At 69.1% G+C, this 113,107-nt stretch carries 92 protein-coding genes and 3 pseudogenes (2 of these 95 running past the window's edge); 54 read left to right on the forward strand and 41 right to left on the reverse strand.

The features are described 5' to 3' along the window. Together ACHMXA_RS08720 and ACHMXA_RS08725 are read left to right on the forward strand one after the other, a co-directional pair. Positions 1–441, forward strand: the 3' end of a protein-coding gene (locus ACHMXA_RS08720; RefSeq protein ID WP_395321261.1) for an efflux RND transporter periplasmic adaptor subunit. 747 nt of this gene lie to the left of the window's left edge; only the last 441 of its 1,188 coding nucleotides appear in the window; its start codon lies off the left edge, out of view; the stop codon is at positions 439–441. A 55-nt stretch (positions 442–496) separates the two neighbouring features. Continuing rightward, the gene (locus ACHMXA_RS08725; RefSeq protein WP_176667877.1) at positions 497–3,655 is read left to right on the forward strand and encodes an efflux RND transporter permease subunit; all 3,159 of its coding nucleotides are present in this window, start codon (positions 497–499) and stop codon (positions 3,653–3,655) included. 56 nt (positions 3,656–3,711) lie between these two features. Here the strand turns inward: ACHMXA_RS08725 and ACHMXA_RS08730 are convergent, their stop codons facing one another. The 4 genes from ACHMXA_RS08730 to ACHMXA_RS08745 all read right to left on the reverse strand — a co-directional run bounded on the left by ACHMXA_RS08730 (position 3,712) and on the right by ACHMXA_RS08745 (position 7,049). Continuing rightward, positions 3,712–4,353: a histidine phosphatase family protein gene (locus ACHMXA_RS08730; RefSeq protein ID WP_395320130.1), complete on the reverse strand. Its 642-nt coding sequence runs from the start codon at positions 4,351–4,353 to the stop codon at positions 3,712–3,714. A gap of 20 nt (positions 4,354–4,373) precedes the next feature. After that, a complete protein-coding gene (locus ACHMXA_RS08735; RefSeq protein ID WP_395320132.1) occupies positions 4,374–5,000 on the reverse strand; it encodes a DUF4136 domain-containing protein in 627 nt (208 codons plus the stop codon). A gap of 47 nt (positions 5,001–5,047) precedes the next feature. After that, on the reverse strand, positions 5,048–6,001 hold the full coding sequence (ttcA, locus tag ACHMXA_RS08740) for a tRNA 2-thiocytidine(32) synthetase TtcA (RefSeq protein WP_395320134.1): 954 nt from the start codon (positions 5,999–6,001) through the stop codon (positions 5,048–5,050). Positions 6,002–6,068: 67 nt separating this feature from the next. After that, positions 6,069–7,049 carry a LysR family transcriptional regulator gene (locus tag ACHMXA_RS08745; RefSeq protein WP_395320136.1) on the reverse strand — a complete coding sequence of 327 codons (981 nt, stop codon included), beginning with the start codon at positions 7,047–7,049 and terminating at the stop codon, positions 6,069–6,071. A 100-nt stretch (positions 7,050–7,149) separates the two neighbouring features. On the opposite strand from ACHMXA_RS08745, the gene ACHMXA_RS08750 reads away from it, so the two are divergent. Next, on the forward strand, positions 7,150–8,382 hold the full coding sequence (locus ACHMXA_RS08750) for an MFS transporter (protein WP_395320138.1): 1,233 nt from the start codon (positions 7,150–7,152) through the stop codon (positions 8,380–8,382). Positions 8,383–8,409: 27 nt separating this feature from the next. On the opposite strand, the gene ACHMXA_RS08755 is transcribed toward ACHMXA_RS08750, so the two are convergent. Further along, positions 8,410–8,784, reverse strand: a complete 375-nt coding sequence (locus ACHMXA_RS08755) for a dihydroneopterin aldolase (protein ID WP_126021358.1) — start codon at positions 8,782–8,784, stop codon at positions 8,410–8,412. An 11-nt stretch (positions 8,785–8,795) separates the two neighbouring features. Further along, positions 8,796–9,557 (reverse strand): annotated as a pseudogene (locus ACHMXA_RS08760) (SDR family oxidoreductase); the annotation flags it as partial. 42 nt (positions 9,558–9,599) lie between these two features. On the opposite strand from ACHMXA_RS08760, the gene ACHMXA_RS08765 reads away from it, so the two are divergent. The 5 genes from ACHMXA_RS08765 to ACHMXA_RS08785 all read left to right on the forward strand — a co-directional run bounded on the left by ACHMXA_RS08765 (position 9,600) and on the right by ACHMXA_RS08785 (position 15,310). Further along, positions 9,600–10,715 carry a class I SAM-dependent methyltransferase gene (locus ACHMXA_RS08765; protein ID WP_395320141.1) on the forward strand — a complete coding sequence of 372 codons (1,116 nt, stop codon included), beginning with the start codon at positions 9,600–9,602 and terminating at the stop codon, positions 10,713–10,715. Between the two features lie 871 nt (positions 10,716–11,586). Next, entirely contained in the window at positions 11,587–12,477 is an 891-nt protein-coding gene (locus tag ACHMXA_RS08770) for a TauD/TfdA dioxygenase family protein (RefSeq protein ID WP_395320143.1), read from the forward strand. Positions 12,478–12,501: 24 nt separating this feature from the next. After that, positions 12,502–13,512: an ABC transporter substrate-binding protein gene (locus tag ACHMXA_RS08775; protein ID WP_395320145.1), complete on the forward strand. Its 1,011-nt coding sequence runs from the start codon at positions 12,502–12,504 to the stop codon at positions 13,510–13,512. A gap of 59 nt (positions 13,513–13,571) precedes the next feature. Then, entirely contained in the window at positions 13,572–14,444 is an 873-nt protein-coding gene (locus ACHMXA_RS08780; RefSeq protein ID WP_395320147.1) for an ABC transporter ATP-binding protein, read from the forward strand. Beyond that, complete coding sequence (locus tag ACHMXA_RS08785; protein ID WP_395320149.1) at positions 14,441–15,310, forward strand: ABC transporter permease; 870 nt, start codon at positions 14,441–14,443, stop codon at positions 15,308–15,310. Before ACHMXA_RS08780 ends, ACHMXA_RS08785 begins: the two co-directional genes overlap by 4 nt. A gap of 5 nt (positions 15,311–15,315) precedes the next feature. Here the strand turns inward: ACHMXA_RS08785 and ACHMXA_RS08790 are convergent, their stop codons facing one another. Further along, the gene (locus tag ACHMXA_RS08790) at positions 15,316–15,714 is read right to left on the reverse strand and encodes a DUF5329 family protein (RefSeq protein ID WP_395320151.1); all 399 of its coding nucleotides are present in this window, start codon (positions 15,712–15,714) and stop codon (positions 15,316–15,318) included. A 114-nt stretch (positions 15,715–15,828) separates the two neighbouring features. Between ACHMXA_RS08790 and hisN the strand changes: the two genes are divergently transcribed. From hisN to ACHMXA_RS08815, 5 genes are read left to right on the forward strand one after another with little or no spacing between them, the layout of a single operon-like run. Next, complete coding sequence (hisN, locus tag ACHMXA_RS08795) at positions 15,829–16,605, forward strand: histidinol-phosphatase (RefSeq protein ID WP_176668492.1); 777 nt, start codon at positions 15,829–15,831, stop codon at positions 16,603–16,605. Between the two features lie 12 nt (positions 16,606–16,617). Further along, on the forward strand, positions 16,618–16,812 hold the full coding sequence (locus ACHMXA_RS08800) for a DUF2905 domain-containing protein (RefSeq protein ID WP_093196812.1): 195 nt from the start codon (positions 16,618–16,620) through the stop codon (positions 16,810–16,812). Between the two features lie 39 nt (positions 16,813–16,851). Continuing rightward, entirely contained in the window at positions 16,852–17,778 is a 927-nt protein-coding gene (locus ACHMXA_RS08805) for an ROK family protein (protein ID WP_395320154.1), read from the forward strand. A gap of 37 nt (positions 17,779–17,815) precedes the next feature. Then, positions 17,816–19,363 (forward strand): tetratricopeptide repeat protein, encoded by a 1,548-nt coding sequence (locus ACHMXA_RS08810; protein ID WP_395320156.1) that lies wholly within the window; start codon positions 17,816–17,818, stop codon positions 19,361–19,363. After that, complete coding sequence (locus ACHMXA_RS08815; protein ID WP_395320160.1) at positions 19,360–19,806, forward strand: DUF1877 family protein; 447 nt, start codon at positions 19,360–19,362, stop codon at positions 19,804–19,806. The genes ACHMXA_RS08810 and ACHMXA_RS08815 overlap by 4 nt, the downstream gene beginning before the upstream one ends. A gap of 6 nt (positions 19,807–19,812) precedes the next feature. Here ACHMXA_RS08815 and ACHMXA_RS08820 read toward each other — a convergent pair whose 3' ends face one another. Beyond that, positions 19,813–21,258, reverse strand: coding sequence for a PLP-dependent aminotransferase family protein (locus tag ACHMXA_RS08820; protein WP_395320162.1), 1,446 nt, complete (start codon positions 21,256–21,258; stop codon positions 19,813–19,815). A 172-nt stretch (positions 21,259–21,430) separates the two neighbouring features. On the opposite strand from ACHMXA_RS08820, the gene ACHMXA_RS08825 reads away from it, so the two are divergent. Then, complete coding sequence (locus ACHMXA_RS08825; RefSeq protein ID WP_395320164.1) at positions 21,431–21,772, forward strand: hypothetical protein; 342 nt, start codon at positions 21,431–21,433, stop codon at positions 21,770–21,772. A 44-nt stretch (positions 21,773–21,816) separates the two neighbouring features. Here the strand turns inward: ACHMXA_RS08825 and otsA are convergent, their stop codons facing one another. The 5 genes and pseudogenes from otsA to ACHMXA_RS08850 form a co-directional block, all read right to left on the reverse strand. Beyond that, positions 21,817–23,202, reverse strand: coding sequence for an alpha,alpha-trehalose-phosphate synthase (UDP-forming) (otsA, locus tag ACHMXA_RS08830; protein WP_176668499.1), 1,386 nt, complete (start codon positions 23,200–23,202; stop codon positions 21,817–21,819). A gap of 55 nt (positions 23,203–23,257) precedes the next feature. Beyond that, positions 23,258–25,180: a glycoside hydrolase family 15 protein gene (locus tag ACHMXA_RS08835; RefSeq protein ID WP_395320166.1), complete on the reverse strand. Its 1,923-nt coding sequence runs from the start codon at positions 25,178–25,180 to the stop codon at positions 23,258–23,260. Next, positions 25,177–25,992 (reverse strand): trehalose-phosphatase, encoded by an 816-nt coding sequence (otsB, locus tag ACHMXA_RS08840; protein ID WP_395320168.1) that lies wholly within the window; start codon positions 25,990–25,992, stop codon positions 25,177–25,179. The genes ACHMXA_RS08835 and otsB overlap by 4 nt, the downstream gene beginning before the upstream one ends. A gap of 91 nt (positions 25,993–26,083) precedes the next feature. Next, positions 26,084–27,940, reverse strand: a complete 1,857-nt coding sequence (locus tag ACHMXA_RS08845) for a hybrid sensor histidine kinase/response regulator (protein WP_395320170.1) — start codon at positions 27,938–27,940, stop codon at positions 26,084–26,086. Between the two features lie 77 nt (positions 27,941–28,017). After that, positions 28,018–29,203, reverse strand: a pseudogene (locus tag ACHMXA_RS08850) (multifunctional CCA addition/repair protein). A gap of 165 nt (positions 29,204–29,368) precedes the next feature. On the opposite strand from ACHMXA_RS08850, the gene ACHMXA_RS08855 reads away from it, so the two are divergent. Further along, the gene (locus ACHMXA_RS08855) at positions 29,369–30,094 is read left to right on the forward strand and encodes an OmpW family protein (RefSeq protein WP_395320172.1); all 726 of its coding nucleotides are present in this window, start codon (positions 29,369–29,371) and stop codon (positions 30,092–30,094) included. Positions 30,095–30,236: 142 nt separating this feature from the next. On the opposite strand, the gene ACHMXA_RS08860 is transcribed toward ACHMXA_RS08855, so the two are convergent. The 3 genes from ACHMXA_RS08860 to ACHMXA_RS08870 all read right to left on the reverse strand — a co-directional run bounded on the left by ACHMXA_RS08860 (position 30,237) and on the right by ACHMXA_RS08870 (position 33,618). Further along, positions 30,237–30,926, reverse strand: a complete 690-nt coding sequence (locus tag ACHMXA_RS08860) for a glutathione S-transferase family protein (RefSeq protein WP_395320174.1) — start codon at positions 30,924–30,926, stop codon at positions 30,237–30,239. 109 nt (positions 30,927–31,035) lie between these two features. Next, positions 31,036–31,572: an MgtC/SapB family protein gene (locus tag ACHMXA_RS08865; RefSeq protein ID WP_395320176.1), complete on the reverse strand. Its 537-nt coding sequence runs from the start codon at positions 31,570–31,572 to the stop codon at positions 31,036–31,038. Positions 31,573–31,587: 15 nt separating this feature from the next. After that, positions 31,588–33,618: a transglycosylase SLT domain-containing protein gene (locus ACHMXA_RS08870; protein WP_395320178.1), complete on the reverse strand. Its 2,031-nt coding sequence runs from the start codon at positions 33,616–33,618 to the stop codon at positions 31,588–31,590. Positions 33,619–33,627: 9 nt separating this feature from the next. Here ACHMXA_RS08870 and ACHMXA_RS08875 point away from each other — a divergent pair, with 9 nt between their 5' ends. Next, the gene (locus tag ACHMXA_RS08875) at positions 33,628–34,245 is read left to right on the forward strand and encodes a 5-formyltetrahydrofolate cyclo-ligase (protein ID WP_395320180.1); all 618 of its coding nucleotides are present in this window, start codon (positions 33,628–33,630) and stop codon (positions 34,243–34,245) included. Positions 34,246–34,260: 15 nt separating this feature from the next. On the opposite strand, the gene ACHMXA_RS08880 is transcribed toward ACHMXA_RS08875, so the two are convergent. After that, a complete protein-coding gene (locus tag ACHMXA_RS08880) occupies positions 34,261–35,244 on the reverse strand; it encodes a LysR substrate-binding domain-containing protein (protein WP_176668509.1) in 984 nt (327 codons plus the stop codon). A gap of 170 nt (positions 35,245–35,414) precedes the next feature. On the opposite strand from ACHMXA_RS08880, the gene ACHMXA_RS08885 reads away from it, so the two are divergent. Further along, a complete protein-coding gene (locus ACHMXA_RS08885; protein ID WP_176668510.1) occupies positions 35,415–35,732 on the forward strand; it encodes a DUF2917 domain-containing protein in 318 nt (105 codons plus the stop codon). 64 nt (positions 35,733–35,796) lie between these two features. On the opposite strand, the gene ACHMXA_RS08890 is transcribed toward ACHMXA_RS08885, so the two are convergent. After that, positions 35,797–36,207: a BLUF domain-containing protein gene (locus ACHMXA_RS08890; RefSeq protein WP_395320182.1), complete on the reverse strand. Its 411-nt coding sequence runs from the start codon at positions 36,205–36,207 to the stop codon at positions 35,797–35,799. A 160-nt stretch (positions 36,208–36,367) separates the two neighbouring features. Between ACHMXA_RS08890 and ACHMXA_RS08895 the strand changes: the two genes are divergently transcribed. Next, on the forward strand, positions 36,368–37,069 hold the full coding sequence (locus ACHMXA_RS08895; RefSeq protein ID WP_218088513.1) for a Crp/Fnr family transcriptional regulator: 702 nt from the start codon (positions 36,368–36,370) through the stop codon (positions 37,067–37,069). A gap of 25 nt (positions 37,070–37,094) precedes the next feature. On the opposite strand, the gene ACHMXA_RS08900 is transcribed toward ACHMXA_RS08895, so the two are convergent. Then, positions 37,095–37,922 carry a DUF6279 family lipoprotein gene (locus tag ACHMXA_RS08900; RefSeq protein WP_395320185.1) on the reverse strand — a complete coding sequence of 276 codons (828 nt, stop codon included), beginning with the start codon at positions 37,920–37,922 and terminating at the stop codon, positions 37,095–37,097. A 67-nt stretch (positions 37,923–37,989) separates the two neighbouring features. On the opposite strand from ACHMXA_RS08900, the gene glmU reads away from it, so the two are divergent. Then, positions 37,990–39,420 (forward strand): bifunctional UDP-N-acetylglucosamine diphosphorylase/glucosamine-1-phosphate N-acetyltransferase GlmU, encoded by a 1,431-nt coding sequence (gene glmU / locus ACHMXA_RS08905; protein ID WP_395320187.1) that lies wholly within the window; start codon positions 37,990–37,992, stop codon positions 39,418–39,420. Positions 39,421–39,429: 9 nt separating this feature from the next. Here glmU and ACHMXA_RS08910 read toward each other — a convergent pair whose 3' ends face one another. Next, complete coding sequence (locus ACHMXA_RS08910) at positions 39,430–39,921, reverse strand: Lrp/AsnC family transcriptional regulator (protein ID WP_395320189.1); 492 nt, start codon at positions 39,919–39,921, stop codon at positions 39,430–39,432. A 138-nt stretch (positions 39,922–40,059) separates the two neighbouring features. Between ACHMXA_RS08910 and glmS the strand changes: the two genes are divergently transcribed. The 4 genes from glmS to ACHMXA_RS08930 all read left to right on the forward strand — a co-directional run bounded on the left by glmS (position 40,060) and on the right by ACHMXA_RS08930 (position 45,449). Then, entirely contained in the window at positions 40,060–41,940 is a 1,881-nt protein-coding gene (gene glmS, locus ACHMXA_RS08915) for a glutamine--fructose-6-phosphate transaminase (isomerizing) (RefSeq protein ID WP_395320191.1), read from the forward strand. A 283-nt stretch (positions 41,941–42,223) separates the two neighbouring features. After that, positions 42,224–44,425 carry a catalase/peroxidase HPI gene (gene katG / locus ACHMXA_RS08920; protein WP_395320193.1) on the forward strand — a complete coding sequence of 734 codons (2,202 nt, stop codon included), beginning with the start codon at positions 42,224–42,226 and terminating at the stop codon, positions 44,423–44,425. A 125-nt stretch (positions 44,426–44,550) separates the two neighbouring features. Next, the gene (locus ACHMXA_RS08925) at positions 44,551–44,994 is read left to right on the forward strand and encodes a hypothetical protein (RefSeq protein ID WP_395320195.1); all 444 of its coding nucleotides are present in this window, start codon (positions 44,551–44,553) and stop codon (positions 44,992–44,994) included. Between the two features lie 62 nt (positions 44,995–45,056). Further along, positions 45,057–45,449: a carboxymuconolactone decarboxylase family protein gene (locus ACHMXA_RS08930; RefSeq protein WP_395320197.1), complete on the forward strand. Its 393-nt coding sequence runs from the start codon at positions 45,057–45,059 to the stop codon at positions 45,447–45,449. 18 nt (positions 45,450–45,467) lie between these two features. On the opposite strand, the gene putA is transcribed toward ACHMXA_RS08930, so the two are convergent. Beyond that, positions 45,468–49,187 (reverse strand): trifunctional transcriptional regulator/proline dehydrogenase/L-glutamate gamma-semialdehyde dehydrogenase, encoded by a 3,720-nt coding sequence (putA, locus tag ACHMXA_RS08935; protein ID WP_395320199.1) that lies wholly within the window; start codon positions 49,185–49,187, stop codon positions 45,468–45,470. A gap of 170 nt (positions 49,188–49,357) precedes the next feature. On the opposite strand from putA, the gene ACHMXA_RS08940 reads away from it, so the two are divergent. The 3 genes from ACHMXA_RS08940 to ACHMXA_RS08950 are packed head-to-tail and all read left to right on the forward strand — an operon-like array spanning position 49,358 to position 51,648. Further along, entirely contained in the window at positions 49,358–50,437 is a 1,080-nt protein-coding gene (locus ACHMXA_RS08940) for a hypothetical protein (RefSeq protein WP_395320201.1), read from the forward strand. 60 nt (positions 50,438–50,497) lie between these two features. Further along, positions 50,498–51,109, forward strand: a complete 612-nt coding sequence (locus tag ACHMXA_RS08945) for a helix-turn-helix domain-containing protein (protein ID WP_395320203.1) — start codon at positions 50,498–50,500, stop codon at positions 51,107–51,109. Continuing rightward, on the forward strand, positions 51,106–51,648 hold the full coding sequence (locus tag ACHMXA_RS08950) for a GNAT family N-acetyltransferase (RefSeq protein ID WP_395320205.1): 543 nt from the start codon (positions 51,106–51,108) through the stop codon (positions 51,646–51,648). Before ACHMXA_RS08945 ends, ACHMXA_RS08950 begins: the two co-directional genes overlap by 4 nt. Before the next feature lie 40 nt (positions 51,649–51,688). Here ACHMXA_RS08950 and ACHMXA_RS08955 read toward each other — a convergent pair whose 3' ends face one another. Then, a complete protein-coding gene (locus tag ACHMXA_RS08955) occupies positions 51,689–52,828 on the reverse strand; it encodes an NADH:flavin oxidoreductase/NADH oxidase (RefSeq protein ID WP_395320207.1) in 1,140 nt (379 codons plus the stop codon). Continuing rightward, entirely contained in the window at positions 52,825–53,805 is a 981-nt protein-coding gene (locus ACHMXA_RS08960) for a DMT family transporter (RefSeq protein ID WP_395320209.1), read from the reverse strand. The genes ACHMXA_RS08955 and ACHMXA_RS08960 overlap by 4 nt, the downstream gene beginning before the upstream one ends. A 141-nt stretch (positions 53,806–53,946) precedes the next feature. On the opposite strand from ACHMXA_RS08960, the gene ACHMXA_RS08965 reads away from it, so the two are divergent. The 5 genes from ACHMXA_RS08965 (at position 53,947) to ACHMXA_RS08985 (ending at position 61,744) form a co-directional block, all read left to right on the forward strand. Then, entirely contained in the window at positions 53,947–54,825 is an 879-nt protein-coding gene (locus tag ACHMXA_RS08965) for a LysR family transcriptional regulator (RefSeq protein WP_395320211.1), read from the forward strand. Between the two features lie 151 nt (positions 54,826–54,976). Further along, positions 54,977–58,567, forward strand: coding sequence for a CapA family protein (locus ACHMXA_RS08970; RefSeq protein WP_395320213.1), 3,591 nt, complete (start codon positions 54,977–54,979; stop codon positions 58,565–58,567). Positions 58,568–58,653: 86 nt separating this feature from the next. Then, positions 58,654–59,703 carry a Mur ligase family protein gene (locus ACHMXA_RS08975; protein ID WP_395321262.1) on the forward strand — a complete coding sequence of 350 codons (1,050 nt, stop codon included), beginning with the start codon at positions 58,654–58,656 and terminating at the stop codon, positions 59,701–59,703. Next, complete coding sequence (locus tag ACHMXA_RS08980) at positions 59,700–60,638, forward strand: alpha/beta hydrolase family protein (protein WP_395320215.1); 939 nt, start codon at positions 59,700–59,702, stop codon at positions 60,636–60,638. The genes ACHMXA_RS08975 and ACHMXA_RS08980 overlap by 4 nt, the downstream gene beginning before the upstream one ends. 11 nt (positions 60,639–60,649) lie before the next feature. After that, positions 60,650–61,744 (forward strand): aldose epimerase family protein, encoded by a 1,095-nt coding sequence (locus ACHMXA_RS08985; RefSeq protein WP_395320217.1) that lies wholly within the window; start codon positions 60,650–60,652, stop codon positions 61,742–61,744. A gap of 33 nt (positions 61,745–61,777) precedes the next feature. Here the strand turns inward: ACHMXA_RS08985 and ACHMXA_RS08990 are convergent, their stop codons facing one another. Then, positions 61,778–62,851: a hypothetical protein gene (locus tag ACHMXA_RS08990; protein WP_395320219.1), complete on the reverse strand. Its 1,074-nt coding sequence runs from the start codon at positions 62,849–62,851 to the stop codon at positions 61,778–61,780. Between the two features lie 74 nt (positions 62,852–62,925). After that, positions 62,926–63,876, reverse strand: a complete 951-nt coding sequence (locus tag ACHMXA_RS08995; RefSeq protein ID WP_395320221.1) for an SMP-30/gluconolactonase/LRE family protein — start codon at positions 63,874–63,876, stop codon at positions 62,926–62,928. A 143-nt stretch (positions 63,877–64,019) separates the two neighbouring features. Between ACHMXA_RS08995 and ACHMXA_RS09000 the strand changes: the two genes are divergently transcribed. Further along, positions 64,020–64,793 carry an SDR family NAD(P)-dependent oxidoreductase gene (locus ACHMXA_RS09000; protein ID WP_395320223.1) on the forward strand — a complete coding sequence of 258 codons (774 nt, stop codon included), beginning with the start codon at positions 64,020–64,022 and terminating at the stop codon, positions 64,791–64,793. Positions 64,794–64,817: 24 nt separating this feature from the next. On the opposite strand, the gene ACHMXA_RS09005 is transcribed toward ACHMXA_RS09000, so the two are convergent. Then, the gene (locus ACHMXA_RS09005) at positions 64,818–65,783 is read right to left on the reverse strand and encodes a LysR family transcriptional regulator (RefSeq protein ID WP_395320225.1); all 966 of its coding nucleotides are present in this window, start codon (positions 65,781–65,783) and stop codon (positions 64,818–64,820) included. Positions 65,784–65,931: 148 nt separating this feature from the next. Here ACHMXA_RS09005 and ACHMXA_RS09010 point away from each other — a divergent pair, with 148 nt between their 5' ends. From ACHMXA_RS09010 to ACHMXA_RS09055, 10 genes are all read left to right on the forward strand, one after another. Further along, positions 65,932–67,386 carry an aldehyde dehydrogenase family protein gene (locus ACHMXA_RS09010; protein WP_176668536.1) on the forward strand — a complete coding sequence of 485 codons (1,455 nt, stop codon included), beginning with the start codon at positions 65,932–65,934 and terminating at the stop codon, positions 67,384–67,386. Positions 67,387–67,462: 76 nt separating this feature from the next. Then, on the forward strand, positions 67,463–68,428 hold the full coding sequence (locus ACHMXA_RS09015; protein ID WP_126025643.1) for an ABC transporter substrate-binding protein: 966 nt from the start codon (positions 67,463–67,465) through the stop codon (positions 68,426–68,428). 138 nt (positions 68,429–68,566) lie between these two features. After that, positions 68,567–69,637, forward strand: coding sequence for a multiple monosaccharide ABC transporter substrate-binding protein (gene chvE, locus ACHMXA_RS09020; RefSeq protein WP_395320228.1), 1,071 nt, complete (start codon positions 68,567–68,569; stop codon positions 69,635–69,637). A 2-nt stretch (positions 69,638–69,639) separates the two neighbouring features. Then, positions 69,640–71,208, forward strand: coding sequence for a multiple monosaccharide ABC transporter ATP-binding protein (gene mmsA / locus ACHMXA_RS09025; protein WP_395321264.1), 1,569 nt, complete (start codon positions 69,640–69,642; stop codon positions 71,206–71,208). Then, the gene (mmsB, locus tag ACHMXA_RS09030; protein WP_176668539.1) at positions 71,195–72,412 is read left to right on the forward strand and encodes a multiple monosaccharide ABC transporter permease; all 1,218 of its coding nucleotides are present in this window, start codon (positions 71,195–71,197) and stop codon (positions 72,410–72,412) included. Before mmsA ends, mmsB begins: the two co-directional genes overlap by 14 nt. Positions 72,413–72,422: 10 nt before the next feature. After that, entirely contained in the window at positions 72,423–73,949 is a 1,527-nt protein-coding gene (locus tag ACHMXA_RS09035; protein ID WP_395320230.1) for a sugar ABC transporter ATP-binding protein, read from the forward strand. Beyond that, a complete protein-coding gene (locus tag ACHMXA_RS09040) occupies positions 73,946–74,992 on the forward strand; it encodes an ABC transporter permease (protein ID WP_176668541.1) in 1,047 nt (348 codons plus the stop codon). The genes ACHMXA_RS09035 and ACHMXA_RS09040 overlap by 4 nt, the downstream gene beginning before the upstream one ends. Then, complete coding sequence (gene yjfF / locus ACHMXA_RS09045; protein WP_395320233.1) at positions 74,989–76,017, forward strand: galactofuranose ABC transporter, permease protein YjfF; 1,029 nt, start codon at positions 74,989–74,991, stop codon at positions 76,015–76,017. The genes ACHMXA_RS09040 and yjfF overlap by 4 nt, the downstream gene beginning before the upstream one ends. Positions 76,018–76,056: 39 nt before the next feature. Further along, on the forward strand, positions 76,057–77,805 hold the full coding sequence (locus tag ACHMXA_RS09050; protein WP_395320235.1) for an IlvD/Edd family dehydratase: 1,749 nt from the start codon (positions 76,057–76,059) through the stop codon (positions 77,803–77,805). Between the two features lie 16 nt (positions 77,806–77,821). Beyond that, positions 77,822–78,739 carry a dihydrodipicolinate synthase family protein gene (locus ACHMXA_RS09055; RefSeq protein WP_395320237.1) on the forward strand — a complete coding sequence of 306 codons (918 nt, stop codon included), beginning with the start codon at positions 77,822–77,824 and terminating at the stop codon, positions 78,737–78,739. 72 nt (positions 78,740–78,811) lie between these two features. Here the strand turns inward: ACHMXA_RS09055 and ACHMXA_RS09060 are convergent, their stop codons facing one another. The 5 genes from ACHMXA_RS09060 to cphA (ACHMXA_RS09080) all read right to left on the reverse strand — a co-directional run bounded on the left by ACHMXA_RS09060 (position 78,812) and on the right by cphA (ACHMXA_RS09080) (position 85,291). Then, positions 78,812–79,108, reverse strand: coding sequence for a hypothetical protein (locus ACHMXA_RS09060; RefSeq protein ID WP_395320239.1), 297 nt, complete (start codon positions 79,106–79,108; stop codon positions 78,812–78,814). Between the two features lie 140 nt (positions 79,109–79,248). Then, on the reverse strand, positions 79,249–79,716 hold the full coding sequence (locus ACHMXA_RS09065) for a hypothetical protein (protein ID WP_395320241.1): 468 nt from the start codon (positions 79,714–79,716) through the stop codon (positions 79,249–79,251). Between the two features lie 97 nt (positions 79,717–79,813). Then, positions 79,814–80,233 (reverse strand): hypothetical protein, encoded by a 420-nt coding sequence (locus ACHMXA_RS09070; RefSeq protein WP_395320243.1) that lies wholly within the window; start codon positions 80,231–80,233, stop codon positions 79,814–79,816. 152 nt (positions 80,234–80,385) lie between these two features. Next, a complete protein-coding gene (gene cphA, locus ACHMXA_RS09075) occupies positions 80,386–82,953 on the reverse strand; it encodes a cyanophycin synthetase (protein ID WP_395320245.1) in 2,568 nt (855 codons plus the stop codon). Between the two features lie 46 nt (positions 82,954–82,999). Then, positions 83,000–85,291, reverse strand: coding sequence for a cyanophycin synthetase (cphA, locus tag ACHMXA_RS09080; RefSeq protein WP_395320247.1), 2,292 nt, complete (start codon positions 85,289–85,291; stop codon positions 83,000–83,002). Between the two features lie 85 nt (positions 85,292–85,376). Here cphA (ACHMXA_RS09080) and ACHMXA_RS09085 point away from each other — a divergent pair, with 85 nt between their 5' ends. From ACHMXA_RS09085 to queC, 3 genes are all read left to right on the forward strand, one after another. Continuing rightward, positions 85,377–87,665 carry an ABC transporter ATP-binding protein gene (locus tag ACHMXA_RS09085; RefSeq protein ID WP_395320249.1) on the forward strand — a complete coding sequence of 763 codons (2,289 nt, stop codon included), beginning with the start codon at positions 85,377–85,379 and terminating at the stop codon, positions 87,663–87,665. Beyond that, a complete protein-coding gene (locus ACHMXA_RS09090) occupies positions 87,662–88,135 on the forward strand; it encodes a DUF1854 domain-containing protein (protein WP_395320251.1) in 474 nt (157 codons plus the stop codon). The genes ACHMXA_RS09085 and ACHMXA_RS09090 overlap by 4 nt, the downstream gene beginning before the upstream one ends. 223 nt (positions 88,136–88,358) lie before the next feature. Further along, entirely contained in the window at positions 88,359–89,063 is a 705-nt protein-coding gene (gene queC, locus ACHMXA_RS09095; protein ID WP_395321266.1) for a 7-cyano-7-deazaguanine synthase QueC, read from the forward strand. Here the strand turns inward: queC and ACHMXA_RS09100 are convergent. Further along, positions 89,045–90,835 carry an ABC transporter ATP-binding protein/permease gene (locus ACHMXA_RS09100; protein WP_395320253.1) on the reverse strand — a complete coding sequence of 597 codons (1,791 nt, stop codon included), beginning with the start codon at positions 90,833–90,835 and terminating at the stop codon, positions 89,045–89,047. The two genes, queC and ACHMXA_RS09100, sit on opposite strands and share 19 nt — an antisense overlap. Positions 90,836–90,943: 108 nt before the next feature. Beyond that, a complete protein-coding gene (locus tag ACHMXA_RS09105; RefSeq protein ID WP_395320255.1) occupies positions 90,944–91,504 on the reverse strand; it encodes a phosphonate degradation HD-domain oxygenase in 561 nt (186 codons plus the stop codon). 296 nt (positions 91,505–91,800) lie between these two features. On the opposite strand from ACHMXA_RS09105, the gene ACHMXA_RS09110 reads away from it, so the two are divergent. From ACHMXA_RS09110 to ACHMXA_RS09135, 6 genes and pseudogenes are all read left to right on the forward strand, one after another. Further along, positions 91,801–92,835 (forward strand): putative 2-aminoethylphosphonate ABC transporter substrate-binding protein, encoded by a 1,035-nt coding sequence (locus tag ACHMXA_RS09110; RefSeq protein ID WP_395320257.1) that lies wholly within the window; start codon positions 91,801–91,803, stop codon positions 92,833–92,835. 31 nt (positions 92,836–92,866) lie between these two features. Continuing rightward, positions 92,867–93,947 (forward strand): annotated as a pseudogene (locus ACHMXA_RS09115) (ATP-binding cassette domain-containing protein). Positions 93,948–93,949: 2 nt separating this feature from the next. Then, positions 93,950–95,665: a putative 2-aminoethylphosphonate ABC transporter permease subunit gene (locus ACHMXA_RS09120; protein ID WP_395320259.1), complete on the forward strand. Its 1,716-nt coding sequence runs from the start codon at positions 93,950–93,952 to the stop codon at positions 95,663–95,665. Continuing rightward, positions 95,662–96,807 (forward strand): TIGR03364 family FAD-dependent oxidoreductase, encoded by a 1,146-nt coding sequence (locus tag ACHMXA_RS09125; protein ID WP_395320261.1) that lies wholly within the window; start codon positions 95,662–95,664, stop codon positions 96,805–96,807. The genes ACHMXA_RS09120 and ACHMXA_RS09125 overlap by 4 nt, the downstream gene beginning before the upstream one ends. Before the next feature lie 47 nt (positions 96,808–96,854). Then, positions 96,855–97,682: a phosphonoacetaldehyde hydrolase gene (gene phnX, locus ACHMXA_RS09130; protein WP_395320263.1), complete on the forward strand. Its 828-nt coding sequence runs from the start codon at positions 96,855–96,857 to the stop codon at positions 97,680–97,682. 298 nt (positions 97,683–97,980) lie between these two features. After that, positions 97,981–99,249 carry an MFS transporter gene (locus tag ACHMXA_RS09135; RefSeq protein WP_395320265.1) on the forward strand — a complete coding sequence of 423 codons (1,269 nt, stop codon included), beginning with the start codon at positions 97,981–97,983 and terminating at the stop codon, positions 99,247–99,249. Here the strand turns inward: ACHMXA_RS09135 and ACHMXA_RS09140 are convergent. After that, the gene (locus ACHMXA_RS09140; protein ID WP_395320267.1) at positions 99,197–100,615 is read right to left on the reverse strand and encodes a PLP-dependent aminotransferase family protein; all 1,419 of its coding nucleotides are present in this window, start codon (positions 100,613–100,615) and stop codon (positions 99,197–99,199) included. The genes ACHMXA_RS09135 and ACHMXA_RS09140 overlap by 53 nt on opposite strands. A 105-nt stretch (positions 100,616–100,720) precedes the next feature. Here ACHMXA_RS09140 and ACHMXA_RS09145 point away from each other — a divergent pair, with 105 nt between their 5' ends. The 3 genes from ACHMXA_RS09145 to ACHMXA_RS09155 are packed head-to-tail and all read left to right on the forward strand — an operon-like array spanning position 100,721 to position 102,922. Continuing rightward, the gene (locus ACHMXA_RS09145; RefSeq protein ID WP_176668561.1) at positions 100,721–100,909 is read left to right on the forward strand and encodes a DUF2970 domain-containing protein; all 189 of its coding nucleotides are present in this window, start codon (positions 100,721–100,723) and stop codon (positions 100,907–100,909) included. After that, positions 100,906–101,625 carry a c-type cytochrome gene (locus ACHMXA_RS09150; protein WP_395320270.1) on the forward strand — a complete coding sequence of 240 codons (720 nt, stop codon included), beginning with the start codon at positions 100,906–100,908 and terminating at the stop codon, positions 101,623–101,625. The genes ACHMXA_RS09145 and ACHMXA_RS09150 overlap by 4 nt, the downstream gene beginning before the upstream one ends. 16 nt (positions 101,626–101,641) lie before the next feature. Further along, positions 101,642–102,922 (forward strand): c-type cytochrome, encoded by a 1,281-nt coding sequence (locus ACHMXA_RS09155; protein WP_395320272.1) that lies wholly within the window; start codon positions 101,642–101,644, stop codon positions 102,920–102,922. Positions 102,923–102,924: 2 nt separating this feature from the next. Here ACHMXA_RS09155 and ACHMXA_RS09160 read toward each other — a convergent pair whose 3' ends face one another. From ACHMXA_RS09160 to gspN, 7 genes are all read right to left on the reverse strand, one after another. Continuing rightward, complete coding sequence (locus tag ACHMXA_RS09160; protein WP_395320274.1) at positions 102,925–104,934, reverse strand: lipoxygenase family protein; 2,010 nt, start codon at positions 104,932–104,934, stop codon at positions 102,925–102,927. 171 nt (positions 104,935–105,105) lie between these two features. Further along, positions 105,106–106,497, reverse strand: a complete 1,392-nt coding sequence (locus ACHMXA_RS09165; RefSeq protein ID WP_395320276.1) for an 8-oxoguanine deaminase — start codon at positions 106,495–106,497, stop codon at positions 105,106–105,108. A 55-nt stretch (positions 106,498–106,552) separates the two neighbouring features. Then, entirely contained in the window at positions 106,553–107,452 is a 900-nt protein-coding gene (locus ACHMXA_RS09170; protein WP_132796810.1) for a 5'-nucleotidase, read from the reverse strand. A gap of 34 nt (positions 107,453–107,486) precedes the next feature. Beyond that, positions 107,487–108,725: a type II secretion system inner membrane protein GspF gene (gspF, locus tag ACHMXA_RS09175; RefSeq protein ID WP_395320279.1), complete on the reverse strand. Its 1,239-nt coding sequence runs from the start codon at positions 108,723–108,725 to the stop codon at positions 107,487–107,489. Positions 108,726–108,734: 9 nt separating this feature from the next. Next, positions 108,735–110,126 (reverse strand): GspE/PulE family protein, encoded by a 1,392-nt coding sequence (locus tag ACHMXA_RS09180; RefSeq protein WP_395320281.1) that lies wholly within the window; start codon positions 110,124–110,126, stop codon positions 108,735–108,737. A gap of 16 nt (positions 110,127–110,142) precedes the next feature. Then, the gene (gene gspD / locus ACHMXA_RS09185) at positions 110,143–112,473 is read right to left on the reverse strand and encodes a type II secretion system secretin GspD (protein WP_395320283.1); all 2,331 of its coding nucleotides are present in this window, start codon (positions 112,471–112,473) and stop codon (positions 110,143–110,145) included. 5 nt (positions 112,474–112,478) lie between these two features. Continuing rightward, a protein-coding gene (gspN, locus tag ACHMXA_RS09190) for a type II secretion system protein N (RefSeq protein WP_395320285.1) crosses the window boundary here: on the reverse strand, positions 112,479–113,107 show its 3' portion. 172 nt of this gene lie beyond the right edge of the window; 629 of the gene's 801 nt are visible here — the last part of the coding sequence; the start codon falls outside the window, past its right edge — the gene reads right to left on this strand; the stop codon is at positions 112,479–112,481.

Here is a 113,107-nt window from a genome sequence, read left to right on the forward strand (position 1 = left end):
ATCGGCACCGTGCGCGCCAAGGCCGTGTTCGCCAATGCCGACCAGAGCCTGTGGCCGGGCCAGTTCGTGGCCACGCGCATCACGGTGCGCACGCTCGGCGGCGCCACGGTGGTGCCGGCCGCGGCGCTGATGATGCTGTCCGACGGCGCCTCGCTCTACGTGGTCGACCAGGCCAAGACCGCCACGCGCCGCAAGGTGAAGGCGCTGCACACCTTCGGCACGCAGGTGGCCGTGAGCGGCGTCGAGCCGGGCGAGCAGGTGGTGATCGAGGGCAGCCAGAACGTGCGCCCGGGCGGCAAGGTGCGCGTGGACGAGAAGGCGCCCGCCGCCGCCCCGGGTGCGCCGGGCGCGCCTTCCAACGGCACGACGGGCGTCACGCCCGGCAGCGCTGCGTCTTCCGACGGCACTGACGCCAAGTCGCCGCGGCAGGAACGCGCATGAGCCGCCGGGCCGCTCCCAAGGCGAATGCCGCAGCGCGAAGCGCGGAGGTCGACCGATGAACATTTCGGAGCTCTGCATCCGCCGTCCGGCGATGACGGTACTGCTGTCCGCCGCCGTGGTGGTCATCGGCATCTTCGCGTACTTCAGCATCCCCGTTGCCGCGCTGCCCAGCTACAACACGCCGGTCATCAACGTCAACGCGCAGCTGCCCGGCGCCAGTCCCGACACCATGGCGTCCTCGGTGGCGCTGCCGCTGGAAAAGCAGTTCTCGACCATCCCGGGCCTGCAGACCATCAGCTCGGTGAACACGCAGGGCGTGACCTCGCTCACGCTCGAATTCGTCAGCAGCCGCGACATCGACGCCGCCGCCGTCGACGTGCAGGCCGCGCTGCTGCGCGCCCAGCGCCAGCTGCCGCAGGAGCTGACGCAGCTGCCCTCGTACCGCAAGGTGAATCCGGCAGACGCACCGGTGCTGTTCATCGCGCTGATCTCTCCGTCGATGAACCCGTCGGAGCTCAACGACTACGCCGAGAACCTCATCTCGCCCACGCTCTCGACCATCGACGGCGTGGCGCAGGTGGGCGTGTACGGCCGCAAGGCCTTCGCGGTGCGCATCAAGGCCAACGCCGATTTGCTCAACGCGCGCAACATCACGCTCGACGAGCTGGCCAAGGCGGTGAACACGGCCAATGCCAACACGCCGGTCGGCGTGCTCGATGGCCCGCGCCAGACGCTCACCATCCAGGCCAACCGCCAGCTCATGAAGGCGGCCGATTTCGCCAAGCTGATCGTCGGCCAGCGCAACGGCTCGCCGGTACGGCTCGACGAGGTGGCGACCATCGAGGACAGCTTCGAATCGGTAAAAACCGCCAGCAGCTTCAACGGGCAGGACTCCATCTCGCTGGCCGTGCAGCGCCAGCCCAACGCCAACACCGTGCAGGTGGTCGATGCCGTACGCGCGCTGATCCCGCGCTTCAAGGCGGAGCTGCCGCAGTCGGTCGAGATCCAGATGGTGAACGACCGCTCCATCTCCATCCGCGAGGCGGTGCACGACGTTCAGCTCACGCTGCTGGGCACCATCGCGCTGGTGGTGCTGGTGATCTTCCTGTTCCTCCACCGGCTGGTGGCCACGCTCATTCCGGCCGCGACCATCCCGATTTCGCTGATCGGCGCGGTGGCGCTGCTCTACGCCTTCGGCTACAGCCTGGACAACATCTCTCTGCTGGGCATCACGCTCGCGGTGGGCCTGGTGGTGGATGACGCGATCGTGGTGCTGGAAAACATCATGCGCTACGTCGAGAAGGGCATGGACCCGTTCGCCGCCGCGCTGCGCGGCGCGCGCGAGGTGGGCTTCACCATCGTGTCGATCTCGATCTCGCTGGTGGCCGTGTTCATCCCGATCTTCTTCATGCCGGGCGTGATCGGCCTGCTGTTCCACGAGTTCGCGGTGGTGGTGGCGCTGGCGGTGCTGGTGTCGGCCGTGGTGTCGCTCACGCTGGTGCCGATGCTCGCGAGCCGGCTGCTCAAGCAGGTGCCGCGCAAGGAAGGCGCCCTCGACCACGAGGAAGAGCACCCCGAGCCCGGCACCGCCATCGGCCGTGCGTTCGAGCGCGGCTACCGCAAGGTGCATGCGACCTACATGAGCACGCTGGACTGGACGCTGGGTCACCGCAAGGTGATGCTTCTGATGGCGGCGCTCACCTTCGTCATCACCGGCTGGCTGTTCGCGACCATCCCGAAGGGCTTCTTCCCCGAGGAGGACATCGGCCAGATCCAGATCACCACCGAGGCGGCCGAAGACATCTCCTTCACCGCCATGAAGGCGCTGCAGGACCGCGTGGCCGCCGCGCTCAAGGACGATCCGAGCGTCGACTACGTGAGTTCCTTCGTCGGCGTGGGTGGGCCCACCGCCACGCAGAACTCCGGGCGCCTGTTCGCGGTGCTCAAGCCGCGCGGCGAGCGCCCGCAGATGTCGAAGGTGCTCGAGTCGTTGCGCCAGCGCTTCCGCGAGATCCCGGGCATCGCCGTGTACATGCAGCCGGTGCAGAACCTGCGCCTGGGCGGTCGCCAGAGCAAGGCGCGCTTCCAGTACACGCTGCAGAGCGTGAACGCGGGCGAGATGGTGCCGTGGGCCACGCGGCTCATGGAGCGCATGCGCGCCGACCCCGACTTCCGCGACGTCACCAGCGACTCGCAGAACCGCGGCCTGCAGGCCACGCTAGACATCGACCGCGACAAGGCCGGCGTGCTCGGCGTGGCCGTGGGCGACCTGCGCACTGCGCTCTACAACGCGTATGGCGACCGCCAGATCGGCAGCATCTACGGCGCGAGCAACACCTACCAGGTGATCCTCTCGGCCGCCGACAACGACCGCCAGTTCGAGGAAGACGTCTCGCGCCTGTCGGTGCGCAGCACCACCGGCAAGCTGGTGCCGCTGTCGGCCTTCTCGACCGTCAAGCGCACCGTCGGGCCCACCGCGGTGAACCACCAGGGCCAGCTGCAGGCGGTGACGGTGTCGTTCAACCTCGCGCCCGACGTGCCGCTGGGCAACGCGACCGCGAAGATCGACCGCTTCAAGGAAGAGCTGAAGATGCCTGCGTCGATCATCACCACCTACGGCGGCGATGCGGCGGTGTTCCAGAGCTCGCAGTCGAGCCAGGCCGTGCTGCTGGTGCTGGCGGTGCTGGTCATCTACGTGCTGCTGGGCGTGCTCTACGAGAGCTACATCCACCCGATCACCATCCTGGCGGGCCTGCCCTCGGCCGCGGTGGGGGCGCTCATTTCGCTGAAGATCTTCGGCTTCGACCTCACGCTGATCGCGACCATCGGCATCCTGCTCTTGATCGGCATCGTGAAGAAGAACGCGATCATGATGATCGACTTCGCCCTGGAAGCGCAGCGCACCGAGGGCATGAAGCCAGTGGACGCCATCCGCGAAGCCTGCCGCCTGCGCTTCCGCCCCATCCTGATGACCACGCTGGCCGCGCTGATGGGCGCGCTGCCGCTCGCACTGGGCCTGGGCGCCGGCGCCGAGCTGCGGCAGCCGCTGGGCGTGGCGGTGGTGGGCGGGCTGATCTTCTCGCAGGTGATCACGCTGTACATCACGCCGGCGATCTACCTCGCGCTGGACCGCTACAGCGGCACGGGGCCGATGGTCGATCTGCCGGGAGAGGCGCAGGCAGAGGTGTCGCACTCGCAGCACTCCCACGCCTGAGCCCCGCCGGAGACAAGAAGAGAAGAAGAGGCGGGCTTCGCGCCCGCGCTCCCTGTTCAGGTCGTGGTTTCGTCGAGCGCGTCGCCTATCAAGTGCGCGGTATCGCTCCAGCCCACGAGGCTGAACCCCTCGCTCGTCCACAGCATGCGATTGATGGCCGCGTTGCCGAGCTGCCAGGTGCGCGGCGCCTGCAGTTCCTGGCGGGTGGCTGCGCGGTACAGCACGTCCATCACGCCGCCGTGCGCCACCAGCACCACCAGTTCGCCCGGATGGCGCGCCGCCAGTTCGGCGGCCACGCCCGTCACGCGGTCGCGGAAGGTCAGGAGGCTCTCGCCGCCCTCGGGTTCGAATTCGGGGTCGCGCTCGCGCCAGCGCCTGGCTTCCACCGGCAGCGTGGCCTCGATCTCGGCGAAGCTCATGCCCTCGAAGGTTCCGAAGGCGCGCTCGCGCAGGCGCGGCTCTGGCTGCACGGCCAGGCCGTGGGGCTCGGCGATGGCCTGCGCGGTCTGCCAGGCGCGGGAAAGGTCGCTGGCATAGACGACGCCGATGGGCTCGTCGGCCAGCGCTGCGCCCGCGCGCTGCGCCTGCCAGACGCCGGTGGCGTTGAGCCCGATGTCGAGCTGGCCCTGTATGCGGGTGTCGACGTTCCAGGCGGTCTCGCCGTGGCGAACGGCGATCAGGCGGGTGGGTTCTTCCATCCGGGGAATTTTAAAAGCCGCTATTTCCGGGCCTGCTGAGCCGTCGGCAGCTCGATGTTGACCCGGCGCTCGCCCTGCGGCGGGTTCGGGAAGCCCTGCAGCGCCGCCTGGAACATCACCGGCAGGATCGCCGCGCTGGAGGTGTAGGGGCCGTCGTTGCGTGCGCGGGTCTCGTAGACCACGCGGTTGGTGCCGGCCTCGCGCAGCACGATGCTCACCTCGCGCTCGTACCAGGGGTTGGCAGGCGGCGCGAACGCCGGGCCGCCATACCAGCCGCCGCCGTACCAGCGCCGGCCGTAGTAGCCATAGCCGCCGTAGCCGTAGCCCCAGGGGCCGTTGTAGAGCCACGGGTCGGCCCAGGGCGAGAGGCCGGCCGTCACGCGCGCGCCGATCTGCGCGGTGTACTGGGCCTTGGCATCGTCGCGGCGCAGGCCGACCTGGTCGAGCGCCGCGCCGGCCATGGCTTCGAGCGATTCCTGCCGCGCGCCGTCGGCCTGCTGCGAGGGCAGGCGGTCGAAGCGGTAGGTGGCGCCGGGCGCGATGGCGCCGGGGGAGGCGAAGCTCTTCACGTCGCTGTCGACCACCCAGGAGGTGGCGCAGCCCGTGAGGCTTGCTGCGAGAAGAAGAGCCGAGAACGCAGATTTCATGAGGGTCTCCGGGCACGGGGTGCCCCAAATTCCCCTGGGTTGCCCGTTCAGCCCTGGACGATGCGCAGGGCGGCAGGTGCCTGGGAGAGCAGATCGAAGGAAGGCGGGTCGAAGGCCTTGTCGCCCTCGTCGTCCGCCACGCCGGTCGCCTTCAGACCCTTGAAGTCGTGCCGCGTTCCGTCGAGCAGGTGCGAAGGCACCACGTTCTGCAGCGCGGTGAACATGTTCTCCACGCGGCCGGGATATTTCTTGTCCCATTCGCGCAGCATTTCTCCCACCTGCTTGCGCTGCAGGTTCTCCTGGCTGCCGCACAGCGTGCACGGAATGATCGGGAACTCGCGGTGCTGGGCCCAGCGGATGGTGTCCTTCTCTGACACGTAGGCCAGCGGGCGGATCACGACGTGCCTGCCGTCGTCGCTCACCAGCTTGGGCGGCATGCTCTTGAGCTTGCCGGCGAAGAACATGTTGAGGAAGAAGGTCTGCAGCATGTCGTCGCGGTGGTGGCCCAGCGCGACCTTGGTGGCGCCCAGCTCGTCGGCCACGCGGTAGAGGATGCCCCGGCGCAGCCGGCTGCACAGGCCGCAGGTGGTCTTGCCCTCGGGAATCACGCGCTTGACGATGCTGTAGGTGTCCTGGTTCTCGATGTGGAAGTCCACGCCCAGCTCGCTCAGGTACTTGGGCAGCACCTCCTCGGGAAAGCCGGGCTGCTTCTGGTCGAGGTTGACCGCCACGATGTCGAAGTGGATGGGCGCGCGCGCCTTCAGCTTGAGCAGGATGTCGAGCAGCGCGTAGCTGTCCTTGCCGCCCGAGACGCACACCATGACCTTGTCGCCCTCTTCGATCATGTTGTAGTCGACGATGGCTTTGCCGACTTCGCGGCACAGGCGCTTCTCGAGCTTGTGCGTCTCGCGCTCGATCTTCATGGAATTGGCGGGAGATGAGGAGACGGGGGCGGTGGCGTCGGCGGTGGCGGGCGCCTCGTCGATCCAGACGGCGTTCATGGGCAGGCTGCTTCGGGGAGTCGGGGGAAGGGGGTGATTGTCCCCGATCCCCATTTCACCCGCCACGCTACCCGCCATCCGGCGCTTTTCCGGGGGCTCCCGCCGCCGGGATCGGGCTCTCCGGAAAGGCCTGCCGCATCGCCTCCACGAAGAGCCGCAGCCTCGCCGGATAGAAGCGCGCGTACGGATACACGATGTACACCGGCGCCGGCACCCCGCGCCATCGGGGCGCGAGGTGCACCAGCCGGCCCGCCTCCAGCTCCTCGGTCAGCATCCAGGCCGACGACACCCCGACGCCCGCGCCCAGCACGGCCGCGCTGCGCAGGGCGTAAAGGCTGTCGGTGATCATGCGCGGGCGTATCGGCACCCGGTACACCTCGCCCGTGCCCTCGTGCGTGAACACCACCTCGGTCCGGTAGAAATTGCGCGCCGCCAGCCAGGGCAGGGCTTCGAGCTCGGCGGGGTGCGCCGGCACCGGCGTGCCGGCCCCGAAGAGCGACGGCGCCCCGACCGCGATGCGCGGCACGTCGAAGAGGCGGATCGCCACGGCGTTGGGGTCCGTCACCTCGCCCACGCGGATCGCGCAGTCGACGCCCTCGGCGATGAAATCGGGCGTGTCGTCATGCGGGCTGTCATGCAGCAGCCATTCGACCGTCACCTGCGGATGGCGATTCAGGTAGGCGGCCAGCGGCCCGACCAGCAGCTGCTGCCCGAAGGCATGCGGCACCACCACGCGCAGCCGGCCCTCGGGCTGGTCGCCGACGCCGCGAAGCTCGGCCTCGAAGGCGCCCCAGCTCAGGATCAGCTCCTTGGCGCGGTCGAAGCAGCGCTCGCCGTCCTCCGTGAGCTTCATCGCATGGGTGGATCGCTGCAGCAGCCGCACGCCCAGCGAGCGTTCGAGCGCCTGCAGGCGGCGGCTCACGGTGGGCTGGGTGGTGCCCATCTGGGCCGCGGCGGCCGACAGGCTGCCGGCCTCGACGATGCGAACGAAGGTCTGCATCAGCTCGATGCGGTCGGCCGGAGGAGGGGGCGGGAGAAGCGTGGCCATGCGTCGAGCGTATATCAATTGTTCGGCCTGCAGGGCTACCTTCAGAGTGAAGCAGCTCGCAAACTCCAGCCCTTGCTTCTCGAATCCAAGGGTTTACACCATGTCTTCCATTCAAAATGCGCATGAAAAGCTGCCGGGATCGCTGATCCTGCTGCTGGCTGCCAGCGCCGGCTTCGGCGTCGCGGCGCTCTACTACAGCCAGCCCATGCTGGGCGTGCTCGGCCCCGACATCGGCGCCTCCGCCCGCTCCGTGGGCTTCGTGCCCACGCTCACGCAACTGGGCTATGCGCTGGGCATTCTGCTGCTCGCGCCGCTGGGCGACCGCTTCGACCGGCGCCGCATCATCCTCGCCAAGGCCTCGGTGCTGGTGCTCGCGCTGCTGGGCGCGGCCTTCTCGCCCTCGGTCATGCCGCTGCTGGCCGCGAGCCTCGTCATCGGCCTGGCGGCAACGCTGGCGCAGGACGTGGTGCCGGCCGCCGCCACGCTGGCGCCCGAGGCGCATCGCGGCCGAATCGTCGGCACCGTGATGACCGGGCTGCTGCTAGGCATCCTGCTGTCGCGCGTGCTCGCCGGCTTCGTGGCCGAGCACTTCGGATGGCGCGCGATGTTCGTCGTCGCGGCCGTGAGCATCGCGTTCATCGGCGTGGCCGCGGCGCGCGGCCTCCCGCGCCTGCGCCCGACCACGCACCTGGGCTACGGCGCGCTGCTGGGCTCGCTGGCCGGCCTTTGGAAGCGCCATGGCGCGCTGCGCCGCGCGACCTTCGCGCAGGCCCTGCTGTCGGTGGGCTTCAGCGCCTTCTGGTCGACGCTGGCCGTGATGCTGCATGGCGCCCCGTTCCACCTGGGCAGCGCGGCGGCCGGTGCCTTCGGTCTGGCCGGCGCGGCGGGTGCGCTGGCCGCGCCCATCGCTGGGCGCCTCGCGGACCGTCGCGGGCCCGAGCTGGTGATCCGCATGGGCGCCGCGCTGGTCGCCGTGTCGTTCGCCGCGATGCTGTTCGCACCGCTGCTGGCGACGCCCGCCGCGCGACTGGGGCTGATCGTGGTGGCCGCCATCGGCTTCGACTTCGGGCTGCAGGCCGCGCTGATCGCGCACCAGACCGTGGTCTACGGCATCGACCCCGGCGCACGCAGCCGGCTCAATGCGGTGTTCTTCACGGGTGTGTTCGTCGGCATGGCCACGGGCTCCGCGCTGGGTGCCCTGGTGCTGGCGCAGTGGGGATGGCCGGGCGTGGCGGCGATGGCCTCGCTGTCGGCGCTCGGTGCGCTGGCGGTGCGGATGTGGCCAGCCGCTTCCAAGAAGAAGACAGCCGTTGCCTGTGGCTCGGCTGCCTGAAGTGCAGTGGCAGGGGCTAGCGGTGGCTCACCACTCGCCGGCTTCCATGCGGATCGCCACCTCGCAGTCGTCGAAGATCTCGAGCTTGGCGATCTTCACGCGCACGCCCAGCACGCCGGGCAACTGCAGCAGCCGCTGCGCCAGCTTGCCGATCAGGCTCTCGAGCAGGTTGACGTGCTCGGCGGTGCACTCGTCGATGATGATGCGGCGCACCTTGCGGTAGTCGAGCACGTGGAAGATGTCGTCGTCCTGCGGCAGCAGCGGCTGGGGGCCGAGATTGAGTTCGGCGTCGACCAGGATCGGCTGGGGCGCCGTTTTTTCCTGCTCGAGGATGCCCAGGTTGGCGTCGAAGCGCAGGCCCTGGAGGGTGAGTGTCTGGTGGCCGTGCGAGGGTGTGGACATGGTGGATGGGCTCACATGAGCGAGAAATCGCGCTCGAATTTCATCAGGTGCTGGCCGCCGTCCACCAGCAGCGTGGTGCCGGTGATCGAGCGGTTCTCCAGCGCGAACTTCACCGTGGCGGCCACGTCCTGCGCAGTGGAGGAGCGGCCCAGCGGCGAGAGCTTGTGCAGCTGGGCGAACTTGTCGTCGTCGAGCATGTGGCTCGCCAGCGTGAGGCCGGGCGCCACGCCCACCACGCGCACGCGCGGCGCGAGAGCGAGTGCCAGCAGCGGCGTCGCGGCTTCTAGGGCCGCCTTCGACAGCGTATAGCTCAGGAAGTCGGGGTTCGGGTTCCAGAGCTTCTGGTCGAGCAGGTGCACGACGGCGCCGTGCGCATCGCGCGCGGCCAGGTGCTCGTGCAGCGCATTCGCCAGCAGGATCGCCGCACCGGTGTTGCTGCGCGCATGGCGCTCCATGAGCGCGTAGCCGAAGGTGGAGGCCTCGTCGTGCTCGAAGAGGGCTGCGCTGTGCACCACCGCATCGATGCCGCGAAAGCGCGCCACCACGCGGGGCAGCAGGGCGCGCGTGGCCTGCTCGTCCTCGAGGTCGGCCGCAAACAGGGCCGAATCGCCCGAGAGCGCGGCACAGTCGGCGACGGTCTGCTCGGCCTCGGCGCGCGAGTTTCGGTAGTGCACCGCCACCTGCCAGCCGCCCGCGGCCAGTGCGAGCGCGATCTCGCGGCCGAGCCGGCGGCCCGCGCCCGTGACGAGAACCGTTCGGGGGGAGTTGGATGCGGGGGGAGGCGGGGCTCATGCGGGGAGAGGGAGAATGGCGCTGTGACGACAAAGACGACCCCCAGCAGTTTACCCACCGCCCTCGACCACCTCATCGCGCGTTCCGTCGAGCGCGCGGGCGGCTGGATAGGCTTCGACCGCTTCATGGCCCTCGCGCTCTATGCGCCCGGGCTCGGCTACTACGCCAACACCCTGGCCAAGTTCGGCCACATGCCTTCGTCAGGCAGCGACTTCGTGACCGCGCCCGAACTCACGCCCATGTTCGGCCAGGCCCTGGCCGCGCAGGTGTCCGAGGCGCTGGAGAAGACCGGCACCGACACGGTGTGGGAATTCGGCGCCGGCTCCGGCGCGCTGGCCGTGCAGCTGCTGCATGCGCTCGACGGCATGGGTCGCGGCGACGTGCGCTATCGCATCGTCGACCTGTCGGGCACCCTGCGCGAGCGGCAGCAGCAGGCGCTCGCCGGCCATGCGGGTCGCGTCGAGTGGCTCGACGAGCTGCCCGAATCGATGCAGGGGGTCGTCGTTGGCAACGAGGTGCTCGATGCGATGCCGGTGCAGTTGCTGGCGCGCGTCGGCGGGCAGTGGTTCGAGCGGGGTGTGGTGCGCAATGCCGCCGGCGATGGATGGGCCTGGGCCGATCGCGAGACCGGGCTGCAGCCGCCGGTCGAGGTGCCTGGGAAGCATGACTACCTCACCGAGATCCATCCGCAGGCCAAGGCCTTCGTTGCGACGCTCGCGGACCGGTTGAAGAAGGGGGCGGCTTTTCTCATCGACTATGGGTTTCCCGAGGGCGAGTACTACCACCCGCAGAGGCATATGGGGACCGTGATGTGCCACAGGGGGCACAAGGCCGATGGGGATCCGCTGTCCGACGTGGGGCTCAAGGACATCACTGCGCATGTGGACTTCACGGGGGTTGCGCTTGCCGGGCAGGATGCTGGGTTGGCTGTGCTGGGGTATACGAGCCAGGCGCGGTTTCTCTTGAATTGCGGGTTGCTGGGGGTGATGGAGCAAGGGACCGTTGCTGAGCGGGGGATGGCGGCTCGGCTGATTCATGAGCATGAGATGGGGGAGTTGTTCAAGGTTGTGGGGTTTGGTGTTGGAGAGCCTTGGGATGCGATGGGGTTTGCTGTCGGGGATCGGAGTCATACGCTTTGACCTCTCTTTGATCTTTGATCTTTCATCGCTGAGGGGTGTTTGTTTCCCGAGGCCGGGACTCGCCCCGGCAGGCGACCTACTTTTCTTTGCTTCGCCAAAGAAACGTAGGCAAAAGAAAGGCGACCCCACTGTCTGCGTCCCTCCGCTTCGCTGCGGGCAACCTGCGGTGCTCGCGTTTCGCGGGGTCTCGCAGAACTCGCTTCGCTCAAACAGCTGCGAGCCCTGATCCGCGAAACGCTGCGCTCCTCGGCGCAGCCAGAGGGGAGGGGAGACGTACGGGCCTTTGCTTCGCTCGGCCGCGGGTGCCCAGCAGGCGCTTCGCGCCTGCTGGGCTTGGAATGGGGCGGCGGAGATGTTGACTTGTGTGCGCTGTTGGCCCATCGATACCGGTGCTGGACCTGCATCCTGGGCCGAGCGAAGCGAAGGCCAGTCCAGGTTGTTCAGAAAGCCGAGCGAAGCGATGGCGCGGGGCGCTCCCTTCTGGCTGCGCCGAGGAGCGCAGGCGTAGGAGGGATAAGGGCCGCAGCTGTTTGAGCGCAACGAAGTGGAGCGAGTTCTGCGGACCCCCTCCTACGTCGAGCACCGCAGGTTGCCCGTAGCGAAGCGCAGGGACGCAGACAGTAGGGTCGCCTTTCTTTTGCCTACGTTTCTTTGGCGAAGCAAAGAAAAGTAGGTCGGCCGCCGGGCCGAGACCCGGCCTCGGGAAGCAACGACCCAACAGCTTCTTATCGAGGCAAACGATCGGCGTCTCGCTGAAGCGAAGCCAACGCAAACCCCATCAGTCCCCAAACAAACGCCCCAAAAACAAAGTCATAAGCTAGCAACAAAGAGTTCGTTGGCGATCCCAACCCCGCCCCCTACATTCCCCGGCATGACTGCCGCCCTGACCAGCGAGGTAGAAGCCCCCTCGCAGCACTTCGAAGTCCGCCCCTTCCCCGCCCCCGTAGGCGCCGAAATCCTCGGCCTCGACATCTCGAAGCCCATCAACGCCGAAGACTTCGCCCGCATCCACAAAGCCCACCTGGACCACCACGTCCTGGTCTTCCGCAACCAGCAGATCACCCCGCAGGAGCACATCGACTTCAGCCGCCGCTTCGGCCCGCTCGAAATTCACGTCCTGCACCAGTTCCAGCTGAAGGACCACCCCGAGATCCTGATCGTCTCCAACATCAAGGAGAACGGCGAGCCCATCGGCCTCGGCGATGCAGGTGTCTACTGGCACTCCGACATCTCGTACAAGCCCAAGCCCAGCCTCGGTTCGCTGCTGCACGCGCAGGAGTTGCCGAGCGAGGGCGGTGACACGCTCTTCGCCGACCAGCATCTGGCATGGGAATCGCTGAGCCCCGAGCTGCAGCAGCGCATCCTGCCGCTGAAGGCCGAGCACAGCTACCTTGCGAAGTACGAGGAACTACGCGCCAAGAACCCTTGGCGGCCGAAGCTCTCGCAGGCGCAGATCGACCAGGTCGCGCCCGCCGTGCAGCCGGTGGTGCGCACGCATCCGGAGACGGGGCGCAAGGCGCTCTTCGTCAGCGAGCACTTCACGACGCGCATCGTCGGGCTGCCGCAGGAAGAGAGCGACGCACTGCTCGCCGAGCTGTTCGCGCACAGCGTGAAGCCCGAGTTCGTGTATCGGCACACCTGGGCGCCGCACGACCTGGTGTTCTGGGACAACCGCTCGCTGATGCATCTGGCCGCGGGCACGCCCGACCACCTGCGCCGGCGCCTGAATCGCACCACCATCGTCGGCGACACGCCTTTCTGATTTCCCTTTTCGCTTCCTGATCCAATGAACCGCTTCACCCGCAAAGCCGCCGCGCTCGTCGCCGGCCTCGGCCTCTTGGCCGGCAGCCTCTCCGCGCAGGCCGAAGGCCAGATCCGCATCGCCGAGCAGTTCGGCATCGTCTACCTGCTGCTCAACGTGGCGCAGGAGCAGAAGCTCATCGAGAAACACGCGAAGGCCGCGGGCATCGACGCCAAGGTCGAGTGGGTCAAGCTCTCGGGCGGCTCGGCGGTGAACGACGCGCTGCTGTCGGGCAACATCGAGATCGCGGGCGCCGGCGTGGGGCCGCTGCTCACGCTGTGGGACCGCACCAAGGGCAAGCAGAACGTGAAGGGCGTGGCCTCGCTGGGCAACTTTCCGTACTACCTGGTGAGCAACAACCCGAACGTGAAGTCGATTGCCGACTTCACCGACAAGGACCGCATCGCGCTGCCCGCGGTGGGCGTGTCGGTGCAGTCGCGGGTGCTGCAGTTCGCATCGGCCAAGCTGTGGGGCGACAAGGAATTCAACAGGCTCGACAAGATCAGCGTGGCGGTGCCGCATCCCGATGCGGCGGCGGCGATCATCAAGGGCGGCACGGAGATCACGGCGCACTTCGGCAATCCGCCGTTCCAGGAGCAGGAACTCGCGGGCAACCCGAATGCGCGCATCGTGCTCAACTCGTACCAGGTGCTGGGCGGGCCGTCGTCGGCGACGGTGCTCTACGCCACGGAGAAATTCCGCAGCGAGAACCCGAAGACGTACAAGGCCTTCGTCGATGCGCTCGATGAGGCGGCGAAGTTCGTCACCGCCAATCCCGAGAAGGCGGCGGACATCTACCTCAAGGTTAGCAACGCGAAGCTCGATCGCGACCTGCTGCTGAAGATCATCAAGAACCCCGAGGTGCAGTTCAAGACCACGCCGCAGAACACCTATCCGCTGGCCGAGTTCATGCACCGCGTGGGCGCGATCAAGAACAAGCCGGCTTCGGTGAAGGACTACTTCTTCGACGACGCGCAGAACGTGTCGGGGAATTGATGAGCACTGCCGAGGCGCCTTCGGGTTTGGACTCCTTCCCCCTCTGGGGGAAGGTCGGGATGGGGGCAGGCAGAGCGGTGGGGAAGCCGGCGCCGTCTGCCCCCACCCCAGCCCTCCCCCAGAGGGGGAGGGAGCAAGACGCCAAGGCACAGGCATTGCTGCAGGTCGACAACGTCAGCCTCGAATACCGCACCCCCGAGCGCGTGGTCCGCGCCACGCACCGCGTGAGCTTCGACGTCCATGCCGCCGACCGCTTCGTGCTGCTCGGTCCCTCGGGCTGCGGCAAGTCGACGCTGCTGAAGGCCGTGGCCGGGTTCATCCCGCCGGTCGAGGGCGAGATCCGCCTCGACGGAAGGCGCGTGGCGCAGCCCGGTCCCGACCGCATCGTCGTGTTCCAGGAGTTCGACCAGCTGCCGCCGTGGAAGACGGTGAAGCAGAACGTGATGTTCCCGCTACTGGCCTCGCGCACGCTCGGCAGGAAGGAGGCGGCCGAACGCGCGCTGCACTACCTCGACAAGGTCGGCCTCTCGAAGTTCGCCGACGTGCATCCGCACCAGCTCTCCGGCGGCATGAAGCAGCGCGTGGCGATCGCCCGCGCGCTGGCGATGCAGCCGCGCGTGCTGCTGATGGACGAGCCCTTCGCCGCGCTCGACGCGCTCACCCGCCGCAGGATGCAGCAGGAGCTGCTCGAGCTGTGGGACGAGGTGCGCTTCACGCTGCTGTTCGTCACGCATTCGATCGAAGAGGCGCTGGTGGTGGGCAACCGCATCGCGCTGCTGTCGCCGCATCCGGGGCGCATGCGCGCCGAGATCAACAGCCACGCCTTCACGCTCGACAGCCTGGGCGGTGCCGAATTCCAGGGCACGGCGCAGCGCATCCACGACATGCTGTTCGAGGAAGAAGGGCAGGCAAGCGAGGAGGCCGCCGCATGAGTGCCGTCGTTCCGCCGATCCGCCCGGAATACGAGCGCACGCTCGAGCCCTTCACCGAAGTGCCGGTCGAACGCCGGCTGCCGCTGGGCGAGCGCATCTGGTCGCAGGCCTGGCTGCGCAAGGGGCTGATCCTCGCCGTCATCGCCGTGCTGTGGGAACTGGCAGCCCGCTGGCAGAACAACGACCTGCTGCTGCCCACCTTCACCGCCACCGCGGCGGCGCTGTTCGAGGGGCTTGCCAGCGGCGAGCTGATCGAGAAGGTGCGCATCTCGCTGGCCGTGCTGCTGCAGGGCTACGTCGCGGGCGTGCTGCTGGCCTTCGCGCTCACTACGCTGGCGGTGTCGACGCGCATCGGCCGCGACCTGCTGGATACGCTCACCTCCATGTTCAATCCGCTGCCCGCTATCGCGCTGCTGCCCCTGGCGCTGCTGTGGTTCGGGCTCGGGCGCGGCAGCCTGGTGTTCGTGCTCATCCATTCGGTGCTGTGGCCGCTGGCGCTCAACACCTACGCGGGCTTCCAGGGCGTGCCCGACACGCTGCGCATGGCCGGGCGCAACTACGGGCTCAGGGGGCTGCGCTACGTGCTGCAGATCCTGGTGCCTGCGGCGCTGCCGTCGATCCTGTCGGGGCTGAAGATCGGCTGGGCCTTCGCGTGGCGCACGCTGATCGCGGCGGAACTGGTGTTCGGGGCTTCGTCGGGCAAGGGTGGGCTGGGCTGGTACATCTTCCAGAACCGCAACGAGCTTTATACCGACCGCGTATTCGCAGGGCTCGCGCTGGTGGTGCTGATCGGCCTGCTGGTCGAAAGCCTGGGCTTCAGGACGCTGGAGCGGCTGACGGTGCGGCGCTGGGGGCAGCAGCGCTAGCCTGGCTAGCTGCCGGTCTTCTTCGGCCCAACGGCCTGCCGCAGCGCGCGCAGCTCGCCGTTGAGGAACTCGTTGGCGTCGCGCACCGTGCCGTTGGTGAGCTTGACCTTGTAGGCCTGCCCGGTCATTTCCGAGCGCGAGGCGCAGCGCTCGATGAAGTCCTCGGCCGTGACCAGTTCCTTCTTGAAGTAGTCGTACTTCGCCTGCATGTGCTTGGCCGCGTCGGCGGCGTTGTATTCGGTGCCGTTGCGCAGGAAGATCATCGAGCTCATCTTCGAGACGCGCTGGATCAGCGTGTCGATCAGCTTGTCTTCGGTGTCGGAGGGCGTGGCGTGGGCCAGCAGGGCCGTGGCGCCGAGCACGAGGGCCAGCAGCGCCGAGCGGAGGTGGGTGAAGGAAGCCATTTGTCGTAGTCCCTGGCAAATTTCGGGCCATGCTAGGGCTGGCCGGCCCGGCGTGTCAAACCCCGCCCGGCTCGGGTCTAATCGCAGGTTTTGGCACGCGTTTCCCACTCTTCCATGAGCCCTTCCATTTCCGACCTCTCGCCGATCGCCGAAGCGCTGGCCGATGCCGCCGCCGCCAAGTCGATGCACTACTTCCGCACGCCGCTGGACATCATCACCAAGGCCGACGAAAGCCCCGTCACGCTGGCCGACCGCGCCGCCGAGACGGCCATGCGCGAGATCCTCGGCGCGCGCGTGCCGGCGGACGGCATCTACGGCGAGGAGCACGGCCCCGAGCGGCTGGACGCCGAGCGCATCTGGGTGCTCGACCCCATCGACGGCACGCGCAGCTTCATCACCGGCTCGCCGCTGTGGGGCACGCTGATCGGCGTGCTGCAGGGCGGGCGCGTGGCGCTGGGCATGATCGACATGCCCGTGCTCAAGGAGCGCTGGATCGGCGTGGCGGGCCAGGGCGCCACGCGCGACGGCCAGCCGGTGCGCGTGAGCGGCTGCACCGAAGTGGCCAAGGCCCGCATCGTCACCACCTCGCCAGACATCTTCGCGCCGGCCGACTGGGCCGCCTTCGACAGGCTCAGCCGCCAGTGCGCCATGCGCCGCTTCGGCGGCGACTGCTACGGCTACGCCCAGCTGGCCGGCGGCACCATCGACCTCGTGGTCGAGACCGGCCTGCAGCCCTACGACTACCTCGGCCCGGCCGGGCTGATCGAGGCGGCCGGCGGCGTCATCACCGACTGGCAGGGCCAGCCGCTGGGCCTGAAGTCCGACGGACGGGTGATCGCGGCCGCAACGCCCGAACTCCACCGGCAAGCGATGGCCATTCTCTCGGCCTAGACTCCTGTCCATATGTTTCGCTGGCTGATCGTCGTCGTCCTCGCGCTGGTGCTCATGAGCGGCCTGACCGCCTGGCTGCGCCGCTTCGGCTTCGGACGGCTGCCCGGCGATTTCGAGTTCCGCGCCTTCGGCCGCGAGTGGCAGCTGCCGATCGCGAGCACCATCGTGCTCAGCATGATCGCCGCGCTGGTGGCGCGCCTGCTGTAGGCAGAGCAGAGAAACGAAACAAGGAAAAGACGAACAGCGATGAGAGCCTGCGTAGACATCGGCGGCACCAAGGTGGCCGTGAGCCTTTCCGCTTCGAGCGACGCGCCGCTGATCGGCCGCCGCAGCGAGCCCACGGCCAAGACCGGCGACAACGACGCGGTCGCGGTGCAGATCATGCGGATGATCGACGAGGTCTGCGCGGAGCAGGGGATCGACCCGGCGACGATCGACCGCGTGGGCGTGTCGTCGACGGGGCCCTTCGAGTTGCGCGACGGGCTGGTCGAGCTCGCCACGCCCAACATCTGCGGTGGCATCGCCGGACCTTCGCGCGGCCTGCCCAACTCGTGGATGACCGCGATCATCGAAGCGCCGCTGGTCCAGCGCTTCGGCAGCGTGCGCGTCGAGAACGATGCCGTCGCAGCGCTGGAGGCCGAGCGCCATTGGGGCGCGCTCAAGGGCCTGGACAACTGCGCCTATGCCACCTGGAGCACGGGCGTCGGTGTCGGCCTGTGCGTCGACGGCAAGGCCCTGCGCGGCAAGAACGGGAATGCCGGGCACGCGGGACACAGCTTCGTGGTCGACGATGCCACCGGTGCGCTGTGCGGCTGCGGCAACTACGGCGACGTCGAGGCACTGGTCGGGGGAAACTCGATCGGCCACCGTTTCGGGCAGTCGGCTGCCGATCTGTTCTCCGCCGCATCTGCCGGTGACCCGAAGGCGCTGGAGACGGCGGAGGCGCTGTGCCGCGTGTTCGGCCGGATGCTCTACAACATGGTCGTCGTCCTCGACCTGCAGCGCATCAGCCTGGGCGGCAGCGTTTTCTGGCATCACCGCGACTTCGTGCTGCCACGTCTGCAGGCCCAGGTCGATGGCAGGCTGCTCCCGCTTACGCGCGGCGTGACGCTGGTCCCCGCAGGCCTGGGCGACAAGGTCGGCGACTACGCGGCGCTCGCGCTGCTCGACTGAACGAACGGACGGTCAAACCCACGCAACCCGGCGAACCATGACCCCACTGCCTCGCCGTCGCTCGTTTGCCTACCTGCTGTGGCTGGTGGGTGGCTTCATCGGCGCGCATCGTTTCTACTTGGGCAGCTACCTTGGCGGCGCGGCGCAGCTGGTGCTGCTGACGTACGGAATCGCTGGCCTGCCGGGAGGCCGCTTCGGCCTGATGTTGCTGCTGCCGTGGATGCTGTTCGACCTCTGGTGGATCCAGCGGCGGATGAAGCGGCTGCAAGAGCAGGAGCTGGCCGGCGACGACGACGGGGAAGACGAAGCCCCGCCCGCGGCGCGCCAGGCCTCTCGTGATCCCGCGCCCAGGGATGCCGCCAAGGACTTCGACCTCGTCGCCCTGGCCGAGGCCAACAAGCTGCAGCAGCGCTTCGTGGCCGCTGCCGAGGCCGGCGACTGGGCTCAGGCCGTCGCCATCGGCGATCAGATCGTGGCGGCCATGCGCCGCGTGTTCAGGGGGCCGCACCAGAACCTCGCCATGACCCTGTGCATGCTCGGGCAGGCCTGCTACCAGATCGATGCCTTCGACAAGGCGCGGGCCAGCCTCGAGGAAAGCCTGTCCATCGGCCGCAAGATCGGCATGCCTGCCGAGGACATGGACGTCGCCCGCAAGGCGCTGGACCTGACGCTGGTCGGCATCGAGCAGCGCAAGGCGCGCGGCGCGACCTCCGACGAAGAGGGCGCGCTGCTGAACCTGCTCGACGATTGCGAGGCGCGCTACCGCGACGCGCTCGCCCAGGGCGACCTGCCCGGCGCCGAGAAGCTCTGCGCCGAAGCCGTCGCCGCCAGCCGGCGGCTGCACGCCGGCCCCCACAAGACCGTGGTGCTGCACCTGTCCAGCCATGCCGAGCTGTGCCGCCGGCTGCGCTGGAACGACAAGGCCCAGGCGCTGGCGGACGAGGCGCTCGCGATGATCGGCCAACTGGGCCTGGACGACAGCTGGCGGCGCGGGCCGACCAACACGCTCGCGCTGCTGCACGCCGCGGCCGGCCGAGCCGACGAGGCCGAGGCGCTCTACAAGAAGACCATCGCCATGGCGGTCTCCGAGGCCGGGGGCGGCTCCAGCGACGGCGTGGTGCGCGCCTTCAACAACCTGGCCTTCCTCTACGCCGAGTCCGGGCAGGACGTGAAGGCCGAGCTCTGCTATGCCCGCGCCCTGGTGCACCTCGACAAGCTCCCGCCGGGCGAGGGCGACACCGAGCTGCACTCCGACATGCTCAACAACTTCGCCAGCCTGCACATGTCGCGCCGCGACTTCGTCCGTGCGCGCGAGCTGTTCGAGCGCTCGCTCGACATCCAGCAGCGCAGCTGCCGCGGCATTTCCGCGGCGGCCGCCAACGCCCACAACGACCTGGGCCTGATCGCACAGGAAGAGGGCGACCTGCGCCAGGCGCTCGTGCACTTCAAGCGCACGCTGCTGCTCAACCAGATCTGCACGCCCGACCATTTCAGGAACATCGACAACGCGCAGCGCAACATCGACAGCGTGAGCATCGCGCTCGCCGCCGTCGCCCGCGCGGCTCGCATGGAACCGAGCACATGAGCATCGGCGCCGCCTTCTACGCCCTCGACCGCTACCGGCTGCGCGCGCTGGTGATCGATCCGTCCACCGTCTCGGGCTTCCTGAACTCGCCCGCCGCGCAGGGCGGCCCGCACGACAGCCAGACGGTGGAGCAGGCCTGGGACGTGGTACGCACGCTGATGCCCGAGGCGGTCGACGGCGAGGAGCTCGACGGCACCGACGGACTGGGCTGCATCTATCTCACGGCCGCCCACGTGGAGCGCGCGGCCCAGCGGCTCGCCGAATGCGACGTGGCCGAACTCGTCGGCCGCTTCACGGGCGAGCCGGCGAAGTATGGCGAGCTGTACTGGGCCAAGGTCTGGCAGGACGGCGCGCAGGACCTCGCGGACTTCATGGAAGGCGTCAAGCGCTTCTTCGCCGGCGCGGCCTCGAGGCGCGACGCGGTGCTGTTCTACATCGTCTGAAGGGGCCTAGCCCACCGGCCGCACGGCCGAGACGATCTCGCCGAGCCGCCGCAGGCCGGCCTCGACGGCGTCCGAATACGGCCAGCCGCAGTTGATGCGCAGGTAGTTGTCGAAGCGCCCCGAGTTCGAGAACTGCGCGCCCGGCGCCACCAGCATCTGCTCGCGCAGCGCGGCGTCGAACACGTCCACCGACGAGCGCTGCCCCGGCAGTTCCACCCACAGCTGCAGCCCGCCGCGCGGCAGGTTCATGCGGGTGCCCGCCGGGAAGTACCTGGCGATGGCGTCCGCCGTCTGGTCGCGCTGCACGTGCAGCCGCTCGCGCAGCCTGCGCAGGTGGCGGTCGTAGGCGCCGCTCGCGATGTATTCGCCCGCGGCGATCTGCGCCAGCGCCTCGTTGTTGCGGGTCTGGGCGTACTTGAGCATCTCCACCTGCGCGTGCCAGCGCCCGGCGGTGATCCAGCCCAGCCGCAGCCCCGGCGCCAGCACCTTGTGCAGCGAGGCGCAATAGATCACGTTGCCCGTGCGGTCCCACGACTTCAGCGCGCGCAGCGGCGCGTCGCTCTCCACGAGGTCGCTGTAGGTGTCGTCCTCGACCAGTGCGATGCCGTGGCTCTCGCACAGGTGCGCGAGCCGCTGCTTGTGGCTGTCGGGCATCATGCTGCCGATGGGGTTCTGCAGGTGCGGCACCACCACCACGGCCTTGATGTCGTCGTAGGTGTGGATCGCGAGGTCGAGTGCTTCCAGCGAGATGCCGGTCTGCGGGCTGGTCGGGATTTCCAGTGCGCGCAGCCCCAGGCTCTCGAGCACCTGCAGCAGGCCGTAGAAGGTGGGCGATTCCACTGCCACGGTGTCTCCGGGCTTCGCGATGGCGCGCAGGGCGAGGTTCAGCGCCTCGATGCAGCCGTTGGTGACGAGCACCTCGTCGGGCGGCACCGTCATGCCCACGCGCAGGCTGCGCTGGGCCAGCGCCTCGCGGAACTGCTGGTGGCCCTTCTGCGACGAGGCGGTGGTCAGCAGCTCGGGCCGCTGGCGCAGCGCGCGCGTCATCGAGTTGCGTAGCGCCTCCGCGGGATACAGCTCGGGCGCGGCGCGGGCGATCGCGAAGTTGAGCTTCACGCCGGTGTGCCGGCCGCGCGCCATGAAGTTGGCCATGCGCGCGCGCATGCTCACGAACTGCGCCGGATCGGGCGGCACGTGGGCCACCGGCTCTTCCATCGGCGCGATGGCCAGCCGCTGCGGCCGGCGCACGAAATACCCGGAGCGGTCGCGCGCCTCGACCCAGCCGTCGCTTTCCATGGCGCGGCAGACCTGCAGCGCGGTCGACAGGCTGATGTCGTGCAGCCGCATCAGGCTGCGCAGCGAGGGCAGCCTGTCGCCCTGCTTGAGCGAGCCGGTGTGGATCGCATCCACGTAGTGCGCGGAAAGCTGGCGGTAGAGCGGTAGCGAATCCATGGGGTCGATGTTCCCCGCATCGGGCATCCGAAAACAGATGCAGTTGGTTGGGAAAACGACCATAACAGATGCCTTTGCGCCTCCTCTGTTACGGCTGCAATAGCCATTGCGTGTGCCTGTTTTCCGGGCGCCGGAATTCCTACGATGAAGCCTCGTTCAACCGAGGTTCGCCATGATCACCACCCTCTCCCAAGCGCCCGATTCCATCGTCCTGGAGCCCGGCCAGTCGCTGCGCCTGCCGGTCGATGCAGGCGCGTGGCTGCAGCTGGCCGAAGGGCGCGCCCGCGTGGTCTCGCCGCCTGGCTGGCTCGGCGAGACCGTGTTCATGACCGAGACGCCGCTCGAGGAGGGCGACGTGCACCGGCTGCCGCAAGGCGGCTGGATCGAGGTGAGGGCGCTGACGCCGGTGCACCTGAGGGTGCACGCGCCGCTGGCCGCGCAGCGGGCGTCGAGGGCGGCTGCGGCCGAGGCCCGGCCCGTGATGCGGTTCGTGCGGCTGCTGACCGGCTGGTAGCAGGCGCGATCGCTGGGGAGCGCCCAGACTTGCCCGGGCGGGGCTCAGCGCTCGCTCGCCGCCTGGCGCAGCGCATCGAGGAAGCTGCGCCGCCACCAGTGGATGTCATGTTCGCGGATGCGCGACAGCAGCTTCTGGTGCCGCTCGCGCCGCTCTTCCAGCGGCATCTGCAGCGCCTGCTGCACGGTCTGCGCCGTGCCGTGCGTGTCGTAGGGGTTCACCAGCAACGCCTCCCTGAGCTGCTCGGCCGCCCCCGCGAAGCGCGACAGCACCAGCACGCCCGGGTCGGCCGGGTCCTGCGCCGCGATGTATTCCTTGGCGACCAGGTTCATGCCGTCGCGCAGCGGCGTCACCAGCCCCACGGCCGCCGCGCGGCACAGCCCCGGGACGCGCTTGCGCGCCACCATGCGGTGGATGTAGCGCACCGGCATCCAGTCGAGCTCGCCGTAGTCGCCGTTGATGGCGCCGCACAGCGATTCGAGCTCGCGCCGGATGTCGGCATACGCGTCGACCGTCTCGCGCGTGGGCGAGGCGATCTGGATCAGCGTGGCGCTGCGCCGGTTCTCGGGGTAGTTCGCCAGCAGCTCGCGGAACGCGCGCACCCGCTGCGGGATGCCCTTGGAGTAGTCGAGCCGGTCGATGCCCATGAGCAGCCGGCGCTGCGAGTACTCGCGCTTCATGGTCTCGTACATGTCGCGCGACTCCTTCGCATGCGTGAGCGCGGCGAACTCGTCGACGTCGATGCCGATGGGGAAGGCGGCGGCGCGCACCGTCTGGCCGTAGGCGCGGTACATCTCGCTGCCCAGGTATTCGCCATGGGCCTCGTTGCGCACGTAGTGCTCGAAGTGCTGCACGTCCTGCTGCGCCTGGAAGCCGATCAGGTCGTACGAGAACAGCGAGCGCATCAGCCACTCGTGCTGCGGAATGGCCGCGATGATGATCTGCGGCGGCAGCGGAATGTGCAGGAAGAAGCCGATGCGCTGCCTGCAGCCCATGGCGCGCAGCTCGGCCGCCAGCGGGATCAGGTGGTAGTCGTGCACCCAGATGATGTCGTCGTCCTTCAAGAGCGGCAGCAGCTTGCGCGCGAACAGCTGGTTCACGCGCCGGTAGCCGCCCACGAAGCCGGCGTCGAAGTGCGCGAGGTCCAGGCGGTCGTGGAACACCGGCCAGAGCACGTCGTTGCTGTAGCCCAGGTAGTAGCTGTCGTGGTCCTCGCGGCTCAGGTCGATGGTGGCGAGCGTGACCTTGCCGGCCTGCTGCCTGTGCAGCTCGCCCTCGCCGGTCGGGCCGCCCTCCACGATCTGTCCGCTCCAGCCAAACCACAGGCCGCCGCTTTGCTGCAGGCTCTCGCCCAGCGCCACGGCCAGGCCGCCGGCGGCGGGCTTGCGCGGGTCGGCCACGCGGTTGGAAACGACGACGAGGCGGCTCATGGCGCCTCCTTGCGGCGGCCGCGAGCGAATGGAGTGAAGAGCCGGGGGGCCTGTTTCATATGCACGAATCCCAGGGGGCGGACAGGCGCATGGCCGCGTTGATGATGCCGACCATCGAATAGGTCTGCGGAAAGTTGCCCCACATCTCGCCCGTGACCGGGTGCGTGTCCTCCGACAGCAGGCCCAGCGGGTTGCGCGCCGCGAGCATGGTCTCGAAGATCTGGCGCGCCTCGGCCTTGCGGCCGATCTTGGCGAGCGCATCGATGCGCCAGAAGGTGCAGATGTTGAAGGCGGTCTCGGGCTTGCCGAAGTCGTCGGCGGCCTCGTAGCGGCGCATGTAGGGGCCGTCGCACAGCGACTTTTCCATGGCGTCGACGGTGGAGATGAAGCGCGGGTCGCGCGCGTCGATCAGGCCCACTTCCACCATCAGCAGGATGCTCGCGTCGAGCTCGTGCCCGCCGAAGCTCTCGGCAAAGGCCTGGCGCTCCTCGCACCACGACTTGGCGAGGATCTCCTCCTTCATGCGCGCGGCATGCCCGTGCCAGTAGGCGGCGCGCTCCGGCAGCTGCAGCGTGCGCGCGATCTTCGCAAGCCGGTCGCAGGCGGCCCAGCTCATCAGTGCCGAGCTGGTGTGCACGCGTGCGCGGGTGCGCAGCTCCCACATGCCAGCGTCGGGCGTGCCGTAGACCGCCACCGCGCGCTCGCCCACCGCCTCGAGGTGCGGAAACTCCGCCAGCCCCGCGCGGCTGAGCAGCCGCTGGTCGTGGAAGGCCTGCGCCGCGCCCAGCACGATGTTGCCGTACACGTCGTGCTGGAAGTGCTCCTGCGCCTGGTTGCCCACGCGCACCGGGCCCATGCCGCGGTAGCCCGGCAGGCCGTCGACGAAGGACTCGGGCAGCTCGCGCTCCAGCCCGATGCCGTACAGCGGCTGTATGTGCTCGCCGTGCGAGCCGATCACCACGTTGCCGAGCCAGCGCAGGTAGTCCTCCATGGTGCCCACCTCGCTCAGCGAATTGAGCGCGCGCACCACGAAGAAGGCGTCGCGCAGCCAGCAGTAGCGGTAGTCCCAGTTGCGCTGGCTGCCCGGCGCCTCGGGAATGCTGGTGGTCATGGCCGCGACGATGGCGCCCGTGTCCTCGTACAGCGAGAGCTTCAGCGTGATGGCCGCTCGGATCACCGCGTCCTGGTACTCCAGGGGAATGGCCAGGCGCTTGCTCCAGGTGCGCCAGTAGGAGATGGTCTCCTGCTCGAAGCGGCGCGCGGTGTCGGCGATGCCGTCCATCAGCGTCTCGTCCACGCCGAACATGAAGTTGTATTCGCGCGAGAGCACGAAGGGCTGGCGCGAGAGGATGTGCGAGATCGAGGCGTCGGTGTTCAGCCGCAGCGTCACGTCGGGCCCGACGTAGCGGATGTGGTTGCTGCCGCGCGTGACCTCCACCGGAGCCGACGAGCCCCACTGGAAGCGCGGGTCGAGCGACACGCGCACGCGCGGCGCGCCCGCGATGGGCCGCACGCGGCGCACCAGCATCAGCGGGCGGAAGTAGCGCGAGCGGCTGTAGAAGCGCGGCGCGAAGTCGGTGATCTCGATGCCCTGGCCCGCGCTGTCGAAGAGCTGCGTGCGCAGCACGGCGGTGTTCGGCTCGTACCACTGCTTCGCCTCGGCGAAGTCCTCGATGTCGATGCTCCACGCGCCGGCATCTTCGCCGGGGTGCAGCAGGGCGTTGAACACCGGGTCGCCGTCGAAGCGCGGCAGGCAGCACCACACGGCGCGCCCGCGCGCGTCGATGAGCGCGCTGTAGGCGCAGTTGCCGATCACGCCCACGTTGAGCGAGGGCTCGGCCGGCGGCGCGAAGCCTCGCGGCCCGGGGGCGGCGGCGGCCTGCGCGTCGGCCGGCGCGCGGTCGGCGGGGCCGGCCGCACCCGCCAGCGCCTGGCCGGCGCGGTCCTCGGGCGCCACCGGCAGTTGTTGTTCGCTCATCGGGGGCTCCTGGGTGATTCTTCGGGTTGGCTGGCGGTGTCCTGCGGACGTGCCGCGAGCATGTCGCGTGCCTGCACGAGCCATTCGTACACGGCCAGCGGCGATTCGAGGCGGTGCAGCGCCAGGCTCGGACCGGAGCCGACCTTGATGGCGACGCCGCCGCGCGGCTGCACCACGGCAAAGCCGCTCTCGTCGGTGGTGTCGTCGCCGAGGAAGACGGGCGTGCGGCCCGCGAAGGGCGCCTCGGTCATGAAGGCGTCGATGGCGATGCCCTTGTTGACGCCCGCGGGCTTCACCTCGAACACGAACTTGCCGTGCATGAGCTCCAGCTGCGGATGGTTCGCGATGGCGCGCGACATCGCGTCGCGGCACACCGCCTCGAGCTGCGGCGCGAGCCGGTAGTGCAGGGCGATGGCCGCGTGCTTGCGCTCCACCAGCAGGCCCTCGTGCACGCGCGCGAGTTCGTTGGCGATGTCGAGGACGGGCACGAGATCGGGCGGGCGCTGCTCCTGCATGCGGCCGGCAGCATCGCGGCGCTGCACGCCGTGCTCGCCGGCCGCGGGCAGCCGCAGCGGCGCGAGGAAACGGTCGATGGAGTCGATCTGGCGGCCCGACACCACGGCGAGCGCGCCGCCCAGCTGCTCGCGCAGGTCGCCCAGCAGGGGCACGAGGGCCGGCGGGATCTCGATGGCTTCAGGCGTGGGCGCGAGTCCGACCAGCGTACCGTCGAAGTCGAGGAAGAGGGCTGCGTCCCGGCCCAACGGAGGTGGCAACTGCGAGGTGTTGCTGGAGTTGCTGGAGGACTTTGGCATCGGGAAAAACCTTAACACGCGCCGTGCGCGGCGCTTGTCGGCGAAAGCCCAATCTCCTCGCGGCCTGCCCGTGCAGGCTTGGGAACAGCGGTCAGTGAGCCGCTTCCGTCTCCGCCTGCGGGATCAGCTCGGCGAGCATGCCCAGCAGCGTCGCGGCGTTCACCGGCTTGAACAGCACCGGCACGCCCGAGGCGCGCACGCGCTGCAGCCGCTCGGGCGAGGTCTCGCCGGTCACCAGCAGCAGCGGCGCCTGCAGGTCGAAGCGGCGCTGCAGCCGCCGGCCGACGTCGAGCCCGTTGTCGCCGTCGGCGAGGCGGTAGTCGCACACCAGCAGCACGAACGGGTGCTCGCGCGTGACGGGCCGGGCGAGCAGCTCGGCGGCTTCGGCCTCGTCGGCCGCGGCCTCCACCGCGAGGCCGTGGGCCTGGAAGAAGCCGGCCATGGCCTCTCGCACTTCCGCCTCGTCGTCGATCAGCAGGATGCGTCCGCGTGCCGCGAGGGGCGTTCGCACGCTGCACGCCGGATCGGGCATGGCCCCGCCGGCGAAGGGCGCGGCAAGACCGGCGGCGGGCGCCGTCGCCTCGTCCGCGCCGGCGGCGGGCAGCTGAAGGCGGAAGCGGCTGCCGCGACCGGGGTGCGACTTCAGCTGCACCGGGTGCCCCAGGAGCCGCGAGAGCCGCTGCACGATCGACAGGCCGATGCCCAGGCCCTGCGTGCGGTCGCGGCCCGGGTTGTGCACCTGGTAGTACTCCTCGAACACGCGCTCCTGCTGCTCGGGCGCGATGCCGATGCCGGTGTCGAACACCTCGATCCACACCATCTCGCCGCGCGCGCGGGCCCGCACCGCGACGCCGCCGCGTGCCGTGTACTTCAGCGCGTTGTCGACGAGGTTCGAGAGCATGCGGTACAGCAGCTGGGGGTCGCTGCGCACCCACAGGCCGCTGGCCTGCACGCGCAGCTGGAGCTGCCGCTGCTCGGCCCGCGCCGCGAACATGTGGTTGAGCGAGCGGAACAGCGCGTCGAGCGGCACGGGCACCACGGTGGGCGTGACCACGCCCGCGTCGAGGCGCGACACGTCGAGCATGGTGTCCAGCGAATTGCCCAGCGCATTCACCGCGCGCATCAGCTGCCGCGCATTGCGCCCGCCGTGGTGCTCGCGCAGCTCGTTTTCCAGCGCGGCGCCGAAGAGCGCGATCGCGTGCAGCGGCTGGCGCAGGTCGTGGCTGGCGGTTGCGAGGAAGCGCGTCTTCTCCGCGCTCGCGCGCTCGGCCACGGCGATCTGCCTGCCGAGCTGTCCGGCCAGCGCCTCGTTCTCGAAGCGCAGCACCAGCGAGTCGGTCAGAAGCCTGTGCTGCTGGTTGCCCACGCGCAGGGTGAACAGCAGGTAGCCCAGGCTGAAGAGCGCCAGGAAGAAGTGCATCGCGTCGCCCTGCCAGGCCAGCACGGCGATCAGGCTCAGCATCATCGGCAGGGTGTAGCCGTACAGCGCGGGCCTGAGCGGCCACAGCAGCTGCATGGCGCGGGCGCAGCTGCCGATGATGACCACCGTCACCACCGAGGTCACGGGCAGGTCGTCGGGCGAGATGAACAGCAGCGGCGCGCTCGCCATGCCCACGCCCACGGCGGTGACGGTGCGCGAGTGCCGGCGTGCCCAGCGCCTGGTGTCGGCGAGCGGCACGCCCGGGTGCCAGCGCGGCATGAGGAAGAGGAACAGTCCGAGCGAGAGATGCACCGCCATCCAGACCAGGATCCAGGTGCGCGGCTGGTGCACGTACATGGCGGTGCCCAGCGCCGCGCCCAGGCCGAAGTGCACGAACACCGACGCGTTGTAGGCCGCGTACACCGAGGCCACGTGCTCGCGCAGCACGCGCAGGGCCAGTTCGTCCGGCCCCGCGGGGAGCGGGAAGTCGGCGGATTCGCGTGACGGCTGCGGCGCGGTGGCATTCACCCGGCCGATGCTAGCGAGCGGGCCTGCACCGGGAAGTGCCAGAAGTCATGTCCCGGCGGGCAGCCTTCAGGAGATGTTCAGGCGAGCGATGCGGCGACGGCCTCCACACGTGCCCGGTGGATGGCCTCGCCGATCTTCGGTCCGGCGGCGCCGGACTGCTGGGCGGCCCTGGCCACCACGTCGGTGGGTACGGCCGCCGCCGTGGCCAGCACCGCGAGCAGGCGCTGGCGCGGTACGTAGGGTGCGTCGCTGCCGCTGCTGTCTTCGTTTGCGGCGCTGCGCGCATCGCACTCGCAGGCCTGCAGCGCCTCGGCGAAGCGCGCCGGCTTGCGGAAGGCATCGCAGCGCTCCAGCAGGCGGACCAGGCCGGCGGCATCGAGCGCGCCGCTGCCGTCGATGTGGCCGTGTTCGCGCGCCACCACCTCGGCCAGTTCGCGGATGTCCACCGGCACGCGCCAGCGTTCGCACACCGCATGGAGCGCCTTCAGACCGGAAGGCCCGCTCCGGCCGAGGCCACCGGTCAGGCAGGCGAAGCGCACGGCCAGCGGCGCCTCCTGCCGCGCGGCGAAGTCGACCGACCGCATGGTTCGCGCGTTCGCTTCGATCTCGGGCAGCAGCACCGCCAGCGCACCGCACTCGCGCAGCACTTCGAACATGCGGGAAGGGCGCGTTTCCATCAGGCCGCGCGACAGCTCCTGCCACACGCGCTCCGGCACGAGCGCGTCGGCTTCGCCGGCCGCCACCATCTCGCGCATCAGCGCCATGGTTTCGGGGGCGACGCCGAAATCGTCGAAGCGGGCGGCGAAGCGCGCCACGCGCAGGATGCGCACCGGGTCCTCGCGGAAGGCGTCGGTCACGTGGCGCAGCACCTTGTCGCGCAGGTCACGCTGGCCGTGGAAGGGGTCGGCCAGGGTCTCGGGCGTGGGCTCGAAGTGGCCGTCGGCGCCCACCAGCTCGGCCGGCAGCGCGATGGCGTTGACGGTCAGGTCGCGGCGGGCAAGGTCCTGTTCGAGCGTGACGTCGGGCGCCGCGTGCACGGTGAAGCCGCGATAGCCCGGCGCGCTCTTGCGCTCGGTGCGGGCGAGCGCGTATTCCTCGCGCGTCCGGGGGTGCAGGAATACCGGAAAGTCGCGCCCCACGGGCAGGTAGCCGCGCGCCACCATCTCCTCGGGCGTGGCGCCGACCACCAGCCAGTCGTGGTCGGATACCGGGGCGGTCCAGCAGGCGGTCGCGCAGCGCGCCGCCGACGAGAAAGATCTTCATGGCCGCAGTGTAGGGATACTCCCCGGATTGAAAATAGAACGGTCGTTCGATAATCTGGCGACCGGACCGGGCAATCTGTCGTCATGCGGAAGATTTACAGCGGCGGTCACAGCCGATGCCTGCATCCGTAGAGGGATATTTCAATCCAAAGGAGTAATTCTCATCATGAAGAAAACAACGATTGCGCTTGCAGCCCTGGGCGCCCTGGCGTCCGGCAGCGCGATGGCGCAACAGGCCGGCGACTGGGTCGTCGGTGCAGGGTGGTTCCATCTGTCACCGCAGGATTCGAGCAAGCCGCTGACCGTGACCTCGCCCGTTCAGAGCGTCCTGGCCGGTTCCGGCGCCAGCGTGAGCGACTCCGACACCCTCGGCCTCAGCGCCACCTATTTCCTGGACAGCCACTGGGCGGTGGAAGGCGTGTTCGGCGTGCCCCCGAAGTTCAAGCTCAACGGCACCGGCACCCTCGGGCGCGTGGGCCAGCTCGGCGAGGCCCGCCAGTGGAGCCCGACGATCCTGGGCAAGTATTTCTTCAACGAAGCCAACGACGCCTTCCGTCCCTTCGTGGGCCTGGGCGCCACCTATGTCTGGTACAGCGACGTCAAGCTGACCCCGAACCTGCAGGGCGCGCTGGCCTCGCAGTTCCACCAGTCGCCCTTCGCCGTGAACACCACGGCCAAGCTCGACAGCTCTTTCGCACCGGTGATCAACGTGGGTGCCGCCTACCAGTTCGACAAGCACTGGGGCATCTCGTTCTCGGTGTCGTACATCCCCCTGAAGACCAAGGCCAAGCTGACGACCACCTCGGTCTACGGCCTGCCCGTGGCCACCAGCGAGGCCAGCCTGAAGCTGAACCCGATCGTCACCTACGTGTCGGCGACGTATAAGTTCTGAGCTCGCCCCCAGGCTGCGCGCACTTCGTGTCGCTTCGCCAACCCCCTGCCGGGGGCAACACCTGCGGCCCGGCAAAGCCGGTTCCGCGGTGTTTCTGGGCTTGTATCCCTCTTTCTGAGCGCCCTGCGGTTTTCCCAAGGCCCTATCGCCCCGTGCGGTAGGGCTCTTCGAATTGCAGGAAGTCCTTTTCCGCGAGCCCCGCATCGACCCAGGCCTTGACGCCCGGCAGCGCCTGCACGCGCTCGATGTAGGCCGTGATGTGCGCCGGCACCGGCAGGCCGTAGGTCTTGATGCGGGTGCCGACAGGCGCGAAGTAGGCGTCGGCGATGCCGAACTCGCGCCCGAACAGCATCGGGCCGCCGTGCGCGTCGAGCAGGCCGCTCCACATCTGCACGATGCGCGCGAGGTCGCTGGCGACTTCGGGCACTTCCTTCAGCAGCCGCGCGCCCACCTCGGGCAGCGAGGCTTCGAGGTTCATGCCGCAGTGGTTGCGCAGGCCGCCGAAGCCCGAGTGCATCTCGGCGCAGACGCTGCGGGCACGCGCCCGGTCGGCCGCGGCGCGAGGCCAGAGCTGCTTCTCGGGAAAGGTCTCGGCGAGGTATTCAGAGATGGCCAGCGTGTCCCAGATGACGAGGCCGTCGTCTTCCACCAGCACCGGCACCTTGGCCACCGGGTTCAGCGCGCCGATGGTGTGCTTGAACTGCGAGTCGGCCTCGAAGGAATCGAAGCGCACGGCGACTTCCTCGAATTCGATGCCGGCCTGCTTCATCAGCACCCAGGGCCGCATGGACCATGACGAGTAGTTCTTGTTGCCGACGTAGAGCTTGCGCATGAGGGATCTCCGGTCCGTTGCGGGGTTTGAAACAAAGCCTTCGATGCTAGCCGTGCGCCGGAGGGCGATTGATGCCGAACGAGGCGCCAATTGATGCAGCGGCGCGCGCTCAGTGCCGGCGGCCGCCGTCCCTGCCGCTCCCGTTCTGCTTCTTCGGCCCGGACACGCGCTCGACGAGGCTCACCAGGCGCGGCATCAGCGCCAGCACGGCGAGCGCGAGCAGCGCGCTCGCCACCGCCGTCACCTCGCGGCCGAGCCCGCAGGCCATGCCGATGGCGGCCGTCATCCACAGGCCGGCGGCCGTGGTCAGGCCCTGCACGTGGCTCTCGTCCTTGCCCTGCTTGAGGATGGTGCCGGCGCACAGGAAGCCCACGCCCGCCACCAGCCCCTGTATGACGCGGCTCATGTCGGCCGGCACGATGCCGGTCTGCTGCGGGATCAGCACGAACAGCGCCGATCCGATCGCCACCAGCATGTGGGTGCGCACGCCGGCGGCCTTGCCCTGCTGCTCGCGCTCGAAGCCGAGTGCGAAGCCCAGCGCGCCCGCGAGCGTGAGGCGCAACACGATGCGCGTGAGCTGGGCGACGTCGCCCGCATCCGAGAACTCGGACGCGATGGTGTCGAGGACTTCGTCGCGCCAGCTCATGTCAGATGGCTGGCTTCAGGGAAGGTCCTTGTTCGGCTCGGGCTCGGAGGCGTCGCGCGGGCCCACGCGGCCCAGGCGCTCCTTCAGCGACTGCGGCCGCCCGCTGATGATGGCGGCGTAGTTGGTGGTGTTGGCCAGCACCTTCTTCACGTAGTCGCGCGTCTCGTTGAAGGGCACGTTCTCGGCCCAGATGGCGGCGTCGAGCACCGGCCCGTTGCGCCAGCTGCGCGGGCGGCCGGGGCCGGCGTTGTAGGCGGCGGCGGCCAGCGCCATGGAACCGTCGAAGTCGTCGAGCGCGAGCTTCAGGTAGTTGGTGCCGATGGTGATGTTGGTCTCGCGGTCGTTGATCTGGCTGGGCGAGAAGTCGCTCAGGCCGATCTTGCGGGCCGTCCAGCGCGCCGTGGCGGGCATGACCTGCATCAGGCCCGAGGCGCCGACGCCGGAGCGCGCGTCCATGATGAAGCGGCTTTCCTGGCGGATCAGGCCGTAGACGTAGGCCGGATCGAGGCCGATGTCCTGGCTCTTGCGCAGCACGGTGTCGTGGAAGGGCATGGGGAAGCGCTGCTCCACGTCGACCACGCCCTTGGTACGCTCGCTGGTGTTGATGCAGCGGTCCCACACCTCGCGCTGGCAGGCGAAGTCGGCCGCGGCCAGCAGCGCGCGGTCGTCCATGCCGCCCTTGTCGTGCAGGTTGGTGGCGTAGTTCCACTCGCGCGTGCCCTCGGGGCGCAGGCCGATGGCGATGGCGTAGAGGCCGCGCGCCAGAGAGGGGTTGCTGCGCGCGGCGGCTTTCTCCTCGGGCGTGAGCGGGGCGGGGCGCGTGGGCACCACGGTGCGCTGGCCCAGTTCCTCCAGCGCCAGCATCTCGTAGAAGCCGCGCGAGCCGGCGATGCTCTGGTAGAGCTCGCGGGCCTGGGCGCGGCGATCGTCGCCGCCGGCGGTGGCCAGCGCGCGGGCCTTCCAGTAGACCCAGGTCGGGTCGAGCTGGGCGGTCTCGCTCATCGCGTTGATGGCGGGCACCACTTCCTTCCACTGGCCGGCGCGCAGGGCGGCGCGCACGCGCCAGGCGAGCATGTCGTCGGAGAGGTCGCCGTTCTTGGTGACGTTGGCGAAGTAGCTGCCGGCCTGCGGCCACAGCTTGATGGCGGCGGCGCGGCCGATGGTGCCCCAGAGCCAGTTGCGCTCCTCGGCCGAGAGCATCGGGCCCCACTTGCTGTCGAGCTGCGAGGCGGCCTGCTCGGGGTCGGCGATGGCGACCTTGATGAGCGCGAGCACCACCAGCTCCTTGCGCGACTTGGCGGCCACGAAGGCGCGGCCGGTCAGGAACTTGGCCGAGCTCGCGTTGAGCTCCTCGAAGAGCGGCAGCGCGTCGGGCGCGGCGATGGTGACGGCGGCGCGCGCGGCCTGCGGGCGGTTGGCCTCCATGGCCAGGCGAGCCTTCTTCCAGACGTCGTTGGTCGACAGCAGGCGGGCGGCGACCATGCGGTCGGCGGCGGTGAGGCAGCCGTCGTCCAGGTCCTTCTGGGCGAACCAGTTGCGGCGCACCTCGTCGGCCTGCGCCTGCGTGGCGGTGCCGCTGCGCAGCGCGTCGACCAGGATCGCGTAGCAGCGCACCTGCGCGTCGTCGCCCATGCGGAAGCCGTCTAGCGAGGCGGAGAAGCTGTCCCAGTCGCGGCGCTGGCCGGTCAGCAGCAGCCAGTCGTTGCGCAGGCGGTCTTCCTGGTAGGTGCCTGGGTAGCGGGCGTAGAAGTCCTGCACTTCATTCGGGGCTGCTTCCTGCAGGCGGGCCTTGAGTTCCCAGTAGGCGGCCCAGGGTTCGAGCGCATGGCCGCGGGCCTGAGGCAGCAGGGCGGTCAGCCGGGCCTTGTCGCCGCGCTGGAAGGCCTGCTTCATCTGGATCAGGACGTCGTCGTTGGTGTTGCTCTGGGCCGCGGCGGGCTGCTGCGAGAGCAGTGCGGCGAAGGCGATAACCGCGGAAAAAACCAGCGCGGGGACCGCATTGCGCGGATGGCAGCGCTTGGATGCCAAAATGCTTGGGAACTGCATCGGGGGATTATGGACAAGTCAAAGGGTGCCGACACCTCGGCAACGGCGAGTTTTCTTAAGGAACAGTTGAGGAAAGCCCTCATCGAGCAACGTCTGGCGATGCCCGACCGGCTGACACGCGCCGACCTGCTGCAGCGCGTGATGCGGATCTGGCTCGTGGGCCGGCCCGACACGGTGATCGGCGCCTACTGGCCGATCAAGGGCGAGTTCGATCCGCTGCCCGCACTGCACCGCTGGAAGGAGGACGGCGAGCTCATGGAAGAGCCGCAGCGCCGCCGCATCGGACTGCCGGTGATCGACAAAGTTCACAAGACCCTGACCTTCCACGCCTGGTACCCCGGCTGCCAGATGGAGGAAGACGCCTACGGCATTCCCAAGCCCAAGGACACCGAGCTGATCGTGCCCACGCTGCTGTTCGTGCCCTGCGTGGGCTACAGCGCCGGCGGCTACCGGCTGGGCTACGGCGGCGGCTTCTACGACCGCACGCTGGCGGCGCTGGAGCCCCGGCCGTTCACGGTGGGGCTGGGCTTCACCAACGGCTTCGTCGCGGACTTCGTGCCCGAGGCGCACGACCTGCCGCTGGACGCCATCCTGAACGACAACGGCGTCGTCTGGCCGACCAGCTGAGCCGGCTCCAGTCCGTCAGTCGATGTCGTCGACGGTGTCCGGGTCGGGCACTTCGCCGATGGTCTCGCGCGTGGTCACGGCCTGCAGCTGCAGCCAGTCGCAGAAGGCCCTGATCTCCGGGCGCTGCATGCTGCGCGGGCCGGCGATCATCCAGTAGGACATCGGCGAATCCATGCGGTGCTGCGGCAGCACCTCGACGAGGTCGCCGTTGGCCAGGCTCTCGGCGATCAGCGAGCTGCGCGCCAGGGTCACGCCCTGGCCGGTAAGGGCGGCCTGCACCATCTGGTAGGCGTAGTTGAAGTACAGCCAGCGCTTGGGCTGAGCGCGCTCCAGCCCGTTCACCTCGAACCAGCGGCGCCAGGTCAGCCATTCGAGGTGGGTGCGGTGGGCGTCGCCGGCCTCGATCAGCGTGAACCGGGTCATGTCCTCCGGCGTCTTGATCGGCGGGCTGCTCTTGAGCAGCCAGGGGCTGGCCACGGGCGTGAGCGTTTCGCCGAACAGGCGCACGGCGCCGGACGGCATGGAATCGCGCGGGCCGTAGCGCAGGGCGATGTCCACGTCGGCCACGTCGAGGTCGACCGCCACGTCGCTGGCGTCGATGCGGATGTCGATCTCGGGGTTGTCGCGCTGGAAGGCTTCCAGCCTCGGAATCAGCCACATCGAGGCGAAGGAGGCGAAAGTGGTCAGCGACACGCTCTGCCGCCCCGCGCTCTGGCGGATCTGGCGCACGGCCGTGTCGATGCGGGGCAGCGACTGCTGCACCGCCAGCAGCAGCAGGGCGCCGGCGCTGGTGAGCTCCACCGCGCGCGTATGGCGCAGGAACAGGGCCACGCCCACTTCTTCTTCCAGCGACTGGATCTGCCGGCTCACCGCCGACTGGGTCAGCGCCATTTCCTCCGCCGCCGCCCGGAAGTTCAGGTGGCGGGCCACCGCCTCGAAGGCGCGCAGGTGCCCCGCGGAGATCGGGCGGGAGCGCAGATGGGTCTGGGAATGTTGCATGGGTATGAATCGAGGGCGGTTCGCGGCCAGTCAATTGATGCGAAACCAGCATCAGTAGGCTACCTCGTTTTCATTGGACCGCCAACGCCGTAGAAACGATCATTCATTCCCGAACTGCGCCATTGCCTCTTTCTGTCAAGCGCGTCGGCAAAGCCCTAAGGAGTTACACCATGTCCACCGCCGTCTGCACCACCGAATCGCTCTCGTCCCTCACCGTCCCGGCTCGCGCCGCCACCGTTCCGCCGGCCGTGCGCCGCGGTGCATGGCAGATCGCTCCCGGCGAGGCGATGAGCCTGAAGGCGCGGGCGGCCAGCATCCTGCGCGTCAGGCAGGGCCGCGTGTGGATCACGCCCGACGCCACGCTCGCCAACCCCAGCGAAGACCTGGTGCTCGCACCCGGCGAATCGCTGATGGTGGCCGCGGGCCAGCGCATCGTGATGGAGGCGTGGGACGGCTATGGCGCCACCTACAGCTGGGACAACGCCTGATCGTTCCAGTCCTCCAGGTGCTTGAAAAGGCGGCTTCGGCCGCCTTTTCCTTTTTTGGGGTCGCTCAGCCGTTGATGTCGAAGCTGGGCACCAGCGCCAGGAAGTGCCGCAGCGCCGCTTCCCCGGTCAGCGCATGCACCCCCGCCATCAGGTCGGGACCCTCGCATTCCGCCAGCCCCATGCCGAAGCCGCTGTAGCGGCGGACTTCCAGCGGGGCCCGGTGGACCACCCTGACGTCCACATGGCGCGGATCCTTCTCGATCCGCTCCATCAGCGCACTGACGGCGTCGGCCGGGCCTTCCAGGTGCTGGCAGAAGCGCATCCCGTCGAACACCAGGAGGCCCGTGATGCCGTGCAGCGCGTTCTGGGTGCGGGCCCGGGAGACGATCTGTCCCACGGTCTGCGGGGGCAGGCTGTGCGTGAGCATGCTGCAGTAGAAGATCTCGTGAAGTGGGAGCGTTGCTTCGTCGGTCATGCGTTCGGAGTCGGAGGGGCGCGCCGAGTGTAGGTGGGCGGGGGAGGCCTCGAAATGTCAAAAGACACAGGCCGGCCGCCTATAGTGCGGTGTGAAATTCGAGGACTACCCAGCTGCCGCGGCCCCGCCCGTCGGCGCGAATCCGTGCGACCGGTGCGCGTTGCGCCGCCTCGACGCCTTCCTGCCGTGCTCGCAGGAGGAGCTGAAGACCATCCAGTCCTTCCGCGTGGGCGCCCGCCACGTGGAGGCCGGCGGCTCGATCATCGAGGAGCACCGGCGCAGCCCGCAGCTGTTCACCCTCTACGCGGGGTGGGCATTCCGCTACAAGACGCTGAGCGACGGCCGGCGGCAGATCCTGAGCTTCCTGGTGGCCGGCGATTTCCTCGGCCTGCAGGACGAGTTCGCCGACGGCCAGACCCACGGCGTCGAGGCGGTCACCGACGTCACGCTGTGCGCCTTCTCGCGCGACCGGCTGTGGGAGCTGTTCCATGCGCAGCCCAAGCTCGGCTACGACATCACCTGGCTGGCCGCGCGCGAGGAGAAGATGGTGGACGACAACCTCGTCACCACCGGCCGGCGCAATGCCGGCGAACGGGTGGCGATGCTGCTCATGCACCTGTACCGCCGGGCGCAGCGCGTAGGCATGGAGCGCGACGGCTGGGTCGAGTTTCCGTTCAGCCAGCAGCACATCGCCGACGCGCTGGGGCTTTCGCTGGTGCACACCAACAAGACGCTGCGGCGGCTGCAGCGCCTGGGGCTGTACAAGATCGACGCCGGCTGGCTGCGCATCATGGAGCCGCATGCGCTCGAAGCGCTGGGCGACTACTTCGAGCGGCCGATGCGGCCGACACCGCTGTTCTGAGCTCGGCCTGCCGGAGCCCGCGCCTTCAGCGCGCCGCCACCAACTGGCGCAGGTCGTCCTGGTAGGCCTGCAGCCGGCGCACCGCCTGCGCGCGCTGGCTCGCGCTCGTGCCGTTGTGCATGGCCGCGGTGTTGCGGCAGCCTTCCTGCAGCAGGGCCTGCTGATGGTCGCGCCAGGGCCCGGGCGGCGGCTCGGCGATGCGCTGGATGTAGTCGTGCAGCGCGGCGCGCGCCTCGGCGGGCGAAGGCTTGCCGGCGGCGAAGCCGCGCAGCAGCCTGAGCGCTTCCTGCTGGCGCTTGCGGCGCTCGGCGTCCGCGAGCTTCGGGTCGAACACCGACTGCGCGACCTGCTGCTTCAGCAACTCGCGCTGCTCGGCGCTCAGGCGGCCGTAGAAGTCCTCGGTGCGCTCGAGGAACTGGTCATAGCGCTTTTCCTGCACCTGGGCCGGCGTGCGGTCGAGCCAGTCCTTGCGGTACTCGGCGTTGTTCTTGGCGTACTTGCGCTCCAGCTGCTGCAGCTGCGCCTCGGTCAGGCTCAGTGCCAGTTCGGCGCCAGCGGGCTCGGCGCGCTCGGTCACGGCCAGCAGGCGCTCGCGGATGCGGTCGGCCATGGCGCAGACCTGCTCCGGCGTGACCTCGCCCGGGGCCATGGCCTGGGCCTCCTTCAGCAGCGAGGCCAGGCGCGGCAGCTCGTTCTGCCGGTGCCAGGCCAGCAGCTGGTCGAGCTCGTCGCGCACCTTCGGGGTCTGCGTGCCGTCGAAGTCGAGGTAGCCGTCGAGCCACCAGTAGCTCACCGTCGGCAGGTTGTTGTAGGCCAGCTGGATCGCGCTGCAGGCACCCAGGGCGGCCGCCACGAGCAGCGCGCCGATAATTCGAGCCCATGCCGAGCAAGTCGCGCAACGAATCCTGGAAAAGAAACGCATGAATCAGCCTCCGCAACAGAACAACGACCACGGACCGATCGACGTCGTCATCATGGCCGCCGGCAAGGGTACCCGCATGAAGAGCCGGCTGCCCAAGGTGCTGCACCGGCTGGGCGGCCGAGCCCTGCTGGCGCACGTGGCGGGCACGGCCGCGCGCATCGGGGCGCGCGACGTGGTGGTGGTCACGGGCCACGGCGCGGACCAGGTCGAGGCGGCCATGGCCGGCGGCGTCGGCAATGCCGCAGTGCGCTTCGCGCGCCAGGAGCCCCAGCTGGGCACCGGCCACGCGGTGCAGCAGGCCGCGCCGCTGCTGGCGGACGACGGCACGGTGGTCGTGCTCTCCGGCGACGTGCCGCTCATCGGCGAGGAAACGCTGCGCGCGCTCGTCGCCGCCAGCGCCGGCCGCAAGCTGGCGCTGCTCACCATCGAGTTCGACGACCCCACGGGCTACGGCCGGGTCATCCGCGCAGCCGGCAGTGGTGCCGTGCAGGCCGTGGTCGAGCACAAGGACGCCACCGAGGCCCAGCGCGAGGTGCGCGAGATCTACAGCGGCGTGATGGCCGTGCCCGCGCGCCTGCTCAAGGGCTGGCTCGGCCGGCTGGACAACCGCAACGCCCAGGGCGAGTACTACCTGACCGACGTGGTGAAGCTGGCGGCCGCCGACGGCGTGCCCGTGGTCGCGCACATCACCACCGACGCGCTTCAGGTGGCCGGCATCAACAGCCCCGCCCAGCTCGCGGCGCTGGAGCGCGCATGGCAGCTGCGCCAGGCGAACGCGATGATGGAGCAGGGCGTGCGCCTGGCCGATCCGGCGCGCTTCGACCTGCGCGGCACGCTCGAATGCGCGGGCGACGTGGAGATCGACGTCAACTGCGTCTTCGAGGGTGCGGTGTCGCTTGGCGAGGGCGTGCGCATCGGCGCGAACTGCGTGATCGCCAATGCGCGCATCGAGGCCGGCGCGGTGATCCATCCCTTCACCCACATCGAGGGCGAGAAGGCCGGCGTCACCGTCGGCGCGGGCTCGCTGATCGGCCCCTTCGCGCGGCTGCGGCCTGGCGCGCAGTTGGGCGTGGAGGTGCACATCGGCAACTTCGTGGAAGTGAAGAACTCCACGCTGGCCGCCGGCGCCAAGGCCAACCACCTGGCCTACCTGGGCGACGCCACCGTGGGCGAGCGCGTGAACTACGGCGCGGGCAGCATCACCGCCAACTACGACGGCGCCAACAAGCACCGCACCGTGATCGGCGACGACGTGCACGTGGGCAGCAACTGCGTGCTGGTGGCGCCCATCACCATCGGCGCGGGCGGCACCATTGGCGGCGGCTCGACCATCAACAAGTCGACCGAGCCGGGCGCGCTGACCGTGGCGCGCAGCAAGGCGGTGAGCTTCCCGAACTGGAAGCGCCCGCAAAAGAAGCCGAAGGCCTGACGACGGCCTTCAGGCCCCCGATGTCAGCGGCATCCGGGGCTCGAACTTCGCGCGCTTCAGGCTGAAGAAGGCCTTGACGTTGCGCACGTTCGCATCGGCCGTGAACAGGCGCTGCGTGAGCGCTGCGTAGTCCGGCATGTCGCGCGCCGCGACGATCAGCACGAAGTCGGGGCCGGGCGATACGCGCCAGCACTGCTGCACCGCGTCGTCGGCGATCACGCGCGCCTCGAAGGCGTCGAGCGAGGCGGCGTCCTGCCGGTCGAGCGAAATCTCGATCACCGCCTGCAGGCCATGGCCCAGCACCACGGCAAGTCGGTCGGGCGACAGCAGCGCGATCTGGCGCTCGATCAGTCCGATGTCGCGCAGGCGCTGCACGCGGCGCAGGCAGGTGGGCGGGGAGATGCCTATGGCGGCAGCCAGGCGCTGGTTGGTCTGGGAGGCGTCGCGCTGCAGGGCGTCTAGCAGGCGCAGGTCGGTTGAATCGAGGGAGATTGATTCCATATTAAAAGAAATTATGGAATAAAACTCCAATCATCCGAAATGGAGAAATAAAAGTCCAAATTCAGTTGAATTTAGAATGCATATTTCTCTCATGCCTTCCTACCATCGAGCCTCTTCTCCATTCAAAGGCAGCTCACCATGTGCGGCATCGTCGGGGCAGCGTCCCATCGCAACATCGTTCCGGTCCTCGTGCAGGGCCTCCAGCGGCTCGAGTACCGCGGCTATGACTCCTGCGGCGTCGCGGTGCATGCCGGCGGACTGACGCGGGCGCGCACCACCTCGCGCGTGGCCGACCTCGTGGCGCAGGTGCGCGACGACAAGGTCGAGGGCCTCACCGGCATCGCCCACACGCGCTGGGCCACGCACGGCGCGCCGGCGGTGCACAACGCGCATCCGCACTTCAGCCACGGCCCTGGCGCCGACGCGCAGGCCGCGCGGCCGGGCCGCATCGCGCTGGTGCACAACGGCATCATCGAGAACCACGAGACGCTGCGCGCCGCGCTCGAAGCCAAGGGCTATGCGTTCGAGAGCCAGACCGACACCGAGGTCATCGCCCATCTCGTCGACAGCCTCTACGACGGCGACCTGTTCGAGGCCGTGAAGGCGGCCGTGCTGCAGCTGCACGGCGCCTACGCCATCGCCGTGATCTGCCGCGACGAGCCGCAGCGCGTGGTTGGCGCGCGCGCGGGTTCGCCGCTGATCCTGGGCGCGGGCAAGGACGGCGCCGAGAACTTCCTTGCCAGCGACGCGATGGCCCTGGCCGGCGTGACCGACCAGATCATCTACCTGGAAGAGGGCGACGTGGTCGACCTGCAGCCCGGCAAGTACTGGGTCGTCGACAAGAACCACAAGCCGGTCACCCGCCAGGTGCGCACCGTGCTCGCCCACAGCGGCGCGGCCGAACTCGGCCCGTACCGCCACTACATGCAGAAGGAAATCTTCGAGCAGCCGCGCGCCATCGGTGACACGCTCGAAGGCGTGGAAGGCATCGTGCCCGAGCTGTTCGACGGCATCGGCCAGGACGGCGCCACGGGGGCGAGCGCGCACCGCGTGTTCCAGGACATCGACAAGATCCTCATCCTCGCGTGCGGCACCAGCTACTACAGCGGCTGCACCGCCAAGTACTGGCTCGAAGGCATCGCCAAGATCTCCACACAGGTCGAGATCGCGAGCGAATACCGCTATCGCGAATCGGTGCCCGACCCGAAGACGCTGGTCGTGACCATCAGCCAGTCGGGCGAGACGGCCGACACGCTGGCCGCGCTCAAGCACGCTCGCTCGCTGGGCATGGAGCAGACGCTGACCATCTGCAACGTCGCCACCAGCGCGATGGTGCGCGAATGCAAGCTGGCGTACATCACCCGCGCCGGCGTGGAAATCGGCGTGGCCTCGACCAAGGCCTTCACCACGCAGCTCGCGGGTCTGTTCCTGCTCACGCTGGCCATCGCACAGGCCAAGGGCCGGCTGAGCGAGGCCGAGGAGGCGCGCTACCTGAAGGAGATGCGCCACCTGCCGGTCGCGCTGCAGTCGGTGCTCGCGCTGGAGCCGCAGATCATCGGCTGGGCGGAAGACTTCGCGCGCAAGGACAACGCGCTCTTCCTCGGCCGCGGGCTGCACTACCCGATCGCGCTGGAAGGCGCGCTCGAGCTCAAGGAAGTGACCTACATCCACGCCGAGGCGTATGCCGCCGGCGAGCTCAAGCACGGCCCGCTCGCGCTCGTCACCAGCGAGATGCCGGTGGTGGCCGTGGCCCCCAACGACGCGCTGCTCGAGAAGCTCAAGAGCAACCTGCAGGAAGTGCGCGCGCGCGGCGGCGTGCTCTACGTGCTGGCCGACGGCGACACGAAGATCAGAAGCGGCGAAGGCCTGCACGTGATCCGCATGCCCGAGCACTACGGCGCACTCTCGCCGATCCTTCACGTGGTGCCGCTGCAACTGCTGGCGTATCACACGGCGTGTGCGCGCGGGACTGACGTGGACAAGCCGCGTAACCTCGCCAAGAGCGTCACGGTGGAGTGAGGCTGGAGGCGACGGGCGGAAGGGCGGATGAGCACGCCCGGCCCCCTATCGCCTCGATGCCCGTCCGTTCGAGCCGCTCTGCTTCCCGGCGTCAAGGTCGGGCCCGTCCTGGCTTCTTCCATCTCCCGAAGGATTTGCGCGAAGGCGCATGCAGCCTGCTCGTGCGCGCATTTTCATAGTTCTTCGCTATCAATTCAATACGCTCAATTGCGTTGAATGAAGGGCATGCCGAACCTAGACTGGCTGCGCTTTCGCGCCCACCCCACAACCAAAGGAGAACCCCTTGTCCGATGAAGCCAAATGCCCGTTCCCGGGCCATGCAACCACCGGCACCGCTCGTCGCGCCGCGACGAACACCGACTGGTGGCCCAACCAGCTCAACCTGAAGCTGCTGCACCAGCACTCCGCCAAGTCCAACCCCATGGGCGAGGCTTTCGATTACGCCAAGGAGTTCGCGACCCTCGACCTCGACGCCGTCGTCCAGGACCTCCGCGCGCTGATGACCGATTCGCAGGACTGGTGGCCCGCCGACTACGGCCACTACGGGCCGCTGTTCATCCGCATGGCCTGGCACTCGGCCGGCACGTATCGCACCTTCGACGGCCGCGGCGGCGGCGGTGCGGGCGCGCAGCGCTTCGCGCCGCTGAACAGCTGGCCCGACAACGGCAACCTCGACAAGGCGCGCCGCCTGCTGTGGCCGATCAAGCAAAAGTACGGCCGCAAGCTCTCGTGGGCCGACCTGATGATCCTCACCGGCAACGTCGCGCTGGAGTCCATGGGCTTCAAGACCTTCGGCTTCGCCGGCGGCCGCCCCGACATCTGGGAGCCGGAAGACGACGTCAACTGGGGCGCCGAGAACAAGTGGCTGGGCGACGAGCGCTACAGCGGCGAGCGTGACCTCGCCAATCCGCTCGCGGCCGTGCAGATGGGCCTGATCTACGTGAACCCCGAGGGCCCGAACGGCAACCCCGATCCGCTGAAGTCGGCCCGCGACATCCGCGAGACCTTCGCCCGCATGGCGATGAACGACGAGGAAACCGTGGCGCTCACCGCCGGCGGCCACACCTTCGGCAAGGCCCACGGCGCGGGTGACCCGGCCAAGGTCGGCGTCGAGCCGGAAGGCGCCGACATCGAGGAGCTGGGCCTGGGCTGGAAGAACAGCTTCGAAAGCGGCATCGGCGTGCACGCCACCACCAGCGGCATCGAAGGCGCCTGGACGCCGACGCCCACCAAGTGGGACAACAGCTACTTCGAGACGCTCTTCGGCTACGAATGGGAGCTCACCAAGAGCCCGGCCGGCGCGCACCAGTGGAAGCCCAAGGGCGACACCGGCGCGAACACCGTGCCCGATGCGCACGATCCGTCGCGCCGCCACGCCCCCATGATGACCACGGCCGACATGGCGATGCGCGTGGACCCGGCCTACGAGAAGATCTCGCGCCGCTACATGGCCAACCCGCAGGAGTTCGCCGACGCCTTTGCGCGCGCCTGGTTCAAGCTCACGCACCGCGACATGGGCCCGCGCGCCCGCTACCTCGGCAAGCTGGTGCCGAAGGAAGAGCTGATCTGGCAGGACCCGATCCCCGCCGTCGACCATGCGCTGGTCGACGACAAGGACGCCGCCGCGCTCAAGGCCAAGGTGCTGGCCTCGGGCCTGGGCATCGGCGAACTGGTGCGCACCGCCTGGGCCTCGGCCTCGACCTTCCGCGGCAGCGACAAGCGCGGCGGCGCCAACGGCGCGCGCATCCGCCTCGCGCCGCAGAAGGACTGGGAAGTGAACCAGCCGGCCGAGCTGTCGAAGGTGCTGTCGGTGCTCGAAGGCATCCAGAAGGAGTTCAACGCGGCGCAGGCAGGCGGCAAGAAGAAGATCTCGCTGGCCGACCTGATCGTGCTGGCGGGCAACGCGGCCGTCGAGGCGGCCGCGAAGAAGGCCGGGCAGGACGTGACCGTGCCCTTCTCGCCGGGCCGCATGGACGCTTCGCAGGCGCAGACCGACGTCGAATCCTTCGGCGTGCTGGAGCCGACGGCCGACGGGTTCCGCAATTACCTGCGCAAGGGCACCAACCCCGCGGCCACCGCCGACCTGCTGCTCGACAAGGCGCAGCTGCTGCGCCTGGGCGCGCCGGAGATGACGGTGCTGGTCGGCGGCCTGCGCGTGCTGGGCGCGAACTTCGGGCAGTCGCCGAACGGTGTCTTCACCAAGCGGCCGGAGACGCTGAGCAACGACTTCTTCGTGAACCTGCTCGACATGCGCACCGGCTGGAAGAAGTCGGCCGCGGATGCCAACGTGCTCGAAGGACGCGACCGCACGAGCGGCGAGGCGAAATGGACCGCCACCACCGCCGACCTGGTGTTCGGCTCCAACTCGCAGCTGCGCGCGCTCTCCGAGGTCTATGGCTCCAGCGATGCGCAGCAGGTGTTCGTGCGCGACTTCGTGGCGGCGTGGGCCAAGGTGATGGACCTCGATCGCTTCGACCTCAGGTGATCGACCGCGAACGGGAGGCTGGCTCCAGCTGGTCTCCCGCCGCGTACGGCAGCAGTGAATGAACGAAGCCCCGGCCCGAAGCAGGCCGGGGCTCTTCAGCAAAAGAATGACAGCAGGAGACAACCATGCTCGTCGTGAAAAAGGACAAGGTGCCTGCGACACCATCCTCGGAGTTCTTCCAGGCCGGGCAGTGGCTGCGTCTGCTCGAGCAGCTGGACATCATCCTGGCGACCGTGCAGGGCGACGACGCCAATCCCATACTCCGCCGCTTCGGCCCCCGCCGGCGCAACGCCATCGTTCGCCGCCTGATGCTGGAGCGCAGCCGCCTCGTCAAGGAGATGGAGGCCTTCGGCCAGGTGGCGCTGCTGGACTTCGCGAGGAACGACGGCCCCGTGGCCGGCGCCTCGCCCACGCGCCGGCACCTGGACGTCGAGTTCAAGCTGCTCGGCGAGGCATTCGACCAGTGCTCCAGGGATCTTTCTCCCGACACGCAGGCCTCGTTGCGAAAGTGGCTGCTCGCGCGCTCGCACATGCACCAGGAGCACGCCCGGTTTCTGCAGACCTACTGACGGTTCGACCGGCGCGGCGAGAAGGCTGGTACCGTCGGCCTCGACACCAGCAGGAGCCTTGCATGAAACCCCAGCCCATCGAATACGCGGATGCTTCAGCGGAAGTGCGCGCGGTCTTCGACGACATCAAGACCACGCGCAACGTGCCCGACGTCAACAACTTCTGGAAGTACCTCGCCAACGACCCCGCCACCCTCAGGCGCACCTGGAGCAGCCTGAAGGAAGTGATGGCGCCCGGCGCGCTCGACCCGGTGGTCAAGGAGATGGTCTACCTCGCCGTGAGCGTGACCAACGGCTGCGGCTACTGCACCGCGAGCCATCACGCCGGCGCCGAGAAGGCCGGCATGACGCCCGCGATGTTCGCCGAGCTCATGGCCGTGGTCGGCATGGCCAACGAGACCAACCGGCTCGTCAACGGCTACCGCGTGCCCGTCGATCCCGCGTTCGACAAATAGCAGGCAGGGCGGGCGCGCTCAGCCGATCGTCATCAGGCTCGCGTTGCCGCCCGCCGCCGCGGTGTTGGTGCTGACGGCGCGCTCCACCACCAGGCTTTCGAGCGGAATGCGCGCCTCGCCCGGCGCGAAGCCGCGCACGCCGACGATCGGGCCCGGCCGCGCGGCGATGCGCCGCAGCACTTCGCGCAGCCCCCGTGCATCGCCGTGATGCAGCGCGGCGTCGAACGCCACCGTGTCCGAAGACCAGTCGCTTGCGATCGCCACGCATTGCTGCACCTCGGCGGGCAGCGATGCGCGCAGGCTCTGCGCCGCGGCATCGGCGGGCCAGATCGCGCTGCTGCCCGCTGCGAGCACGGCCGCCAGCTGCGTCAGCCGGTCGGCTTCCGCGTCGGCCAGGCACAGCACGGCCTCGCGCGGCTCCAGCCTGTAGACGTTGCGCTCGCCGGTCGGCCCGGCGAGCGTGCGCGAACTGCCCGAGCGCGACTGTGCCGCGAACAGCACGCACTGCGCCGACAGCGCGGCCCGGCCGGTGGCATCGGCCCAGCGAGCCAGTGCCGACAGCCCGGGGTGCGCAGCCGGCGGGGCGCCTGAAACCGCGCGCGCCATCGCATCGTCCGGCCGTGCCGCCAGCATGCGCAGCATGTACAGCGGCCCGCCCGCCTTCGGCCCCGTGCCCGACAGGCCCTCGCCGCCGAAGGGCTGCACGCCCACCACCGCGCCCACGATGTTGCGGTTCACGTAGACGTTGCCGGCCTTCGCGTTCTCCACGACCTGCGCGATGGTCTCGTCGATGCGCGTGTGCACGCCCAGCGTCAGCCCGTAGCCGGTGCCGTTGATCTGCCCGACCAGCGCACCGAGGTCGCGGCGGCGAAAGCGCACGAGGTGCAGCACCGGGCCGAACACTTCGCGCTGCAGCTCGGAGATGCTGTCGAGCTCGATCAGCGTGGGCGTCACGAAGGTGCCGTGGCGCGTGTCGTCGCCGTGCTCGCGGGCCTGGCGGAACACCGCATGGCCGCTAGAGCGCATCGCCTCGACGTGGCGTTCGATGCCGTCGCGGGCCTCTGCGTCGATCACCGGGCCCACGTCCACCGAGAGGCGCGCAGGATTGCCGATGGCGGCCTCGGCCATCGCGCCCTTGAGCATCGCGACCACGCGGTCGGCTGCCTCTTCCTGCACGCAGAGCACGCGCAGCGCGGAACAGCGCTGGCCGGCGCTGTCGAAGGCGGAGGCCATCACGTCGGCCACCACCTGCTCCACCAGCGCGGAGGAGTCGACGATCATCGCGTTCTGCCCGCCCGTCTCGGCGATGAGCGGCACCGGCGCACCGTGCGCGCCCAGGCGCTGCGACAGCGTCTTCTGCAGGATGCGCGCGACCTCGGTGGAGCCGGTGAACATCACGCCCTGCACGCGCGCATCGGCCACCAGCGCCGCGCCCACCGTCTCGCCGCGCCCGGGCAGCAGCTGCATCGCCGCGCGGGGAATGCCGGCCTCCCACAGCACGCGCACCGCTTCGGCCGCGACCAGCGGCGTCTGCTCGGCCGGCTTGGCCAGCACCGGGTTGCCGGCAGCCAGCGCGGCCGCCACCTGGCCGGTGAAGATGGCCAGCGGAAAGTTCCACGGGCTGATGCACGCCATGGGGCCGAGCGCGCGATGCGTGTCGTTGGAGAAATCGCTGCGCGCCTGCGCCGCGTAGTAGCGCAGGAAGTCCACCGCCTCGCGCACTTCCGCGATGGCGTTGGCGTACGTCTTTCCGGCCTCGCGCGTGAGCAGGCCGAGCAGGCGCGGCATCCCTTGTTCGAGGATGTCGGCGGCGCGTTCGAGCAGCGCTGCGCGCTCCGATGGCGGCGTGGCGGACCATGCCGGCGCGAAGGCGTGGGCCTGCGCGATGGCCGATTCGACTTCGGCGAGCGTGGCTTCGCGCACGCGGCCGACGATGTCCCGATGGTCGGCGGGGTTCGGCACCTCGGCCGCCTCGCCATCGGCGGGTGCGGCTTCGGCGAGCATCGGCGCGGCGTGCCACTGCTCGCCCGCGCTCTCGCGCAACGCATGGCCCAGCGCGCGCAGGCTGTCGTCGCTCGCGAGATCGAGGCCGCGCGAGTTGGCGCGCTGCGTTCCGTACAGCGCCGCCGGCAGCGGAATGGCCGGATGCGGCAGGCCCATTGCACCTTCCTGCGCCGCCATGCGCGCCACCGTGGCGATCGGGTCTTCCACCAGCACGTCGAGCGAGATGGTCGGGTCCGCGATGCGGTTCACGAAGGAGGTGTTGGCGCCGTTCTCCAGCAGCCGTCGCACCAGGTAGGCCAGCAGCGTCTCGTGCGTGCCCACCGGCGCATAGATGCGGCAGGGCCGCGCGAGCGGGCCCACCACCTGCTCGTAGAGCGGCTCGCCCATGCCGTGCAGGCACTGGAACTCGTACTGCCCGGGCGCGTAGCGCGACGGATCCGCCATCGTGTAGATGGCGGCCAGCGTGTGGGCGTTGTGCGTGGCGAACTGCGGGTACACCGCCTCGGGCGCATCGAGCAGCTTGCGCGCGCAGGCGAGGTACGACACGTCGGTATAGGCCTTGCGCGTGTAGACCGGGTAGCCGTCGAGACCGTCGAGCTGTGCGCGCTTGATCTCGCTGTCCCAGTAGGCGCCCTTCACCAGCCGCACCATCAGCCGGTGGCCGCTGCGGCGCGCGAGGTCGATCACGAAGTCGATCACGAACGGGCAGCGCTTCTGGTAGGCCTGCACCACGAAGCCGATGCCGTTCCAGCCCGCGAGTTCGGGCTCGAAGCACAGGCGCTCCAGCAGGTCGAGCGAGAGCTCCAGCCGGTCGGCTTCCTCCGCGTCGATGTTCAGGCCGATGTCGTACTGCCGCGCCAGCAGCGCGAGTTCGCGCAGCACCGGGTACAGCTCGGCCATCACGCGCGAATGCTGCGCGCGGCTGTAGCGCGGGTGCAGCGCCGAGAGCTTGATGGAGATGCCCGGCCCCTCGTACACGCCGCGCCGCGCCGACGCCTTGCCGATCGCGTGGATCGCCTGCTCGTACGCGACGCGGTAGCGCTTCGCGTCCTCCATGGTCAGCGCCGCCTCGCCGAGCATGTCGTACGAATAGCGAAAGCCCTGCGCCTCCAGCTCGCGCGCGTTGGCGAGCGCCTGCGCGATGGTCTCTCCGGTGACGAATTGCTCGCCCATCATTCGCATCGCCATGTCCACGCCCTTGCGGATCAGCGGCTCGCCGCCCTTGCCGATGAGGCGCGTGAGCACCGTCGACAGGCTGCTCTCGCTGTGCGTGGCCACCAGCTTGCCCGTGAGCAGCAGGCCCCAGATCGCGGCGTTGACGAACACCGAGGGGCTGCGGCCCGCGTGCGCCTGCCACTGGCCGTGCGCGATCTTGTCGCGGATCAGCGCGTCGCGCGTGCCCGCATCGGGAATGCGCAGCAGCGCCTCGGCCAGGCACATCAGCGCCACGCCTTCCTGCGACGACAGCGCGTATTCCTGCAGCAGCCCCTGCACGAGGCCGGCGCGGCCGCTCGCGCTCTTGCGCTCGCGCAGCTGCCGCGCGATGCGGTGGGCGAGTTCCTGTGCTGCTGCCGTCTGGCCGTCGGGCAGCCGTGCCTGCGCGAGCAGCGGCGGCAGGGCTTGCGGTTCAGGCGTGCGGCATGCCGCGGTGATGCGCTCGCGCAGCGGCGCGGGGTCGGAGGGCAGACCGTCGGCGAAGGCCGCGAAGGAGGAGGGCAGGGGGTCGGGGTTCATGGTGCTTCGTGGTGGGATTTGTTGGATGATCCGCGCCTCGAAGCCGAATTTGTGTTCGAAGAGTGGCGTTCCGGCAGAGTAAATCTCCGGTAAACCGGCGCAACGGTCAGGTTGGTGCGAAGGGGCGGGCAGAGAATCCGCGTTCCGTCGATTCCGGGAGTGACACGAACATGCCCAGCAGCCGCAGATGGTTCCTTTCCTTGGCCCTCGCCGCTTCGTTCACCGCGCCATGGCAGGCGCGCGCGGCGACGGCCGCAGCCTCCACCTGCCAGGACTCTGCCGCGGCGGAGTGCTTCCGCAGCTTCACGCCGCCGGGGGCCGGGGGCGCGCTTCACTATTACTCGTCGCTCGATCCCGATGCGCCGGCAGCCGGGCCGACCCGGGCGCTCATCGCCATGCACGGCCATTCGCGCGATGCCGACAAGACCTTCGAAGCCGCGCTGCGCACCCTTCGCAACGCCGATGCGCTCGGCGACACGCTGGTGGTCGCGCCGCTCTTCCAGGTCGCGGCCGACAAGGCGGTGGCCGGCCGCTGCAACACCGTGGGTGTGCCAGTCGCGCAGCCCGGCGACCTGCTGTGGACCTGCGGCTCCTGGCTCGAAGGCGCGCTCTCCGCATCGGGCAACCGCATCGGCTCCTTCGCGGTCATGGACGCACTCGTCGACGAACTCGCGCAGCGCTGGCCCGGCCTGCGCACCATCACCGTCGCCGGCTTCTCGGCCGGCGGCCAGTTCGTGCAGCGCTACGTCGCCTTCACGCAGCACGACGGCAAGCCGGCGATGCGCTACGTGGTCGCCGACCCGAGCACCTGGCTCTACTTCGACCCGGTGCGGCCGCAGTTCTCGGCCGACGGTGCCTCGGTGACCGGCTTCGCAGTGCCCGACGCAGCGGCATGCCCGCAGATGAATCGCTGGAAGTACGGCACCGACGACCTGCCCGCCCACCTGGGCCGCACCGCTGAACAGGCGCGCCGGCAGTACGCGCAGGCCGACATCAGCTATCTCGAAGGCGCGCTCGACAGCAGCGACGCCAGGGGCACCGCGTACCGGGTGCTCGACAAGTCGTGCGCCGCGCTCGCGCAGGGCTCGTTCCGCATGCAGCGCGGGCTGGCCTATGCGGCGTACGACCGCAAGCTGCTCGCGCCCGACAAGCGCCGCGAGGTCGTGGTGGTGCCGGGCTGCGCGCACGACGTGGCCTGCGTCTTCCCCTCCGAGGCCGCGCGCGCCGCACTGGTCGGCCCGCCGCGCTGACGACAGGAGCCTGCCGTCGGGCTTGACGTCATTTCCTGAATAGTGGACATTTCATCCACTATGACGGAAATCAAGGAGTCGGCCGACACGGAAAGCCCGTCCGGCCTCAACCACCGCATCGCCCAGCGCGTGCGCGACCTGCGCGCCGCGCGCGGCCTCTCGCTCGACGCGCTCGCCACCCAGTGCGGCGTGAGCCGCTCGATGATCTCGCTCATCGAGCGCGGCGAGAGCAGCCCCACCGCCGTGGTGCTCGAAAAGCTCGCGACGGGCTTGGGCGTGTCGCTGGCCTCGCTGTTCGAGGCGCCCACGCCCGCTGCCGACCCGGTCTCGCGGCTGGCCGACCAGTTGCAGTGGCGCGATCCGCATTCCGGCTACCTGCGCAGGAACGTGTCGCCCTGCGGCTTCGCGTCGCCGATCCAGATCGTCGAGGTGGAGTTTCCGCCCGGCGCGCGCGTGGCCTACGAGACCTCGGCGCGCGAGCCGCTCATCCACCAGCAGGTGTGGGTGCTCGACGGCGTCATCGAACTCACGCTGGGCGACGAGCAGCACCGGCTCGCCACCGGCGACTGCCTGGCGATGGTGCTCGACCGCCCCATGAGTTACCACAACCCCTCGCGCAAGAGCACCCGCTACGCCGTGGTGATCGCGACCGCCCCTTCTTCCTGGAGATGAACATGACGACCGTTTCCGCCGGCACCGCCCCGGCCATCCGCCTGCTGAACTCCGTTTCCGAAGCGCAGCTGCGCGACCTTGCCGCCGTGCTGGCCGATTGCGTCGATGGCGGCGCCTCGGTGAGCTTCATGCATCCGCTGAGCCAAGAGCGCGCGCAGGCCTTCTGGCGCAACGTGGCCGCCGGCGTTGACAGCGGCGAACGCGCGCTGCTGGTGGCGGAGGACGAGGAAGGCATCCTCGGCACGGTGCAGGTGGTGCTCGCGCAGCCCGAGAACCAGCCGCACCGCGGCGAGGTCGCGAAGATGCTCGTGCACCGCCGCGCGCGCCGCCGCGGTGTCGGAGCGCTGCTGATGAAGGCGGCCGAAGCGGTGGCGCGCGAACGCGGCAAGACGCTGCTGGTGCTCGACACATCGAGTGCCGACGCCGAGCGGCTCTACGAGCGCTCGGGCTGGGTGCGCGTCGGAACGATCCCCGGCTTCGCGCTGCTGCCGCAGGGCGAGCCCTGCGCAACCACCTTCTTCTATCGCGAGCTGAAGTGAAGGCCTGCGCGACGAGGGGCCGCTTCGCAGCCGATGCGGTCTAACGCGCGCCGAACGCCGCGTTCTCGAACAGGTCCTTGAACTCGCGCGGCTGCGAGCGCCAGTACTGGTGCGGCGCCTTCACCTGCGCGCCCAACTCGGCCGCCGCATGCCAGGGCCAGCGCGGGTCGTACAGGATCGCGCGCGCCAGCGACACCGCATCGGCCTGCCCGTTGGCGATGATGGCTTCGGCGTGCGCGGGTTCGGTGATGAGCCCGACCGCGATGGTCGGCAGGCCGACCTCGGTCTTGATGCGTTCCGCGAACGGCACCTGGTAGCCCGCGCCCAGCGTGATCGCCTGCTGCGGCGACACGCCGCCGCTCGATACGTGGATGGCCGCGCAGCCGCGCTCCTGCAGCGCGCGCGAGAAGGCGACGGTGCTGTCGAGATCCCAGCCGCCCGGCACCCAGTCGCTGGCCGACACGCGCACCCACACAGGGCGGTCGGCGGGAAACTCCTCGCGCACCGCGTCGAAGACTTCGAGCGGAAAGCGCAGGCGGTTCTCCAGGCTGCCGCCGTATTCGTCCTCGCGATGGTTGGCGATGGGCGAGAGGAACTGGTGCAGCAGGTAGCCGTGCGCCGCATGCAGCTCGATGCCGTCGATGCCCAGCCGCGCGGCGCGGCGGGCCGCGGCCACGAAGGCGTCGCGCACGCGGGCCAGCCCGGCGGCATCGAGCGCGATCGGCGGGTCTTCGCCCGGCGCATGCGGCACGGCCGAGGGCGCCCAGGCCTTCCAGCCGCCGGGCTCGCCGGGGCGGATCTGCCTGCCGCCTTCCCACGGCGCGCGGCTCGACGCCTTGCGCCCCGCGTGGCCGAGCTGGATGGCGACCTTGATCGGCGAGTGCGCGCGCATCGCCTGCAGCACCCGCGCGAGGCCTTCCTCGTTGGCATCGGAATAAAGGCCGAGGTCGCCGGGCGAGATGCGGCCGTCGGCCTCCACCGCCGTCGCCTCGATGATGAGCAGCCCGGCGCCCGAGAGCGCAAGGTGGCCCAGGTGGATCAGGTGCCAGTCGCCCGGCGTGCCTTCGGTGGCGGAGTACTGGCACATCGGCGCGATGACGATGCGGTTGTCGATCGTCAAGGGGCCGAGCTGCAGGGGCTCGAAAAGATGGCTTCGTTGGGTGCTGTCGCTGATGCTCATGAGGGTGTGGCTCCGCAGGTCCGGTAATTCTGCTGCGGCCGCGCCGTCGGTGCAGCCGCGGCGGCGGAAGCCTTGCGGCTCGATGCGGTATGGATCAGCAGCGCCGCGATCACCATCGCCATGCCGGCGGCCTCGCCCGCCGTGGGCAGGTGGCCGAGCGCCGCGCTCATCAGCAGCGCCGATACCGGCACGAAGTTGAGGAAAGCCGTGCCCGTGACCGCGCCGAGCGCGCGCACGCCGTAGTTGAAAGCCAGCACCGAGATGGCCGAAGGCACCACGCCGACGAAGAGCAGCGCCTGCCACGACAGGCGCAGCCCTTCCACGCTCGGCACCGCGGACCAGCCCAGCACCGAGGCGCCGACGGCCGCCGCCAGCAGCACGGGCCACGAGGCCAGCACCGTGAGCGCGGTGTACTCGATCACGTCGAGCTCCGGAAAGCGCGCGGCGCCGCGCGTGTACCAGACCCAGCCCAGCGTGCCGACGAAGGCGATCGCGTCGCCCATCAGCGTGCTCGCCCCGCTCGCGGAGCCTGCGCCGCCGGCCAGCAGGCCCGAGACGGTCGCCACGCCCAGCAGAGCCAGTGCGCTGGTCAGCAGCGTGGTGCGCGTGGGGCGCACGCCGTCGAGCAGCCAGCGCACGAGCTGCGTGGTCATGGGCGTGGTGGCGATGATGACCGCGCCGTGCGAGGGCACCGAGTGCGCCAGCCCCACCAGCAGCATCACGCTGAACACGCCGAAGCCGGCCGCGCCGCGCAGGGCCAGCGGCCCGGCATGCAGCCGCAGCTTGCGCCAGGGCGCCGCTCCGCGCGGCAGGATCAGCAGCACGAACAGCAGCGCCGACAGCGTGTAGCGGATCAGCGTGAACCACACCGGTTCGACATGGTGGAGCACGCCCTTGCTCACGAGGAACAGGGAGCCCCACCCGGAGGTGGCGAGCAGCAGCGCGGCGGTGCCGGCGATGCGTTGGCGAGTGGACATGGGGAGCCAGCCTTTTCTTTGCGATGGATCGATGCCCCAAGAATCGGGGCATCGGGGCGCCATTGCCATTCGCATCTTTGGACAGGGGGCTCCAAAAAAGCGAACGGACTCCTTCGGCGCCGGCGCTCACAATCGGCAGCCATGGAGCTCTACCAACTGAAGACCTTCGTCGCCATCGCCCGCGAGGGCAGCCTGACCCGCGCCGCCGAGCGCGTGTTCACCAGCGCGCCCGCGGTGAGCGCCCAGCTCAAGGCGCTGGAGGACGAACTCGGCGTGAAGCTGTTCGAGCGCACGCCGCGCGGCATGTCGCTCACCGAGGCCGGCGTGCGCCTGCTCGACGAGGCCGAGCGCACGCTGGATTCCGCGATGCGCATGCGCTCGGCCGCCGACCAGCTGCGCGGCGCGGCGCAGGGCGTGGTGCGCTTCGGCACGGTGGTCGATCCGGTCGCGCTGCGGCTCGGCGAGGTGCTGGTGAAGCTGGCGCAGCGCCATCCGCAGGTGACGCTGCAGCTCAAGCAGGGGCTGTCGTACGAGACGCTCTCGGCCGTGCAGCGCGGCGATCTCGACTGCGCCTACGTGCTCAGCGATGCGGAGCACATCGAGGGGCTGGAGCTGCACCGCCTGGGCGCGGTCGACCTGGTCGTGGCGCTGCCGCCGCCGGTGGCCGAGGCGCATCCCGACCTGTCGCTCGACGAGCTCACGAACCTGCCGTGGGTCGGCACGCCGCCCTCGTGCATCCTGCGCGTGCATATCGAGAAGCTGTTCTCGGGCGCAGGCCGCGAGTACCGCCAGGGCCGCACGGCCGACGGCGAAAGCGCCATTCGCAGCATGGTTGCCAGCGGCATGGGCGCGGGGCTGATCCGGCTCGACCAGGCGGAGCAGGGCGAGCGCAACGGCGAGCTCGCGATCTGGAAGGGCTGGCGCTCGCACACGTGGCTGTGCTGGGTCGCGCCGGCTGGTGCCCGGCGCCCCGTCGCGGTCGAGGCGGTGAAAGAGGCCGTGATGGAGGCCTGGGCCTGAGGCTGCGCCTCGCGTGGCGGCCGGGGCGCGGTCAGCCAACGGTCAGGCTCGCCCGAGGTCCCATGGATTGACGGGATGGCGGCCCGTGCCGGGGCCTGTCATGATTCGCGGCTGCATGAATCACGACGCGAAGAATCCTCTTGCAGATCTGTTGAACCGTGCCAGGCAGGCCCTGGCGGACCAGGCGGGCGCGATGCCCGCCGCGGCTGTGGCCACAGCGCAAGCGGGTTGCGTGGTCTTCTTCGCCATCGGCGAGGACGGCAGCCGGGCCCGCGTGGCCTCGGGCCGGGGCGCAGACATCGAAGCTGCATGGCGCGCCGCCGCCGAAGCCATCGCCACGCAGGCCATGCGCGGCGCGCAGCCGCCGCAGCGCCTGCGCGCTGAGATCGTCGACAAGGTCGTGCCCATGCGCTGGGGCGAGCTGAAGGCCAGGCTCGCGCAGACCAAGCGCAACTACTTCAACGAGGGCATCGCGTTCGACGCGAACTTCGAGTTCGCCCTGCTCGCGCAGGAGATGCACGGCAGCGCCGTGCTCTACAACGGCGACGTGGACCATGCCGAGCCCAACACCGGCAACCTGCGGCTGCACACCCGGCGGCGCTTCGGCCGCGAGCTCGACTTTCCTTCGGACGACGCTGCGCCGGTGTGGTGCTTCACAACGCGTGCCGTGTACGTCGATGCGAATGGCGCCTGGCCCATCACCGCCGAAGGGCAGGCCGCGGGCTTTCGCGAACTGAACGACTGGAGCGCGCGGCAGGTGCACGCGCTGATCGACGACGCCGGCAACTATCTCGCCGAACAGGTCAAGCCCACGGGCGAGTTCCACTACGGCTGGTTCCCCTGCTTCGACCGCACCATTCCCACCTACAACACGCTGCGCCACGCCAGCTCGACCTACGCGATGCTGGAAGCCTGGGAGCTCACGCGCAACAACACGCTGAAGGCGGCCATCGACCGCTCGCTGGCCTTCCTCACCGGCACGCTGATACGCCCGGCCAACCTGCCCGACGGCACGCGCGCGGCCTACCTGCTGGACATCGGCAGCGAGATCAAGCTCGGCGGCAATGCGGTGTGCCTGCTCGCGCTGGTCAAGTACACCGAGCTCACCGGCGACGAGCAGTACCTGCCGCTGCTGGAGCAGCTCGCCCTGGGCATCCGGCACATGCAGGATGCGCAGACCGGCAGCTTCGTGCACGTGCTCAATGCGCCCGCGCTCGACGTCAAGGACAGGTTCCGCGTCATCTACTACGACGGGGAGGCCGCCTTCGGGCTGATGCGCCTGTACGGCCTCACGCGCGACGCGCGCTGGCTCGCGGTGGTGGAGAAGGCCTTCGAGCACTTCATCGCTGCCGAGCACTGGCGCGCGCACGACCACTGGCTGAGCTACTGCGTCAACGAACTCACGCGCTACCGGCCCGAGCTGCGCTACTACCGCTTCGGCCTGCAGAACGTGGCCGGGTATCTCGACTTCGTGCTGGAGCGCATCACCACCTTCCCCACGCTGCTCGAACTGATGATGGCCGCGCGAGAGATGGTGCTGCGGCTGGAGGCCGACCCCGAGCTGCGCCCGCTGCTTGCAGGGCTCGATCGCGACCGCTTCGACCGCGCGCTCGAATACCGCGCGCGCTACCTCGCCAACGGCCACTTTTGGCCCGAGCTGGCGATGTTCTTCCGCAACCCGGCGCGCATCGCGGGCTCGTTCTTCATCAAGCACCACAGCTTCCGCGTGCGCATCGACGACGTGGAGCATTACCTCTCGGGCTACGTGGCGTACCACCGCATGCTCAAGGCAGCCGAGGCCTCGGCAGCAGCGGCAGCCGATGCCGTGGGCGGCGCCACCGGCACCGTCGCATGGGGCGGCGACGTGAACCTCTCGCGCCGCCAGCACTACCGGCTGAAGGACCTCGGCGGCGCGCACAGGATGCTCGGCGACATTGCCGCGCTGCGCGAGGCCGACCTTCGCATCGTGAACCTCGAATGCGTGGTCGCCACGGTCGGCGAGCAGGGCGTGGACAAGGACGAGACCGGCCCCTACTACTACCGCGCGCGCCCCGAGATGCTCACGGTGCTGACGGAGGCCGGCATCGGCATGGTGGCCACCGCCAACAACCACAGCGGCGACTACGGCCCCGAGGCGCTGATGGAGCAGCACGCCCTGCTGCAGGTCGCGGGCATCGCGCAGGCCGGCACCGGCCGCACGCTGGAGGCCGCGTTGCGCCCAGCCTTCCGCCGCGCCGGCGGCGTGCGCGTGGCGCTGTTTTCGCTCGATGCCACGCAGCCGAGCTTTGCCGCCACCGCCACGCGCGCGGGCGCCGCATGGCTGCCGCTCGAAGACCCGGCCGCCTGGACAGCCACGCTCGCCCCGCGCATCGAGGCCGCGCGCCGCGAGGCCGACGTGGTGCTGGTGGCGGTGCACTGGGGCGCCAACCTCGAGACTGAACCCTCGCCGGCCGAGATCGCCGTGGGCCATGCCATCGTCGATGCGGGGGCGGATGCCGTTCTCGGCACCTCGGCGCATGTGCTGCAGGGCATCGAGATCCACAAGGGCAGGCCCATCCTGCACGACGCAGGCGACCTGCTCTTCGACTCGGTGCGCAACGACTTCGCCGACTCCGGCGTGTTCACGCTGAAGCTGAGCGCGCGCGGCGTGGAGGAAGTGAGGTTCACGCCCGTCGGCGTGGGCTTCGGCTTCTCTCGGCAGCTCGAAGGCGACGAGGCGCGCGCTTTGAGCGAGCGCTTCGCCGCGCAGTGCCTCGCGCTCGGCACGCGGATCAGCCAGCTGCCGGACGGTCGCTGCGCGGTTCGCCTGTCGCCGCCCGAGCGGCCCGCGTTCTATGCCGACCCGGCCGGTGTCGGCGCACGGCACGTTCAGCCTGTTCCAGCCATTGCGCCCCTGCCGGCGCCGCGGCCGAATGGCTGGTCGACGAGGTGCCCGCGGAGGCACGCATCGCGCCGCTGCAGTTCGGCCCGTTGCGCCTGGTGGGGCTGCGCTGCATGCCGCGGCAGATCGTCGGGCGGCGCATGCTGTGGGTCGAATCGTTCTGGAGCGCCGACGCGCCGGTTTCCGCCGACCTGCGCCTGCACTTCCGCGCGCTGCCGATGCGCAGCAAGCGCATGCCGCCGTGGGGCGAGGGCATGGACCACGACCCCTGCGACTGGATGTGGCCCACCAGCCGCTGGGAGCCCGGGCGCATCTACCGCGACCGCTACGGGCTGCGCCCGCCGCGCGCGGGGCTGCTCGAAAGCGACGTGCTGCAGATCGAGGTCGGCTTGCGCGGCGACTGGCCCGGGCTGCCGCCCGCGCGGCGCCTCGCGCTGTGGTGCGGGCTGCGCGTGCCCGATGCGCCGGTGCCGCTGCCGCAGCGCCCGGTGCCGGTGCTCTCGGCCGACCGCCCCGGCGCCGGCCCCGAAGCCGCGCCCGTGTGGACCGCCGAGGAACTGCAGCGCGTCACCGGCGGGCGCTGGCTGGTCGAGCCGCCGCCGGGCTGGTTCGCCAACTCGGTGGTGCGCGGGCCCTTGCACATGTCGCTCCTGCCCAGGCCCTCGCTCTTCATCGCCTCCGACTACCGCACGCTGGCCGTGCACGAGAGCTACAGCAAGCCGCGCGCCGACAACTGGGACCGCCACCTCGAACTGCCGCGGCTGCATTCCGCGCTGGCCGGCGCGGTGGTCGCGCATCCGGTGGAAGGGCTCGACCCGGCCTTTCCGCTGCTGCAGGCGGACGACCCCATCGCCGCGATGATCGCCATGGGCGCCGCAGCGCGGGCGCGCTACAAGGGCATGGTGGTGGGCGTGACCGGCACGGTCGGCAAGTCGTCCACCATCGCGATGCTGCGCGACCTGCTGCCCGAGCGCGCGCGGGTGCACACCACCATCGACAACTACAACTCGCGTGTCGGCGTGCCGGCCATGCTCGCGAACCTCGGGCCCGACGTGGACGTGTGCATCCTGGAGATGGCGCAGAGCGGCCTGTGGATGGACCGCGGCCCGATCTCGCTGGTGGCCCGCCCGCACGTGGCCATCGTCACCGAGATCGGCCTGTCGCAGACCCGGCAGGCATCGACGCTGGAACTCACGGCGGCGTACAAGTCGCGCATCTTCCTCGGGCTGGAGCCCGGCGGCGTGGCGATCGTGCCCGACCACATTCCCTGCCTGCGCCAGGTGGTGGACGCCGCCGCGCTCACGGCCGGCGCGATCTGGGTGGTGGGCAGCGGCCCCGACGCCAACGTGCGCATGCTCGACGCGCGGCCCGAGCCCGGCGGCGGCTGCCGCGTGCGGGTGGCCGTTCCCGAGCGCATCTACGAGTACCTGTTCCCGGTCGAAAGCGCGGGGCTGGTGCGCAATTCGCTGCTCGCATTCGCTGCGCTGCTGGCCATGGGCTTCGACGGCGAGGCCGCCTGCGCGCGCATGCCGCGGGTGCGCCTGCCGGCCTCGGTGATGCAGGTGCGCGCGCTGCGCACGCAGGCCGGCGTGCAGGCCACGCTGATCGACGACAGCTGGAACGCGGAGGTCATGTCGATGCGCAACGCCATGGAGTTCGTGCGCACCTGGCAGCGCGCGGACAACGGCCCGGTGCTGCGCAAGATCGGCGTGCTGGGGCGCATCGTCAACCTCGGCAAGGATGCCGAGGCCATGCACCGCAGTCTGGCCGCGCCGCTGCTGGCCTCGGGCATCGGGCACCTCGTGACGCACGGCGACGAGATGCGCTGGCTGCGCGAGGAAGTGCCTGCCGAGCTGCTCGGGCCGCACTTCGACGATGCCGCGCAGCTCGCGCTCTACCTCGGCGGCGTGCTGCGCAACGGCGATCTGGTGCTGGTGAAGGGCGACCGCGTCGGCTCCGACTTCGGCAGCATCCCGGGGCTCCTGCAAAGCCTATGACGCTGCTGCGCACGCTTCGAAGACTGCGCTTCGTGCTGCTGCTCGTGGCATTGGCGCAGACCGCCTGCGCCCAGCGCACCGGGCCCGACGTGCCCCGCGTCTTCGCCGCCGGCGCCGACGAGGTGCTGTACTGGAACCAGCCCGCCGACCGGAGCCTCTGCCCCGACCGCAGCGGCTTCCTGTGGGTGCAGGCCGCGGAGGGGCCGTCGTGCATTCGCTACTTCGCGAGCGACGACATCGACGGCGCGCGCATCGCCATCGTGCAGTTCTCGGGAGACCGCGACGGCGTGATGGACCAGGCACCCACGCGCATTCCCGGCAACACCGAAGAGCTGCGCACACTCGACGCGCAGCGCAGCCGCGACCGCGCGGGCGTGCCGTGGATCTTCGTGGCGCGGCCCGGCACCTACGGCTCTTCGGGCGACCACCGCAAGCGCCGCCAGCTCGTGGAGTTCCACGCGCTCGATGCGGCGCTCGACGCGCTCATGCAGCGTCACAGGCTGCAGCGCATCGTGATCGTCGGCCACAGCGGCGGCGCCACGGCGGGCGCCGCGTTGCTCACGATGGGGCGCACGCGCGTGGCCTGCGCGGTGCTCACCTCGGGCGCCTACGGCCTGCTGGAGCGCGCGCGCATGCTGGGCCGCTCGAAGGACGGCCGCACCGACACCACCGGCAGCACGCAGTTCTACGACCCGCTCGACCATGTGGGCGGCATCGCGCGCGACCCGGCGCGGCGCATCGTGCTGATAGGCAGCCGCGAGGACCGCAACACGCCCTTCGTGCTGCAGGAGCGCTTCGCCGATGCCGTGACCAGGGCCGGCCACCGCATCGAGCTGCGCACCCACGCGGCCGAGCCGCCCGACTTCCATGACCTCAAGGACGGCATCGCGCTGCGCACCGCCTCGCAGTGCGCGCGCGAGTCACTCCTTCCCTGATCACCAGACACATGAGCAATCAAGAACAGAAAAGCAGCATCGCCTCGCGCGAGTACGGCCGCATGCCCGACGGCCGCGTGGTCACCGAATACACCCTCGACAACGGCCTCGGCCTGAGCCTGAGCGCCATCAACGTCGGCGGCATCGTCACCGCGCTGCGCGTGCCCGACCGGCAGGGGCGCAGCGGCAACGTGGTGCTGGGCCTGCCCTCGCTGGCCGACTACCTGGGGCCGCATCCGCACCTGGGAACCATCGTCGGGCGCTACGCGAACCGCATCGCGGGCGGGCGCTTCACGCTCGACGGCAAGGTGCACCAGCTGGGCCTGAACGACGACCCCAACTCCCTGCACGGCGGCGCGACGGGCTTCGGCAAGCGCTATTGGCAGATCGAGCCGCTCTCCGCGCAGCAGGCGGGCGCCGACGCCATCGCCATCGAGCTGAGCTACACCAGTGCCGACGCAGAAGAGGGCTACCCGGGAGAAGTTCGGCTCGCGGTGCGCTACACGCTGAGCACGAAGGCGAACACATGGCGCATCGACTACAGCGCCACCACCGACAGGCCTACGGTGCTGAACCTGAGCCACCACGACTACTTCAACCTCGCGGGCAGCGGCTCGGTGATGGACCACCGGCTGACGCTCGCCGCAAGCCGCTACTGCCCGGTGGACGCGGCGCTGATCCCGCTGGACGTCGCGGAGGTGGCCGGCACCCCCTTCGACTTTCGCGCTGCGACACCCATCGGCGAGCGCATCCGCGAAGGCCATGAGCAGCTGCTGCGCGCCCATGGCTACGACCACAACTGGGTGCTCGATCGCACCGGTGCCGCGCAGGGCCTCGCGCTCGCGGCGCGGCTGGAGCACGAGCTCTCGGGCCGCGTGATGGAGGTGCACACCAGCGAGCCCGGCGTGCAGTTCTACTCGGGCAACTTCCTCGACGGCAGCCTCTTCGGCAGCGCGGGCGCGAGCATCAGGCAGGGCGACGGGCTGTGCCTGGAGACGCAGCACTTTCCCGATTCGCCGAACCGCCCGGACTTTCCTTCAACAGTGCTGCGGCCCGGCGAGCGCTTCCACAGCGCGACGGAGCATCGGTTCTCGCTGATGGGTTGATGCCGTCTTCGCGATTGCACATGCAATCGCAGGTCAATAGAGGCTGTAGTGGTGGTCGTAGCTGCGAAAGCGCAGCCGCGGCTTTCGAGGCTCGTCGAAGTGCAGCTGCAGCAGATTGCGCGGGTGTGCCGTGTCGACCAGCAGCTGCTCTTCGCTTTCGGGCGACGCAGCCTGAGAAAGGGCGAGGCGCTTGAACACGTGGGTCAACGCCGCTTCGGCCGTCTGCGGCTGGTAGCCGTCGTCCAGCAGCAGCGCGGGCTCGGCGATGTGCTCCTGGTGCAGCCAGTACCAGACACCTTCGTTCGGCGTCGCGGGCTGCGCGCCGGGGTTGTCCTGGTCGCCGGGGGCGTTGGGCGGCTCGCCGGGGACCACGCCCTGCGGGTCCCACGCGAGGGCGCCCAGGCCGTCGCCGATTTCCACGAATACGGCCACGCTGCGGCGGTAGCGCGCCAGGACCGAAGGCGGCAGCAGCGCGCCGAGGCCACCGTTGCCGTCGCCGTATCCGCCGGGGCCGAGCAGCAGGCCTTCGGCCGTCTGCAGCCGATGGGGCTGCACGAAGTACGAGTTGTCGATCCGGATGTCGGCTTCGGCCAGCAGCGCGCGCAGCGGCGAGGGCAGCGTGGTGCCCAGCCTGGCTTCGGCTTCGAGCAGCGCGGCCTCGGCGCTGGTGCCGGCGGGCAGATGGGCGTCGCCCACCTCCACCAGTCCGGAGAGTTCGGCGAAGTCGCGGATGCGCTCGACCAGCGGCCGGGCCGTGTCGTAGAGAGGGTGGGAGATGCGGGCCATGTCGAGCACCGACCAGCGCCGCTTGAACGAGGTGGCCCTGCCCTGGGCATCGACGTGCGATCCGCGCAGCTCGAGCCGACGGAGGTTCTCCGGCAGCTCGAACACCAGCGATGGCAGCTTCTTCAGCCCCGGCACCGTGGCCGTGTGCTCCAGCCTCGCGATGGCCTTGCCGTCCGCCAGCACGTCGGCGCTCACCCGCTCTCCGACCTGGAGCCATGGATGGATGCCTGCCCGTCCCTTCGTCGCATGCTGCGGCGGTGCGTCTCCCGCGAAGACCCTTGAAAAGAGATTGCCGATGTAGGAAGAAAGAAGCGCTGCCATGTTCGATGCGTGGATGCCGCCGCCGGAGCCGATGCGCGGGTCTCGTGATGAAGGACGCCGAGTATCGTTTCTGCTCAGCCCGCGAACAGCGCCGCCGGCACGCCGGGGCTGTCTATGCGCACCCTGAACAGGCCACCCGCCAGAGGCTCGGCCGCTTCCTGCTCGGGCGTGAGGCCGTTGCGCGCGGTCGTGATGTAGAGCGTGCGCAGGTCCGCATCGCCGAAGGCGCAGTCTGTGACGTGGCTCGCGGGTATGGCGATGCGGCACAGCTCGGCCGCGCTCACCGGGTCGTGGCAGGTGACGCAGGAGCCGCCCCAGTGCGCGATCCACAGGCGGCCTGCGGCGTCGGTGGTCATGCCGTCGGGCAGTCCGTCGGGCTTGGGAAAGCGGTGCCACACGCGGCGGTTCGACACGGTGCCGGCTTCCATGTCGAAGTCGTAGGCGTAGAGGTTGTTGAGCACCGTGTTGTTGAAGTACATGGTGCGGCCGTCGGCCGACCAGGTCGGGCCGTTGGTCACCTCGAAGCCGTCGTCGTGCTTCGTGCAGCGGCCGTCGGCGTCGTAGCGGTAGAGCGCGCCGGTGGGCGCCTTGCAGTCGAAGTCCATGCTGCCGGCCCAGAAGCGGCCGCGCGCGTCGCACTTGCCGTCGTTGAAGCGGTTGCCGGTGCGCTCGGGCTCGGGCTGGTGCAGGTAGCGCGGCTTCGCCTCGTCGCCGGGCGCGGTGGTGTCGACGAGCGCGAAGCCGCGGCGCAGCGTGACGAAGAGGCCGGGCGCCGATACGCGCTCGGCGATGGCGGTGATCTCCTCGTCGAAGTGCCAGGTGCGCTGCGCGCCGGTGGCCGGGTCGTAGCGGAAGAGGCGCGGCGTGAGGATGTCGATCCAGTACAGCGCCTGCTCGCGCTGCGACCACATGGTGCCTTCGCCGAGGTTCGCGCCGGCGGGCCAGATGCACTCGGCCTGGCCGATGACGGAAGGTGAGGGAGAAGGGGGGACGGGGGAAACGGGGCTGCTTGTCTCTTGGCTCATTGGTCTTCTTTCCTGTTCGTGTCTGTCGGTCGTCTTGACGCGGCGGATGGTATCAAGGCATATTGATAACCGAAATTTAAAATAGCGGAATTAATTGATATCTGTATTGCAATGCCTTTAGATTCCCATCCCGGAGACTTTTCTTGAATTCCCCCCAGTTTTCCATCCATCCGAGCCTCAAGGGCCGCACCGTGTTCGTCACCGGCGGAGGCAGCGGCATCGGCGCGGGCATCGTTTCGGCGTTCGCGGAACAGGGCGCCCGCGTGGCCTTTGTCGACATCGCCGAGAGCGCCAGCGCGGCGCTTGCGAAGCAGATCGAGGAGGCCGGCCATGCCGCGCCGTGGTGGCGCGCCTGCGACGTGCGCGACATCGCCGCGCTGCAGAAGGCGATTGCCGATGCGGCCGCCGAACTCGGCGACTTCGCGGTGCTGGTCAACAACGTGGCGAGCGACGACCGCCACACGCTCGAATCGGTCACGCCCGACTACTACGACAATCGCATGGCCATCAACGAGCGTCCCGCGCTCTTCGCCATCCAGTCGGTGGTGCCGGGCATGAAGCGCCTGGGTTTCGGCTCCGTGGTCAACCTGGGCTCCACGGGCTGGCAGACCAAGGGCTCGGGCTACCCCTGCTACGCGATCGCGAAGTCGTCGGTGAACGGTCTCACGCGCGGCCTCGCGGTGGACCTGGGCCGCGACCGCATCCGCATCAACACCGTCTCGCCCGGCTGGGTGATGACCGAGCGTCAGGTCAAGCTGTGGCTCGACGAGGAGGGCGAGCAGTCGCTCAAGCGCAACCAGTGCCTGCCCGACAAGCTCATGCCCGAAGACATCGCACGCATGGTGCTGTTCCTCGCATCGGACGACGCGAAGATGTGCACGGCGCAGGAGTTCACCGTCGACGCCGGTTGGACCTGAAGCCGCGGCCCGCCCGGTCGCCGGTCAGTCGATCTCCATCTCCAGCTTGCGCCCGTAGACGCTGACGCTCGCCGTCTTCAGCGCCTTCAGCATCACCTTCGCCGCCGGTGACAGCAGCCGGTCGGTGCGGGTGATGATGCCGAAGGCGTCCATGTGGCAGGGCATGTCCAGCGGCAGCAGCGACACGATGCCGTGCGATGCGTAGTAGCGCGCCACGTCGGTCGCGAGCACGGCGACCATGTCGCTTTGCTGCAGCATGCGCGTGATGAAGAGCAGCGCTGGGCTTTCGATGGTGTTGGTGGGCGGCGCGAGTCCTTCCTCCTGGAACATCAGCTCGAAGCGGTGGCGCAGCACGCTGCCCGCGGGCGGCACGATCCAGCCGGCGCCCACCACGTCGCGCAGCGTGAGGCCGCTCACGCCCAGCAGCGGATGGCCGGGTCGCACCAGCGCGCACACGGGCTCCTCGCTCAGGGCTTCGTAGCGCAGCTGCGACTTGTCGTGCTCGGCGAACAGGCGCGCCACGAGGATGTCGAGCTTGCCCTGCTCCAGCCGCTCGAGCAGCACGGGACTGGTCTCGATCTCCAGCGACACGCGCAGGTCGGGCTGCTCGCGCTTGACCATTGCCACGGCCGGCGGCATCAGCGTGAGGCCGGGCGCGGTGATGGCGCCCACGTTCACCTGGCCGAAGCGGCCGGCCTTCAGCGCGGTGAGCTCGTCGTGCGCCTGGTTCAGGCTGGCGAGCGCCACGCGGGCGTGGCGGATCATGGTCTCGCCGTACCAGGTCGCCCGCATGCCGCGCGGCAGGCGTTCGAAAAGCGGCACCTCCAGCACGTCTTCCAGGTCCTTCAGCAGCTTGGAGGCGGCCGGCTGCGTCATGTTGAGCACCTGCGCCGCGCGGTGGATGTTGCCTTCCTCGGCCAGGGCCACGAGCAGCAGCAACTGGCGGGTCTTGAGGCGGGCGCGGATGAACCAGTGGTTGTAGTTGGTCATGTCTCTGGACTTCAAACAAAGGATTGACCGGGTTTTCCAGAATCCGGCGATCGATATCCATTTTGCTCAAAAAACGATTGGATCGATATCAAATCTATACATAGACTGGGGGCACTTCAAGAACAACAGAGACAAGGTCCACGCACCGGTGATCCACGGCGAGATCCATCAGAACGTGCGGCTCTACATCAACGGCCGCTGGGAAACCAGCGCGACCACCGGTGTGAGCGCCAATCCCTCGGACACCAGCGAAGTGGTGGCCGAGTACGCACGTGCCGATCGCCGCCAGGCCGAGGCCGCCATCCGCGCCGCCACCGAGGCCTTTCCCCACTGGAGCCACAGCACGCCGCAGCGGCGCGCCGACGTGCTCGACCGCATCGGCACCGAACTGCTCTCGCGCAAGGACGACCTGGGCCTGCTGCTGGCGCGCGAGGAGGGCAAGACGCTGGCCGAAGCGGTGGCCGAAGTGGCGCGCTCGGGCCAGATATTCAAGTTCTTCGCGGGCGAAGCGATGCGCGGCGGTGGCGGCGAGAACGTGGCCTCGGTGCGCGCCGGCGTGCAGGTCGACGTCACGCGTGAACCGGTGGGCGTGGTGGGGCTCATCACGCCGTGGAACTCGCCCTTCGTCGTTCCCGCATGGAAGATCGCGCCCGCGCTGGCCCATGGCAACAGCGTGGTGTTCAAGCCGGCCGAGCTGGTGTCGGCCTGCGGCTGGGCGCTGGCCGAGATCATCAGCCGCGCCGCATTGCCGGCTGGTGCCTTCAACCTCGTGATGGGCAGCGGCCGCGAAGTGGGGCAGGCGCTGGTCGACAGCCCGCTGGTCGATGCGCTGAGCTTCACGGGTTCGATGGCCAACGGCGAGCGCGTCCTGCAGGCGGCGGCCGCGCGGCGCGCCAAGGTGCAGCTGGAGACCGGTGGCAAGAACGCGCTGGTGGTGCTGGCCGATGCCGACCTCGACCGTGCCGTCGACTGCGCCGTGCAGGGCGCATATTTTTCCGCGGGCCAGCGCTGCACCGCGTCGAGCCGGCTCATCGTCGAATCGGCGGTGCACGACGCCTTTGTGGCCAAGCTGCGCCAGCGCCTGAAGACACTGAAGATCGGCCACGCGCTGGAGCGCGGCGTCGATATCGGTCCCGTGGTCGACGAAGAGCGCTTCGCACAGGATCTCGCCTGGGTCGACACCGCACGCGAAGAAGGCGCCGAGCACGTGTGGGGCGGCGAGGCGCTGGAGCGCGCCACCACCGGCCACTACATCAGCCCTGCGCTCTTCCTCGCCAAGCCCTCGCACCGCATCGCGCGCGAGGAGATCTTCGGCCCGCTGGCCTGCGTGCTGCGCGCCGACGACTACGACGAGGCGCTCGCGCTGTGCAACGACACGCCCTTCGGCCTGTGCGCGGGCATCTGCACCAATTCGCTGAAGCACGCGATGCATTTCAGGCGCCATGCCGTGGTCGGCATGACGATGGTCAATCTGCCGACCGCGGGGGTGGACTTCCACGTGCCCTTCGGCGGCCGCAAGGGGTCGGGCTACGGGCCGCGCGAACAAGGGCGCCACGCCGCGGAGTTCTACACGACGGTGAAGACCGGCTACATGCTGGCCTGAGCCGGACGGGGTTTCACTACGTCAACAGCAACGCCGACAGGCAAATCCTCGGAATCATCAAGAAGGAGACATTCCCATGACCATGAATCGCCGCACCCTCAACACCGCCCTGGCCGCCGCCGCGCTCGGCGGACTGCTGCCCGCTTCCGTACTCGCGCAGAAGAAGCTGGTGCTCGGCTTCGCGCAGGTGGGCGCCGAGAGCGAATGGCGCACCGCCAACACCGAGTCGATCAAGTCCTCCGCCAAGGAGGCCGGCATCGAGCTCAAGTTCTCCGATGCGCAGCAGAAGCAGGAGAACCAGATCAAGGCCATCCGCTCGTACATCGCGCAGAAGGTGGACGTGATCGCCTTCTCGCCGGTGGTCGAGTCGGGCTGGGAAACGGTGCTGCGCGAGGCCAAGGCCGCGAAGATCCCGGTGGTGCTGACCGACCGCTCCGTCAACACCAAGGACGATTCGCTCTACGTGACCTTCATGGGCTCCGACTTCACCGAGGAAGGCCGCAAGGCCGGCCGCTGGCTGGTGGAGAAGATGAAGGACCAGAAGGGCGACGTGAACATCGTCGAGCTGCAGGGCACCGTGGGCTCGGCACCGGCCATCGACCGCAAGAAGGGCTTCGAGGAAATCATCAAGGCCGACCCGAAGTTCAAGATCATCCGCTCGCAGACCGGCGACTTCACGCGCGCCAAGGGCAAGGAGGTGATGGAAGCGTTCCTGAAGGCCGAGGGCAAGAAGATCAATGTGCTCTACGCGCACAACGACGACATGGCCATCGGCGCGATCCAGGCCATCGAGGAAGCCGGCCTGAAGCCCGCGAAGGACATCGTGATCATCTCCATCGACGGCGTGAAGGGCGCCTTCGAGGCCATGATCGCCGGCAAGCTCAACGTGTCGGTGGAGTGCAGCCCGCTGCTCGGCCCGCAGCTGATGCAGGCGGTGAAGGACATCAAGGACGGCAAGACGCTGCCCAAGCGCATCGTGACGGTCGAGAGCATCTTCCCGATGGAAGTCGCGGCAAAGGAATTCCCCAACCGGAAGTATTGAGTACTCCCCCAGGCTGCGCGGCACTTCGTGTCCGCTTCGCCACCCCCCTCGCCGGGGGCAACACCTGCGGCCCGGCAAAGCCGGTTCCGCGGTGTTCCTGGAAAAGATACAGCACCCATTGAAAAAACGGATCGAACCATGAAACGCAACTTCCTCAAGGCATCGCTCGCAGGCGTCGCACTGGCCATCGTCGGCTTCTCGCCGCTGGCCAGCGCGCAGGACAAGGGCCTGATCGCCATCTCCATGCCCACCAAATCGTCGGCGCGCTGGATCGCCGACGGCGCCAACATGGTCAAGTACTTCAAGGACAAGGGCTACAAGACCGACCTGCAGTACGCCGAAGACGACATTCCGAACCAGCTCGCGCAGATCGAGAACATGGTGACCAAGGGCTCGAAGGTGCTGGTCATCGCGGCCATCGACGGCACCACGCTGTCGGACGTGCTGCAGAAGGCGGCCGACAAGGGCGTGAAGGTCATCGCCTACGACCGGCTCATCAAGGGCTCGAAGAACGTCGACTACTACGCCACCTTCGACAACTTCCAGGTCGGCGTGCTGCAGGCGCAGTCGATCGAGGCGGCGCTGGGCCTGAAGAGCGGCAAGGGTCCGTTCAACATCGAGCTGTTCGGCGGCTCGCCCGACGACAACAACGCCTTCTTCTTCTACAACGGCGCGATGTCGGTGCTCGACCCCTACATCAGGAGCGGCAAGCTGGTGGTGCGCAGCAAGCAGATGGGCATGGACAAGGTCGGCACGCTGCGCTGGGACGGCGCGGTGGCGCAGGCGCGCATGGACAACCTGCTGTCGGCCTTCTACACCAAGGACCGCGTCGACGCGGTGCTGTCGCCGTACGACGGCCTGTCCATCGGCATTCTTTCGTCGCTCAAGGGCGTGGGCTACGGCTCGGCCTCGCAGCCGATGCCCATCGTGTCGGGGCAGGACGCCGAGATCCCCTCGGTGAAGTCGATCCTGCGCAAGGAGCAGACCTCGACCGTGTTCAAGGACACGCGCGAGCTGGCCAAGGTGACCGTGTCGATGGTGGACGCGATGCTCTCGGGCAAGACGCCCGAGGTGAACGACACCAAGACCTACAACAACGGCATCAAGGTCGTGCCCTCGTACCTGCTGAAGCCGGTGAGCGTGGATGCATCGAACTGGAAGCAGGTGCTGGTCGACAGCGGCTACTACAAGGAAAGCCAGATCAAGTGAGCATGCAGGGCAGCAGCGACGGTGCCGGCGCCATCCTCGAGATGCGCGGCATCACCAAGACGTTCCCCGGCGTGAAGGCGCTGAGCAACGTCAACCTCAGCGTGCGCGCCGGGGAGATCCACGCGGTGGTCGGCGAGAACGGCGCGGGCAAGTCGACGCTCATGAAGGTCTTGAGCGGCGTCTACCCGTGCGACTCGTACACCGGCGAGATCTTCTTCGAGGGCGAGGAGCGCCGCTTCAGGGGCATCGCCGACAGCGAGAAGCTCGGGATCATCATCATCCACCAGGAGCTGGCGCTGGTGCCGCTGCTGTCCATTGCAGAGAACATCTTCCTCGGCAACGAGCTTGCCAACGGCGCGGGCGTGATCGACTGGTTCGCCGCCTATGCGAGAACGCGCGAGCTGCTCGCCAAGGTGGGCCTGAAGGAGCCGCCCACCACGCTGGTGACCGACCTGGGCGTGGGCAAGCAGCAGCTGGTGGAAATCGCCAAGGCGCTGGCCAAGGAGGTGAAGCTGCTGATCCTCGACGAGCCCACCGCCAGCCTCAACGAGAACGACAGCGACGCGCTGCTGATGCTGCTGCTGGAGCTCAAGCGCCAGGGCATCGCGTCGATCCTCATCTCGCACAAGCTCAACGAGATCGCCAAGGTGGCCGACTCCATCACTGTGCTGCGCGACGGCGCGACCGTGGAGACCATGGACTGCCGTGGCCAGCCGATCAGCGAGGACCGCATCATCCGCGGCATGGTCGGGCGCGACATGGCGCACCGCTATCCACAGCGCGATCCGAAGATCGGGCAGACGGTGTTCGAGGTGCGCGACTGGCGCGTGCACCACGCGCTGCACGCCGACCGCGAGCAGATCAAGGGCGTGAGCCTGAATGTGCGCCAGGGCGAGATCGTCGGGATCGCGGGCCTCATGGGCGCGGGCCGCACCGAGCTGGCCATGAGCGTCTTCGGCAAGTCCTACGGCCAGCGCATCAGCGGCTCGGTGTTCATGCACGGCAAGCCGGTAGACGTGAGCACGGTGCGCAAGGCCATCGACCACGGCATCGCCTACGTCACCGAAGACCGCAAGGGGCTCGGGCTGGTGCTGGAGGAAGACATCCGCAAGAACATCAGCCTCGCGAACCTGGATGCGATCGCCGACAAGTCGGTGATCGACCACGGGCGCGAGTTCAAGGTGGCCAACGAGTACCGCAAGGCGCTCAACATCCGCTGCTCGGGCATCGAGCAGTTGGTGGTCAACCTTTCAGGCGGCAACCAGCAGAAGGTGGTGTTGAGCAAGTGGCTCTTCACGAAGCCCGAGCTGCTGATCCTCGACGAGCCCACGCGCGGCATCGACGTGGGCGCCAAGTACGAGATCTACACCATCATTGACAGGCTTGCCAGCGAGGGCAAGGGCATTCTCATGATTTCTTCCGAACTGCCGGAGCTGCTCGGCATGTGCGACCGCATCTACGTGATGAACGAGGGGCGCTTCGTCGCCGAGTTTCCGGCTGCAGAAGCCTCGCAGGAGCGCATCATGCATGCCATCGTGAGTTCGGGGAGTTCCGTCCATGTCCCAGCCTGAAGTCAATACGGTGAAGACCGCCGTGCCCGTGGCGGAGGGGGCGTCGGCGAAGCTGCATGCCGGCTTCCTGAAGAACAACCTGCGCGAATACGGCATGCTGATCTCGCTGGTCGCGATCATGGTGCTGTTCCAGGTGCTGACCGACGGCACGCTGCTGCGGCCGCTGAACCTCACCAACCTGCTGCTGCAGAACAGCTACGTGGTCATCATGGCGCTGGGCATGCTGCTGGTGATCGTGGCGGGGCACATCGACCTGTCGGTGGGCTCGGTGTGCGGCTTCATCGGCGCGCTGGCGGCGGTGCTGATGGTGGAGTACGACTGGCACTTCGTGCCGACGGCGCTGGTGAGCATCCTCGCGGGCGCGGTCATCGGCGCGGCACAGGGCTGGTTCGTGGCCTTCCGCAAGATCCCTTCTTTCATCGTCACGCTCGCGGGCATGCTGGTGTTCAAGGGGCTCACGCTGGCGCTGCTGGCGGGGCAGTCGGTAGGGCCGTTCCCGGTGGAGTTCCAGCGGTTGAGCTCGGGCTTCATTCCCGACCCGCTGGGCGGCGACGCCTTCCGCACCACCTCGCTGATCGTGGGCGCGCTGGCCGCCGTGGCGCTGGTGTTCTTCAAGATGCGCGGGCGCGCCAAGCTGGCGGCGCACGGCATGGAGCAGGAGCCCTACGCCTTCTTCCTGGTGAAGAACCTGTTCTTCGCGGCCATCATCCTGTTCTTCAGCTACCTGCTGTCGACATACAAGGGCCTGCCCAACGTGCTGATCGTGATGGCGGTGCTGATCGTGGTGTACGACTTCGTCACCAACCGCACCACCGTCGGGCGGCGCATCTACGCGCTGGGCGGCAACGAGAAGGCGGCGCGCCTGTCGGGCGTGAAGACGCAGCGGCTCGCGTTCCTCACCTTCGTGAACATGGGCGCGCTGGCGGCGCTGGCGGGCCTGGTGTTCGCGGCGCGGCTCAACACCGCCACGCCCAAGGCCGGCCTGGGCTTCGAGCTCGACGTGATCGCGGCCTGCTTCATCGGCGGCGCCTCGGCTTCGGGCGGCGTGGGCAAGGTGATGGGCGCGGTGATCGGCGCCTTCATCATGGGCGTGATGAACAACGGCATGTCGATCCTGGGCATCGGCATCGACTACCAGCAGGTCATCAAGGGACTGGTGCTGCTGGCGGCGGTGTTCATCGACGTCTACAACAAGAACAAGTGACGCACGGCACATGGCAGACGCAAGCCCCAGCTCCGGCCCCGTTCTCCAGCTCCGGGGCATCCACAAGCAGTTCGGCGGCATCCCGGTGCTGCGCGACGTGCGGCTCGACCTGTATCCGGGCGAGATCCACGCGCTCATGGGGCAGAACGGCGCGGGCAAGTCGACGCTGATCAAGGTGCTCACCGGCGTGCTGCCGTCCAGCGGCGGCGAGATGCTGCTCGAGGGCAAGCCGATCCGGGCCCATTCGCCGCTGGAGGCGCAGAAGCTGGGCATCAGCACCGTCTACCAGGAAGTGAACCTGTGTCCGAACCTCTCGGTGGCGGAGAACGTGTTCGCCGGGCGCTATCCGCGCAAGGGCGTGGCGCAGGGCTTCCGCATCGACTGGGCCGCGGTGAACCGGCGCGCCGAAGAGCTCTTGGCGCGCATCGGGCTCGACATCGACGTGACCCGGCTGCTGTCGAGCTACTCGGTGGCGGTGCAGCAGATGGTGGCCATCGCGCGGGCGCTGGGCGTGTCGTCGAAGGTGCTGATCCTCGACGAGCCCACCTCCAGCCTCGACGACGACGAGGTCGAGAAGCTCTTCGACGTGCTGCGGCGGCTGCGCGCCGAGGGGCTGGCCATCGTCTTCGTGACTCACTTCCTCAACCAGATGTACGCGGTGTCGGACCGCATCACGGTGCTGCGCAACGGCGCATGGATCGGCGAGTGGAAGGCGGCCGACCTCGGGCCGCAGGCGCTGATCGCCGCGATGCTCGGGCGCGAGCTCGCGGCGCAGTCGGCACGGCCGGCCGCGCTGCCTGCGTTCGACGAGGCCGCGCCCGCGCTGCTCCAGATCGAGGGGCTCGGGCAGGCAGGCCAGCTGCAGGCGACCGACCTGCGCGTGCGCGCGGGCGAGGTCGTCGGCATCGCGGGCCTGCTCGGCGCCGGCCGCACGGAGCTCGCGCGGCTGCTGTTCGGGCTGGAGACGCCGGACCGCGGCGTGCTCAAGGTCGACGGCCGCAGCCTCAGTTTCTCGAATCCGTCCGACGCGATCCGTGAAGGCCTGGCGCTGTGCCCCGAGGAGCGCAAGACGGACGGCATCGTCGCCGAGCTGTCGGTGCGCGAGAACATCGCGCTGGCGCTGCAGGCACGGCTGGGCACGAAGCGTTTTCTCTCGCATGCGGAGCAGACGGCGATGGCGGAGAAATTCGTCGCATCGCTCGGCATCAAGACGGCGAGCGTCGAGACGCCGATCGGGCTGCTCTCGGGCGGCAACCAGCAGAAGGCCGTGATCGCGCGCTGGCTCGCAACCGAGCCGCGCCTGCTGATCCTCGACGAGCCCACGCGCGGCATCGACGTGGCGGCCAAGCAGGAGATCATGGAAGAGATCCTGCGGCTGGCGAAGGCCGGCATGGCGGTGATCTTCATCTCCTCGGAGATGAGCGAGGTGGTGCGCGTGGCGCATCGCATCGTGGTGCTGCGCGACAGGAAGAAGGTGGGCGAGCTGCCGGGCGGCTCGACCGAGGACGAGGTGTACGAAATGATTGCCGCGGCATGACGAACCCCAGGAACCCCATCTCGGCCGCGATGCATCACCGCCTCGCCTGGCCCATCGTCACACTGCTGCTCCTGCTGGCGGTGAACACCGTCTTCAACGCCAGCTTCCTGCACCTCGAATGGCGCGAAGGCCATCTCTACGGCAGCCTCGTCGACATCCTCAACCGCGCCGCACCGCTGGTGTTGGTGTCGCTTGGCATGACTCTGGTGATCGCCACCCGCGGCATCGACATCTCGGTGGGCGCCGTGGTGGCCATCGCGGCGGCGCTCGCGGCGTGGATGATCGGCGGATCGGTGTCCAGCGATACGAGCCGCTTTCCGATGCCGCTCGCGATCCTCGCGGCCATCGGCATCGCGCTGGTGTGCGGGCTGTGGAACGGCCTGCTGGTGGCGAAGGTGGGCATGCAGCCGATCATCGCGACGCTGATCCTGATGGTGGCAGGCCGTGGCATCGCGCAGCTGATCGCCGACGGGCAGATCATCACCATCTACTACAAGCCCTTCTTCTTCCTCGGCAGCGGTTACCTGCTGGGGCTGCCGTTCTCGCTGTTCATCGTAGGGGCGGTGTTCGTGCTGCTGTATCTCGCCATCACGCGCACCGCACTCGGGCTTTTCATCCAGGCCGTGGGCATCAACCCGACGGCGGCGCGCGTGGCGGGGGTGCAGGCGCGGCGGCTGATCGTGGGGGCGTACGCCTTCTGCGGCGCTTGCGCGGGCGTGGCGGGGCTTCTCATCAGCTCCAACGTCAAGAGCGCGGACGGCAACAACGCGGGCCAGCTCATCGAGCTCGACGCGATCCTCGCAGTGACGCTCGGCGGAACCGCGCTCACGGGCGGGCGCTTCAGCCTCGTGGGCAGCGTGATCGGCGCGCTCATCATCCAGACGCTGACCTACGCGATCTACTCGCTGGGCGTGCCGCCGGAGATCAACCTGGTGGTGAAGGCGGGCGTGGTGTTCGTGGTGATGCTGCTGCAGTCGCCGGAGTTCAGGTCGCAGGTTCGCACGCTGGTGCAGCGGCCGGCGCATGAAGGAGCGAAGGCATGAGCGCGGTGATCGAGGTTGCACCCTCACCCCAACCCTCTCCCGCGCACGGGAGAGGGGGCAAGAGGGGGCTCAATCCCAAGTACCTGCCGTTGGCGGCGACCGTCTCGCTGTTCGTGCTGGTGGCCACGCTGGGTTCGGTGTTCTACGACGGCTTCTTCTCGGCGCAGGTCTTCCTCAACCTGCTGATCGACAACGCCTTCCTCATCGTCGTGGCGGTGGGCATGACCTTCGTGATCCTCTCCGGCGGCATCGACCTCTCGGTGGGATCGGTGATCGCGCTCACCACCATGGTGTCGGCCTCGCTGGTCGAGAAGCACGGCTGGAGCCCCGGCATCGTGATTCCGCTGGTGCTGGCGATGGGCACGGCATTCGGCGCCTTCATGGGCGTGCTCATCGAGCGCTTCAGGCTGCAGCCCTTCATCGTCACTCTGGCGGGCATGTTCCTGGCGCGGGGGCTTTGCTACCTCATCAGCATCGACTCGATCAGCATCACCAACGAGTTCTACTCGGAGGTCTCGCAGATCCGCATTCCCATCTGGGGCGAGGCGTCGGTGTCCATCAGCGCGGTGATCGCCATCGCGGTGCTGCTGGCGGCGATCTTCCTTGCGCACTGCACTCCGTTCGGGCGCGCGGTGTACGCCATCGGCGGCAGCGAGCAGTCGGCAACCCTGATGGGCCTGCCGGTGCGGCGCACGCTGATCGGCGTGTACACGCTCTCGGGCTTCTGCTCGGCGCTCGCGGGCGTGATCTTCACTTTCTACATGCTCTCGGGCTACGGCCTGCATGCGGTCGGGCTGGAGCTCGACGCGATCGCGGCGGTGGTGATCGGCGGCACGCTGCTCACCGGAGGCGTGGGCTACGTGGCGGGCACGCTCTTCGGCGTGCTGATGCTGGGCATCATCCAGACGCTCATTTCCTTCGACGGCACGCTGAGCTCGTGGTGGACGCGCATCGTCGTCGGCGCGCTGCTGTTCGTGTTCTGCCTGCTGCAGCGCTTCTTCACGTCGCGCACGCCACGGCGCTGACCTTCTTTTTTCTCCCTCTCTCCCCTCAGGACAACTCGCATGCCGGACACCCCTCCGAAGAAACTGCGCTCGACCGAATGGTTCGGCTCGGCCGACAAGAATGGCTTCATGTACCGAAGCTGGATGAAGAACCAGGGCATCCCGGACCATGAATTCGATGGCCGCCCGATCATCGGCATCTGCAACACCTGGTCGGAGCTCACGCCCTGCAACGCGCACTTCCGCAAGATCGCCGAGCACGTGAAGCGCGGCATCTCGGAGGCGGGCGGCTTCCCGGTGGAGTTCCCGGTGTTCTCCAACGGCGAATCGAACCTGCGGCCCACCGCGATGCTCACGCGCAACCTCGCGAGCATGGACGTGGAAGAAGCGATTCGCGGCAATCCGGTCGATGCGGTGGTGCTGCTCACGGGCTGCGACAAGACCACGCCCGCGCTGCTGATGGGCGCGGCCAGCTGCGACATCCCGGCCATCGTGGTCACCGGCGGGCCGATGCTCAACGGCAAGCTCGAGGGCAAGAACATCGGCTCGGGCACGGCCGTGTGGCAGCTGCACGAATCTCTGAAGGCGGGCGAGATCAACCTGCACCAGTTCCTCTCGGCCGAAGGCGGCATGTCGCGCTCGGCCGGCACCTGCAACACCATGGGCACGGCCTCGACGATGGCCTGCATGGCCGAGGCGCTGGGTACCTCGCTGCCGCACAACGCGGCGATTCCGGCGGTCGACGCGCGGCGCTACGTGCTCGCGCAGATGTCGGGCATGCGCGCCGTGGAGATGGCGAAGGAGGGGCTCACGCTGTCGAAGATCCTCACGCGCGAGGCCTTCGAGAACGCGATCCGCGTGAACGCAGCCATCGGCGGATCGACCAACGCGGTGATCCACCTGAAGGCGATCGCCGGGCGCATCGGCGTCGAGCTGGAGCTGGAAGACTGGACGCGCATCGGCAGCAACACGCCGACCATCGTCGACCTGATGCCATCGGGCCGCTTCCTGATGGAGGAGTTTTATTACGCGGGCGGCCTGCCCGCGGTGCTGCGCCGGCTCGGCGAAGCCAACCTGCTGCCGCACCCCGGCGCGCTCACGGTGAACGGCCAGTCGCTCTGGGACAACGTGCGCGATGCGCCCAGCCTCGACGACGAGGTGATCCGTCCGCTCGACAAGCCGTTGATCGCCGACGGCGGCATCCGCATCCTGCGCGGCAATCTCTCGCCGCGCGGCGCGGTGCTCAAGCCCTCGGCCGCGTCGCCGGAGCTGCTGAAGCACCGCGGGCGCGCGGTGGTGTTCGAGAACCTGGAGCACTACAAGGAGCGCATCGTTGACGAGAACCTCGACGTCGATGCCAGCTCGATCCTCGTGATGAAGAACTGCGGCCCCAAGGGCTACCCCGGCATGGCCGAGGTCGGCAACATGGGGCTGCCGCCGAAGCTGCTGCGCCAGGGCATCAAGGACATGGTGCGCATCTCCGACGCGCGCATGAGCGGCACGGCCTATGGCACCGTGGTGCTGCACGTCGCGCCCGAGGCGGCCGACGGCGGGCCGCTGGCGGCGGTGCGCGACGGCGACTGGATCGAGCTCGACTGCGACGCTGGCCGCCTGCACCTCGACATCAGCGACGAGGAGCTCGCTTCGCGCCTGGCTTCGCTCACAGCGTCCGACAAGCAGCCGATGAGCACGCGCGGCGGCGGCTACCAGAAGCTCTACGTCAACCACGTGCTGCAGGCCGACGAGGGCTGCGACTTCGACTTCCTGGTCGGCTGCCGCGGCGCGGCCGTTCCCCGCCATTCACACTGATCCATCCCCAGACACTATGACCCCCAGATACCGCGGCATCTTCCCGGTGGTGCCCACCACCTTCACCGAACAGGGCGCGCTCGATCTCGAAAGCCAGAAGCGCTGCGTCGACTTCATGATCGAAGCGGGTTCCGACGGGCTTTGCATCCTGGCGAACTTCTCGGAGCAGTTCGTGCTGTCCGACGAGGAGCGCGAGGTGCTCACCCGCACCATCCTCGAACACGTGAAGGGCCGCGTGCCAGTGATCGTGACCACCACGCACTACAGCACCAAGGTCTGTGCCGAGCGCAGCCGCCGCGCGCAGGACATGGGCGCGGCGATGCTGATGGTGATGCCGCCCTATCACGGCGCCACCTTCCGCGTGCCCGAGCCGCAGATCTACGAGTTCTATGCGCGGCTGTCGGACGCGGTGGACATTCCCATCATGATCCAGGACGCGCCGGCCAGCGGCACGGTGCTGTCGGCGCCGTTCCTCGCGCGCATGGCGAAGGAGATCGAGCAGGTGGCGTACTTCAAGATCGAGACGCCCGGTGCCGCATCGAAGCTGCGGGAGCTGATCCGCCTGGGCGGCGATGCGATCGAGGGCCCGTGGGACGGCGAGGAAGCCATCACGCTGATGCCTGACCTCGATGCCGGCGCAACAGGCTCGATGACGGGAGGCGGTTATCCGGACGGCATCCGCCCGATCATCGAGGCGCACCGCTTAGGCGACAGCGACAAGGCCTTTGCGCTTTATCAGCAGTGGCTGCCGCTCATCAACTACGAGAACCGCCAGGCGGGTCTGCTGGCCTGCAAGTCGCTGATGAAGGAAGGCGGCGTGATCGCCTGCGAGGCACCGCGGCACCCCTTGCCGGCGATGCACCCCGACACGCGCGCGGGCCTGATCGAAACCGCCAAGCGGCTCGATCCGCTGGTGCTGCGCTGGGGGAAGTAGCGGAGAGAAAAAGAGAGGGAAGGACAGCGCGACGGCACCGCCGCGCTGAACAGAGACAGAAGCTGAGGCCGCTCAGGCCTTGGCTTCGCTGGGGTTCGCTTCTTTCGCACCCTTTGCGTTTTCTTCGAGTTCGCTGACCTGCAGCGACAGGTCGAACAGCTTGGACTTGCTGGCGTAGTAGCGGTCCAGGCGCCACTCCTTCAGGATGTCCATGGCGAGCTGGAAGCTCTTGTAGTCGAGTTCGTAAAGCGTGATGAGTTCGAAGCTGCGTTCGGACTCGAGGGCCAGCACGAGCTGGGCCAGGATCTTGGCCGATTCGTTGGCCGGGTCCGTTTCGATGAATCGGCGAGCGACCTTGATGGCATTCATGAAAAAGGGTTCCTCGGTAGGCAGGGACCGGGAACTATAGCTAGCAGCCTGCGGGCTTTTATGACAGAAATATGACAGTAAGGGCATCGCCATCCCCGTGGAAATGGCGATGCCCCTGCTTGCTGAAGCCTGCTAGCCGATCAGCGCATGGGAGCCGGCATCGGCCGGGGCATGGGCGTCGGCTGCGGCTCCATCACGGGCGCCGGCGCTGGCAGCGGCACCACGGTGGTGGTGACCGATTCGCGGATCACGCCGCCGCCCATCACGCTGCCGTCCACGCTGGCCGTGGTGTTGCCCATGCTGCCGAGCACGCGCGCCTCGCAGGCGGCGCGGTCGGCGGGCTGCTGCAGGCCGCAGCGCGCGAGCGCATTGGCGCGGTAGTCGGGCGCGCTGGTCAGGCCGCCTTGTGCAGCGGCCTGGCGTGCGGCGCCGGCTTCGCGGATGCAGGCGGCGCGGTCCTGCTGGTTGTGGCCGCAGACGGCGAGTTCCTGCTGATAGGTGCTGGAAGACTCACCGCGCTTGGGCGGGGCGGCCGAGGCGGCGGCTGAGACTGTCAGCGCCCCGACGGCGAGCACGGTGAAGAGCATCGAACGCTTGTTGCTTTTCATGTATGACTCCTTGAGGTGAGCTGGATGACCAGGGAGAAGTTGGACTGTGCGCAGCGGCCCGGGTTCACGCATTGACCCTGCCGCTTGTATCGACGTATCAACGCGCCGGCGCAGGTTGAGGCGGAAGCGGCGTCACGGTCTCGCGGATCACGCCGCCGCCCATCACGCTGCCTTCGGTGGTGGTGCGCGGGCCGCCCTTGATGCGGGCTTCGCAGTCGGGCTGTTCGGCGGCGGGGAGTTCGCTGCAGCGCGCGAGCGAATTGACCTGTTCCCGCGCGGGGCTGGGGCTGGTGAGTCCGCCGCGCCCGGCTTCCTGGCGCGCGGCGCCGGCTTCGCGCAGGCAGGCTGCGCGGTCCTGCTGTACGCCGTCGCAGGCCGCGCGCTCCTTCTGCATGCGGGCGTCGCTGCCTGCGCTGCCTGCGGCCTGTGCGCTGGCGGTCTGCGCGCCGAAGGCGATGAAGCCACTGGCGGCGAAGAGTGCCGTGGCGGAAAGAATGGAACGAAGGCTTGTTCTCATGAGGGCTCCTGTGAATGCACGCCCCTCCAGGAGGGTGCGTGACCGGAGCCTCAGTGTGCTGTCGGGGGCGGGCGGTGGCTGTGGGACAGCCGCACGCCGCCGAACGGGCCGGACTCGCCCCTGCGTGTGGGACGTGTCCGGCAAGGCCGGCTTCAGCCGGCGGCGATGCGCTGGGCCAGGTGAGCGAGCGCTTCCTCGACCTGGTCGACGAGGATCAGCGAGAGATCGCCCGGCTGCAGGCGCGCCAGCGCGGCGTCGATGGCCACGAACTCGCCGCGGATCTCGTCGACGTAGCGCGTGCGGGCCGCGCCCTGCAGGCCCTGGCGCAGCAGCGCCATGACTTCGCCGTCGGCACGGCCGCGCTGGGCCGCATCCTGGTACAGGATCACGTCGTCGAAGGCTTCGCCGAGGATGGCCGTCTGGTCGCGGATGTCGGAGTCGCGCCGGTCCCCCGCGCCGCTGATGACCACCGAGCGCTTCTTCGCCGGCATGGTGTCCACGGCCGACACCAGCGCGCGCATGGCGTCGGTGTTGTGGCCGTAGTCGGCGATCACGGTCGCGCCGCGGTAGTCCATGACGTTGAAGCGCCCGGGCACGCCGGCCGCGTCGTTCATGAAGCTCGCGAGGCCGCTGCGGATGGTGTCCCAGTCGAGGCCCACGCCCCACGCGGCAGCCACGGCGGCCATCACGTTGTCGACCTGGAAGCCGATGCTGCCGCCGCGCGTGATGGGCACGTCGCGCAGCGGAATGCGCTCGCGCCACGAGCCTTCGGCGGCCACCAGCGTGTCCTGGTCGACGTACACGGTGCGCTTGCCCTGCGCGCGGTGCGTGGCCATCACCGGGTGCATGCGGTCGGCGGTGAAGAAGATCACGTGGCCGGGGCAGCCCGCGGCCATGGCGGCGACGTTCGCGTCGGCCGCGTTGAGCACCGCGTAGCCGTCGGGCGCCACGTTGCGCACGATCACGCGCTTGAGCACCGCGAGGTCTTCCACGGTGGTGATGTAGTTCAGGCCCAGGTGGTCGCCGCTGCCGATGTTGGTGACCACGGCCACCTGGCAGCGGTCGAAGCCCAGGCCCTCGCGCAGGATGCCGCCGCGCGCCACTTCGAACACGGCCGCGTCGACGTCGGGGTGCATCAGCACGTTGCGCGCGCTCTTGGGGCCGCTGCAGTCGCCGCTGTCGGTCTGGCGGCCGTCGACGTACACGCCGTCGGTGTTGGTCATGCCGGTGCGCAGGCCGCTCGATGCGAGCAGGTGGTTGATCAGGCGCGCGGTGGTGGTCTTGCCGTTGGTGCCGGTGACGGCCACCACGGGAATGCGGCCGTCGTCGCCATGGGCGAAGAGCGTGTCCATGACCGCCTCGCCGACCGCGCGGCCGCGGCCGAACGAAGGCGAGATGTGCATGCGCAGGCCGGGGGCGGCATTCACTTCCACCACGCCGCCGTGCTGTTCCTCGAGCGGGCGCAGCACGTTCTCGCACACCATGTCGACGCCGCAGATGTGCAGGCCGACCATCTGCGCCGCGTCGACGGCGCGCGCCGCGACTTCGGGGTGCACGGTGTCGGTCACGTCGGTGGCGGTGCCGCCGGTGGACAGGTTGGCGTTGTTGCGCAGCACCACGCGCTGGCCGCGCGCGGGCACGCTGTCGGGCGTGAGGCCCTGCGATTCGAGCCGGCCGATGGCGATGTCGTCCAGGCGGATCTTGGTGAGCGAGGTGGCATGGCCCTCGCCGCGGCGCGGGTCGAGGTTCACCGTGTCGACCAGCTGGCGCACGGTGGAGCTGCCGTCGCCGATCACCTGCGGCGGATCGCGGCGCGCGGCGGCCACGAGGCGGTCGCCCACCACCAGCAGGCGGAAGTCGAAGCCGGGCAGGAACTTCTCGACCATCACCTCGCCGTAGACCGCGGCCGATTCGTAGGCCGCGAACAGCTCCTCGCGCGAGTTGATGTTGACCGTCACACCCTTGCCCTGGTTGCCGTCCTGCGGCTTCACCACGACCGGCAGGCCGATCTCGTTGGCGGCGGCCCAGCCGTCTTCGGCGCTGCTCACGGGGCGGCCCAGCGGCACGGGCACGCCGGCGGCGTTGAGCAATTGCTTGGTCAGCTCCTTGTCCTGCGCGATCGATTCGGCCACGCCGCTGGTGCTGTCGACCTCGGCGGCCTGGATGCGGCGCTGCTTCGAACCCCAGCCGAACTGCACCAGGCTGCCGCGCGTGAGGCGGCGGAACGGAATGCCGCGCGCCACGGCCGCATCGACGATGGAACCGGTGCTCGGACCCAGGCGCTCGGATTCGTCGAGGTCGCGCAGCTCGGCGATGGCGGCTTCGGCGTCGAAGGGCGTGTCGTTCTGGGCGGCGACGATCAGCTCCTCGGCCAGCTCGGCGGCGCGGCGGCCCACGGCCTCCTCGGTGTACTGGAACAGGACCTGGTAGACGCCTTCTTCCACGGTGGGAGAGGTGTGGCCGAAGTTGACCGCGCAGCCGGCCTGGGCCTGCAGCGCGACGGCGGCGTTCTCCAGCACGTGGGCCAGCGCCAGCGGCTGGCCCAGCACCATCGGGTGCAGTTCGCCGATGGTCGGGAAGCGCGCGCGCAGGCGGTCTTCGAAACCGCTCAGCTTGCTGATGGCGTTCTCGTCGCCCTGGCAGGCCACGACCGCCTCGATGGCGGTATGGCGGCTCCAGAGATTGGGCCCGCGAAGGGCTCGGGTGCGGGTGACTTTCATGGGGCTGCGAGAGCTGCTGCTGTCTATCTGGCGAGGCGAGGATGCCTCAGACGAATTGGGGTTGGAGAGGCTGGGTCTGCGAGAGCTGCAGCGAGGCCAGCGCGGCCTGCAGGTCGGCCTCGAAGGCTTCGACGCCGGCGCCGATCAGGTTGAGCGGAATGCCCATGGCCCAGGCCGCGGCCACGGCAGCCAGCAGGCTTTCGAGGCTCACGCCGGCATGGGTGGCGCGCCACACGGTCAGGCGGCCGAGGCCCGGCAGGAACGATTCGCTGGTGCCGTTGGCCAGCACCACGCGGTCTTGCCGCACGAGCACGGCCTTGCCGCCGGCGCTCTGGTGCGTGGCGAGCGCGGGGGCCTGCGCGTCGGCCGAGTAGAGGATGACGGCGCCGTCGCACAACGGCGCGAGGCCGGCCACGCGCGCATCGGCGGCGTTCAGCACGGCCGTGCCCTCGGGCAGCACCACGTCGACCTGCGTGCGCAGCACCTTGACCATCTGGTCGCTCTCGGTGATGTCGTAGTCGGCCAGCGCTTCGCAGCCGTCGAGGTCCGTGACGATGCCGACTTCGCAGCGGTCGTACGGGAGACCGTCGCGCAGGATGGTCTCGGCGCCGTTCTCGATCACCACGGCCTGCACGGCGCGGTTCACCAGCAGGCGGTGGCCCGCTTCCCAGTTGGCGCTGTCGCGCGCGTCGACGCGGCGGCGCTCGAGGAACAGGCCGTCGCGGCAGGCCAGGCCGGTGTGGCGGCCGCCCAGGTTGATGAGCCAGGCCACCAGGCGCGCCAGCACGGCGGTGTCGCGCGAGCCGGCCACGCCGACCACGGGAATGCGCCCGGGCGCGTCGTTGGGGAACAGGTGGTCGCAGATCGCGCGGCCCACCGGGCGCGGCGAGCCGACGGCCGGCTTCAGGTGCATCAGCAGGCCGGGGCCGGCGTTGACTTCGACGATCGCGCCGCCCTGAGGGCCGAGCGACTTGGAAATGTCCTGCGCCACCAGGTCGATGCCGGCGATGTCCAGGCCCACCACGCGCGCGGCCAGCACGGCGGCGTGCGCGACTTCGGGGTGGACCAGGTCGGTGCAGTCGTTGGCCATGTTGCCGTTGCGCTGGATCGTGACCACGCGGCCGGCGGCGGGCACGGCGTCAGCGCTGAGGTCCTGGCGCTTGAGTTCGAGCTGCAGCTTGGCGTCGGTGTCGATCAGGATCACGTCGAGCGGGAACTCTTCCTCGGCGCCGCGGCGCGGGTCGCTGTTGAGCTGCTTGTCGATGAGTTCGCGCACGCTGGCCTTGCCGTCGCCGGTCACGGTGATGATCTCGCCGCGCGCGGCCGCCACCACCTCGCCGCCCACCACCAGCAGGCGGTGCTCGTGGCCGCGGATGAAGCGCTCGACCATCACGTCGCTGCCCTCGGGCTCGGCGACCGCGAAGGCGGCCATGACTTCCTCGCGCGTCGTCAGTTCGAGCGACACGCCGCGGCCATGATTCGCGTCGGAAGGCTTCACGACCACGGGCAGGCCGATGTCCTCGGCGGCTTCCCAGGCCTCTTCGGCATCGGCGACCACCTGGCCTTCGGGCACGGGCACGCCGCAGCTCGCGAGCAGCGACTTGGTCAGCTCCTTGTCGCTGGCGATGGATTCGCCGATGGCGCTGGTGTAGTCGGTCTCGGCGGTCCAGATGCGCTGCTGGTTGGCGCCGTAGCCCAGCTGCACCAGGTTGCCGCTGTTCAGCCGCATGTGGGGAATGCCGCGATCGGTGGCGGCTGCCACGATGGCGGCGGTGCTGGGGCCGAGGTAGCAGTCTTCCACCTTGGCCTTGACCGCATCGACCGCCTTCTGCACGTCGGCGGCGGTGAACGGGTCGTTGTTGATGGCCGCCATCAGCAGGCGGTGGCCCTCGGCCAGCGCCACGCGGGCGACCTGCTCGTCACGCGCGCGGAACACCATGCGGTAGACGCCGTGTTCCGAGGTGCTGCGGGTCTGGCCGAAGCCGGTCGGCATGCCCGCGAGGTTCAGCAGCTCGATGACGACGTGCTCCAGCACGTGCCCCGACCAGGTGCCTTCGGTCAGGCGCTGGATGAAGCCGCCGCGCTCGCCGACGCCGCAGTGGTGCTCGATGAGCGCCGGCAGCAGGGTGGTCAGGCGGTCGGTGAAGCCGTCGATCTTGTTGGAGGGGTAGTCTTCGAGCTGGCCCAGGTCGAGCCAGACTTCGAGGACCGGACGGTAGGTCCAGAGGTTGGGGCCGCGCAAATAATTGATGCGCAGCAGGCGGATGTCGTCGAAACGGGTCATGCAAACGTTCGATGTGCTTTGGCCGAGCACCACGGCGCCTTCAAGCGCGCCCATGGCTATCGGTCAGAATCGGCGCCCGACCTGGGGCGCCATGACGCGGTCCATGCGGCCCGCGACGGGCAAGAGTCAAAGAAACACAATGCAACATCACGATCCAGTCGGCACCCGGGAGGGCGAAACAGAAGCGGCATCAGCACAAGCACTGAAAAACCGCCTCGCAGTCGCGGAAAACGTTCTGGTAACACTGACGGTTGACCTCGACGACCAACTTCGCTTCGCCTCCGGCCTAGTCGCCCTGACTGACCGGAAGCTGATTTCGCTCGATCCCGATGGGACTTGGCGTGAGTGGCCGCTAACCGACGCGGCCCTGGAATTGCGCGTTTCCGACCACGCGGGCGTCGGAACCCTCGATCTGACGGGGCCCTCGGGCCGGCTGGCGCGCTGGCGCTACACCCTCGCTGGCCAGGTCGCGGCGCTGCGGCTTCTGAAGCTGTTCGGCCAGCGAATGTCGGGTGTCGCCAAGGAGACACCCGAGGCGGTGGAGACGGCCGACGGCGAGGATTCCGCCGACACCGAACTCCAGACCCCGCCCTCCACCTGGGTGCTGCTGCGCCTCGGCCGCTTTGCCAAACCCTACCGCAAGCAGCTGATCGCAGGGTTTCTGCTGACCCTGTTCTCCACCGCCGCCACGCTGGTTCCGCCGTACCTGACCATCCCGCTGATGGACGACATCCTGATCCCGTTCCAGAACGGCCAGAAGATCGACACCATGCGCGTGGGCCTGTACCTGGGCGGCCTGCTGATCGCGGCGCTGGTCGGCTGGGGGCTGGGCTGGGCGCGCACTTACCTGCTGGCGCTGGTGTCCGAGCGCATCGGCGCCGACCTGCGCACCACCACCTACGAACACCTGCTGACCCTGCCGCTGGACTATTTCGGCGGCAAGCGCACCGGCGACCTGATGGCGCGCATCGGCTCCGAGACCGACCGCATCAACGTCTTCCTGTCGCTGCACGCGCTCGATTTCGCCAACGACGTGCTGATGATCGTGATGACCGCGGTCATCCTGATCTCCATCAACCCGCTGCTGGCGGTGGTCACGCTGGTGCCGCTGCCCTTCATCGCCTGGATGATCCATGTCGTGCGCGACCGCCTGCGCACCGGCTTCGAGAAGATCGACCGGGTCTGGTCCGAGGTGACCAACGTGCTGGCCGACACCATTCCCGGCATCCGCGTGGTGAAGGCCTTCGCCCAGGAGCGCCGTGAGGCCGAGCGCTTCCGCGTCGCCAACGTCTACAACCTGCAGGTCAACGACAAGCTCAACCGCACCTGGTCGCTGTTCACGCCGACCGTGTCGCTGCTCACCGAGATCGGCCTGCTCGTGGTCTGGGCCTTCGGCATCTGGCAGGTGGCGCGCGGCAGCATCACGGTGGGTGTGCTCACCGCCTTCATCGCGTACATCGGGCGCTTCTACACCCGGCTCGATTCCATGAGCCGCATCGTCTCGGTCACGCAAAAGGCCGCGGCGGGCGCCAAGCGCATCTTCGACATCCTCGACCACGTGAGCAACGTGCCCGAGCCCGCCAACCCGGTGAAGGTGGAGCGCGTGCAGGGGCGCATCGAGATGAGCGGGCTGGGCTTCCGCTACGGCTCGCGCGCGGTCATCCACGACCTCGACCTGACCATCGAGCCCGGCGAGATGATCGGCCTCGTGGGCCACAGCGGCTCGGGCAAGAGCACGCTGGTCAACCTGATCTGCCGCTTCTACGACGTGACCGACGGCGCCATCAAGGTCGACGGCACCGACATCCGCCGCTTCGCCGTGGCCGACTACCGCCGCCACGTGGGGCTGGTGCTGCAGGAGCCGTTCCTGTTCTTCGGCACCATCGCCCAGAACATCGCCTACGGCAAGCCCGACGCCACGCGCGAGGAGATCGTGGCCGCCGCGCGCGCCGCGCATGCGCACGACTTCATCCTGCGCCTGCCGCACGGCTACGACTCGCTGGTGGGCGAGCGCGGGCAGGGCCTGTCGGGCGGCGAGCGCCAGCGCATCAGCATCGCGCGCGCGCTGCTCATCGATCCGCGCATCCTGATCCTCGACGAGGCCACTTCGGCCGTGGACACCGAGACCGAGAAGGAAATCCAGAAGGCGCTCGACAACCTCGTGCAGGGCCGCACCACCATCGCCATCGCGCACCGCCTGTCGACGCTGCGCAAGGCAGACCGCCTCGTGGTCATGGACCGCGGCGAGGTCGTCGAGGTCGGCCCGCACGACGCGCTGATGGCGAAGCAGGGCGCCTACTGGCGGCTCTACCAGGCGCAGCTGCGCCAGGGCGACGACGACGCGAGCGAAGGCGCCGCCGACGAGCGTGCCAGCGCGCAGGCGCCGGTCGCCATCACCCACGCGGCCCATCCGGCAGGTGACGCATGACAAGCAGCAACCCATTCCAACTGGAACGCGACCCCTTCGGCCGCCTCGTGCTGATCGACGCCCAGGGCGAGCGCCACGCCGGCATCGTGCCCGTGCGGGCCTTTCCGCTGAGCGCGCCCGGCCACGGCATTTCGCTGGTCGGCAGCGAAGGGCGGGAGCTGGTCTGGATCGACAGCGTGGAGCAGTTGCCGGCGCAGGCCCGCGCATTGCTCGACGAAGACCTCGCGGTGCGCGACTTCGCGCCCACGCTGCTGAAGCTGCACGGCGTGTCGAGCTTCGGCGTGCCCAGCACCTGGACTATCAGCACCGACCGCGGCGAAACCAGCTTCGTGCTCAAGGCCGAGGAAGACATCCGCCGGCTCGAAGGCGGGGCATTGCTCATCGCGAGCGCGCACGGCGTGCAGTTCCGCATTCCCGACGTGAAGACGCTCGACCGCACCTCGCGCAAGCTGCTCGAGCGTTTCCTCTAGGCGAAGGCGGCCGCGCCGCCAACCAGCCCGCCCGCCCATGGCGTGCTGGTGCATGTCCCTGGCGGCGACGCCGAGCCAGGCCATGTCGAGCGCCAGCGGCACCGCCAGGGTGACGATCCATGCGGCCAGGCGTTTGGCGCCCATGCGCGGGCTCGTATCCACGGCCTCGCGCAGCCTGCGAAAATTGCGCCTTTGGACTACAACGGCCTCGCCGTTGACGGATATGCCCCTGCACACCACCGCCCTCGTCCTGTTCTCCGGCGGCCAGGACTCGACCACCTGCCTCGCCGACGCGCTCTCGAAGTACCAGCGCGTCGAAACCCTGGGCTTCGACTACGGGCAGCGCCATCGCGTGGAGCTCGACGTGCGCGGCAGCATCCTCGCGAAGATGCGCGAGCGCTTTCCCGACTGGGCGCCGCGCCTGGGCGAAGACCACGTGCTCACGCTCGCCGCGCTCGCGCAGCTGGGCGGCTCGTCGCTCACGGAAGAGGTCGCCTTCGCCATGCAGGCCGACGGCCTGCCCAACACCTTCGTGCCCGGGCGCAACCTGCTGTTTCTCACGCTCGCCGGCGCACTGGCCTACCGGCGCGGGCTGCAGGTGATCGTGACCGGCGTCTGCGAGACCGACTTCTCCGGATACCCCGACTGCCGCGACGACACCATGAAGGCGATGCAGCTCGCGCTCTCGCTCGGGCTGGAGCGCCGCCTCGTCATCGAGACGCCGCTGATGTGGATCGACAAGGCCGAGACCTGGAGCCTCGCCCACCGCCTGGGGGGCGAGCCGCTGGTCGACCTGATCGTGGAGGAAACCCACACCTGCTACCTGGGCGATCGAACCCATCGCCAGGCGTGGGGCTACGGCTGCGGCGAGTGCCCTGCCTGCGACCTGCGCAAGAAGGGCTGGGAGCGTTACGCGACGGCGGGCTGACCCCCGGAGGTGCTCAGGCGGTAGCGCGCGCCCCCGTCTTTTCCTTCTTCCTGCGGCACGAGCGTCCAGCGCTGGTTGTGGAAGTCGCCCACCGCTGCGCGGTGCGCGATCGACACCATCGCGCCGCCTGCCGCCCTCACCGTGTCGGCAAGGCGCTTGTAGAGCACGCTCTCGGCCTGAGCGTCGAGCGCGCTGGTGACTTCGTCGGCGAAGAGCCACGCCGGTTTCTTCAGCAGCACGCGCGCGATGGCCAGCCGCTGCTGCTCGCCGCCCGAGAGCTTCTGGCTCCAGGCGTCGCTGTCGTCGAGGCGATCCACGAGGTCGGGCAGCAGGGCGTCGTTCAGCGCCTGGCGCAGCTGGTCGTCGCTGAAGTTCGCGGACGGATTGGGGTAGGTCAGCGCGTCGCGCAGCTTGCCGTCCGGCACGTAGGGGCGCTGGGGCATGAACGCGACGTTCTCGGGCACCTCCAGCTTGCCCTTGGAGAAGGGCCAGATGCCAGCGAAGGAGCGGAAGAGGGTCGACTTGCCGCTGCCCGACGGACCCTGGAGCAGCACGCTGTCGCCGGGCTTCACGGAGAGAGCGGTGCCTGCGAGGAGCGGGGTGCCGTTGGGGAGGGCGACGGTGAGGTCGTCGGTGTGCAGGCTTGTCGATGGCGTGCTCTGCAAGGCGTCGCTGCGCACGGCATGGGCCGCCATGCCGTCGTCGAAGCTGGTCAGGCGGTCGGTGGTGGCGCGCCACTCGGCCACGCTGTTGTAGTTGTCGACGAACCAGCTGAGCGACTCCTGTACCTTGCCGAAGGCGGAGCCGATCTGCATCAGGTGGCCGAGCTGGAATGCGCCGCCGAAGTACTGCTGAGCCGCCACGATGAACGGAAAGATCACCGCCGCCTGCCCGAAGAACGAGGTGAAGGTGACGAGGTTCTTCTGCTGCTTGATCAGCAGCAGGTAGTTGCGCAGCACGTCGCCGAAGCGCAGGTCGAGCTGGCCGCGCTCGACCTTCTCGCCATGGTCCAGCGCGATGGCCTCGCTGTACTCGCGCACCCGCACGAGGTGGTGCCGGAAATCGGCCTCATAGCGCTGCTGCCTGAAGTTCAGCCCGATCAGCGGACGGCCGATGAAATGCGTGATGACGGTGCCAAAGATGGAGTACCCCAGCGCCACCCAGACCATCGCGCCGACGATCTGGTAGGTCGTGCCGCCCGCGGTGAACGAGAAGTTGCCCGACAGCGTCCAGAGCAGCCCGATGAAGCTCAGCAGCGTGACCACTGCGTTCAGCAGGCCCATCGACAGCGTCATCGTGGCGCTGGTGAAGAGCTGCATGTCTTCCTGGATGCGCTGGTCGGGGTTGTCGGGCGCCGCGCCGTTCTTGTTCGTGTAGCGCGCGAGTTCCAGGTGGTAGAAGGTGCGGTCCGCCATCCAGCGCGACATGTAGCTGCGCGTCATCCACGTGCGCCAGCGCAACTGCAGCAGCTGCGTGATGTAGAACTTGAGCACCTGCACCGCGATGTTGAAGAAGGCGATCCAGCCGAACACCCGAACCTCGCGCCAGAAGGCCACCACGTCCTTGTTCTGCAGCGCGTCGTAGAAGCGCCCGTACCACTGGTTACCGAGCACGGCCACGTACACGTAGAAAAGATTGAGCGCGACGATCGCGACCAGCATGGCCCGCGCCCGCCACTTCTCCTCCGACTTGAAATAAGGCGCCGCAAGCCTGAAAACACGGCGCAGCACCTGGATGAACGAGCCAGCGCGAGCTGTGACTGATAGGGACATTCGGATTTCCTCGCAGGCGCTCGCGCGCCGGTCATGGTGAGGAGACCATCGTAGACAAATGTTTCTTAAACCGGCCTGAAACCGGTCCCGGCCCTCGGAAAAGTGCCGTCAGCTCAGCAGCACCCGTGCGGCCGTCGTCAGGAAGTGGGCCAGCGGCGGTGTCTGCAGACCCTCGACCTTCGCTTCCTCGTCCCACTGCCGCAGCCGGATGGCATCGCCGGCCCACGGGTGTGCGGCGAAGCGCTGGGCTGCGTCGGCGTCCATCACGCCGCCCTGCAGCGCGAGGCTGCGCACCGAATCGGGCGAGAGCCTTGAGAAATAGTCAGGCCGGGTCGCGCACAGGTAGCGCTTGGCGTCCACATGCAGCCGGATCGGCTCGCGCACCTCCACGTCGAATGCACCGCGCAGCAGCGGCAGGGCGATGTACTGGTGGCGGTCGTCGATGCCCAGCTGGGTGGGAGAGTGCGAAAGCGTCTGGTGCTCGGCGATCAGCAGGTGGCCCAGGTCGTGAAGCAGCGCCGCGGTGACCAGCGAATCGCTCGCGCCGGCCTGCTCGGCGAGCCACGCGCATTGCAGCGCATGTTCCAGCTGCGACACCGGTTCGCCCGCGTAGGCAAGGCCACCGCGCTCGGCGAACAGGCGGGCGATCTCGGCGAGGTCGAGTGTCATGGAAGTGGGGGTGCGGCGGGCGACGCGAAAGCAAAGGGCAATAAGTCCGCGATTCTGCCGCGCCACGGTGACAGCTGGATGACGCAGCCGCGGCAAGACGGCAGGCAAGCGTCGCGCCTCGGCGCGTTTTTGGGTATTTGAGTTTTTTTGAGGCATTTTGACAAATCACTGTCATATGCCGCTGCCAACATCGCCGCCATTCGTTACCGGCCGGCTCTGCGTACTTTCGATTTCGCGTCCGTCCGGGCCCCGCCGCCTTCCTTCCTCTTTCCACTTTCTCCCAAGGAAACCAGTCCATGCTGCATCGTTCCATCCGCTGGGCCGCCATGCCGGCCGCCTTGCTCTCGCTGGCCTTCGCCGCCTCGGCCCAGGGCCGCACCGAGCTGCTGGTCTACACCGCGCTCGAAGCCGACCAGGTGCAGGCCTACAAGGCCGCCTTCGAAAAGGAGAACCCGGGCATCGAGCTGAAGTTCGTGCGCGACTCCACCGGCATCGTCACTGCCAAGCTGCTGGCCGAGAAGGCCAATCCGCAGGCCGACGTGGTCTGGGGCCTGGCCGCCACCTCGCTGATGCTGCTCGACAAGGAAGGCATGCTCCAGCCCTACGCGCCCAAGGGCCTGGATGCCATCAAGTCCAACATGCGCGACCCGGCCAACCCGCCCAAGTGGGTCGGCATGGACGTGTGGTCCTCGGCGATCTGCTTCAACACCGCCGAAGCGCAGAAGAAGAACCTGCCCACGCCCGCCAGTTGGGCCGACCTGACCAACCCGGTCTACAAGGGCCAGATCACCATGCCCAACCCGGCCGCCTCGGGCACGGGCTACCTGATGGTGTCGGGCTGGATCCAGATGATGGGTGAAGAAAAGGCGTGGAAGTACATGGACGCGCTGCACCAGAACATCGGCATCTACAGCCAGTCGGGCAGCAAGCCCTGCCGCCAGGCCGGCGCCGGCGAGTTCGCGCTGGGCATGTCCTTCGAATACCGCGCCAACAAGACCAAGCGCGACGGCGCTCCCATCGACATCGTGCTGCCCAAGGAAGGCCTGGGCTGGGACATGGAAGCCACCGGCATCATCAAGACCAGCAAGAAGCAGGAAGCCGCCAGGGCGCTGGCCGACTGGGCCGTGACGAAGCAGGCCAACGAGCTGTACGCGAAGAACTTCGCCGTGCTCGCGCTGCCCGGTGTCCAGGAGAAGCTCGAATTCGTGCCGGGCGATGTCGAGAAGCTGCTCGCGAAGAACGACTTCAACTGGGCCGCCGCCAACCGCGAGCGCATCCTGACGGAGTGGTCGAAGCGCTACGAATCGAAGTCGGAAAAGAAGCCACTTTGATCCCGACATCGAAGCAAGACGGTACCGGGCCATGACGAGCAGCAGCTTTCTTTCCCTTCGCGGCATCGGCAAGTCCTTCGGCGCCACCCGCGTGCTCGACGGCATCGACCTCGACATCGAGCCCGGTGAATTCGTCTGCCTGCTCGGCCCTTCGGGCTGCGGCAAGACCACGCTGCTGCGCATCGTCTGCGGCATCGAGCGCGCCGACAGCGGCCAGATTTTGCTCGGCGGTCAGGACATCGCGGGCCTGCCGCCCGCGGCGCGCGGCTTCGGGGTGGTGTTCCAGTCGTACGCGCTCTTTCCCAACCTCACGGCCGCGCAGAACATCGCCTACGGCCTGCACCCCACGGGCGCGCTGGCCCGCGAGATGGCCAGGCGCTCGCGCGAGATGCTCGACCTGGTCGGGCTGGCCGCGCATGCCGACAAGTACCCGGTGCAGCTCTCGGGCGGCCAGCAGCAGCGCGTCGCCCTGGCACGCGCGCTTGCGCCCCAACCCGCGCCTGCTGCTGCTCGACGAGCCGCTCTCCGCGCTCGACGCGCAGGTGCGCGCCACGCTGCGCAGCGAGATCCGCGCGCTGCAGAAGCGCCTGGGCATCGTCACCATCATGGTCACGCACGACCAGGAAGAAGCCCTCTCCATGGCCGACCGCGTGGTGCTCATGCACGACGGCCGCATTGAGCAGGCCGGCACGCCCGACGAGCTCTATCGCCAGCCGCGCACCCGCTTCGTGGCGGGCTTCGTGGGCCGCATGAACATGCTGCCCGCCACGGTGCTGGCCGACGGCAAGGTGCGCGTGCGCGACAGCGAGCTTCTGTGCGCGCCGGGCAAGCTCAGCGTGGGCTCGCAGGCGACCGTGGGCATCCGTCCCGAGCACGTGGTGGTGAAGCGCTTCGGCACCGAGCTCGGCGCCAACAGCTTCGCGGCGCGCCTGCTGGACACCGAGTTCTTCGGCAACCGCACCTGCGCCCGGCTGGCTTGCGAGCCGCTGGGCATCGAGATCGAGGCCGAGCTGCCCGCCGATGCGCGCAGCGGCGGCGGCGAGCCGCTGGTGCCGAGCAGCATGGTCCACATCCAGCTGCCCCTGAACGCGCTGTCGGTCCTGGCGCATTGAGCATGAGCAGTTCTCCCGACGCCATCGCCGTCGCGCCGGTGATGGCGATGCGCCGTGGCACCTTCGATCGCGAGCGCTGGCTGACGGGCGCCGCCGTGCTGCTGGTCGTGCTGCTGCTGCTGGTGATCGTCGCGCTGCCGGTCGGCGCGCTGGTCGGGCAGAGCTTCTTCGATCGCGAGGGCGCCGTCGTCGGCATCGCCAATTTCGCGCGCTACTTCGAGAACCCGACGCTGGTGCAGTCGGCATTCAACAGCGTGGGGCTCGCGGCGATCAGCGCGGTGATCTGCACCGCCGTCGCCTACGTCTATGCCTACGGGCTCACGCTGTCGCGCATGCCGGCCAAGGGCGTGCTGCGCGCGGTGGCGCTGATGCCGCTGCTCGCGCCCTCGCTGCTGCCCGCGATCAGCCTGGTCTACCTGTTCGGCAACCAGGGGCTGTTCAAGGGGCTCTTGGGTGACGTGTCGATCTATGGGCCGCTGGGCATCGTGCTCGGCTCGGTGTTCTGGACGCTGCCGCACGCACTGCTGATCCTCACCACCGCCATGGCCACCTCCGACGGCCGGCTGTACGAAGCCGCGCAGACGCTGGGCGCCTCGCGCTGGCGCATCTTCCGCACGGTGACGGTGCCTTCGTCGCGCTACGGCCTCATCGTGGCCGCGATGGTGGTTTTCGTGCTGGTCGTCACCGACTTCGGCGTGCCGAAGGTGGTGGGCGGGCAGACCGGCGTGCTCGCCACCGACATCTACAAGCAGGTGGTCGGCCAGCAGAACTTCCAGATGGGCGCGGTGGTCGGCCTGGTGCTGTTGATTCCCGCGGTGCTGTCCTTCCTCGTCGAGCGGCACGTGCGCGGCAAACAGGCTGCGGCGCTGTCGGCGCGCGCTACGCCCTACCGCCCAGAGCCCGTGAAGTCGCGCGACCGTGCACTGCTGGCGTTCTGCGTGCTCACGGCCGGCGCCATCCTCGTGATGATCGGCATGGCGGTGTTCGCGTCGCTGGCCACCTACTGGCCCTACAACCTCGTGCCGTCGTTCAGGAACTACGACTTCAGCAACATGGATGGCGGCGGCTGGGGCAGCTACTTCAACTCGCTGCGGCTGGCCATGTGCGCGGCGGTGGCGGGTGCGCTCGTCACCTTCGTCTCGGCCTACTTCGTCGAGAAGCCGCGCCACTTCGGCCTGCTGCGCGAGCTGCTCAACCTGCTGGCCAACCTGCCGCTGGCGGTGCCGGGGCTGGTGCTGGGCGTGGGCTACATCTTCTTCTTCATCTCGCCGTCGAACCCGCTGCGCGCCATCTACGGCAGCATGACCATCCTCGTGATCTGCACGGTGGCGCACTTCTTCTCGGTGGCGCACCTTACCTCGCTCACCGCGCTGCGCCAGCTCGACCGCGAATACGAGCTGGTGTCGGAGTCGATGGGTGTGCCGTTCTGGCGCACGCTGTGGCGCGTGCATCTTCCGGTGGCGCTGCCCACCGTGCTCAACGTCGGCGGCTATTTCTTCGTGAACGCGATGACCACCGTGTCGGCCGTCGTGTTCCTCTATTCGCCGCAGACCACGCTCGCGGCCATCGCCGTGCTCAACATGGACGACGCCGGCGACGTGGCGGCCGCCGCCGCCATGGCCTCGCTGATCATGCTCACCGCCGCCATCGGCCGGGGGCTGTTCGCATTGGCGGGGCATTGGGCAATCAAGCGCACCCAGACCTGGAGACATCGTTGACAAGCGCAACCCCGCAAGCACGCAACCCGAACAGTTTCGATCTCATCGTGGTCGGCGCCGGCATCGTCGGCCTGGCCCATGCCTACACCGCCGTGCAGCGCGGCCTCAGGGTCTGCGTGATCGAGCGCGATGCGGCCGCCATCGGCGCGTCGATCCGCAACTTCGGCTTCATCACCATCACCGGCCAGGCGCCTGGCGACATGTGGCGCCGGGCGATGCATGCGCGCGGCGTGTGGAACGAGGTCGCGCCGCAGGCCGGCATCGAGATCGTGCACCGCAACCTGTGGCTCGCGGCCTATCGCCCCGAGGCGCACGACGTGCTCGAAGCCTTCATGCGCACGCCGATGGGCAAGGGCTGCGAGCTGCTCGACGCCGCCGACGCGCAGGCCAGGGCGCCTGCGCTGAGCCTTGCCGGTGCGCGCTCGGTGCTCTTCAGCCCGCACGAGCTGCGCGTCGAATCTCGCACCGCGATCGGCCTGCTCACGAAGTGGCTGGCCGAGGCGCACGGCGTGACCTTCCGCTTCGGCGAAACCGTGCACGAGGTGGAAACGCCGCGCGTGTGCACCTCGCGCGGCACGCTGCATGCCGAGCGCGTGGTGGTCTGCACCAACACCGACCTGCATGGCCTTTTTGCCGATCGCATCGCCGCGCACGAGCTCACGCTGTGCCGCCTGCAGATGCTGCGCGTGAAGCCCGAAGCAGGCTTTCGCCTGCCGGGCTCGGTGATGATGGACCTGAGCCTCGTGCGCTACGAGGGCTACAGCACGCTGCCCGAAGCCGCCGCGCTGCGCGCGCGTCTTCAGCAGGAAGCCGCCGCCTCGCTCGCGCACGGCATCCACCTGATCGTGGTGCAGAGCGCCGACGGCTCGCTGGTGGTCGGCGATTCACACCACTATGCCGACGCGCCCGAACCCTTCGCGATGGAGGAGGTCGACCAGCTCATCCTGCGCCACCTGCGCGGCACGCTGAACCTCGAGGCCGCGCAGATCGCCGAGCGCTGGACCGGCGTGTACCCTTCGTCGAAGACCACGCCCTGCGTGATCGACGCGCCCGACGACGCCACGCGGCTGGTGCTGGTCACCAGCGGCAGCGGCGCGAGCACCGGCTTCGGCATTGCGCACGACGTCTTCAGCGCATGGTGACTTCCGCGCCGTCGCCGTCTTTCCCCGGATATTCACACTCAGCCGCCATGAACGCCCACAACCACTCGCAACTCAAGGCCGTCGTCTTCGACTGGGCCGGCACCATCCTCGACTTCGGTTCCTGCGCACCCATGGGCGCCTTCGTGAAGCTGTTCGATCAGTTCGGCGTCGACATCACCATCGCCGAGGCGCGCGGGCCGATGGGCATGGCCAAGTGGGACCACATCAAGGCGCTGGGCACGCTGCCGCGCATCGCCGCGCAGTGGGAGGCGAAGCACGGCCACGCCTTCAACGACGCCGATGTCGACAGGCTCTACGAAGTGTTCACGCCCATGAACGCGGCCAGCGTGCGCGACCATGCCGACTTCATTCCCGGCGCGCTCGAAGCGGTGAAGGCGGCGCGCGAGCGCGGCCTGAAGATCGGCTCCACCACCGGCTACAACCGCCCGATCATGGAAGTGGTCGTGCCCATCGCTGCGGCCGGCGGCTATTCGCCCGACAACCTCGTGTGCGCCGGCGACCTTGCCGAGGGCCGCCCGTCGCCGCTCATGATGTACCGCTGCTTCGCGGACCTCGGCGTGTGGCCGCCGCACACCGTGGTGAAGGTCGACGACACCGGAGTCGGCCTGCAGGAAGGCCTCAATGCCGGCACCTGGGCCGTGGGCCTCGCGGTCAGCGGCAATGCCAACGGCCTCGCGCTGGCCGAGTGGCAGGCGCTCGACGAAGCCCGGCAGCAGGAGCGCCGTGCGCGCGCCGCCGCCAACCTCGAAGCCGCCGGCGCGCACTACGTGATCGACAGCGTGGCAGACCTGCCGCAAGTGCTGGAAGACATCGAGCGCAGGCTGCAGCGCGGCGAGCGTCCTGTCGCCGCCTGACCTGTAGCCGGAGGCGGTGGCGTCCGACTTGACGCGGGCTGCGGCGGGCCTAGCATGGCTCGCATGCGAAGCGCAGCTTTTGTCCTTCTCTTCTGCCTCGGCCTGCTGACGGCCGCGTGCGACGAAAAGCCGACGAAGCCCGGCGTGCCCACGCCGAAGGCTTTGGCGAGCCTGGTCGCATCAGCGGCATACACGCACTGAGCCGACGCAGCGCCTGAGGCGGCCATCCGCGCCGCCGGGCTCTTCGCATGTCTCGGCTTTTCGCGCTGCGGGGTATCCTCGCCGCGGAGATAAAAAAATGAAAACGAGCGAGACAACCATCCACAAGCCCGATTCGCGCTACGCCATGGTGCGCCTGGGCCTCACGCTGCTGATCATGACGGTGGGCAGCAGCGGCATGTACGTGGTTTCGGTGATGCTGCCGGCGGTGGAGACCGAGTTCGGCGTCGCGCGCGCCGACGCCTCGCTGCCCTACACGCTGCTGATGCTGGGCTTCGGGTTCGGCGGCGTGCTGATGGGCAAGCTGGCCGACCGCATCGGCGTGATGAAGCCGCTGCTCATGGGGGCGGTCTTCCTGGGCGCGGGCTACATCGCCACGGGGCTTTCAGGTGGCATCGTCGGCTTCACCGTCGCGCAGGCGCTGCTGGTCGGCCTGCTCGGCAGCTCGGTGGCCTTCGCGCCGCTGGTGGCCGACACCTCGCTGTGGTTCGTCAGGCGGCGCGGCATCGCGGTCGCGGTGTGCGCCAGCGGCAACTACCTGGCGGGCGCGGTGTGGCCGCCGATCGCGCAGCACTTCGTGGAGACCGTCGGCTGGCGCCAGACCTACATCGGCATGGGCATCTTCTGCGGTGTGACGATGGCGCTGCTGGCGATGTTCTTCCGCGCGCGGCCGCCGGCACTTGTCGTTGCGCCGCCGGCCAACGCGGCCGCGGGCGCGGCTGCGGCGCGCGACATGACGCGCCCCTTCGGCTTGAGCTTAGGCACCGCGCAGGGCCTGCTGTGCGTGGCCGGCGTTGCCTGCTGCGTGGCCATGGCGATGCCGCAGGTGCACATCGTGGCCTACTGCGGCGACCTGGGCTACGGCCCGGCGCAGGGCGCGCTCATGCTTTCGCTGATGCTGGGCTTCGGCATCGTGAGCCGGCTGGTGTCGGGCGCCATCTGCGACCGCATCGGCGGGCTGCGCACGCTGCTGCTGGGCGGCGTGCTGCAGTGCGTGGCGCTGCTGCTGTTCCTGCCCTTCGACGGGCTGGTGCCGCTCTACGTGATCTCGGCGCTGTTCGGCCTTTTCCAGGGCGGCATCGTGCCGTCGTACGCGATCATCGTGCGCGAGCACTTTCCGCCGAAGGAGGCGGGTGCCCGCGTGGGCACGGTGCTGATGTTCACGCTCTTCGGCATGGCGCTGGGCGGATGGATGTCGGGCAAGGTGTTCGACCTCACGGGCAGCTACCACGCGGCCTTCATCAACGGCATTGCGTGGAACCTGCTGAACGTGAGCATCGCGAGCTTCCTGCTGTTCAGGACGCTTCGGCGATCAGGCGGCCGAGTGTTCGCATTGCCTGCTCGCTGACCTCGTTCCACGGGTGGCCGTAGTTGAGCCGCAGGCAGTTGGCGAAGGCGCGCGTGGCCGAGAAGATCGGGCCCGGCGCGACGCTGATGCCCAGTTCCAGCGCCTTGCGGTGGATCTCCAGCGCGTTCGCCCGCGCGGGCAGTTCCACCCAGAAGAAGTAGCCGCCCAGCGGCCGCGTCGCGTGCGTGCCCTGCGGAAAGTAGTGCCCCACGGCCTGCGCGAAGGTGGCCTGCTGCATCGCCAGGGTCTGGCGCAGCTTGCGCAGGTGCCTGTCGAGCCCGCCTTTCTCCAGATAGCCCGCGAGCGCCAGTTGCGCGGGCGCCGATGTGCTCAGCGTGCTCGACAGCTTCTGCCGCGCGACCTTGCGCGCGAAGCGGCCGGCCGAGGTCCAGCCGATGCGATAGCCCGGCGCCAGACACTTAGAGAACGACGAGCAGTGCAGCACCAGCCCCTGCGTGTCGAAGGCCTTGGCCGGGGGCGGGCGCCGCTCGCCGAAGTACAGCTCGGCGTATACGTCGTCCTCGATCAGTGGCAGGCCATGGCGTGCGAGCAGCTCCACCAGCGCCTTCTTCTTCGCATCGGGCATCAGGCTGCCCAACGGGTTCTGGAAGGTGGTCATGAGCCAGCAGGCGGCGGGCTTGTGCGCGGCGATGGCCTGCTCCAGCGCCTCCAGGTCGATGCCCTCGCCAGGGTGCGTCGGCACCTCGACGGCGCGCAGGCCCATGCGCTCCAGCGCCTGCAGCGCGGCGTAGAAGGTAGGCGATTCGACGATCACCGCGTCGCCCGGCCGCGTCACCGCCGAGAGGCAGAGGTTGAGCGCTTCCAGCGCGCCGTTGGTGACGACGATCTCGTCCGCCGGCACCTGCATGCCGTCGCCCAGGTAGCGCAGTGCGATCTGCCGGCGCAGCGCCGCGCTGCCGGGCGTGAGGTCGTCCACCGTGCTCCACGGATCGAGCGACCTCGCGCTGGCGGCCATGAACTGCCCCAGCCGCGCCAGCGGAAACAGCATCGGGCTCGGAAAGGCCGAGCCGAAGGGCACCACCTTGCGCGACATGCTGGCTTCGAGGATGTCGAACACCTGGTCGCTCACGTCGAGCGACTTCGGCTCGCCGGCGGGGCGCGAGGTGAGGGTGGATTCGGGCGGCGCGTCGCGCAGGCCGCCGCCGGTGACGTAGTAGCCCGAACGGTCCCGCGCTCGGACGAGTCCGCGCGCCTCCAGCAGGTAGTAGGCCTCGAACACGGTCGACGCGCTGACCCCGCGGCTCTGGCCGGTGTGGCGCACCGAGGGCAGGCGGTCGCCGGTCTTCAGGGTGCCGTTGCGGATCGAGGCCTCGATGTCGGCGGCCAGGGCTTCGTACCTTTTCATCGGCTTCTTTGCTGGATTCGTTCTTCGGGGCACTTTATCTGCACCGGTCAATTGAAGCGAATCTGCATCTGTTTTTTCTGGCCGGGCTGGGCCACACTTGGCCCCATGTCGAATCTCTTGCGCGCGCTGCGCGCCGTTCTCTGGAGTTTCATCGGGCTGGGCGGCCGCCGCGCCGACGCGGAAAAGCGGACGGCGCAGGTCGGCATCCTGCCGCTGATCGGCGTGGCCCTCGTGATGGTGCTGCTGCTGATTGCGGGGCTGATCACGCTGGCGCACTACGTTGCCGGCACATGAGGCGCGCACTCAGGCTCCTTGCGTTCGGGCTTTTGCTTGCCCTGCAGGGCATGGCGAGCGCGGCAACGCCCAGCACTCCGGCCACGGTGCCCGACACCATCGAGCAGCGCGTGGCCGCCTGCATCGCCTGCCACGGACGCGAGGGCGCGACCACCAACGCCGGCTACTTTCCGCGCCTGGCGGGCAAACCGGCCGGCTACCTGTTCAACCAGCTCGTGAGCTTCCGCGACGGCCGCCGCTTCAACAGCGACATGGCGTACATGGTGCAGCACCTGTCGGACGCCTACCTGCGCGAGATGGCCGAGTACTTCGCCGGGCTGCAGCTGCCTTACCCGCCCGTTTCCCCGCTCAGCGATGCCACGCCCGAGCAGCTGCAGCGCGGCCGCCAGCTCGTGCGCGAAGGCGATGCGGCGCGCGGCATTCCGGCCTGCGTGCAATGCCACGGCGCGGCGCTCACGGGCGTGCAGCCTGCCATCCCGGGGCTGCTGGGGCTGCCGCGTCTCTATGTGTCGTCGCAGCTCGGCGCCTGGCTCACCAACGAGCGCCATGCGATGGCGCCCGACTGCATGGCCGACATCGGCCGGCGCATGAGCACCGCCGACATCAACGCCGTCGCGAGCTGGCTCGCGGTGCAGCCAATGCCCGCCGATACGAAGCCCGCAGCCTCGCTGCCCGCACCGCTACCCCTGAAATGCGGCGGCATGCCCGCGAAGTGAGGGAGCAGAGTCCATCATGAAACTGCGACACCTCGGCTGGCTGCTGCTTGCGCTCATCGTGCTCGGCGCCGCGGCCGCCGGCACCATCGTGGCGATGAACCTGCGCGGCGAAGACCCGCTGCCCACGCAGGCCGAAGCCTTCCAGTCCACGCCGCAGATGGTCGAACGTGGGCGCTACCTCGCGCTGGCGGGCAACTGCGCCGGCTGCCACACCACGCGCGGCGGCGAGCCCTATGCGGGCGGGATGCCCATCGAGACACCTTTCGGCACTGTCTATTCGAGCAATCTCACGCCCGACGACAAGGCCGGTATCGGTGGCTGGAGCAGCGCGCATTTCTGGCGCGCGATGCACAACGGCCGCAGCAAGGACGGCCGATTGCTGTACCCCGCGTTCCCGTACCCCAGCTTCACGCAGGTGACGCGCGAGGATTCGGACGCCATCTACGCCTACCTGCGCAGCGTGCCGTCCTCGGCGGTGCCCAACCGCGAGCACCGGCTGCGCTTTCCCTACGACACGCAGGCTGCGCTGGCCGTGTGGCGGGCGCTGTCGTTTAAGCCCGAGCCCTTCGTGGCCAATGCGGGCAAGCCCGCCGAATGGAACCGTGGCGCCTACCTGGTCAACGGCCTGGGCCATTGCATCGCGTGCCATGGCACCCGCAATTCGCTGGGCGCCACCGAGACGAAGCTGGGGCTTTCGGGCGGCCTGATCGCCGTCGAGAACTGGTACGCGCCCTCGCTCACCGATCCGCACGAGGCGGGCGTGGCCGACTGGCCAGCGGCCGAAGTGGTGTCGCTGCTCAAGAACGGCGTGGCGCCGCGCGGGTCGGTGATGGGGCCGATGGCCGACGTGGTGTTCCGCAGCACGCAGTACCTGAGCGATGCCGACCTCACGGCCATGGCCAGCTACCTCAAGGACCTGCCCGATGCGCCGACGACCGAAGCGGCGACAACCAAGGCTCCGATCCGCCGCGACGCCAGCACCATGGCACGCGGCGCCAAGATCTACGACCAGCGCTGCGCCTACTGCCACGGCGACCAGGGCCAGGGCGCGGCCGGCGCATACCCGCCGCTGGCGGGCAACCGCGCAGTGAACATGGCGCGGCCCACCAACCTCATCCAGGTGATCGCGCACGGCGGCTTCCTGCCGTCGACCTCGGGCAACCCGCGCCCCTACGGCATGCCGCCGTTCGGCCAGACGCTGGACGCGGCCGAGGTCGCGGCCGTGCTCACCTACGTGCGCGGTTCCTGGGGCAACGACAGCCCGCCGGTCACGCAGCTCGACACCATGCGGCGCTGAGTTCAGATGTTCGTGCTGGACGGAATGCGGCTCGGCAGCAGGTACTCGTAAGGCCGCGTGCGCGTGGTGTTGCGCTGGCGGATGGTCGCCTCGATGCCCGCGAGCGCATTGCGGAAGCGCTCCAGCGGTCCGCCTTGCCCCGCGATGGCCGGGTCCAGCAGCACAGGCAGGTGCGGAAAGACGTTGTCCCTGTACTCGCCCAGCGGCCGGTAGTACACGCCGCCGAGGATGTGGAACAGCAGGATCTGCTCCTGCGCCGCCAGACGCGAAGGCAGCATCTGCGACCAGCTCGCCTCGCTCTGGCCCGCGCTGCCCGCCGGTGCCGGCGTACCTTCGGCGCCCGCGCTGAAGGGCGCATAGGTCATCACCGAATACTGCGGGAAGTTCACCGCCGCATGCTGCGCGCTGGCGTTGAAGATGATGGCGGTGAGCACGTCGACCAACTGCGCCCGCGTGGCAATGGCCCGGAAGCCTTGCACCTTGCCGCTGGTGGCCAGCTCGGCAGCCCAGGCCTTGAGTTCGTAGTCGCCGGTCACGTCGGCGTCGCTCAGGTAGTAGGTGGCCACGTAGTCGCCCACCCACTGCGCGATCGCGTTCCACACCATCAGCGCGTCGTCGCGGTAGGGGTAGTCGGGCAGCGCCGCTGCGTCGTCCACGCCGCGCGTGCGCAGGTCGTTGGGCAGCATCATGCGGTCTTGGAAGTCGTAGGCCAGGCGGTCGCGTCCGCACTGCTGCTGCAGCGTCTCGATGGGTGCTGCGAGGATCACGTCGCCCGTGGTCAGCGGCGCCATGATGATCAGCGTCGCGGCCTCGTTGATGAACATCGCGCCTTCCAGGTGCGGCGACAGCAGCCGGCTCAGCGGATGCGCGGTCGCGAGCTGGCGCTGCGTGGCCATCGCGAAGGCTTCCGACATCAGGTGCGTGCGGCCCAGGTGGACGAACATCTCGTGGTAGTTGAAGTCGGCCACCTGCACCGCGGTCTTGGCCGACTGCCAGGCCCAGTAGGCCTCGGCGTTGGCGGTGTCGTCCACGCGCAGGAAGATCGGGTTCGCGGCCGGGTCCTGACCGCACTGGATGGCGACCGGCACCAGCGAGCGGCCGGTCTTCGGCCGCGCGAACAGCGCAATGGGTGCCTGGATGTAGCCCGTGCCCGTGAGCGGCTTGACCTGCGCCCCGGCCGGCGCCATGTCGCCCAGGCCTTCGTAGTCGAGGATGTAGAGCCGGCCCGAGGCAGCGGCATCGGCGAGGCTGTCGCCCGCGCCCATCACCTGCCGGTACTGCGCGTCGCCCAGCGGGAACTTGGCCGGCAGCGTCGTCGCGCGCTGGATCAGCATCGGGTTGGGCCCGGCCACGCGCATGGCTGCGAACAGATCGTTGTCGTGCAGCAGCTGCGCGATGGCCGGCTTCTCGATGGTGACGAAGAGCGCGTCGTACTGCGCCACCGTCTTCGGCCCGTTCAGCGCGCCCAGCGGGCCTTGCGAGAGCAGGTCGTGGTGGATCTGCTTGAGCTGCGTGGCGATGTCGCCCGCCGTGCCGGTGAGCGTGCCCAGCAGCGCCAGCACTGCGGCCGGCAGCGTCGCCAGCCCACTGTTGGCGGCCAGCAGCTGGTCGAAGCTGGCCTGCAGGCTGGCGAGCCGCGTGCGCAGGTTGTCGAGCGACTGCAGGCTGCCGGAAGCCAGCGCGCTGGTCGCGAACGAGGCCGCGAAGTTGGTGACGGCCTCCAGCGCCTTCGAAATCGTCTTGAGCTGGTGCTCAAGTGCCGGCAGTTCGGTGGCCGGCACCACCGCGCCCATCGGCACGCCGGCCAGGTTGATGTGCGATTCGGTCCAGACATAGGTCGCCTGCCGCCCCACGAGTTCGAGCCGGCGCAAGGTGGCGCTGATCGGGTCGATCTTCTGCGGCAGCGTGGGCTTCGGCACCGGCAGTGCCGCCGAGGCGGTGGATGTCTTGCCCGCCAGCAGGCCCAGGCCGCCCGCCGAGGCGGACCATTTGAGGATGTCTCTGCGCTTCATCGGGAGTTCCCTGTTGTTGTGAGTCTCGGGAAGGCCGACGGAAGGCTCGGCCACCGAATCGAACGGTCGTTCTATTCGGTGGGCGGATTCTGCGGAGGGGCTTGGGCGTTGGCAATCAGGGTTGCTGCCTACTCCGGGGCGCGTTCCCTGCAACGCCTGGTCAGGGCGTCGTCAGGCCGTGTGCGGGTGCCGTGCCGCTTCGTACAGCGTGCGCGCCAGGTCGCGATGCCTGGCCAGCAGCGGTGCCAGTTCGAGCCCGGTGAATGCGCCGCCGCGGACGCGCACCACGCCGCCGATCACGCTCAGCGACACCGAGGCCGGCGTGCAGAACACGAGCGCCGCCACCGGGTCGTGCCCCGCGCCCGCGTGTGCGACACCGCGTATGTCGAAGGCCACGATGTCGGCCGACATGCCGGACGCGATCGCCCCGATGTCGTCACGGCCCAGCACCTGCGCGCCGCCGAGCGTGGCGATCTCCAGCGCCTCGCGCGCCGTCATCGCCGCCGGGCCGTAGCCCACGCGCTGCAGCAGCATCGCCTGCCGCGCCTCGCCCAGCATGTGCGCGCCGTCGTTCGACGCGCTGCCGTCCACGCCCAGCCCCACCGGCACGCCCGCGCGGCGCATCGCACCGATGGGCGCGATGCCCGAGGCCAGCCGCATGTTGGAGCAGGGGCAGTGCGCCACGCCCGTGCCGGTGTGGCCGAAAAGCGCGATGCCGGCTTCGTCGAGCTTCACGCAGTGCGCATGCCATACGTCGCGGCCGACCCAGCCGAGGTCTTCGGCATACTCGGCCGGCGTCATGCCGAACTTCTCGCGCGAGTAGGCGACGTCGTTGTCGTTCTCGGCCAGGTGCGTGTGCAGCGACACGCCGCGCTCGCGCGCGAGTTCGGCCGACAGGCGCATCAGGTCGCGCGACACCGAGAAAGGCGAGCAGGGCGCGAGCACGATGCGGCGCATCGAATGGCGCGAGGCGTCGTGCCAGCGGCCGATGAGCCGCTCGCTGTCGCGCAGGATCGCCTCCTCGGTCTCGACCACCTCGTCGGGCGGCAGTCCGCCGGCGCTGCGGCCCACGCTCATGCTGCCGCGCGCCGCATGAAAGCGCATGCCCATCGCGTCGGCCGCCTCGATCGAATCGTCGAGCCGCGAGCCGTTGGGAAAGAGATAGAGATGGTCGCTGGTGGTGGTGCAGCCCGAGAGCATCAGCTCGGCCATCGCGGTCTGCGTCGACACGCGGATCATCTCGGGCGTGATGCGCGCCCACAGCAGGTACAGGTTGGTGAGCCAGCCGAAGAGTTCGGCGTCCTGCGCCTCGGGCACCGCGCGCGTGAGGCTCTGGTACATGTGGTGGTGCGTGTTGACCAGGCCCGGCATCACCACGTGGCCGCGCATGTCGACGGCTTCGGCGCGGCCGTCGAGCAGGGCTTCGAGGTACGCGATGGGCAGATCGGCCGTGGGGCCGGCCCAGGCGATCGCGGGGCCGTCGCACACCACGGCGCCGTCGGCGATCTCGCGCCGGGCGGCGTCCATGGTGACGAGGATGTCGGCGTGTCGGAGGATCAGCATGGCGGCATTCTTGCCGTGGCCCGGGCCGCGGGCAAGCGCAAGGCGATGCCGCCGTTCAGGACTCGTTGCTGATCCCGCTGCTCACATGCCCCGCCGGCACATGCCGCGAGGCCGCATCGACGTGCCCTGTCTGGTCGTCGAAGAAGAAGTCGGGCTCGAACTCGCGCAGGAACTCGCCCTTGGGCAGGCCGCCGAGGAACATGGCCTCGTCGACGCGGATGTTCCACTTCATCAGCGTGCGGATCGCGCGCTCGTGCGCCGGGGCGCTGCGCGCGGTGACCAGCGCGGTGCGGATGCGCATCTGCGCGTTGCCGGCCATCTGCAGCCGGTGCAGCGCGGCCAGCAGCGGCTTGAACGGGCCTTCGGGCAGGGGCAGGTCGGCCTTGCTGAGTTCGTGCGCCTGGAAGGCGTCGAGGCCCTGGGCCTGGAACACGCGCTCGGCCTCGTCGGAGAACAGCACCGCGTCGCCGTCGAAGGCGATGCGGACTTCGTTCGGCCATGCATCGCTCGCCTTCACCGACTCGACCAGCACGCGCGCGGCCGGAAAGCCGGCGTTGAGCGCCTCGCGCACGTCCTGCGCGTTGACCGACAGGAACAGGTGCGCGCGCAGCGGGCGCAGGTAGCCGAAGGGCGGTCGGCCCTGGGTGAACACGCCGCGCTGCAGCTTGATGTCGGCCGCGGCGCTCGACCTGAAGATGCGCATGCCCGAGACCGGGTCGTTGCGCGACAGGATCACCACCTCCACGCGCTGCACGCCGTCGTCGTTGAAGCGCAGCAGCTTGCGGATCAGCGAATAGGCGATGCCGGGCGCGGCAGGCACGTCGATGCGGTCGAGCTGCAGCTTCATGTAGCCCTCGTTGTCGCCCGCCTCGAAGACCTTGTTCTCTTCTTCGAGGTTGAACAGGGCGCGCGAGGAGATCGCGACCACGAGCTTGTCTTCGAGGGTTACTGGCATGTCGAGTACGTCCTGCGCTGCGGGCCGGCCGTCGTCACTTGACGAACTGGTTCAGCTGGATGATGGGGAGCATCACCGCCAGCACGATCAGCATCACCACGCCGCCCATCGCCACGATGAGCAGCGGCTCCAGGATGGTGGCGAGGTGCATCGCGCGGCGCTGCACTTCGGCACCGAGCTGGTTGGCGGCGCGCTGCAGCATCAGCGGCAGGGTGCCGGTCTGCTCGCCGAGGCGGGCGAACATCGACACCAGGCCCGGAAAGCGTTTCTTCTGCGCCAGCGCCGAGGCCAGCGGCGCGCCTTCGCGCACCAGCACCAGCGCGTCGAGCGCATCGGCGCGCATCGCGCGGTTGCCCAGCGTCTCTGAAGCGGCCTGCAGCGCGCGCAGGATCGGTACGCCGGCGGTGGCCAGCATGGCGAGCGTGCTCGCGAAGCGCGCCGCGTTGTAGCCGCGCGAGAGCTTGCCCACCAGCGGCAGCTTGAGCCAGGCGGCATCGAACTTCAGTCGCAGCGCTTCCTGCGCGAGCGCCAGCCGCGCGCCGATGGTGGCGAGCACCACGCCGGCCAGCATCCACCAGCCGTAGTTGCGAACGCCGGCGCTCAGCGACAGCATCACCGTGGTGAGGAAAGGCAGCGAGCGCTTGGTGCCCGCGAACACCTGTGCCACCTGCGGCACCACGTAGCTCACGAGGAAGATCACGATCACGATCGCCACCAGCGTGACGATGGCCGGGTACAGCGCCGCGCCGATCAGCTTCTGCTGCAGCGCCTGGCGCTCTTCGAGGTCGTCGGCGAGGCGGTCGAGCACAAGGCCCAGGTTGCCGCTCTGCTCGCCGGCGCCGATCACGGCCGTGTAGATGGGCGAGAACTCGCGCGGATGCGCCGACAGCGCACGGGCGAACGGCGAGCCCGCGTTGACCTCGGCGCGCAGCGAGGCGACGAGGTTGCGCTGCGGCTCCGACTCGGCCTCGTCGGTCAGTGCGGTGAGCGCGCGTTCCAGCGGCAGCCCCGAAGAGACGAGGCCCGCGAGCTGCCGCGTCCACACCGCGAGCCCGGTCGAATTGAAGACGCGCTTGCCGCCGCCGAGCCAGCGACTGAGCACGCTGCGCTGGCCGGTGCCGTTGACGTGGTCGCTGCCCACCGGCTTGACCGACAGCGGAATGAGCGCCTGCGCCCGCAGCAGGCTGCGCGCGCTGCGTGCGGTGTCTGCCTCCAGCACGCCTTCGCGCGACTGGCCGCTGGCGTCGATGGCTTCGAATGCGTAGGCGGGCATCTCGGCTCGTCAGTCGCGGGTGACGCGCAGCAGCTCGGCGCGAGAGGTGATGCCGGCCTGCACCAGCCGCTCGCCGTCTTCGCGCATCAGGCGCAGGCCGCCGCGCGCACCGGCCTGCAGCAGTTCGCTTTCGGCCGCCTTGCTGTGGATCAGGCCCTGCACGGTCTCGTCCGCCACCAGCAGTTCGAAGATGCCGGTGCGGCCCTGGTAGCCGGTCTGGCCGCAGGCCTCGCAGCCCGGGCCGCCGCACGAGGTGCAGACCTTGCGCACGAGGCGTTGGGCGAGCACGCCCAGCAGCGACGAGCTCAGCAGGAAGGGCTCCACACCCATGTCGGTGAGGCGCGTGACGGCGCTGACCGAATCGTTGGTGTGCAGTGTGGCCAGCACCAGGTGGCCGGTCAGCGAGGCCTGGATGGCGATCTGCGCGGTTTCGAAGTCGCGGATTTCGCCGATCATGATCACGTCCGGGTCCTGCCGCAGGATGGCGCGCAGGGCCTTGGCGAAGGTGAGCTCGATCTTGGCGTTGATCTGCGTCTGGCCCACACCGGGCAGCTCGTATTCGATGGGGTCTTCCACCGTCATGATGTTGCTGCGGCTCGCGTCAAGCCGGGCCAGCGCGGCGTACAGCGTGGTGGTCTTGCCCGAGCCCGTGGGCCCGGTCACGAGGATGATGCCGTGCGGCTGCGCGATGAGCTTCTCGAAGCGCTCCAGCGTGTCGCCCTGCATGCCCACCGATTCGAGCGTGAGCTTCGATTCGCTCTTGTCCAGGAGGCGCAGCACCGCGCGCTCGCCGTGCGCACTGGGCAGCGTCGACACCCGCACGTCGACCGCGCGCGTGCCGATGCGCAGCGAGATGCGCCCGTCCTGCGGCAGCCGCTTCTCGGAGATGTCGAGGTCGGCCATGATCTTCAGGCGCGAGATCAGCGCCGCGTGCAGCGCGCGGTTGGGCTGCACCACCTCGCGCAGCGTGCCGTCGATGCGAAAGCGCACGGACGAGGTGCGTTCGTAGGGCTCGATGTGGATGTCGCTGGCGCCGTCGCGCGCGGCCTGCGTGAGCAGCGCGTTCAGCATGCGGATGATGGGCGCGTCGCCCGCGCTCTCCAGCAGGTCTTCAACCGCCGGCAGCTCCTGCATCATGCGCGAGAGGTCGGCGTCGCTCTGCACTTCGCTCACCACTGCGGCGGCACTCGACTCGCCCTGCGCGTAGGCCGCGCTGATGCGCTGCGCCAGCGGGCCGTCGGCCAGCACCTCGAAGGCCTGCACGCCGTATTTGCGCGAAACCTCGCCGACCGCGCTGCGCGCCGGGTTGGGCGACATCCACAGCGTGTAGCGGCCGTCGTCGGTCTCCTCCAGCAACAGCTGCTGGCTGCGTGCGAAGGCGTAGGGCAGGGGGTAGCGCATGGACATCAGGGCAGTATCAAGGCATTTCCCGCGAGCTCACCGGGTCGGCCGTGGGGGGCAGGGCGCCGCGCAATGGGCTCGGCGCGAGCTTGCGGGTGTCCGCGGCGGGCTGCGGCGGCGGGATCAGCTGGGTGCCTTCGAGGCGTGAGCCGCCGCGCGCGGAGGTGGTGGCCGACGGAGCCGCCGACGCAGGCGCCAGTGCGCGCGGCGGCGGTGCGATCTCGGGCAGGATGTTCGAGCCGCTCACGCCGCGCAGCATCACGTTGGAAGTGTCGGGCTGCGTGCGCTGCTGCATGCCGCGGATCTCGTCGTAGCGGTCGTACGCGAAGGCTTCGGTGGTGCCCGCATCGCGCATCACCGCCGGACGCAGGAACATCATGAGATTGACCTTCTCGCGTGTGCGGGCCTGGCTCTTGAAGAGGTTGCCGAGCACCGGGATGTCGCCGGCAAGCGGCACCTTCTCGACCGTGTTGTTGTAGGTGTCCGACAGCAGGCCGCCGAGCATGACCAGTCCGCCGTCTTCCACCAGCACGCTCGATTCGATCGAGCGCTTGTTAGTGGTGGGGCCGTTCTGGTTGTTGACGGTGTTCGCATCGACCGTGGAGGTCTCCTGGAAGATCGTCAGCTTCACCGTGCCGTTCTCGTTGATGGTCGGTCGCACGCGCAGCGTGAGGCCCACGTCCTTGCGCTCGACGGTGGTGAACGGGTTGACGCCGACCGAGCCCGAGGTGCTGGCGTACTGGCCGGTCACAAAGGGCACGTTCTGGCCGATCACGATCTTGGCTTCTTCGTTGTCCAGCGTCAGCAGGTTGGGCTTGGACAGCACGTTGGCGTCCTTGTCGCTGTCGAAGAAGCTGGCGATCGCGCCCAGGATGTACTGGCCGCCGATCTTGCCCGCGATGCCGAGGTTCGCACCCGGCGTGATCGCCCCCGCCACGCCGGCGGCGTTGCGCGTGGCCAGCGCCTGGGTCAGCGTGAGAAGGTTGGCGCCGGCTACCGAGGAATTGGTACCTATCACCGCGTTGCTGCCCAGCGCGCTCTGCCATTGCACGCCGAACTTCGCGGCGGCCGTGTCGCTCACCTCGACGATCAGCGCCTCGATCATGACCTGCGCGCGCCGGCCGTCGAGCCTGTCGATCACCGCGCGCATCTGGCGGTACTGCGGCTCGGGCGCGGTGATGATCAGCGAGTTGGTCGACGGGTCGGCCTGGATCTGGCCGCCGGTGGACGGCTGGTTGGCGTTGTTCAGCGGTGCGCTGGCGGCGGCAGAGACGCCCGACTGGCCGCTGTTGTTCAGGTTCACCTGCATCGCCTGCGGCGCGCTCTGCTGCGGCACGGCGCTGGCCGTGGCGCCCGGCGTTCCCGGCGTCGTGTTCAGCTGGTTGGCCGCCATCGCGGCGCGCAGCGTGGACGCGAGGCGCACGGCGTCGGCGTTCTTCAGGTAGACCACGTAGATGTTGCCGGCCGCGCCGTTGCTGCTCTCGGCGGCGGGGCGGTCGAGCTTGTCGACCAGCGTGCGGATCAGCGCCACGCGCGCCGGGTTGGCCGCGCGGATGATCAGCGAGTTGCTGCGCGGATCGGCCATGAGCGTGGTGCGGAACGACGCATCGGCCGCACCGGGGGACGCCGGCGCGCCGGGCGCGCCCGAGCCGCCGCCGTCCACCAGCCGCTGCACCAGCGGCACCATGTCGGTGGCCACCGAATGCTTGAGCTGGATGATCTCGATGTCGGAGGCGTTCGGCACGTCGAGCGACGCGATGATGCGCGCCAGCCGGCGCATGTTGTCCGCGTAGTCGGTGATCACGAGCGAGTTGTTGCCCGGGTTCACGTTGATGGTGTTGTTCGGCGGGATCAGCGGGCGCAGCACCGGCAGCAGGTTGTTCGGCGACTCGTAGTTGAGGCGGAAGATCTGCGTGACGATCTGGTTGCTGCCGCTCGACGCGGTGGCGCCGATGGAAGTGTTGACGGTGCTGCTCTGCAGCTTGGCGTCGGCTTCGGGAACCACCTTGTAGAGGCCGTCGGCCTCCACCACCGCGAAGCCCTGCAGGCGCAGCGCCGAGGCGAACTGGTTGAAGGCCGCCGCCGGCTGGATCGCGCGGTCGGTGACCAGGTTCATCGTGCCTTTCACCCGCGGGTCGACCACCACGTCGCGGCCCGTGACCACCGCCATGGTGCGGGCCACCGCCTCGATGTCGGCGTTGGAGAAGTTCAGCGTGATCGGCTCGCCGCGGCGCGTCGCGTCGCCGGTCTGCGCGAACGCGGCGGGCGCGCCCTGCAGGAACGTGGCGGCGATCAGCACGCGCACGGCAAGCGCGACGGTGCCGGTCGAAAACAGTGGCTTCATCATGAGGATCAACCCAGGGTGATGATCGAACGCGCGTTGTCGCGCCGCCCGATGATGTTCAACAAATTGGAAAGTGCGTCTTCACGGCCGGGCGCGGCACTGGCTTCGCCGTTGAAGCGGAAGGAGGTGCCGGTCCAGCTGCCGCTGCCGTTGAGCTCGAGGCTGCCCTCGCGCGTGCTCAGCAGCAGCGTGGGGCGGCTGCCGCCTTCGAGCGTGAGGCGGTAGCTGCCCATCGGCCGCAGCGTCGAGAGGCTGGAGGAGACGTCGGTGGCGTCGAGCGTGGCCTGGCCGGCGATGCGCAGCGCGGGGCCGTCCCACTGTATGGCGAAGGCCTTGGTGGAGAGGTCGAGCGCGCCTTCGAGCTTGAGCGTGTTCCATGGCGCGCCCAGACCCATGAGCAGGGTGGCGGGCCAGCGCGAGCGGCTGTCCTGCCATGCGACCAGCATGCCGCCGGCGCGCGGGCTGGCCTTGAGTTCGAGCGGCTGCGCGGCGCAGCACGGCAGGTCGAGGCTGGCGGAGATGCCGCTGAAGCCGGGGCGCATGCGCCAGTGCACCAGGCCGGGCAGCGACACCGCCTGCGTGCCGCCCGCCCCGCTTGCAAAGACCACGGCGGCAGTGCCGTTCCAGACGGTGCCGC

Origin of the sequence: Variovorax sp. UC74_104, from assembly GCF_044055375.1 — a bacterium.
Taxonomy (GTDB): Bacteria; Pseudomonadota; Gammaproteobacteria; order Burkholderiales; family Burkholderiaceae_C; genus Variovorax.

What these genes read in the sequence shown, in the direction of transcription:
- ACHMXA_RS08755 (WP_126021358.1), bottom strand. Translation starts at nt 8,784, where the DNA reads ATGTCCACACCCTCGCACGGCCACCAGACACTCACCCTCCAGGGCCTG.
- ACHMXA_RS09110 (WP_395320257.1), top strand. Translation starts at nt 91,801, where the DNA reads ATGCTGCATCGTTCCATCCGCTGGGCCGCCATGCCGGCCGCCTTGCTC.
- ACHMXA_RS09155 (WP_395320272.1), top strand. Translation starts at nt 101,642, where the DNA reads ATGAAACTGCGACACCTCGGCTGGCTGCTGCTTGCGCTCATCGTGCTC.
- ACHMXA_RS08965 (WP_395320211.1), top strand. Translation starts at nt 53,947, where the DNA reads ATGGAGCTCTACCAACTGAAGACCTTCGTCGCCATCGCCCGCGAGGGC.
- ACHMXA_RS09180 (WP_395320281.1), bottom strand. Translation starts at nt 110,126, where the DNA reads ATGCGCTACCCCCTGCCCTACGCCTTCGCACGCAGCCAGCAGCTGTTG.
- ACHMXA_RS08750 (WP_395320138.1), top strand. Translation starts at nt 7,150, where the DNA reads ATGTCTTCCATTCAAAATGCGCATGAAAAGCTGCCGGGATCGCTGATC.
- ACHMXA_RS08980 (WP_395320215.1), top strand. Translation starts at nt 59,700, where the DNA reads ATGACGCTGCTGCGCACGCTTCGAAGACTGCGCTTCGTGCTGCTGCTC.
- chvE (WP_395320228.1), top strand. Translation starts at nt 68,567, where the DNA reads ATGAAACGCAACTTCCTCAAGGCATCGCTCGCAGGCGTCGCACTGGCC.
- ACHMXA_RS09015 (WP_126025643.1), top strand. Translation starts at nt 67,463, where the DNA reads ATGACCATGAATCGCCGCACCCTCAACACCGCCCTGGCCGCCGCCGCG.
- ACHMXA_RS09065 (WP_395320241.1), bottom strand. Translation starts at nt 79,716, where the DNA reads ATGAAAAGCAACAAGCGTTCGATGCTCTTCACCGTGCTCGCCGTCGGG.
- ACHMXA_RS09160 (WP_395320274.1), bottom strand. Translation starts at nt 104,934, where the DNA reads ATGAAGCGCAGAGACATCCTCAAATGGTCCGCCTCGGCGGGCGGCCTG.
- ACHMXA_RS08955 (WP_395320207.1), bottom strand. Translation starts at nt 52,828, where the DNA reads ATGAGCATCAGCGACAGCACCCAACGAAGCCATCTTTTCGAGCCCCTG.
- glmS (WP_395320191.1), top strand. Translation starts at nt 40,060, where the DNA reads ATGTGCGGCATCGTCGGGGCAGCGTCCCATCGCAACATCGTTCCGGTC.
- ACHMXA_RS09165 (WP_395320276.1), bottom strand. Translation starts at nt 106,497, where the DNA reads ATGCTGATCCTCCGACACGCCGACATCCTCGTCACCATGGACGCCGCC.
- ACHMXA_RS08790 (WP_395320151.1), bottom strand. Translation starts at nt 15,714, where the DNA reads ATGGCTTCCTTCACCCACCTCCGCTCGGCGCTGCTGGCCCTCGTGCTC.
- ACHMXA_RS08885 (WP_176668510.1), top strand. Translation starts at nt 35,415, where the DNA reads ATGTCCACCGCCGTCTGCACCACCGAATCGCTCTCGTCCCTCACCGTC.
- ACHMXA_RS08835 (WP_395320166.1), bottom strand. Translation starts at nt 25,180, where the DNA reads ATGAGCGAACAACAACTGCCGGTGGCGCCCGAGGACCGCGCCGGCCAG.
- ACHMXA_RS08995 (WP_395320221.1), bottom strand. Translation starts at nt 63,876, where the DNA reads ATGAGCCAAGAGACAAGCAGCCCCGTTTCCCCCGTCCCCCCTTCTCCC.
- putA (WP_395320199.1), bottom strand. Translation starts at nt 49,187, where the DNA reads ATGAACCCCGACCCCCTGCCCTCCTCCTTCGCGGCCTTCGCCGACGGT.
- ACHMXA_RS09050 (WP_395320235.1), top strand. Translation starts at nt 76,057, where the DNA reads ATGCCGGACACCCCTCCGAAGAAACTGCGCTCGACCGAATGGTTCGGC.
- ACHMXA_RS08725 (WP_176667877.1), top strand. Translation starts at nt 497, where the DNA reads ATGAACATTTCGGAGCTCTGCATCCGCCGTCCGGCGATGACGGTACTG.
- ACHMXA_RS08825 (WP_395320164.1), top strand. Translation starts at nt 21,431, where the DNA reads ATGATCACCACCCTCTCCCAAGCGCCCGATTCCATCGTCCTGGAGCCC.
- ACHMXA_RS08785 (WP_395320149.1), top strand. Translation starts at nt 14,441, where the DNA reads ATGAGTGCCGTCGTTCCGCCGATCCGCCCGGAATACGAGCGCACGCTC.
- gspF (WP_395320279.1), bottom strand. Translation starts at nt 108,725, where the DNA reads ATGCCCGCCTACGCATTCGAAGCCATCGACGCCAGCGGCCAGTCGCGC.
- ACHMXA_RS08945 (WP_395320203.1), top strand. Translation starts at nt 50,498, where the DNA reads ATGACGGAAATCAAGGAGTCGGCCGACACGGAAAGCCCGTCCGGCCTC.
- cphA (WP_395320245.1), bottom strand. Translation starts at nt 82,953, where the DNA reads ATGAAAGTCACCCGCACCCGAGCCCTTCGCGGGCCCAATCTCTGGAGC.
- ttcA (WP_395320134.1), bottom strand. Translation starts at nt 6,001, where the DNA reads ATGAACGCCGTCTGGATCGACGAGGCGCCCGCCACCGCCGACGCCACC.
- ACHMXA_RS09150 (WP_395320270.1), top strand. Translation starts at nt 100,906, where the DNA reads ATGAGGCGCGCACTCAGGCTCCTTGCGTTCGGGCTTTTGCTTGCCCTG.
- ACHMXA_RS08865 (WP_395320176.1), bottom strand. Translation starts at nt 31,572, where the DNA reads ATGAGCTGGCGCGACGAAGTCCTCGACACCATCGCGTCCGAGTTCTCG.
- ACHMXA_RS09085 (WP_395320249.1), top strand. Translation starts at nt 85,377, where the DNA reads ATGCAACATCACGATCCAGTCGGCACCCGGGAGGGCGAAACAGAAGCG.
- ACHMXA_RS08960 (WP_395320209.1), bottom strand. Translation starts at nt 53,805, where the DNA reads ATGTCCACTCGCCAACGCATCGCCGGCACCGCCGCGCTGCTGCTCGCC.
- ACHMXA_RS09055 (WP_395320237.1), top strand. Translation starts at nt 77,822, where the DNA reads ATGACCCCCAGATACCGCGGCATCTTCCCGGTGGTGCCCACCACCTTC.
- ACHMXA_RS08950 (WP_395320205.1), top strand. Translation starts at nt 51,106, where the DNA reads ATGAACATGACGACCGTTTCCGCCGGCACCGCCCCGGCCATCCGCCTG.
- otsB (WP_395320168.1), bottom strand. Translation starts at nt 25,992, where the DNA reads ATGCCAAAGTCCTCCAGCAACTCCAGCAACACCTCGCAGTTGCCACCT.
- ACHMXA_RS08910 (WP_395320189.1), bottom strand. Translation starts at nt 39,921, where the DNA reads ATGGAATCAATCTCCCTCGATTCAACCGACCTGCGCCTGCTAGACGCC.
- ACHMXA_RS08780 (WP_395320147.1), top strand. Translation starts at nt 13,572, where the DNA reads ATGGGGGCAGGCAGAGCGGTGGGGAAGCCGGCGCCGTCTGCCCCCACC.
- ACHMXA_RS09120 (WP_395320259.1), top strand. Translation starts at nt 93,950, where the DNA reads ATGAGCAGTTCTCCCGACGCCATCGCCGTCGCGCCGGTGATGGCGATG.
- yjfF (WP_395320233.1), top strand. Translation starts at nt 74,989, where the DNA reads ATGAGCGCGGTGATCGAGGTTGCACCCTCACCCCAACCCTCTCCCGCG.
- ACHMXA_RS08985 (WP_395320217.1), top strand. Translation starts at nt 60,650, where the DNA reads ATGAGCAATCAAGAACAGAAAAGCAGCATCGCCTCGCGCGAGTACGGC.
- ACHMXA_RS08800 (WP_093196812.1), top strand. Translation starts at nt 16,618, where the DNA reads ATGTTTCGCTGGCTGATCGTCGTCGTCCTCGCGCTGGTGCTCATGAGC.
- ACHMXA_RS09100 (WP_395320253.1), bottom strand. Translation starts at nt 90,835, where the DNA reads ATGTCCCTATCAGTCACAGCTCGCGCTGGCTCGTTCATCCAGGTGCTG.
- ACHMXA_RS09035 (WP_395320230.1), top strand. Translation starts at nt 72,423, where the DNA reads ATGGCAGACGCAAGCCCCAGCTCCGGCCCCGTTCTCCAGCTCCGGGGC.
- phnX (WP_395320263.1), top strand. Translation starts at nt 96,855, where the DNA reads ATGAACGCCCACAACCACTCGCAACTCAAGGCCGTCGTCTTCGACTGG.
- ACHMXA_RS08880 (WP_176668509.1), bottom strand. Translation starts at nt 35,244, where the DNA reads ATGCAACATTCCCAGACCCATCTGCGCTCCCGCCCGATCTCCGCGGGG.
- ACHMXA_RS09135 (WP_395320265.1), top strand. Translation starts at nt 97,981, where the DNA reads ATGAAAACGAGCGAGACAACCATCCACAAGCCCGATTCGCGCTACGCC.
- ACHMXA_RS08990 (WP_395320219.1), bottom strand. Translation starts at nt 62,851, where the DNA reads ATGGCAGCGCTTCTTTCTTCCTACATCGGCAATCTCTTTTCAAGGGTC.
- ACHMXA_RS08925 (WP_395320195.1), top strand. Translation starts at nt 44,551, where the DNA reads ATGCTCGTCGTGAAAAAGGACAAGGTGCCTGCGACACCATCCTCGGAG.
- ACHMXA_RS08815 (WP_395320160.1), top strand. Translation starts at nt 19,360, where the DNA reads ATGAGCATCGGCGCCGCCTTCTACGCCCTCGACCGCTACCGGCTGCGC.
- cphA (WP_395320247.1), bottom strand. Translation starts at nt 85,291, where the DNA reads ATGGGCGCGCTTGAAGGCGCCGTGGTGCTCGGCCAAAGCACATCGAAC.
- ACHMXA_RS08820 (WP_395320162.1), bottom strand. Translation starts at nt 21,258, where the DNA reads ATGGATTCGCTACCGCTCTACCGCCAGCTTTCCGCGCACTACGTGGAT.
- mmsB (WP_176668539.1), top strand. Translation starts at nt 71,195, where the DNA reads ATGTCCCAGCCTGAAGTCAATACGGTGAAGACCGCCGTGCCCGTGGCG.
- ACHMXA_RS09090 (WP_395320251.1), top strand. Translation starts at nt 87,662, where the DNA reads ATGACAAGCAGCAACCCATTCCAACTGGAACGCGACCCCTTCGGCCGC.
- ACHMXA_RS08870 (WP_395320178.1), bottom strand. Translation starts at nt 33,618, where the DNA reads ATGCAGTTCCCAAGCATTTTGGCATCCAAGCGCTGCCATCCGCGCAAT.
- ACHMXA_RS09040 (WP_176668541.1), top strand. Translation starts at nt 73,946, where the DNA reads ATGACGAACCCCAGGAACCCCATCTCGGCCGCGATGCATCACCGCCTC.
- ACHMXA_RS09140 (WP_395320267.1), bottom strand. Translation starts at nt 100,615, where the DNA reads ATGAAAAGGTACGAAGCCCTGGCCGCCGACATCGAGGCCTCGATCCGC.
- otsA (WP_176668499.1), bottom strand. Translation starts at nt 23,202, where the DNA reads ATGAGCCGCCTCGTCGTCGTTTCCAACCGCGTGGCCGACCCGCGCAAG.
- ACHMXA_RS08930 (WP_395320197.1), top strand. Translation starts at nt 45,057, where the DNA reads ATGAAACCCCAGCCCATCGAATACGCGGATGCTTCAGCGGAAGTGCGC.
- ACHMXA_RS08745 (WP_395320136.1), bottom strand. Translation starts at nt 7,049, where the DNA reads ATGGCCACGCTTCTCCCGCCCCCTCCTCCGGCCGACCGCATCGAGCTG.
- ACHMXA_RS08805 (WP_395320154.1), top strand. Translation starts at nt 16,852, where the DNA reads ATGAGAGCCTGCGTAGACATCGGCGGCACCAAGGTGGCCGTGAGCCTT.
- ACHMXA_RS08855 (WP_395320172.1), top strand. Translation starts at nt 29,369, where the DNA reads ATGAAGAAAACAACGATTGCGCTTGCAGCCCTGGGCGCCCTGGCGTCC.
- gspD (WP_395320283.1), bottom strand. Translation starts at nt 112,473, where the DNA reads ATGATGAAGCCACTGTTTTCGACCGGCACCGTCGCGCTTGCCGTGCGC.
- ACHMXA_RS08940 (WP_395320201.1), top strand. Translation starts at nt 49,358, where the DNA reads ATGCCCAGCAGCCGCAGATGGTTCCTTTCCTTGGCCCTCGCCGCTTCG.
- ACHMXA_RS08875 (WP_395320180.1), top strand. Translation starts at nt 33,628, where the DNA reads ATGGACAAGTCAAAGGGTGCCGACACCTCGGCAACGGCGAGTTTTCTT.
- ACHMXA_RS09170 (WP_132796810.1), bottom strand. Translation starts at nt 107,452, where the DNA reads ATGCCAGTAACCCTCGAAGACAAGCTCGTGGTCGCGATCTCCTCGCGC.
- ACHMXA_RS08770 (WP_395320143.1), top strand. Translation starts at nt 11,587, where the DNA reads ATGACTGCCGCCCTGACCAGCGAGGTAGAAGCCCCCTCGCAGCACTTC.
- mmsA (WP_395321264.1), top strand. Translation starts at nt 69,640, where the DNA reads ATGCAGGGCAGCAGCGACGGTGCCGGCGCCATCCTCGAGATGCGCGGC.
- ACHMXA_RS08775 (WP_395320145.1), top strand. Translation starts at nt 12,502, where the DNA reads ATGAACCGCTTCACCCGCAAAGCCGCCGCGCTCGTCGCCGGCCTCGGC.
- ACHMXA_RS08735 (WP_395320132.1), bottom strand. Translation starts at nt 5,000, where the DNA reads ATGAAATCTGCGTTCTCGGCTCTTCTTCTCGCAGCAAGCCTCACGGGC.
- ACHMXA_RS08890 (WP_395320182.1), bottom strand. Translation starts at nt 36,207, where the DNA reads ATGACCGACGAAGCAACGCTCCCACTTCACGAGATCTTCTACTGCAGC.
- ACHMXA_RS08860 (WP_395320174.1), bottom strand. Translation starts at nt 30,926, where the DNA reads ATGCGCAAGCTCTACGTCGGCAACAAGAACTACTCGTCATGGTCCATG.
- ACHMXA_RS08975 (WP_395321262.1), top strand. Translation starts at nt 58,654, where the DNA reads ATGCTGCGCGACCTGCTGCCCGAGCGCGCGCGGGTGCACACCACCATC.
- ACHMXA_RS09060 (WP_395320239.1), bottom strand. Translation starts at nt 79,108, where the DNA reads ATGAATGCCATCAAGGTCGCTCGCCGATTCATCGAAACGGACCCGGCC.
- hisN (WP_176668492.1), top strand. Translation starts at nt 15,829, where the DNA reads ATGAGCCCTTCCATTTCCGACCTCTCGCCGATCGCCGAAGCGCTGGCC.
- ACHMXA_RS09070 (WP_395320243.1), bottom strand. Translation starts at nt 80,233, where the DNA reads ATGAGAACAAGCCTTCGTTCCATTCTTTCCGCCACGGCACTCTTCGCC.
- ACHMXA_RS09105 (WP_395320255.1), bottom strand. Translation starts at nt 91,504, where the DNA reads ATGACACTCGACCTCGCCGAGATCGCCCGCCTGTTCGCCGAGCGCGGT.
- ACHMXA_RS08810 (WP_395320156.1), top strand. Translation starts at nt 17,816, where the DNA reads ATGACCCCACTGCCTCGCCGTCGCTCGTTTGCCTACCTGCTGTGGCTG.
- ACHMXA_RS09145 (WP_176668561.1), top strand. Translation starts at nt 100,721, where the DNA reads ATGTCGAATCTCTTGCGCGCGCTGCGCGCCGTTCTCTGGAGTTTCATC.
- queC (WP_395321266.1), top strand. Translation starts at nt 88,359, where the DNA reads ATGCCCCTGCACACCACCGCCCTCGTCCTGTTCTCCGGCGGCCAGGAC.
- ACHMXA_RS08730 (WP_395320130.1), bottom strand. Translation starts at nt 4,353, where the DNA reads ATGGAAGAACCCACCCGCCTGATCGCCGTTCGCCACGGCGAGACCGCC.
- ACHMXA_RS09005 (WP_395320225.1), bottom strand. Translation starts at nt 65,783, where the DNA reads ATGACCAACTACAACCACTGGTTCATCCGCGCCCGCCTCAAGACCCGC.
- glmU (WP_395320187.1), top strand. Translation starts at nt 37,990, where the DNA reads ATGAATCAGCCTCCGCAACAGAACAACGACCACGGACCGATCGACGTC.